The organism is Streptomyces sp. NPDC001135, assembly GCF_053598395.1.
This window is the reverse complement of sequence record NZ_JBSFKD010000001.1, coordinates 54,192-163,442: the sequence shown is the minus strand read 5'-3', so window position 1 is coordinate 163,442 and position 109,251 is coordinate 54,192. Positions and strand designations below refer to the sequence as shown.

General features: G+C 71.3%; 114 protein-coding genes, 1 tRNA gene, 2 pseudogenes and 1 riboswitch (1 of these 118 cut by a window edge). Of the genes and pseudogenes, 55 read left to right on the top strand and 62 right to left on the bottom strand.

Annotated features, from left to right (window positions below; genetic code table 11):
- Window positions 1–60 precede the first annotated feature (60 nt).
- The gene (locus tag ACWC94_RS00895; protein ID WP_450794192.1) at window positions 61–708 is read left to right on the top strand and encodes an HD domain-containing protein; all 648 of its coding nucleotides are present in this window, start codon (window positions 61–63) and stop codon (window positions 706–708) included.
- A 27-nt stretch (window positions 709–735) separates the two neighbouring features.
- Window positions 736–1,812, top strand: coding sequence for a GNAT family N-acetyltransferase (locus tag ACWC94_RS00890; RefSeq protein WP_450794191.1), 1,077 nt, complete (start codon window positions 736–738; stop codon window positions 1,810–1,812).
- Here ACWC94_RS00890 and ACWC94_RS00885 read toward each other — a convergent pair.
- Window positions 1,794–2,072 carry a DUF4031 domain-containing protein gene (locus ACWC94_RS00885; RefSeq protein ID WP_450794190.1) on the bottom strand — a complete coding sequence of 93 codons (279 nt, stop codon included), beginning with the start codon at window positions 2,070–2,072 and terminating at the stop codon, window positions 1,794–1,796. The two genes, ACWC94_RS00890 and ACWC94_RS00885, sit on opposite strands and share 19 nt — an antisense overlap.
- On the bottom strand, window positions 2,069–2,452 hold the full coding sequence (locus tag ACWC94_RS00880; protein WP_450794189.1) for a hypothetical protein: 384 nt from the start codon (window positions 2,450–2,452) through the stop codon (window positions 2,069–2,071). Before ACWC94_RS00880 ends, ACWC94_RS00885 begins: the two co-directional genes overlap by 4 nt.
- 56 nt (window positions 2,453–2,508) lie before the next feature.
- Between ACWC94_RS00880 and ACWC94_RS00875 the strand changes: the two genes are divergently transcribed.
- Genes ACWC94_RS00875 through ACWC94_RS00865 form a run of 3 tightly spaced genes read left to right on the top strand, consistent with a single transcriptional unit; the run spans window position 2,509 to window position 5,857 of the window.
- Window positions 2,509–3,414 carry a MurR/RpiR family transcriptional regulator gene (locus ACWC94_RS00875; protein WP_450794188.1) on the top strand — a complete coding sequence of 302 codons (906 nt, stop codon included), beginning with the start codon at window positions 2,509–2,511 and terminating at the stop codon, window positions 3,412–3,414.
- Between the two features lie 60 nt (window positions 3,415–3,474).
- Window positions 3,475–4,398, top strand: coding sequence for an N-acetylmuramic acid 6-phosphate etherase (gene murQ / locus ACWC94_RS00870; RefSeq protein WP_450794187.1), 924 nt, complete (start codon window positions 3,475–3,477; stop codon window positions 4,396–4,398).
- A 16-nt stretch (window positions 4,399–4,414) separates the two neighbouring features.
- Window positions 4,415–5,857, top strand: a complete 1,443-nt coding sequence (locus ACWC94_RS00865) for a PTS transporter subunit EIIC (protein ID WP_450794186.1) — start codon at window positions 4,415–4,417, stop codon at window positions 5,855–5,857.
- 223 nt (window positions 5,858–6,080) lie between these two features.
- On the opposite strand, the gene ACWC94_RS00860 is transcribed toward ACWC94_RS00865, so the two are convergent.
- The 3 genes from ACWC94_RS00860 to ACWC94_RS00850 all read right to left on the bottom strand — a co-directional run bounded on the left by ACWC94_RS00860 (window position 6,081) and on the right by ACWC94_RS00850 (window position 10,346).
- Window positions 6,081–9,221, bottom strand: a complete 3,141-nt coding sequence (locus tag ACWC94_RS00860; protein ID WP_450794185.1) for a S1 family peptidase — start codon at window positions 9,219–9,221, stop codon at window positions 6,081–6,083.
- A gap of 16 nt (window positions 9,222–9,237) precedes the next feature.
- On the bottom strand, window positions 9,238–9,591 hold the full coding sequence (locus ACWC94_RS00855; protein WP_450794184.1) for a trypco2 family protein: 354 nt from the start codon (window positions 9,589–9,591) through the stop codon (window positions 9,238–9,240).
- An 83-nt stretch (window positions 9,592–9,674) separates the two neighbouring features.
- Window positions 9,675–10,346 (bottom strand): class I SAM-dependent methyltransferase, encoded by a 672-nt coding sequence (locus ACWC94_RS00850; protein WP_450794593.1) that lies wholly within the window; start codon window positions 10,344–10,346, stop codon window positions 9,675–9,677.
- Window positions 10,347–10,515: 169 nt separating this feature from the next.
- Here ACWC94_RS00850 and ACWC94_RS00845 point away from each other — a divergent pair, with 169 nt between their 5' ends.
- Window positions 10,516–11,085 carry a hypothetical protein gene (locus ACWC94_RS00845; RefSeq protein ID WP_450794183.1) on the top strand — a complete coding sequence of 190 codons (570 nt, stop codon included), beginning with the start codon at window positions 10,516–10,518 and terminating at the stop codon, window positions 11,083–11,085.
- Between the two features lie 6 nt (window positions 11,086–11,091).
- Here ACWC94_RS00845 and ACWC94_RS00840 read toward each other — a convergent pair whose 3' ends face one another.
- Both ACWC94_RS00840 and ACWC94_RS00835 read right to left on the bottom strand, forming a co-directional pair.
- Entirely contained in the window at window positions 11,092–12,654 is a 1,563-nt protein-coding gene (locus ACWC94_RS00840) for a carboxylesterase/lipase family protein (protein WP_450794182.1), read from the bottom strand.
- A 69-nt stretch (window positions 12,655–12,723) separates the two neighbouring features.
- Window positions 12,724–13,848: an NADH:flavin oxidoreductase gene (locus ACWC94_RS00835; RefSeq protein WP_450794181.1), complete on the bottom strand. Its 1,125-nt coding sequence runs from the start codon at window positions 13,846–13,848 to the stop codon at window positions 12,724–12,726.
- Between the two features lie 268 nt (window positions 13,849–14,116).
- Between ACWC94_RS00835 and ACWC94_RS00830 the strand changes: the two genes are divergently transcribed.
- A complete protein-coding gene (locus ACWC94_RS00830) occupies window positions 14,117–15,463 on the top strand; it encodes an MFS transporter (RefSeq protein WP_450794180.1) in 1,347 nt (448 codons plus the stop codon).
- A 38-nt stretch (window positions 15,464–15,501) separates the two neighbouring features.
- On the opposite strand, the gene groL is transcribed toward ACWC94_RS00830, so the two are convergent.
- The 4 genes from groL to thrC form a co-directional block, all read right to left on the bottom strand.
- A complete protein-coding gene (gene groL / locus ACWC94_RS00825) occupies window positions 15,502–17,124 on the bottom strand; it encodes a chaperonin GroEL (protein WP_361477751.1) in 1,623 nt (540 codons plus the stop codon).
- 346 nt (window positions 17,125–17,470) lie between these two features.
- Window positions 17,471–17,674, bottom strand: a complete 204-nt coding sequence (locus ACWC94_RS00820; RefSeq protein WP_004929928.1) for a cold-shock protein — start codon at window positions 17,672–17,674, stop codon at window positions 17,471–17,473.
- 431 nt (window positions 17,675–18,105) lie between these two features.
- On the bottom strand, window positions 18,106–18,381 hold the full coding sequence (locus ACWC94_RS00815) for a MoaD/ThiS family protein (RefSeq protein WP_450794179.1): 276 nt from the start codon (window positions 18,379–18,381) through the stop codon (window positions 18,106–18,108).
- A complete protein-coding gene (thrC, locus tag ACWC94_RS00810; RefSeq protein WP_450794178.1) occupies window positions 18,378–19,661 on the bottom strand; it encodes a threonine synthase in 1,284 nt (427 codons plus the stop codon). Before thrC ends, ACWC94_RS00815 begins: the two co-directional genes overlap by 4 nt.
- A 17-nt stretch (window positions 19,662–19,678) precedes the next feature.
- Window positions 19,679–19,821: riboswitch (SAM riboswitch) on the bottom strand.
- Between the two features lie 170 nt (window positions 19,822–19,991).
- Between thrC and ACWC94_RS00805 the strand changes: the two genes are divergently transcribed.
- A complete protein-coding gene (locus ACWC94_RS00805; protein WP_450794592.1) occupies window positions 19,992–20,936 on the top strand; it encodes a glucosyl-3-phosphoglycerate synthase in 945 nt (314 codons plus the stop codon).
- Between the two features lie 89 nt (window positions 20,937–21,025).
- Window positions 21,026–22,447 carry an alpha,alpha-trehalose-phosphate synthase (UDP-forming) gene (locus ACWC94_RS00800; RefSeq protein WP_450794177.1) on the top strand — a complete coding sequence of 474 codons (1,422 nt, stop codon included), beginning with the start codon at window positions 21,026–21,028 and terminating at the stop codon, window positions 22,445–22,447.
- Here the strand turns inward: ACWC94_RS00800 and otsB are convergent.
- The 3 genes from otsB to ACWC94_RS00785 all read right to left on the bottom strand — a co-directional run bounded on the left by otsB (window position 22,435) and on the right by ACWC94_RS00785 (window position 24,865).
- Complete coding sequence (otsB, locus tag ACWC94_RS00795; protein WP_450794176.1) at window positions 22,435–23,268, bottom strand: trehalose-phosphatase; 834 nt, start codon at window positions 23,266–23,268, stop codon at window positions 22,435–22,437. The two genes, ACWC94_RS00800 and otsB, sit on opposite strands and share 13 nt — an antisense overlap.
- 74 nt (window positions 23,269–23,342) lie before the next feature.
- Window positions 23,343–23,567 carry a DUF3263 domain-containing protein gene (locus ACWC94_RS00790; RefSeq protein ID WP_450794175.1) on the bottom strand — a complete coding sequence of 75 codons (225 nt, stop codon included), beginning with the start codon at window positions 23,565–23,567 and terminating at the stop codon, window positions 23,343–23,345.
- Between the two features lie 35 nt (window positions 23,568–23,602).
- Window positions 23,603–24,865 carry an extracellular solute-binding protein gene (locus tag ACWC94_RS00785; protein ID WP_450794174.1) on the bottom strand — a complete coding sequence of 421 codons (1,263 nt, stop codon included), beginning with the start codon at window positions 24,863–24,865 and terminating at the stop codon, window positions 23,603–23,605.
- Between the two features lie 133 nt (window positions 24,866–24,998).
- Between ACWC94_RS00785 and ACWC94_RS00780 the strand changes: the two genes are divergently transcribed.
- The 4 genes from ACWC94_RS00780 (at window position 24,999) to ACWC94_RS00765 (ending at window position 28,641) form a co-directional block, all read left to right on the top strand.
- On the top strand, window positions 24,999–25,955 hold the full coding sequence (locus tag ACWC94_RS00780; RefSeq protein WP_450794591.1) for an ROK family protein: 957 nt from the start codon (window positions 24,999–25,001) through the stop codon (window positions 25,953–25,955).
- Window positions 25,955–27,097 (top strand): N-acetylglucosamine-6-phosphate deacetylase, encoded by a 1,143-nt coding sequence (nagA, locus tag ACWC94_RS00775; protein WP_450794173.1) that lies wholly within the window; start codon window positions 25,955–25,957, stop codon window positions 27,095–27,097. Before ACWC94_RS00780 ends, nagA begins: the two co-directional genes overlap by 1 nt.
- Before the next feature lie 135 nt (window positions 27,098–27,232).
- Window positions 27,233–28,162 carry a 1-phosphofructokinase family hexose kinase gene (locus ACWC94_RS00770; RefSeq protein WP_450794172.1) on the top strand — a complete coding sequence of 310 codons (930 nt, stop codon included), beginning with the start codon at window positions 27,233–27,235 and terminating at the stop codon, window positions 28,160–28,162.
- Window positions 28,163–28,284: 122 nt separating this feature from the next.
- Complete coding sequence (locus tag ACWC94_RS00765) at window positions 28,285–28,641, top strand: peptidase inhibitor family I36 protein (RefSeq protein WP_450794170.1); 357 nt, start codon at window positions 28,285–28,287, stop codon at window positions 28,639–28,641.
- An 85-nt stretch (window positions 28,642–28,726) separates the two neighbouring features.
- On the opposite strand, the gene ACWC94_RS00760 is transcribed toward ACWC94_RS00765, so the two are convergent.
- On the bottom strand, window positions 28,727–29,641 hold the full coding sequence (locus ACWC94_RS00760) for a carbohydrate-binding protein (protein WP_450794169.1): 915 nt from the start codon (window positions 29,639–29,641) through the stop codon (window positions 28,727–28,729).
- Between the two features lie 118 nt (window positions 29,642–29,759).
- The gene (cdgB, locus tag ACWC94_RS00755) at window positions 29,760–31,415 is read right to left on the bottom strand and encodes a diguanylate cyclase CdgB (protein ID WP_450794168.1); all 1,656 of its coding nucleotides are present in this window, start codon (window positions 31,413–31,415) and stop codon (window positions 29,760–29,762) included.
- 337 nt (window positions 31,416–31,752) lie between these two features.
- Here cdgB and ACWC94_RS00750 point away from each other — a divergent pair, with 337 nt between their 5' ends.
- Entirely contained in the window at window positions 31,753–32,325 is a 573-nt protein-coding gene (locus ACWC94_RS00750; RefSeq protein ID WP_450794167.1) for a flavin reductase family protein, read from the top strand.
- Between the two features lie 51 nt (window positions 32,326–32,376).
- The gene (locus ACWC94_RS00745; RefSeq protein WP_450794166.1) at window positions 32,377–32,835 is read left to right on the top strand and encodes a GNAT family N-acetyltransferase; all 459 of its coding nucleotides are present in this window, start codon (window positions 32,377–32,379) and stop codon (window positions 32,833–32,835) included.
- A gap of 176 nt (window positions 32,836–33,011) precedes the next feature.
- Here ACWC94_RS00745 and ACWC94_RS00740 read toward each other — a convergent pair whose 3' ends face one another.
- Both ACWC94_RS00740 and arfB read right to left on the bottom strand, forming a co-directional pair.
- Window positions 33,012–33,869: a sigma-70 family RNA polymerase sigma factor gene (locus ACWC94_RS00740; RefSeq protein ID WP_450794165.1), complete on the bottom strand. Its 858-nt coding sequence runs from the start codon at window positions 33,867–33,869 to the stop codon at window positions 33,012–33,014.
- Between the two features lie 110 nt (window positions 33,870–33,979).
- Window positions 33,980–34,417 (bottom strand): alternative ribosome rescue aminoacyl-tRNA hydrolase ArfB, encoded by a 438-nt coding sequence (gene arfB / locus ACWC94_RS00735; RefSeq protein ID WP_450794164.1) that lies wholly within the window; start codon window positions 34,415–34,417, stop codon window positions 33,980–33,982.
- A 167-nt stretch (window positions 34,418–34,584) separates the two neighbouring features.
- Between arfB and ACWC94_RS00730 the strand changes: the two genes are divergently transcribed.
- Window positions 34,585–35,160 (top strand): TerD family protein, encoded by a 576-nt coding sequence (locus ACWC94_RS00730; RefSeq protein WP_031170907.1) that lies wholly within the window; start codon window positions 34,585–34,587, stop codon window positions 35,158–35,160.
- 338 nt (window positions 35,161–35,498) lie between these two features.
- The gene (locus tag ACWC94_RS00725; RefSeq protein ID WP_450794163.1) at window positions 35,499–36,476 is read left to right on the top strand and encodes a hypothetical protein; all 978 of its coding nucleotides are present in this window, start codon (window positions 35,499–35,501) and stop codon (window positions 36,474–36,476) included.
- Between the two features lie 89 nt (window positions 36,477–36,565).
- Here the strand turns inward: ACWC94_RS00725 and ACWC94_RS00720 are convergent, their stop codons facing one another.
- Window positions 36,566–37,033, bottom strand: a complete 468-nt coding sequence (locus tag ACWC94_RS00720; protein ID WP_450794162.1) for a hypothetical protein — start codon at window positions 37,031–37,033, stop codon at window positions 36,566–36,568.
- Between the two features lie 588 nt (window positions 37,034–37,621).
- Here ACWC94_RS00720 and ACWC94_RS00715 point away from each other — a divergent pair.
- A complete protein-coding gene (locus ACWC94_RS00715; RefSeq protein WP_450794590.1) occupies window positions 37,622–39,175 on the top strand; it encodes a M4 family metallopeptidase in 1,554 nt (517 codons plus the stop codon).
- Between the two features lie 37 nt (window positions 39,176–39,212).
- Here the strand turns inward: ACWC94_RS00715 and ACWC94_RS00710 are convergent, their stop codons facing one another.
- On the bottom strand, window positions 39,213–40,601 hold the full coding sequence (locus ACWC94_RS00710) for a M1 family metallopeptidase (RefSeq protein ID WP_450794161.1): 1,389 nt from the start codon (window positions 40,599–40,601) through the stop codon (window positions 39,213–39,215).
- A 53-nt stretch (window positions 40,602–40,654) separates the two neighbouring features.
- On the opposite strand from ACWC94_RS00710, the gene ACWC94_RS00705 reads away from it, so the two are divergent.
- Window positions 40,655–41,155 (top strand): hypothetical protein, encoded by a 501-nt coding sequence (locus ACWC94_RS00705; RefSeq protein ID WP_450794160.1) that lies wholly within the window; start codon window positions 40,655–40,657, stop codon window positions 41,153–41,155.
- Window positions 41,156–41,199: 44 nt separating this feature from the next.
- Here ACWC94_RS00705 and ACWC94_RS00700 read toward each other — a convergent pair whose 3' ends face one another.
- Complete coding sequence (locus ACWC94_RS00700; RefSeq protein WP_450794159.1) at window positions 41,200–41,889, bottom strand: pentapeptide repeat-containing protein; 690 nt, start codon at window positions 41,887–41,889, stop codon at window positions 41,200–41,202.
- Between the two features lie 173 nt (window positions 41,890–42,062).
- Here ACWC94_RS00700 and ACWC94_RS00695 point away from each other — a divergent pair.
- A pseudogene (locus tag ACWC94_RS00695) lies at window positions 42,063–42,209 on the top strand (alcohol dehydrogenase catalytic domain-containing protein); the annotation flags it as partial.
- Window positions 42,210–42,222: 13 nt separating this feature from the next.
- Here the strand turns inward: ACWC94_RS00695 and ACWC94_RS00690 are convergent.
- Window positions 42,223–42,702, bottom strand: coding sequence for an N-acetyltransferase family protein (locus ACWC94_RS00690; RefSeq protein ID WP_450794158.1), 480 nt, complete (start codon window positions 42,700–42,702; stop codon window positions 42,223–42,225).
- A gap of 43 nt (window positions 42,703–42,745) precedes the next feature.
- The gene (locus ACWC94_RS00685) at window positions 42,746–43,663 is read right to left on the bottom strand and encodes an aminoglycoside phosphotransferase family protein (RefSeq protein WP_450794157.1); all 918 of its coding nucleotides are present in this window, start codon (window positions 43,661–43,663) and stop codon (window positions 42,746–42,748) included.
- On the opposite strand from ACWC94_RS00685, the gene ACWC94_RS00680 reads away from it, so the two are divergent.
- Together ACWC94_RS00680 and ACWC94_RS00675 are read left to right on the top strand one after the other, a co-directional pair.
- Entirely contained in the window at window positions 43,662–44,315 is a 654-nt protein-coding gene (locus ACWC94_RS00680; RefSeq protein WP_450794156.1) for a rhomboid-like protein, read from the top strand. The genes ACWC94_RS00685 and ACWC94_RS00680 overlap by 2 nt on opposite strands.
- 10 nt (window positions 44,316–44,325) lie before the next feature.
- Complete coding sequence (locus ACWC94_RS00675) at window positions 44,326–45,732, top strand: NAD(P)/FAD-dependent oxidoreductase (protein WP_450794155.1); 1,407 nt, start codon at window positions 44,326–44,328, stop codon at window positions 45,730–45,732.
- Window positions 45,733–45,927: 195 nt separating this feature from the next.
- Here the strand turns inward: ACWC94_RS00675 and ACWC94_RS00670 are convergent, their stop codons facing one another.
- The gene (locus ACWC94_RS00670; RefSeq protein WP_450794154.1) at window positions 45,928–46,227 is read right to left on the bottom strand and encodes a hypothetical protein; all 300 of its coding nucleotides are present in this window, start codon (window positions 46,225–46,227) and stop codon (window positions 45,928–45,930) included.
- Window positions 46,228–46,380: 153 nt separating this feature from the next.
- Window positions 46,381–46,454 (bottom strand) — tRNA-Thr (locus ACWC94_RS00665).
- Between the two features lie 215 nt (window positions 46,455–46,669).
- Here ACWC94_RS00665 and ACWC94_RS00660 point away from each other — a divergent pair.
- The 3 genes from ACWC94_RS00660 (at window position 46,670) to ACWC94_RS00650 (ending at window position 49,271) form a co-directional block, all read left to right on the top strand.
- Window positions 46,670–47,806, top strand: a complete 1,137-nt coding sequence (locus ACWC94_RS00660) for an ABC transporter ATP-binding protein (RefSeq protein ID WP_450794153.1) — start codon at window positions 46,670–46,672, stop codon at window positions 47,804–47,806.
- 209 nt (window positions 47,807–48,015) lie between these two features.
- Entirely contained in the window at window positions 48,016–48,477 is a 462-nt protein-coding gene (locus ACWC94_RS00655) for a hypothetical protein (RefSeq protein WP_450794152.1), read from the top strand.
- A gap of 62 nt (window positions 48,478–48,539) precedes the next feature.
- Complete coding sequence (locus ACWC94_RS00650) at window positions 48,540–49,271, top strand: nucleotidyltransferase family protein (protein ID WP_450794151.1); 732 nt, start codon at window positions 48,540–48,542, stop codon at window positions 49,269–49,271.
- Window positions 49,272–49,331: 60 nt separating this feature from the next.
- Here ACWC94_RS00650 and ACWC94_RS00645 read toward each other — a convergent pair whose 3' ends face one another.
- From ACWC94_RS00645 to ACWC94_RS00615, 7 genes are all read right to left on the bottom strand, one after another.
- Window positions 49,332–51,017, bottom strand: a complete 1,686-nt coding sequence (locus ACWC94_RS00645; protein WP_450794150.1) for a DoxX family membrane protein — start codon at window positions 51,015–51,017, stop codon at window positions 49,332–49,334.
- A gap of 128 nt (window positions 51,018–51,145) precedes the next feature.
- Complete coding sequence (rlmB, locus tag ACWC94_RS00640; protein ID WP_450794149.1) at window positions 51,146–52,087, bottom strand: 23S rRNA (guanosine(2251)-2'-O)-methyltransferase RlmB; 942 nt, start codon at window positions 52,085–52,087, stop codon at window positions 51,146–51,148.
- A 90-nt stretch (window positions 52,088–52,177) separates the two neighbouring features.
- Window positions 52,178–53,578 carry a cysteine--tRNA ligase gene (cysS, locus tag ACWC94_RS00635; RefSeq protein ID WP_450794148.1) on the bottom strand — a complete coding sequence of 467 codons (1,401 nt, stop codon included), beginning with the start codon at window positions 53,576–53,578 and terminating at the stop codon, window positions 52,178–52,180.
- A 59-nt stretch (window positions 53,579–53,637) separates the two neighbouring features.
- On the bottom strand, window positions 53,638–54,042 hold the full coding sequence (locus ACWC94_RS00630; RefSeq protein WP_450794146.1) for a PPOX class F420-dependent oxidoreductase: 405 nt from the start codon (window positions 54,040–54,042) through the stop codon (window positions 53,638–53,640).
- A 57-nt stretch (window positions 54,043–54,099) separates the two neighbouring features.
- Window positions 54,100–54,597, bottom strand: coding sequence for a 2-C-methyl-D-erythritol 2,4-cyclodiphosphate synthase (ispF, locus tag ACWC94_RS00625; protein WP_450794145.1), 498 nt, complete (start codon window positions 54,595–54,597; stop codon window positions 54,100–54,102).
- Window positions 54,587–55,339 carry a 2-C-methyl-D-erythritol 4-phosphate cytidylyltransferase gene (gene ispD / locus ACWC94_RS00620; RefSeq protein WP_450794144.1) on the bottom strand — a complete coding sequence of 251 codons (753 nt, stop codon included), beginning with the start codon at window positions 55,337–55,339 and terminating at the stop codon, window positions 54,587–54,589. Before ispD ends, ispF begins: the two co-directional genes overlap by 11 nt.
- Window positions 55,340–55,656: 317 nt before the next feature.
- A complete protein-coding gene (locus ACWC94_RS00615; protein ID WP_003953493.1) occupies window positions 55,657–56,139 on the bottom strand; it encodes a CarD family transcriptional regulator in 483 nt (160 codons plus the stop codon).
- A gap of 603 nt (window positions 56,140–56,742) precedes the next feature.
- Between ACWC94_RS00615 and ACWC94_RS00610 the strand changes: the two genes are divergently transcribed.
- The gene (locus ACWC94_RS00610) at window positions 56,743–57,435 is read left to right on the top strand and encodes a DUF461 domain-containing protein (protein WP_450794143.1); all 693 of its coding nucleotides are present in this window, start codon (window positions 56,743–56,745) and stop codon (window positions 57,433–57,435) included.
- A gap of 82 nt (window positions 57,436–57,517) precedes the next feature.
- Here ACWC94_RS00610 and ACWC94_RS00605 read toward each other — a convergent pair whose 3' ends face one another.
- Together ACWC94_RS00605 and ACWC94_RS00600 are read right to left on the bottom strand one after the other, a co-directional pair.
- Window positions 57,518–58,198, bottom strand: coding sequence for a response regulator transcription factor (locus ACWC94_RS00605; protein ID WP_030342036.1), 681 nt, complete (start codon window positions 58,196–58,198; stop codon window positions 57,518–57,520).
- Window positions 58,195–59,454, bottom strand: coding sequence for a sensor histidine kinase (locus ACWC94_RS00600; protein ID WP_450794142.1), 1,260 nt, complete (start codon window positions 59,452–59,454; stop codon window positions 58,195–58,197). Before ACWC94_RS00600 ends, ACWC94_RS00605 begins: the two co-directional genes overlap by 4 nt.
- 180 nt (window positions 59,455–59,634) lie before the next feature.
- Between ACWC94_RS00600 and phoU the strand changes: the two genes are divergently transcribed.
- A complete protein-coding gene (gene phoU / locus ACWC94_RS00595) occupies window positions 59,635–60,324 on the top strand; it encodes a phosphate signaling complex protein PhoU (protein ID WP_450794141.1) in 690 nt (229 codons plus the stop codon).
- 324 nt (window positions 60,325–60,648) lie between these two features.
- On the opposite strand, the gene ACWC94_RS00590 is transcribed toward phoU, so the two are convergent.
- The 3 genes from ACWC94_RS00590 to ACWC94_RS00580 form a co-directional block, all read right to left on the bottom strand.
- A complete protein-coding gene (locus tag ACWC94_RS00590) occupies window positions 60,649–61,815 on the bottom strand; it encodes a GAF domain-containing protein (protein WP_450794140.1) in 1,167 nt (388 codons plus the stop codon).
- 182 nt (window positions 61,816–61,997) lie between these two features.
- The gene (locus ACWC94_RS00585; RefSeq protein WP_450794139.1) at window positions 61,998–62,732 is read right to left on the bottom strand and encodes a GAF and ANTAR domain-containing protein; all 735 of its coding nucleotides are present in this window, start codon (window positions 62,730–62,732) and stop codon (window positions 61,998–62,000) included.
- The gene (locus ACWC94_RS00580) at window positions 62,732–63,625 is read right to left on the bottom strand and encodes a GAF and ANTAR domain-containing protein (RefSeq protein ID WP_450794138.1); all 894 of its coding nucleotides are present in this window, start codon (window positions 63,623–63,625) and stop codon (window positions 62,732–62,734) included. The genes ACWC94_RS00585 and ACWC94_RS00580 overlap by 1 nt, the downstream gene beginning before the upstream one ends.
- A 356-nt stretch (window positions 63,626–63,981) precedes the next feature.
- Here ACWC94_RS00580 and ACWC94_RS00575 point away from each other — a divergent pair, with 356 nt between their 5' ends.
- Window positions 63,982–64,695: a hypothetical protein gene (locus tag ACWC94_RS00575; protein WP_450794137.1), complete on the top strand. Its 714-nt coding sequence runs from the start codon at window positions 63,982–63,984 to the stop codon at window positions 64,693–64,695.
- A 245-nt stretch (window positions 64,696–64,940) separates the two neighbouring features.
- On the opposite strand, the gene ACWC94_RS00570 is transcribed toward ACWC94_RS00575, so the two are convergent.
- Entirely contained in the window at window positions 64,941–65,162 is a 222-nt protein-coding gene (locus ACWC94_RS00570) for a hypothetical protein (protein WP_450794136.1), read from the bottom strand.
- A 210-nt stretch (window positions 65,163–65,372) separates the two neighbouring features.
- On the opposite strand from ACWC94_RS00570, the gene ACWC94_RS00565 reads away from it, so the two are divergent.
- The 6 genes and pseudogenes from ACWC94_RS00565 to ACWC94_RS00540 all read left to right on the top strand — a co-directional run bounded on the left by ACWC94_RS00565 (window position 65,373) and on the right by ACWC94_RS00540 (window position 69,987).
- Window positions 65,373–65,960: a histidine phosphatase family protein gene (locus tag ACWC94_RS00565; protein ID WP_450794135.1), complete on the top strand. Its 588-nt coding sequence runs from the start codon at window positions 65,373–65,375 to the stop codon at window positions 65,958–65,960.
- 124 nt (window positions 65,961–66,084) lie between these two features.
- A complete protein-coding gene (locus tag ACWC94_RS00560) occupies window positions 66,085–66,258 on the top strand; it encodes a hypothetical protein (RefSeq protein ID WP_450794134.1) in 174 nt (57 codons plus the stop codon).
- A 154-nt stretch (window positions 66,259–66,412) separates the two neighbouring features.
- A pseudogene (locus tag ACWC94_RS00555) lies at window positions 66,413–66,514 on the top strand (tyrosine-type recombinase/integrase); the annotation flags it as partial.
- Window positions 66,515–66,592: 78 nt separating this feature from the next.
- Window positions 66,593–66,847: a ribosomal protein L7/L12 gene (locus tag ACWC94_RS00550; RefSeq protein WP_450794133.1), complete on the top strand. Its 255-nt coding sequence runs from the start codon at window positions 66,593–66,595 to the stop codon at window positions 66,845–66,847.
- A gap of 390 nt (window positions 66,848–67,237) precedes the next feature.
- Window positions 67,238–67,807 carry a DUF4232 domain-containing protein gene (locus ACWC94_RS00545; RefSeq protein WP_450794132.1) on the top strand — a complete coding sequence of 190 codons (570 nt, stop codon included), beginning with the start codon at window positions 67,238–67,240 and terminating at the stop codon, window positions 67,805–67,807.
- 698 nt (window positions 67,808–68,505) lie between these two features.
- Window positions 68,506–69,987: a hypothetical protein gene (locus ACWC94_RS00540; RefSeq protein ID WP_450794131.1), complete on the top strand. Its 1,482-nt coding sequence runs from the start codon at window positions 68,506–68,508 to the stop codon at window positions 69,985–69,987.
- A gap of 227 nt (window positions 69,988–70,214) precedes the next feature.
- On the opposite strand, the gene ACWC94_RS00535 is transcribed toward ACWC94_RS00540, so the two are convergent.
- Genes ACWC94_RS00535 through ACWC94_RS00515 form a run of 5 tightly spaced genes read right to left on the bottom strand, consistent with a single transcriptional unit; the run spans window position 70,215 to window position 72,081 of the window.
- Window positions 70,215–70,592, bottom strand: a complete 378-nt coding sequence (locus ACWC94_RS00535) for a hypothetical protein (protein WP_450794130.1) — start codon at window positions 70,590–70,592, stop codon at window positions 70,215–70,217.
- The gene (locus ACWC94_RS00530) at window positions 70,589–70,939 is read right to left on the bottom strand and encodes a hypothetical protein (RefSeq protein ID WP_450794129.1); all 351 of its coding nucleotides are present in this window, start codon (window positions 70,937–70,939) and stop codon (window positions 70,589–70,591) included. The genes ACWC94_RS00535 and ACWC94_RS00530 overlap by 4 nt, the downstream gene beginning before the upstream one ends.
- On the bottom strand, window positions 70,933–71,361 hold the full coding sequence (locus ACWC94_RS00525) for an ATP-binding protein (protein WP_450794128.1): 429 nt from the start codon (window positions 71,359–71,361) through the stop codon (window positions 70,933–70,935). The genes ACWC94_RS00530 and ACWC94_RS00525 overlap by 7 nt, the downstream gene beginning before the upstream one ends.
- 46 nt (window positions 71,362–71,407) lie before the next feature.
- The gene (locus ACWC94_RS00520) at window positions 71,408–71,815 is read right to left on the bottom strand and encodes an NUDIX hydrolase (protein ID WP_450794589.1); all 408 of its coding nucleotides are present in this window, start codon (window positions 71,813–71,815) and stop codon (window positions 71,408–71,410) included.
- 20 nt (window positions 71,816–71,835) lie between these two features.
- Window positions 71,836–72,081 carry a hypothetical protein gene (locus tag ACWC94_RS00515; RefSeq protein WP_450794616.1) on the bottom strand — a complete coding sequence of 82 codons (246 nt, stop codon included), beginning with the start codon at window positions 72,079–72,081 and terminating at the stop codon, window positions 71,836–71,838.
- On the opposite strand from ACWC94_RS00515, the gene ACWC94_RS00510 reads away from it, so the two are divergent.
- From ACWC94_RS00510 to ACWC94_RS00460, 11 genes are all read left to right on the top strand, one after another.
- Window positions 71,995–72,714 carry a GntR family transcriptional regulator gene (locus ACWC94_RS00510; protein ID WP_450794588.1) on the top strand — a complete coding sequence of 240 codons (720 nt, stop codon included), beginning with the start codon at window positions 71,995–71,997 and terminating at the stop codon, window positions 72,712–72,714. The genes ACWC94_RS00515 and ACWC94_RS00510 overlap by 87 nt on opposite strands.
- Window positions 72,715–72,882: 168 nt before the next feature.
- Window positions 72,883–73,239, top strand: a complete 357-nt coding sequence (locus ACWC94_RS00505; RefSeq protein ID WP_450794127.1) for an SCO3933 family regulatory protein — start codon at window positions 72,883–72,885, stop codon at window positions 73,237–73,239.
- Window positions 73,239–74,615, top strand: coding sequence for an FtsK/SpoIIIE domain-containing protein (locus tag ACWC94_RS00500; RefSeq protein WP_450794126.1), 1,377 nt, complete (start codon window positions 73,239–73,241; stop codon window positions 74,613–74,615). Before ACWC94_RS00505 ends, ACWC94_RS00500 begins: the two co-directional genes overlap by 1 nt.
- 39 nt (window positions 74,616–74,654) lie before the next feature.
- Window positions 74,655–75,266: a DUF2637 domain-containing protein gene (locus ACWC94_RS00495; protein WP_450794125.1), complete on the top strand. Its 612-nt coding sequence runs from the start codon at window positions 74,655–74,657 to the stop codon at window positions 75,264–75,266.
- A 10-nt stretch (window positions 75,267–75,276) separates the two neighbouring features.
- The gene (locus ACWC94_RS00490; protein WP_450794124.1) at window positions 75,277–75,468 is read left to right on the top strand and encodes a mobile element transfer protein; all 192 of its coding nucleotides are present in this window, start codon (window positions 75,277–75,279) and stop codon (window positions 75,466–75,468) included.
- Between the two features lie 17 nt (window positions 75,469–75,485).
- Window positions 75,486–75,680 (top strand): hypothetical protein, encoded by a 195-nt coding sequence (locus ACWC94_RS00485; protein WP_450794123.1) that lies wholly within the window; start codon window positions 75,486–75,488, stop codon window positions 75,678–75,680.
- 25 nt (window positions 75,681–75,705) lie between these two features.
- The gene (locus tag ACWC94_RS00480; protein ID WP_450794122.1) at window positions 75,706–75,951 is read left to right on the top strand and encodes a SpdD protein; all 246 of its coding nucleotides are present in this window, start codon (window positions 75,706–75,708) and stop codon (window positions 75,949–75,951) included.
- 158 nt (window positions 75,952–76,109) lie between these two features.
- On the top strand, window positions 76,110–77,393 hold the full coding sequence (locus ACWC94_RS00475) for a replication initiator (RefSeq protein WP_450794587.1): 1,284 nt from the start codon (window positions 76,110–76,112) through the stop codon (window positions 77,391–77,393).
- Window positions 77,386–77,625 (top strand): helix-turn-helix transcriptional regulator, encoded by a 240-nt coding sequence (locus ACWC94_RS00470; protein WP_450794121.1) that lies wholly within the window; start codon window positions 77,386–77,388, stop codon window positions 77,623–77,625. Before ACWC94_RS00475 ends, ACWC94_RS00470 begins: the two co-directional genes overlap by 8 nt.
- Entirely contained in the window at window positions 77,625–78,842 is a 1,218-nt protein-coding gene (locus ACWC94_RS00465) for a tyrosine-type recombinase/integrase (RefSeq protein ID WP_450794120.1), read from the top strand. The genes ACWC94_RS00470 and ACWC94_RS00465 overlap by 1 nt, the downstream gene beginning before the upstream one ends.
- Before the next feature lie 553 nt (window positions 78,843–79,395).
- Window positions 79,396–79,560, top strand: a complete 165-nt coding sequence (locus ACWC94_RS00460; protein WP_450794119.1) for a hypothetical protein — start codon at window positions 79,396–79,398, stop codon at window positions 79,558–79,560.
- Between the two features lie 85 nt (window positions 79,561–79,645).
- Here the strand turns inward: ACWC94_RS00460 and ACWC94_RS00455 are convergent, their stop codons facing one another.
- Entirely contained in the window at window positions 79,646–80,407 is a 762-nt protein-coding gene (locus tag ACWC94_RS00455) for a phosphoglyceromutase (RefSeq protein WP_360083814.1), read from the bottom strand.
- 177 nt (window positions 80,408–80,584) lie between these two features.
- Here ACWC94_RS00455 and ACWC94_RS00450 point away from each other — a divergent pair, with 177 nt between their 5' ends.
- A complete protein-coding gene (locus ACWC94_RS00450; protein ID WP_450794118.1) occupies window positions 80,585–81,847 on the top strand; it encodes an MDR family MFS transporter in 1,263 nt (420 codons plus the stop codon).
- Window positions 81,848–81,919: 72 nt separating this feature from the next.
- Here ACWC94_RS00450 and ACWC94_RS00445 read toward each other — a convergent pair whose 3' ends face one another.
- The 3 genes from ACWC94_RS00445 to ACWC94_RS00435 form a co-directional block, all read right to left on the bottom strand.
- The gene (locus tag ACWC94_RS00445) at window positions 81,920–82,150 is read right to left on the bottom strand and encodes a hypothetical protein (RefSeq protein ID WP_450794117.1); all 231 of its coding nucleotides are present in this window, start codon (window positions 82,148–82,150) and stop codon (window positions 81,920–81,922) included.
- A 101-nt stretch (window positions 82,151–82,251) separates the two neighbouring features.
- Window positions 82,252–84,474, bottom strand: coding sequence for an FG-GAP-like repeat-containing protein (locus ACWC94_RS00440; protein ID WP_450794116.1), 2,223 nt, complete (start codon window positions 84,472–84,474; stop codon window positions 82,252–82,254).
- Between the two features lie 123 nt (window positions 84,475–84,597).
- Window positions 84,598–84,807 (bottom strand): hypothetical protein, encoded by a 210-nt coding sequence (locus tag ACWC94_RS00435; protein WP_450794115.1) that lies wholly within the window; start codon window positions 84,805–84,807, stop codon window positions 84,598–84,600.
- Window positions 84,808–85,331: 524 nt separating this feature from the next.
- Here ACWC94_RS00435 and ACWC94_RS00430 point away from each other — a divergent pair.
- Window positions 85,332–85,805, top strand: coding sequence for a carboxymuconolactone decarboxylase family protein (locus ACWC94_RS00430; protein WP_450794114.1), 474 nt, complete (start codon window positions 85,332–85,334; stop codon window positions 85,803–85,805).
- A gap of 19 nt (window positions 85,806–85,824) precedes the next feature.
- On the opposite strand, the gene ACWC94_RS00425 is transcribed toward ACWC94_RS00430, so the two are convergent.
- Window positions 85,825–86,250, bottom strand: coding sequence for a DUF2000 family protein (locus tag ACWC94_RS00425; protein ID WP_450794113.1), 426 nt, complete (start codon window positions 86,248–86,250; stop codon window positions 85,825–85,827).
- A gap of 49 nt (window positions 86,251–86,299) precedes the next feature.
- On the opposite strand from ACWC94_RS00425, the gene ACWC94_RS00420 reads away from it, so the two are divergent.
- Window positions 86,300–87,094: an AraC family transcriptional regulator gene (locus ACWC94_RS00420; RefSeq protein ID WP_450794112.1), complete on the top strand. Its 795-nt coding sequence runs from the start codon at window positions 86,300–86,302 to the stop codon at window positions 87,092–87,094.
- Window positions 87,095–87,180: 86 nt separating this feature from the next.
- Window positions 87,181–87,564: a hypothetical protein gene (locus ACWC94_RS00415; protein WP_450794111.1), complete on the top strand. Its 384-nt coding sequence runs from the start codon at window positions 87,181–87,183 to the stop codon at window positions 87,562–87,564.
- 19 nt (window positions 87,565–87,583) lie between these two features.
- Here ACWC94_RS00415 and ACWC94_RS00410 read toward each other — a convergent pair whose 3' ends face one another.
- Window positions 87,584–88,087, bottom strand: a complete 504-nt coding sequence (locus ACWC94_RS00410) for a YbjN domain-containing protein (protein WP_450794110.1) — start codon at window positions 88,085–88,087, stop codon at window positions 87,584–87,586.
- Window positions 88,080–89,417: a D-inositol-3-phosphate glycosyltransferase gene (mshA, locus tag ACWC94_RS00405; protein WP_450794109.1), complete on the bottom strand. Its 1,338-nt coding sequence runs from the start codon at window positions 89,415–89,417 to the stop codon at window positions 88,080–88,082. The genes ACWC94_RS00410 and mshA overlap by 8 nt, the downstream gene beginning before the upstream one ends.
- 235 nt (window positions 89,418–89,652) lie before the next feature.
- Between mshA and ACWC94_RS00400 the strand changes: the two genes are divergently transcribed.
- The 3 genes from ACWC94_RS00400 to ACWC94_RS00390 all read left to right on the top strand — a co-directional run bounded on the left by ACWC94_RS00400 (window position 89,653) and on the right by ACWC94_RS00390 (window position 93,271).
- On the top strand, window positions 89,653–90,438 hold the full coding sequence (locus ACWC94_RS00400; RefSeq protein WP_450794108.1) for a class I SAM-dependent methyltransferase: 786 nt from the start codon (window positions 89,653–89,655) through the stop codon (window positions 90,436–90,438).
- Window positions 90,439–90,607: 169 nt separating this feature from the next.
- The gene (locus ACWC94_RS00395; protein WP_450794107.1) at window positions 90,608–91,681 is read left to right on the top strand and encodes an NlpC/P60 family protein; all 1,074 of its coding nucleotides are present in this window, start codon (window positions 90,608–90,610) and stop codon (window positions 91,679–91,681) included.
- A gap of 285 nt (window positions 91,682–91,966) precedes the next feature.
- Window positions 91,967–93,271, top strand: coding sequence for a PP2C family protein-serine/threonine phosphatase (locus ACWC94_RS00390; protein WP_450794106.1), 1,305 nt, complete (start codon window positions 91,967–91,969; stop codon window positions 93,269–93,271).
- A 74-nt stretch (window positions 93,272–93,345) separates the two neighbouring features.
- Here the strand turns inward: ACWC94_RS00390 and ACWC94_RS00385 are convergent, their stop codons facing one another.
- The 3 genes from ACWC94_RS00385 to ACWC94_RS00375 all read right to left on the bottom strand — a co-directional run bounded on the left by ACWC94_RS00385 (window position 93,346) and on the right by ACWC94_RS00375 (window position 94,959).
- Window positions 93,346–93,684 carry a DUF2516 family protein gene (locus ACWC94_RS00385; protein WP_450794105.1) on the bottom strand — a complete coding sequence of 113 codons (339 nt, stop codon included), beginning with the start codon at window positions 93,682–93,684 and terminating at the stop codon, window positions 93,346–93,348.
- Between the two features lie 108 nt (window positions 93,685–93,792).
- Window positions 93,793–94,389, bottom strand: coding sequence for a hypothetical protein (locus ACWC94_RS00380; protein WP_450794104.1), 597 nt, complete (start codon window positions 94,387–94,389; stop codon window positions 93,793–93,795).
- 78 nt (window positions 94,390–94,467) lie between these two features.
- A complete protein-coding gene (locus ACWC94_RS00375; RefSeq protein ID WP_450794103.1) occupies window positions 94,468–94,959 on the bottom strand; it encodes a helix-turn-helix domain-containing protein in 492 nt (163 codons plus the stop codon).
- A 163-nt stretch (window positions 94,960–95,122) separates the two neighbouring features.
- On the opposite strand from ACWC94_RS00375, the gene ACWC94_RS00370 reads away from it, so the two are divergent.
- Window positions 95,123–95,983, top strand: a complete 861-nt coding sequence (locus tag ACWC94_RS00370; protein ID WP_450794102.1) for a GNAT family N-acetyltransferase — start codon at window positions 95,123–95,125, stop codon at window positions 95,981–95,983.
- A 3-nt stretch (window positions 95,984–95,986) separates the two neighbouring features.
- Here ACWC94_RS00370 and ACWC94_RS00365 read toward each other — a convergent pair whose 3' ends face one another.
- The 3 genes from ACWC94_RS00365 to ACWC94_RS00355 form a co-directional block, all read right to left on the bottom strand.
- On the bottom strand, window positions 95,987–96,853 hold the full coding sequence (locus ACWC94_RS00365; RefSeq protein WP_450794101.1) for an RNA polymerase sigma-70 factor: 867 nt from the start codon (window positions 96,851–96,853) through the stop codon (window positions 95,987–95,989).
- Window positions 96,850–97,428 (bottom strand): carboxymuconolactone decarboxylase family protein, encoded by a 579-nt coding sequence (locus ACWC94_RS00360; protein ID WP_450794100.1) that lies wholly within the window; start codon window positions 97,426–97,428, stop codon window positions 96,850–96,852. Before ACWC94_RS00360 ends, ACWC94_RS00365 begins: the two co-directional genes overlap by 4 nt.
- 74 nt (window positions 97,429–97,502) lie before the next feature.
- On the bottom strand, window positions 97,503–98,849 hold the full coding sequence (locus ACWC94_RS00355; protein WP_450794099.1) for an aminotransferase-like domain-containing protein: 1,347 nt from the start codon (window positions 98,847–98,849) through the stop codon (window positions 97,503–97,505).
- 161 nt (window positions 98,850–99,010) lie between these two features.
- Here ACWC94_RS00355 and ACWC94_RS00350 point away from each other — a divergent pair, with 161 nt between their 5' ends.
- Both ACWC94_RS00350 and ACWC94_RS00345 read left to right on the top strand, forming a co-directional pair.
- Window positions 99,011–99,649 carry a LysE family translocator gene (locus tag ACWC94_RS00350; protein WP_450794098.1) on the top strand — a complete coding sequence of 213 codons (639 nt, stop codon included), beginning with the start codon at window positions 99,011–99,013 and terminating at the stop codon, window positions 99,647–99,649.
- A gap of 82 nt (window positions 99,650–99,731) precedes the next feature.
- The gene (locus ACWC94_RS00345; protein ID WP_450794097.1) at window positions 99,732–102,098 is read left to right on the top strand and encodes an ATP-binding cassette domain-containing protein; all 2,367 of its coding nucleotides are present in this window, start codon (window positions 99,732–99,734) and stop codon (window positions 102,096–102,098) included.
- 45 nt (window positions 102,099–102,143) lie between these two features.
- Here the strand turns inward: ACWC94_RS00345 and ACWC94_RS00340 are convergent, their stop codons facing one another.
- The 6 genes from ACWC94_RS00340 to ACWC94_RS00315 all read right to left on the bottom strand — a co-directional run.
- Complete coding sequence (locus ACWC94_RS00340; RefSeq protein ID WP_450794096.1) at window positions 102,144–104,186, bottom strand: HelD family protein; 2,043 nt, start codon at window positions 104,184–104,186, stop codon at window positions 102,144–102,146.
- Between the two features lie 50 nt (window positions 104,187–104,236).
- On the bottom strand, window positions 104,237–104,851 hold the full coding sequence (locus ACWC94_RS00335; protein ID WP_450794095.1) for a TetR family transcriptional regulator: 615 nt from the start codon (window positions 104,849–104,851) through the stop codon (window positions 104,237–104,239).
- 53 nt (window positions 104,852–104,904) lie between these two features.
- Window positions 104,905–107,091: a phosphotransferase gene (locus tag ACWC94_RS00330; RefSeq protein ID WP_450794094.1), complete on the bottom strand. Its 2,187-nt coding sequence runs from the start codon at window positions 107,089–107,091 to the stop codon at window positions 104,905–104,907.
- A 165-nt stretch (window positions 107,092–107,256) separates the two neighbouring features.
- Window positions 107,257–107,982, bottom strand: a complete 726-nt coding sequence (locus ACWC94_RS00325; RefSeq protein WP_450794093.1) for an HAD family hydrolase — start codon at window positions 107,980–107,982, stop codon at window positions 107,257–107,259.
- Window positions 107,982–108,869: a GntR family transcriptional regulator gene (locus tag ACWC94_RS00320; RefSeq protein WP_450794091.1), complete on the bottom strand. Its 888-nt coding sequence runs from the start codon at window positions 108,867–108,869 to the stop codon at window positions 107,982–107,984. The genes ACWC94_RS00325 and ACWC94_RS00320 overlap by 1 nt, the downstream gene beginning before the upstream one ends.
- Window positions 108,870–108,929: 60 nt before the next feature.
- Window positions 108,930–109,251, bottom strand: the end of a protein-coding gene (locus tag ACWC94_RS00315) for a winged helix-turn-helix domain-containing protein (protein WP_450794090.1). 590 nt of this gene lie beyond the right edge of the window; 322 of the gene's 912 nt are visible here — the last part of the coding sequence; its start codon lies off the right edge, out of view; it ends in the stop codon at window positions 108,930–108,932.

The window sequence follows — 109,251 nt, the reverse complement described above, 5'->3', positions numbered from 1 at the left end:
CCGGCCGGCTCACACCCGCCCCCGTTCTCCCGCCGCGGTCGCCGGCGGGAGAATGGCGGCATGGCCGACCTCGACGACCTGCGTTCCCGCTGGCTGCGCACCCTGCTCGCGGCACGGGACGACGACTCCTGCGCCCCGGACCCGTACCGGTACGCCGATGCCCTGCTGCGCCGCTGGCAGGAGCCGCAGCGCCGCTACCACACCGTCGAGCACCTGGCGGCGGTCCTCGACCACATCGACGCACTGGAGAGGTACGCCGCCGACCCGGACGTCGTACGCCTGGCCGCCTGGTTCCACGACGCCGTCTATCTGCCCGAGCGGTCGACGAACGAGGAACGCTCCGCCCGCCTCGCCGAACGCGCCCTGCCCGAGGCCGGCGTCCCGCAGGACAGGACCGCCGAGGTGGCCCGGCTGGTCCGGCTCACCGCCACGCACGACCCGGCCGACGACGACCGTGACGGCCAGGTGCTGTGCGACGCCGACCTCGCGATCCTGGCCGCTCCCCCGTCGGCGTACGCCGCCTACACCGCCGAGGTGCGCGCGGAGTACCACTTCGTGCCGAACGACGCCTTCCGGGAAGGGCGTTCGGCGGTTCTCCGCCAACTCCTCGACCTGCCCCGGCTGTTCCGCACCCCGTACGGCCGGGAACACTGGGAGGCCACCGCCCGCCACAACCTCTCCGGCGAGCTGGAAATGCTGTCGACCTGAGGCAAGGCGCCCCCTAGGGTTCGCCCCATGCGACAGATAAACGGGGATGATGTGATCGAGGCCGTGGCGGGCTGCACGGCGGCTCTGCGCCAGGCGGTCGACCGGGACTGGGGTGCCGTACGGGCCGGGCGGCTGGAGTGGGACTGCCATGCCACCGCGGTCCATGTCGCCGACGATCTGATCGCCTACGCCGCCAACCTGGCCGGACGCGCGCAGGACGGCTACGTCCCCTTCGAGTTGACCCTGGACGAGGGCACGGACAACGCGGGTCTGCTGCACGTGATCGAGACGACCGGCGCGCTGCTCGCCGCCGCCGTCCGCACCGCCCCGCCCGGTGTCCGCGCCTTCCACCCCTACCCCTTCCGCAGCGCCGACGCGCAGGGCTTCGCGGCGATGGGCATCGCCGAGGTGCTGCTGCACACGCACGACATGGCCGAGGGGCTGGGGATCGGCTACGAGCCGCCGGCCGACCTCGTCGCATCCCTCCTGGCCTGCCTCTTCCCGCACGTCCAGCCCGGCCCCGCGCCCTGGCCGACCCTGCTGTGGGCCACCGGTCGCGGTGAGCTGCCCGGCCGCGCCCCGGTCACCGAGTGGCGCTGGAACAACAACCTCGTCATCCCGGCCGAGCGCGTCACCCTGGTCGGCGTCCGCCCGGCCGCCGCCGATGATCTGCGGCTCGGCGGCGACGGTGGCTTCGGCTGGCTCGACGGCGGGCCGTACGAGGGCACCCGGGAGGCCGCCTCCTTCCTGCTGAAGGCGTACGAGGCCGGCGTGCACCGCCCGGAGTTCGGGGTCTTCGCACTGGTCCGGCACGAGGACGGCCGCGCGGTCGGCGGCATCGGCTTCCACGGCGTCCCGGACGAGGACGGCAGGGTGGAGATCGGCTACGACCTCGTCGAGGGCGCCCGCGGCCAGGGGTACGCGACGGAGGCGCTGCGCACCCTGGCCGACTGGGCGCTGGCCCGTGAGGACGTCGGCTCTCTCTTCGCGACCGTCGAGCGGGACAACACCGCCTCGCAGGCCGTGCTCGGCCGGGCCGGGTTCGTCCGGGTGAGCGAGGAGGGCGACACGGGCGGGGAGCTGGCCTACGAACTGCGCCGCTGAACGAGCCCCTTGCGCCGGCGCAGGCCCGAGTCCGTCAGCAGCCGCACCACCTCGCGGCTGCTGACCTCCACCGCCCCGGCGGCCACCGCGTCCGCGTACCGGTGCGACGGAAGGTCGTAGTGATCGCGCTCGAAGGCCCGCCGGGGCACGCCCAACCGCTCGGCGAACCCATGCAGTTCGTCGTACGACACATCGCTGACCAGGTGCGACCACATGCGGCCGTGTCCGGGCCAGGCGGGCGGGTCGATGTACAGCGTCACGACGAGGTCATTCCGCCCGTGGCCGTCCCCAGTGAGCCCACGGCCGCGACCCTCACCCCCGCCTTGGCGCACACCCAGTGCGGGTCGGGGCCCAGTTCGGGCTCCACGTCCAGGGCGTGCGGGTCGCCGGAACCGCACACCGGGCACAGCGGCCAGCGGCCGTACCGCTCCAGCAGCGCGTCCTGGACGTCCTGTGCGACCAGCCCGGCCACATAGGCCGCGCCGTCCGGCCACTGCTCGACCCACCAGCGCCGCTCCACGACCGAGTCCTCGACCAGCGACACCACGTCCGCCTCCGCGACCTGGCCCGCGACGAGGTCGGCCAGCACGAGGGCGCGCGCGGCATGCAGGGCCTGCTCAAGAGGACTGATGGGTTCCATAGAACTCATTGTGCGCACTCTTGACCACGACGCCGAACCGAAAATATCTTTCATTCGTGACCCAGGACGTGAAGGAAATTTTCGGCAGTCCGGGCGGCTCCCTCGCCGCCAAGGTGCGCACCCTCGCCCCTTCCATGACCCGGTCCATGCAGCGGGTGGCGGAGGCCGTCGCGGGCGACCCGGCCGGCTGCGCCGCCCTGACCGTCACCGGACTCGCCGAACTCACCGGCACCAGCGAGGCCACCGTCGTCCGCACCGCCCGCCTGCTCGGCTACCCCGGCTACCGCGATCTGCGCCTCGCCCTCGCCGGGCTCGCCGCGCAGCAGCAGTCGGGTCGCGCGCCCGCGATCACGACCGACATCGCGGTGGACGACCCCATCGCCGACGTCGTCGCCAAGCTCGCCTACGAGGAGCAGCAGACCCTCGCCGACACGGCCGCAGGCCTCGACACCGCCCAGCTCGGCGCGGCCGTCGGCGCGCTGGCCGGCGCCCGGCGTACCGATGTGTACGGCATCGGGGCGTCCGGGCTCGTCGCCCAGGACCTCACCCAGAAGCTGCTCCGCATAGGCCTCATAGCCCACGCCCACAGCGATCCGCACCTCGCGGTGACCAACGCGGTGCAGCTCCGCTCCGGCGACGTGGCGATCGCGATCACCCACTCCGGCTCGACGGGGGACGTCATCGAGCCACTGCGGGTCGCTTTCGAACACGGGGCGACGACCGTGGCCGTCACCGGCCGGCCCGACTCGCCGGTCACCCAGTACGCCGACCACGTACTGACCACGTCCACCTCACGGGAGAGCGAGCTGAGACCGGCCGCGATGTCCTCGCGGACGAGTCAACTGCTCGTGGTGGACTGCCTGTTCGTGGGAGTGGCCCAGCGGACCTACGAGACGGCGGCGCCCGCGCTGGCCGCCTCGTACGAGGCGCTGGCTCATCGGCACCGCACCAACCCCAGGTGAATCACCTCGGGTGAGCAACAGCACGCGCAACGGCACCCAGACCTGAGAGAGCCACCCCCCATGACCTCCTCTGACCTGCGTCGTCAGTTGGCTTCCCTGACCACCGAAGCCTTCCGGCCGGAGCTGGCCGACATCGATCGTCTGCCCACCCTCGACATCGCCCGCCTGATGAACGGTGAGGACGCGGGCGTGCCCGCCGCCGTCGCCGCCCAGCTTCCCCGGATCGCCGCCGCCATCGACGCCCTCGCGGAACGGATGGCGCGCGGCGGGCGGCTGATCTACGCCGGCGCGGGCACCGCCGGCCGGCTCGGTGTGCTGGACGCCTCCGAGTGCCCGCCCACCTTCAACACCGATCCCGACCGGGTCGTCGGCCTCATCGCGGGCGGCCCGGAGGCGATGGTCACCTCCGTCGAGGGCGCGGAGGACTCCAAGGAGCTGGCCCGCCAGGACCTTGACGCCCTGAAGGCCTCCCCGGACGACACGGTCGTCGGTGTCTCCGCCTCCGGCCGCACCCCCTACGCGATCGGTGCCGTCGAGCACGCCCGCGCCCTGGGCGCGCTGACCATCGGCCTGGCCTGCAACGCGCACAGCGCGCTCGCGGCGGCGGCCGAGCACGGCATCGAGGTCGTGGTCGGCCCGGAGCTGGTCACCGGCTCGACCCGGCTGAAGGCCGGCACGGCCCAGAAGCTCGTCCTCAACATGCTGTCGACGATCACGATGATCCGGCTCGGCAAGACCTACGGGAACCTGATGGTCGACGTCCGCGCGTCGAACGACAAACTCCGGGCCCGCTCCCGCCGGATCGTCTCCCTCGCCACGGGCGCCTCGGACGAGGAGATCGAGAAGGCCCTCACCGAGTCCGGCGGCGAGGTGAAGAACGCGATCCTGACACTGCTCGCCGGTGTCGACGGCCCGACGGCCGCCCGCCTTCTGGAGGAGTCCGGCGGCCATCTGCGTGCCGCGCTGGCGCACACGGCCCGCTGACCCGCACGCTCGGGGCGTGCGCAACGACCCCGCCTCCACCGCGACCGCCATCCTGACCCGGGTCGGCGGCCCGGCCAACGTCACCTCCGTGGCCCACTGCATGACCCGCCTGCGGCTGACCCTCGCCGACCCGGCGGCGGCGGGGGAGGCGGAGCTACGTGCCCTGCCCGGTGTCCTCGGGGTGGTGTCCGACGGCCCCACCTGTCAGATCGTCCTGGGCCCCGGGGTGGTCGCCGAGGTCACGACGGAGGTGGAGGCGCAGGTGGCCGCCGGGCGCCCGGGGGGCGGCGCACGGTCGCCGGAGAAGGAGGACGAGGCGGCGGACCGCGGGGCCGGGGCGGCAGAGGACGGGATCCGGTTGAAGGAGGAGCTGCGGCGGCGGAACGCCACCCCGTTCAAGACCGCCCTGCGGCGCGTCGCGAACGTCTTCGTGCCGCTCATCCCCGCCCTGATCGGCTGCGGCGTCCTCGCCGGACTCAACGGTCTGCTGGTCAACGCCGGTTGGCTGCCCGGCCTGACCCCCGCCCTGTCCGCCATCGCCTCCGCCTTCCTGGCGCTGATCGCGGTGTTCGTCGGCCACCACACGGCCAGGGAGTTCGGCGGCACCCCCGTCCTCGGCGCCGCGGTCGCCGCCGTCGTCGTGTATCCGGGCGTGGCGAAGGTGACGGCGTTCGGGACGCACCTGGCGCCCGGACAGGGCGGGGTGCTCGGCGCGCTCGCGGCGGCGTGGTTCGCGACGCGGGTGGAGAAGTGGTGCCGGGGCAGGGTCCCCGGAGCCCTGGACGTCCTGCTCACCCCCACGCTCACCGTGCTCGTCCCCGGACTGGTGACGCTGTACGGCCTGATGTACGCGGCCGGTGCGGTGGCGTCGGCGATCGGCGCGGCGGCGAACTGGCTCCTCGCGACCGCCGGAGCCGCGGCCGGACTCGTCCTGGGCGGCCTCTTCCTGCCGCTGGTCATGCTGGGCCTGCACCAGGCCCTCATCCCCATCCACACCACCCTCATCGAGCAGCAGGGCTACACCGTCCTGCTCCCGCTGCTGGCCATGGCGGGCGCGGGCCAGGTGGGCGCGGCGCTCGCGGTGTACATCCGCCTGCGCCACGACGTCTCCCTGCGCACGACGATCCGCTCGGCGCTCCCGGCCGGGCTGCTGGGCGTCGGCGAGCCCCTGATCTACGGCGTCTCGCTCCCCCTCGGCCGGCCGTTCCTGACGGCCTGTGCGGGCGGCGCGGCGGGCGGGGCGTTCGTCGGCTTCTTCGCGATGCTCGGCACCCGGGTGGGAGCGACGGCGATCGGACCGTCGGGGTGGGCCCTGTTCCCGCTGCTGGCGGGGAACCGGGGCCCGGCGGTCGCGGCGGCGATCTACGCGGGCGGACTCCTGACCGGATACGCGGTCGGCTTCGCGGCGACCTACCTCTTCGGCTTCCCGCGCCGGCGCCGGACAACCGCACCCGCATGACACACGGCCCCGGCCGGTCTCTTCCCCGCCATGCCGAAGAGGCCCCGGCCCTCGCCGCACCTCCAGCCACCACCACCCACCCGACCTTCACCGCCGCCCCAGCCACCACCCGCCCGGCCCTCGCCGCCACCCCGGCCACCACCACCCGCCCGGCCCTCGCCGCTGCCCCGGCCGTGTCCGCGCGCGCCGGTGACCACTGGACCGCCGACGACATCGCGCCATGTCACCCTGTCGGGCGCCCCGGCTGCCTCAGCTTGATCCAGCCGCCCAGCGTCCGAGGCGCCCGCAGGGCGGCCATGACGTTCGTGTCCGGGCGCGGTGCCCCCTGCAGGCCGTGGCTGAGCACAAGGGCGAAGCCCCCGCGCCGGTGGATCTCAGCCGCGATGGCGTCCTCCAAGCCGATCGACCACGTCTCCACGCCCGTCGTGATGTACAACTCGTCGCCCACGACACGCGCCAGCGGCGAAGCACCGTCCGGGACCACCCGCACGGGCCCGCCCGCTTCGAACGGCGCGAGCTTCGCAAGCGGGGTGTGCAGGGTCGGCGCCGCCAGGCGCCAGCCGCCCGAAGCGTCCCGTTCCAGGCACACCTGCTCCAGGGACGGATTGACGACGACCACCGTCACGGCCTGGGGAGTGCCGTGCCCGGCCACAAGGGCCGCGGTCGCCCAGGTGATCGTGCTTCCGGAGACGAAATTGATGAGCGCCGAGTCGTTCCAGCCCGGATAGCGGCAGATACCGAAGTGGTACAGCCCGGCGGTCGTGCTCGGGTGCATCTCGTCCACGTGCAGCGCCGGGATCCCGTCGCCCAGGGGATGGCCGCAGTCCATGCAGTCACCCGCCCACAGGCAGGTCATGATCTTTCGGACTTCGTCCTCGCCCAACCGGTCCCAGGTGCCGTGGTCGACAGCCAACGCGCGAAGACCGGACGACTCCGCCTCCGCCCGGTCGATGACGCGCCAGGGAAGTTCCCCTCCTTCCTCGACGAACTTCTCCTCCCAGCTCCGCCCGCCGTCCAGGTCTCCCAGAGCCATGGACGCGACGGCAGCGGTCAGCACACTGCCCGTGTTTCCTGTCAGCAAGGCGTCCTTGCGTGCCTCCTGATAGGCCCGGCCGATGAACGTGTTCGCGCGTTCCCCGTCGTCGCGGCAGAGCAGCACACCGGCGTATGCCAGCGCGGCCAGAGGATGATCACCCTCTGCGGCCCTGCGAAGCGCTTCGATGGACTCGTCCTCACGCCAGTCCTCGCGCAGGAACTGGGCGTAGCGGAACGCGCTGCCGGAATCCCCGCGCTCGCTGCCCTCACGCCACCATCTGACCGCCTCCTCCTCGTCACCGAGCGCGCTCGCCACCTCTCCCAGCGCTCCCAGTGACGCGAGGCACCCCGCGTCCGCCGCGGCACGGAAGTACGCGTGGGCTCCCGGCAGATCGTCGGCGCGCATGCGCAGGCAGCCCATGTTGTGCCCGGCTGTTCCGTCCCCCGCGTTCGCCGCCCTGGTCCACCAGCTCTCGGCCTCGGCCGTCCTCCCCAGCCGAAGCTGGACCCCGCCCAAGTTGACCATCGCGTTCAGGTCGCCGGCCTCGGCCGGGGCGGTCAGGACCGTCACCGCCACGTCCAGCCGGTCGGCGGCCACTGCCGTCATCCAGACCAGTTCCCAGTCGGAACCCCCGGCCAGCGCCGCGGCCGCGCTCCACACCATGTCGGGGACTCCGTCACGTCCCGACCGCCGCGCCTTCGCGGAGACCAGGTAGTCGAAGGCCCGCCAGCGGTCGGAGCCCGCCGGGATCAGGGGGCTGGTGACGCCGAGCATGACCTGGGTGGCCCACGCCCAGGCGTCCTCCATCGGCTCCGGCCTCAGCGCGGCTCCGCCCATCTGTTCCAGGTAGTACTCGTGCAGACGGACGAGCGCTTCGCGTTCCACAGCCGCCCGCAGGCCCGTCCGAGCCAGGTCGACCGCCGCGGCCACCAGGGCCGCGCCCCGCGGATTGCCGTTGACCTCCGCGGCCTCCTGCCACAGATTCCACAGCTGTGGTCCGGCGGCCAGATACTCGGCCACCCCGTGCACCGAGTCGGCGGCCAGCGCGTGTCTGAGGCGCGGGTCGGCATCCTGTCGCTCCGCAGCCCGGCCGCGCTCGGCCTCGCTCCACACGCGGCCGAGGCTGATGCGCGCGGCGCGGCGGACGACACGCGCCGACGAGTACGGCGCCTGGGTGCCGGCCGTACCGAGCGCGGCCGGACTTCCGGCGACCACGGCCCGGTGGTACTCGGACCGCATGGTGGCGAGCACCACGCACCTGACGTCTTCGAGTTCGTCCAACAGCCGCGGCGTGAGGCCGTCCGGCCGCAGGTACATCTGCAGATCGTCCAGCCACACAACGCATCGTCCGCTCTGCCGGGCTGCGGAAGCGGCCGCGTCGGCCAAGTCCGCGTCCGGGTCCGGACGGCACACCGACCAGCCGTCCAGCTCGGCCCGGGTCGCCTCGAACAACGAACGTGTCTTCCCGGCCGCCGAATCACCGGTGACCAGCAGGAGGCCGCCCTTGCCGGCCAGCAGCCGGAGCCTGCCGCGGAGTTCCTGGTCGATGTCGCGTGGCACGTAGTCGACCACTTCGGGCAGACCGGCCGCCTCGGGCACACGGTGGCAGCCCAGAGCTATGGGGTCCGCAACCGAGATCGGCTCCCACTTGAGGTGGTCAGCGGCGGGTGGGGGAACGGATCCGACCGGCGTCAGCGAGGGCCGGGCCCCGGTGTACCGCTCCACGAGTCCGCCGAACCCGGTGTCGTCCAGGAGCCGTTGCACGGGCACAGCCTCCACCCGCCCGTGCGCCCAGGCCACCGGGTCACCGCACACCACTCCGACGAGGAAGTCGCGGGCGAAGAGGGCAGCGCCCGACATACCGGACCACGGTGAGGGTCCATCGCCTGGTGAGGGCGCGCCATGGACGCTGTCCAGTACATACCTGCCCCGCATGAGCGATGACCCGGGCTTGAGGGTGCCCACGAGTTGCTCCGTATCGGGACCGCCACCGAGACGAGCGGCGTGCGGATAGCCGATGGCCTGGCATGCCGGCAGCGGTTCGAGCGTGTCGATGCCTCCCCACACCACGCGGGTGAAACCACGGGCGATCCCTTCCTCGACCAGGTCGGCGTCCGCGAGCAGCAATGCGGCGTCGGCATGCTCGTCGCGGCGCTGCCACACGACCGTGCACGGCTGCGGCCCCGTACCTCCGGGTACGGCCGCCAAGGGTTTCCTCGTGCCGAGCAGATGGGCCGCGGTCAGTACGAGGCGGCTGGACAACAGGTAGCCACTGCCCTGGCGATCGGCGGAGACCAGCGCCACACGGTGCTTGACGAGAGACGACATGGGTTCGCCGATCCGGTCAACCACCCGCCCCCGGACGGAACGCGCTCAGGTCGGACAGTGCGTCGTTGCCGATCTCCACCGTCCCGTTCGCCGACCCCGCGTCCTTGGGGCGCAAGGTCAGGGCTACGCGATGGGTACGCCTTCTGCTCACGCCGCCCTCGCCGTCCCCCGACACCACCCAGGCCTTGAATCCCGCCCTGGCCCGGGCCTCGGCACGCAGCTCCACCTCGAACTCCATGGACACCTCCTGGACTTCGAACGAGATCCGCTCCGTGTCCGCGGCAGCCGCAGCTGCCACGAGTTCGTCCCTCAGGACCCGAACCGCCGACGTCAACTCGATATCGCTCAAGGCCGCCCCCTCGTCCAGCACGTGATCACATTCTGCCTCGTGCACCACCTGCCCGGCAGCCGCTGGTGCGCCATGGACGCCGGTTCATCACCCACAGGCCGGATTCAGCGCGTGGGCGCCGGACCGGCAGGAGCGCGCCAGACCAGCGTGTAGCGCCAGAAGAGCCGACGCCGCAGCCGAGCGCCGGGAAGGAGGCGGCGGGCCTCATGGGCGATCTCGGCGAAGGACATCTCGGGGTCGCGGACCGGCGCCGTCATGGAGACCGGCCGTTCGGACACCGCCCGCCCCCGGTTCTTCACCCAACCCACCAGCGGGTTGACCGCTACGGAGACGAGTCCGAGCAGGTGATCGACGGCCCGCGCGTCCCGCGCACACCCCACGACGACCAGTGTGCCGTCCGGCGCCAGCTCCTTCTGAAGCCGGCCGAGGGTCTCGGTGAAGGGAAGGTGGTGCAGTACGGCGACACAGGTGATGACGTCGTACGGCCCGGCGGGAAGGTCGTGCGGCGCGCAGGCCCGGGTGTAGGTGACAGGGACGTCCGCGCCCGTCAGCTCCCGCGCCCTGTCGAGGATCCCGTCGTCGGCGTCCACCCCGACGACCGACTCCGCACGCCGCGCCAGCACCCGGACCAGGTCCCCGCTGCCGCAGCCCACGTCCAGGGCGGTACCGACGCGTCGGGGCAACTGCCGCAGCAGCCACGGGTGGAAGTGGGCGTTGTGATCCCAGGGGTGAGCGGCGTTGAAGCGCTGCAGCACATCGATCAGTCGCGTCGGCAACACGGACCCATCCTAGGACCGCCCGAAACCCGAGCCCCGAACGCCAAGCGCCGAAGGACGGCCGCCGGCCACAGTCCCCCTCCTGCCCGTGGGGCGCTACCGTCGAGCTGCCGCCGCCGGTCGGCATCACACTGGACACGGAGAAACTGAAGGACTAGGCGGACCGATCATGAACCACGCCCAGCTCGCCGCTCTCGGACGGGCCCTCCGGTTGCTCGGGGAGCACGGGGAGGCGGTGACCGCCGATACGCCGGACGCCCGGTTGCACGAGATCAAGGCAGACCTGCGCAGGGCACTCGATCTGCTGGACGAGAGCGTCGCCTCCAGCGCGCCGAGCACCCGGTGCGCCGAGCATCCACAAGGGCCCGTCGACGAGAGCGCGCCCGACCTGTGTCTGCTCTGCGAGACCCGGCGGCGCGCGGCCCGGCGGTCGGAGTTCCAGGGCCGGCCGGGTCCGGCGCAGCCGGTGCCCACCGCGCCCTCCCGGTACGGCGTGCGCGCCGACCGGCCCCAGCCGCAGCAGCGCTGGCTGCCGGAGGCGTGGAACGGGCAGGAGTGGCAGCTGTGCGGGACTCCGAGGAGGGACCGGCGGGAGGCCGAGGCGTATCTCGCCGCCCAGCGGCGCGGATCACGGCCGGCGATGGCGTACCGGCTCGTGCACGAGTTCACCGACTACGAGGTGCTGCGGGTGTGGGGCACACCCGTGCACGTCGACATCGAGCCCATGGGCAATCTGTAGCCGTCGTCAGCCGAGCAGGGGCGAGGGCAGGAAGTCGTACCCCTCCCAGATCAGCCTGCTGCGCTCCTCCGGGTACGGGCCCGTCGTCGGTTCCCTGTCCAGGATCTGCACCAGGCGGGAGTCCGGGTCGTAGGCCGGCCAGCCCGGGTCGCCCGTGCGTGCGAACGACGTCCAGGCGCCCCGCATGAACGCGGAGAGGCGCTCCGCCTCCGGTGTGGGTCTGCCGCCGGGGAAGACGAGGCCGCCCAGGTCCGCACCGTACGTGCCGAAGAGCAGCGGGATGTCCAGGGCGTGGCAGGCACCCAGCAGGCCTCCGCCACCGGGGGCCGGCCAGGTCAGTTCGTAGACGTGGGCACGGCCGCCGCCCGTGTGCTGGGCCTCCGCGAGCCGCAGGCTCGGCAACGCGAACAGCCAGTCCGTCTGGACGCGTTCGAAGAGCTGCTCCGGGGTGGCGCCGGGGAACGCCGTCCGGTAGGCCTTCTCCCCCGCCTCGCCGCCCGGCGCGTACAGCCGCAGGGTCGCTTTCGCCAGGTCGTCCGTGATCTTGCCGTGCAGGCCGGCCGTGATCAGGAACAGCCGGTACTCGTCGCGGTTGTGGCCGACGAGCAGCTCCACCTCCCGCGCGGCCCCGGAGGCCAGGGCCTGCCAGGGGGTGCGCGGGAGGACCTCGCCGTCGACGACCGGGGCGAAGGGGACGGTGGTGGGGGCCACCTGACCCCACCGGGCGGCGTGGGCGGGCATCCTGGTGCCCAGCGCCGCCCCCGCTTCGGCGAGCCGCCCCGGGTCCACCGCCGCCAGGTCGGCCGCCGTGGGCTCCCGGCCCGCCTCCGCCGCCAGGGCCGCCGCGATGTCGCGGGCCAGGTCGGCGGAGAAGAACGTGCCGGGCACGCTCTGGGCCACCGCCCGCCGGAACAGGCCCCGGGCCCGGGGCATCGCCAGCAGTGAGGCGATGGAGCCGGCGCCCGCCGACTCGCCGAAGACCGTGACCTCGGCGGGGTCGCCGCCGAACGCGGCGATGTTCTCCTGCACCCATTCCAGGGCCGCCACCTGGTCCAGCAGGCCGCGGTTGGCGGGTGCGCCGTCCCAGAGGGCGAAACCCTCCATGCCGAGGCGGTAGTTGAAGGTGACGACCACGACGTCGCCTTCGCGGGCCAGGTGCTGCGCGTCGTAGCCGGGCTGGCCGGCGTGGCCCAGTTTGAACGCGCCGCCGTAGATCCAGACCATCACCGGGCGGGCGGCGGACGGGTCCGGGCCGGGGGTCCACACGTTGACCGTGAGCCACCCCTCGTCCTGCGCGGTGGGCGGGAGGGCCGCGCGGGCCAGCAGGCCGGGCTCCTGCGGGGGCGGCGGGCCGAACGCGTACGCCTCCCGGGTGCCGTCCCAGGAGCGGGGCGGGCGCGGGGCCCGGAAGCGGGCCGCGCCGACGGGGGGTTCGGCGAAGGGGATGCCCCGGAACACCGACAGGCCCTGCTCGGTGCGGCCGCGCACCGCGCCGGAGGCGGTGCGCACCACGGGGCCGTCGGTGTCCGGGGCGCCGGTCTCCCGGGCCTGCGACTCACTCGTCGTCATGCTCGCTCCTCACTGGTCATCCCAGGAACGTACGACAGCGCCCGCAAGTGCCCGGCCGGGTACGGGGATTCAGCTGAGCGTCTTCAGCGAGGCCGCGTCGTACGGCGCCAGCTCGTCGAAGCGGTCGGAGAGGACCTTGGCCGCCCACTCGGGGTCCTGGAGCAGCGCGCGGCCCACGGCGACCATGTCGAACTCGTCGGACTCCAGACGGTCGAGGAGGTTGTCGATGCTCTTGACCGGGGAGCCCTCGCCCTGGAAGGCGTTGACGAAGTCGCCGTCGAGGCCGACCGAGCCGACGCTGATGACCTGCTTGCCGGTGAGCTTCTTCGTCCAGCCGGCCAGGTTCAGGTCCGAACCGTCGAACTCCGGCACCCAGTAGCGGCGGGTGGAGGCGTGGAAGACGTCGACGCCGGCCGCGGCGAGCGGGGTCAGGATGGCCTCCAGCTCCTCGGGGGTCTCGGCGAGCCGGGCGGTGTAGTCCTGCTGCTTCCACTGCGAGTAGCGGAAGATGACCGGGAAGTCGGCCGAGACCGCCTCGCGTACCGCCGCCACGATCTCCGCGGAGAACTTCGTACGGGCCACCGGGTCGCCGCCGTAGGCATCCGTGCGCCGGTTGGTGCCCTCCCACAGGAACTGGTCGAGGAGGTAGCCGTGGGCGCCGTGGAGCTCCACGCCGTCGAAGCCGATGCGCTCGGCGTCGGCGGCGGCACGGGCGAACGCGCCGATCACGTCGTCCAGGTCCTTCTGGGTCATCGCCTTGCCGGTCCGCTCGGCACCCGCGGTGACCAGGCCGGAGGGGCCGACGGCCGGGGCGTCCGGGAACGGGGCGTCGCCCTGGTTGCGGACCATGCCGATGTGCCACAGCTGCGGCACGATGGTGCCGCCCGCCGCGTGCACGTCCTCGGCGACCCTGGCCCAGCCCGCGAGCTGCTCCTCGCCGTGGAACCGGGGCACGCGGTCGCTCTGCCCGGCCGACTCGTGGCCGACGTACGTCCCCTCGGTGACGATCAGCCCGACGCCGGCGGCGGCGCGGCGGGCGTAGTAGGAGCGCACGTCCTCGCCGGGGATGCCGCCCGGGGAGAACATACGGGTCATCGGCGCCATCACGATCCGGTTCGGAACGGTGAGACCGTTGAGCGCTATCGGGCGGGACAGGATCTGGGCCGCGCGGGAGGCGGGAGTCGTGACGGTCACGGGAGGGCTCCTCGAGAGCAGGACTTAACCGGCTGGTATGTGCATGCGCATTGTTGCACCAACTGAAGCAACACCCTATGAGTCGGCGCACATTCCCCGACCGGACCCACCCGAGCGTGACCCCGGACACATCGACCAGGTCTGTCCACATCAAGCATCTTGATATCGAGATAATGCGTCGGCAAGGACAGTGGGACGGTGGGAACGGGGGCCGGCCATGCGACGGGTCAGGCGGGACAGGGACGGCGGGACCGGCGGACACGGACTGATGGCGCAACTGCGACGGCCTCCCGGCGGGCGGGACGCGCGGTTGATGCTGCTCGCGCAGTGCGTGGACCGGACCGGAACCGGGGTGTGGGCCGCGGCCTGCGTGCTGTACTTCACCTTCGTGAGCGGGCTGGACGCGGGCCGGCTCGGGCTGCTGCTGGGGGTGGGCGCGGTCGCGGGGATCGCCGGGTCACCGCTGGCCGGACGCGCCGCCGAACGGCTGCCCGTGCGGGACCTGCTGATCGCCTGTCACCTGCTGCGCCTGGCGACGATGGTCCTGCTGCTGGTCGCCGACGGCCTCGCCACCCTGCTGCCCGTGGTCGCCCTCACCAGCCTGGGGGAGCGGGCGGCCAAGACGCTGGAGATGCTCTTCGCCACCCGGGTCGCGGGTGAGCGGCGGACCACCTACCAGGCGCTGTCCCGCAGCGTGGCCAACGCCGGTTACGCCGTCGGCGCGGGCATCGCCGCACTCGGCCTCGGCGTGGGCACCCCGAACGCCTACCGCGCGCTGATCATGGCCAACGCGCTCTCCTACGTCCTGGCCGCCGCGCTGGTCTGGCGGACCCGGGAGCCGGCGGGCCACGGCCTGGTCGTGGCGCACGGCGACCACGGCCGGTCAAGCGGCGACAGCACCCCTGACGGACCGAACGGACCCGGCAGGCCGGCCGGACAGCCCCCCGCCCCCACCCCCTGGCGTGACCCCGGCTACCTGCTGTTCGTCCTCCTCGACATCCCGATGAACCTGGACGACTCCGTTCTCGGCGTCGGGCTGCCGCTGTGGCTGGTGCACCACACCAGCGCGCCGCACGCGGTCGTCCCCACGTTCCTGGTGGTCAACACCGTGCTCGTGGTGGTCCTGCAACTCCGGGTCTCGGCATGGGCCGAAGGCCCGCGCCGGGCGGCGGCGGCAGTGGGCTGGTACGGCATGACGCTGCTCGCCTGCTGCCTCGTGCTGGCGACCGCCACCGGCGGCGGAGCCTGGTCGGCCTCACTCGCCATGCTCGTGGCGGCGGTGCTGGTCACCGTCGCCGAACTGCTGCGCTCGGTGAGTTCCTGGGAGCTGGCGGTCGTCCTGGCGCCGCCGCGTGCCCGGGCTTCCTATCTGGGCGTGGCCGGGATGGCGCAGTCGGTGCAGAAGTCGGTGGGACCCCTGCTGCTGACCGGTGCGGTGATGACGGCCGGTCCTGCGGGCTGGCTGGCGCTCGGTGCGGCCGTCACCGGGCTGGGTGCGGTGCAGCGGCAGGCCAGCCTGCGGCGCCTGACGGCCCTCGCCGCGCCCGCCACCGGCTCCCGGACACGCCCGAGGGCGGCACCCCCTGCCACTGACAGGGAGTGCCGCCCTCGGTAAGGACGTTGATCAACCAGAGGCCGAAGCCCCGGGGCCGATCAGAAGTCCATGTCACCGCCCGGCATGCCGCCGCCGGCCGGCGCGGCGGCCTTCTCCGGCTTGTCGGCGATGACGGCCTCGGTGGTGAGGAACAGCGCGGCGATGGAGGCGGCGTTCTGCAGCGCGGAACGGGTCACCTTCGCCGGGTCGATGATGCCCTCGGCGACCAGGTCGACGTACTCGCCGGTCGCGGCGTTCAAGCCGTGGCCCGGGGTCAGGTTGCGCACCTTCTCCACCACGACACCGCCCTCGAGGCCGGCGTTGACGGCGATCTGCTTCAGCGGGGCCTCGAGCGCGATGCGCACGGCGTTGGCGCCGGTCGCCTCGTCACCCTCGAGCTCCAGCTTCTCGAAGACCTGGGAGGCCTGCAGCAGGGCCACGCCACCACCGGCGACGATGCCCTCCTCGACGGCGGCCTTGGCGTTGCGGACGGCGTCCTCGATGCGGTGCTTGCGCTCCTTGAGCTCCACCTCGGTGGCGGCACCGGCCTTGATGACCGCGACACCGCCGGCGAGCTTCGCCAGGCGCTCCTGCAGCTTCTCGCGGTCGTAGTCCGAGTCGCTGTTCTCGATCTCGGCGCGGATCTGGTTCACGCGGCCGTTGACCTGGTCGGAGGAGCCGGCACCGTCGACGATGGTGGTCTCGTCCTTGGTGATGACGACCTTGCGGGCGCGGCCCAGGAGGTCCAGGGTCGCGTTCTCCAGCTTGAGGCCGACCTCCTCGGAGATGACCTCGCCGCCCGTGAGGATGGCGATGTCGCCGAGCATGGCCTTGCGGCGGTCGCCGAAGCCCGGGGCCTTGACGGCGACGGACTTGAAGGTGCCGCGGATCTTGTTGACGACCAGGGTCGACAGGGCCTCGCCCTCGACGTCCTCGGCGATGATCAGCAGCGGCTTGCCCGACTGCATGACCTTCTCCAGGAGCGGGAGCAGGTCCTTGACGGAGCTGATCTTGGAGTTGGCGATGAGGATGTACGGGTCCTCGAGCGACGCCTCCATGCGCTCCATGTCGGTCGCGAAGTAGGCGGAGATGTAGCCCTTGTCGAAGCGCATGCCCTCGGTGAGCTCGAGCTCCAGGCCGAAGGTGTTGCTCTCCTCGACGGTGATGACGCCTTCCTTGCCGACCTTGTCCATGGCCTCGGCGATCAGCTCGCCGATCTGGGTGTCGGCGGCGGAGATGGACGCGGTGGAGGCGATCTGCTCCTTGGTCTCGACGTCCTTCGCCTGCTCCAGCAGGGCGGCGGAGACGGCCTCGACGGCCTTCTCGATACCGCGCTTCAGGGCCATCGGGTTGGCACCGGCGGCGACGTTGCGCAGGCCTTCCTTGACCAGGGCCTGGGCGAGCACGGTCGCGGTGGTCGTACCGTCACCGGCGACGTCGTCCGTCTTCTTGGCGACTTCCTTGACCAGCTCGGCGCCGATCTTCTCGTACGGGTCCTCGAGCTCGATCTCCTTGGCGATGGAGACACCATCGTTGGTGATCGTGGGGGCGCCCCACTTCTTCTCGAGGACGACGTTGCGGCCCTTGGGGCCGAGCGTCACCTTGACGGCGTCCGCGAGCTGGTTCATGCCGCGCTCGAGGCCGCGCCGCGCCTCCTCGTCGAACGCGATGATCTTGGCCATGTGAAGTGGTCCCTCCAGGACTGGGGGTGATTCCTTCGGACCGCGCCCGCGCCCGCGACGGACGGCTCGCCGGCCGCGTGGTTCCTTGCCCCACTTGGCCTGCGGGCCTCACCGACCCGGTCCTTCTTTGTCACTCTCACCTTCAGAGTGCTAACGCCAATGATTAGCACTCGGCATGCCCGAGTGCAAGGCGCACCCGCGAAGCGGGTTCGTTGAGGGGTGGTGGTCGGGTGGCGGGCGGGAGCAAGCGGCTCGGCGGGATCGGCCCGGGGCGAAGGGGGGCAGTCCGGACACGGCGAAGGGCCCGCACCCTGTGCGAGGTGCGGGCCCTTCGTGCGAAAGACGTTCAGGCGCTGAGGCGGACCATGTCGGCCTGCGGGCCCTTCTGGCCCTGCGAGATCTCGAACTCCACCCGCTGGCCCTCTTCCAGGGTGCGGTAGCCGTCCATCTGAATGGCGCTGTAGTGGACGAAGACGTCCGCACCACCGTCGACCGCGATGAAGCCGTACCCCTTCTCCGCGTTGAACCACTTGACGGTGCCCTGAGCCATGCCTAACTCCCCTATTACTGGCCCTTGCACAGATCCACACTTCGCGGATCCGGGTCAGACCTCACCCCCCATTGGTCGGGGGCGTGCGCCGGAACGCGTCGACCGCGGCTGAATGTATCTGTCCAACTGCCGTCTGCAACAGGTCAATCGGACGAGAATTCTGGACGTGAACGGTCCGAAATGTGGTGAGAATTCACCTGACTTCGGGGCAAGTCGGGCCCCGTAAAGGTTACAAAAGCCGCATAAAACCCCCGCACTTTGGCTGCTTCTTGCGGGGTGCGCGGCATGAAATCCAGGGCTTACGACCCGGAGGCCGTGCCCAGGTTCCCCAACTGTACCGCGCTCAATCACGCAGAATTGCCCCCTCCGCTTCTCTCACGGAGGAGGCAATTCCATGAACAATCGGTAACTGAAGTTACCCAAGGTAACGATCAGCCGCCGGCGACCGCCGGAATGATGGAGACACCGGCCCCGTCCGGGGTGGCGGTCTCAAGGCCCCGCTCGAAGCGGACGTCGTCGTCGTTGACGTAGACGTTCACGAACCGGCGCAGCTTGCCCTGGTCGTCCAGGACACGGGCGGCGATCCCGGTGTGGTTCTTCTCCAGGTCCTCGATGACCTCGGCGAGGGTCGCCCCCTCGGCGGCGACCTCGGCCTGCCCGCCGGTGTAGGTGCGCAGGATGGTGGGGATGCGAACGGTCACGCTCATGCGAGGCCAGCCTCTCGGAAAGAGTCCAGGTTGGGGCGGATGGTGGCGGTGAGGCCGGTCCCGGCCACCGCGTCGAGGGTCTTCAGGCCGTCACCGGTGTTGAGGACGACCGTGGTCTTCGCCGGATCCAGGAGGCCGTCCTTGAGCAGCTTGCGGGTGACGCCGACGGTCACACCGCCCGCCGTCTCCGCGAAGATGCCCTCGGTGCGGGCCAGCAGCTTGATCGCGTCGACGACTTCCTCGTCCGTGACGTCCTCCACGGCACCGCCGGTGCGCCGGGCGATGTCCAGGACGTAGGGGCCGTCGGCCGGGTTGCCGATGGCGAGGGACTTGGCGATGGTGTTCGGCTTCTGGGGCCGTACGACGTCGTGGCCGGCCTTGAAGGCGGTCGACACCGGGGAGCAGCCCTCGGCCTGCGCGCCGAAGATCCTGTACGGCCTGTCCTCGACCAGACCGAGCTTGATCAGCTCCTGCAGACCCTTGTCGATCTTCGTGAGCTGGGAGCCGGAGGCGATCGGGACGACGATCTGGTCGGGCAGCCGCCAGCCGAGCTGCTCGCAGATCTCGTACGCGAGGGTCTTGGAGCCCTCCGCGTAGTACGGCCGCAGGTTGACGTTGACGAAACCCCAGCCCTCGCCGGCCGGGTCGCCGATCAGCTCGGAGCAGAAGCGGTTCACGTCGTCGTAGTTGCCCTCGATGCCCACCAGCTCGCCGCCGTAGACCGCGGCCATGACGACCTTGCCCTGCTCCAGGTCGTGCGGGATGAACACGCAGGAGCGGAACCCGGCCCGGGCCGCGGCGGCGCCGACGGCACCGGCCAGGTTGCCGGTGGAGGAGCAGGAGAGCGTGGTGAAGCCGAAGGCGCGGGCGGCCTCCAGGGCCTGGGCGACGACGCGGTCCTTGAAGGAGTGGGTCGGGTTGCCGGAGTCGTCCTTGACGAACAGGCCGCCGGTGACGCCGAGTTCGGCGGCGAGGTTGTCGGCCTTGACGAGCTCGGTCCAGCCCGGGTTCAGGTTCGGCTTGCCGGCCACATCGGCCGGGACGGGCAGCAGCGGCGCGTAACGCCAGATGTTCGCGGGGCCGGCCTCGATACGGCGGCGCAGCTCTTCGGTGTCGTAGCCGGAGAAGTCGTAGGCGATCTCCAGCGGGCCGAAACACTCCTCGCAGGCGAACACCGGGCCGAGCGGGACGCGGTGACCGCACTCGCGACAGCTCAGGGCCGCGGCGGGACCGAGGTCGACGGTGGAACTGCTGGTGCTTGCAACTGTCTGCACAGCCATGGAGGCGAGGCCCTTTCTCCTCATCTTCCTCACGACGCACCTCGCCGTGAGACGGATTTGGCACCTTCCCTAGCCGGGAGCCTCGCTGGAGAACGAGAAACCGGCTGGAGGGTTGCCGGGGCTTCATCGGGCCGTGTCCCTCTGCCCCTCTGGATGAGCGGTATGCAGTTGTTGAACTCATTGAACGCGGAACGACCCCCGACATGCGATGGTCACCGGCGTTGTTCAAGACTGTAACCGACGGCCAGGACAGTTGAGATAGTCGTCCAAAGCGCGAGATGGATCACACGGCTCACCCGTGTGGTCACGAACAGTGAGGAGTCGCAGACCGTGCTGGAAGAAGTCGAGCGCTGGCTGGCCACCCGCTCCTGGTCCGTGACCGATCGCCCTCTCCACCGGATCCTGTCCGCCAAACAGCGCACGGGCCAGACGATCAGCGTCGTCCTGCCCGCCCTCAACGAGGAGGAGACGGTCGGCGACATCGTCGCGGTCATCCGTCACGACCTCGTGGAGCAGGTGCCGCTCGTCGACGAGATCGTCGTCGTCGACTCCGGCTCCACCGACCGCACCTCCGAGGTCGCCGCCGCCGCGGGCGCCCGGGTCGTTCACCGCGACGAGATCCTGCCCCGCGTCCCCGCCGTCCCCGGAAAGGGTGAAGTGCTGTGGCGCTCCCTGCTGGTGACCGGCGGGGACATCCTCTGTTTCATCGACGCCGACCTGAAGGAGTTCTCCTCCGACTTCGTCTCCGGGATCGTCGGCCCGCTGCTCACCGAGCCGGACGTGGACCTGGTCAAGGCGATGTACGACCGTCCGCTCGCCGGGTCCGCCGGGCAGGGCGGCCGGGTCACCGAGCTGATGGCCCGCCCCCTGCTGAACATGCACTGGCCGCAGCTGGCCGGTTTCGTGCAGCCGCTCGGCGGGGAGTACGCGGCCCGCCGCTCGCTCCTGGAGCAGCTGCCGTTCCCCGTCGGCTACGGCGTGGAGCTGGGCATGCTGGTGGACGCGCTGCACCTGGTGGGTCTGGACGCGCTGGCCCAGGTCGATGTCGGGGTCCGCAAACACCGGCACCAGGACGGGCAGGCGCTGGGCCGGATGGCGGCGGCGATCTACCGCACGGCCCAGCTCCGGCTGGCCCGGGGGCATCTGATCCGGCCGTCGCTGACCCAGTTCGAGCGGGGCGAGGACGGCTTCGAACCGCGCACCTACTCGGTGGACACCGAGGAACGGCCACCGATGGTGGAGATCGCGGAGTACCCCGAACGCAAGGTGGCCTGAGGCCGGATGTGGCCGGGGTTCGTATACGGCCGCGTCACGGGGCGTAGCCGTACGTTTGAGCGTTTCCGGGCCGGGCTAGGTTGAGGACCATGGCTTCCACGCAGGGTGCTGAGGTACTGGTCGCGTCCAATCGCGGCCCGGTTTCGTACACGGTGGACGAGCACGGCTCGCTGCACGCCAGGCGGGGCGGCGGCGGACTGGTCTCGGGGCTGTCGGCCATCGGCGCGGACGCGGACTCGGTGTGGGTGTGCGCCGCCCTCGGCGACGGCGACCGGGAGGCCGTACGGCGTGCGGACGGCGGGCTGCTGCCGGCCACGGACACCGGCGGGCAGCGGGTGCGGATGCTGGACATCGACGCGGCCGTGCACGCGGACGCCTACAACGGCATCGCCAACTCGGTGCTCTGGTTCGTCCACCACATGCTGTACCAGACCCCGCTGGAGCCGGTCTTCGACACGGAGTTCCGGCGGCAGTGGGCGTCGTACGAGGCCTACAACCGGGCGTTCGCCGAGGCGCTGGCCCAGGAGGCGGCCGAGGGCGCGGCGGTGCTGGTGCAGGACTACCACCTGTGCCTGGTCCCCGGGATGCTCCGTGAACTCCGCCCCGACCTGCGGATCGGCCACTTCTCGCACACGCCGTGGGCGCCGCCGGAGTACTTCGCGCTGCTGCCGGACGACATCCGCGAGCAGTTGCTCACGGGCATGCTCGGGGCGGACCGGGTGGCGTTCCTGACCCGGCGGTGGGCGGACGCGTTCCGGGACTGCGCACAGGCGGTCCTGGAGTCCGGGATTCCCGCGGGCACGCGGATCGGGGTGCACGGGCTGGGGGCGGACGGGGACTTCCTGCGCAAGCGCTCGCACGAGCCGGACGTCCAGGAACGGATGGCGGCGCTGCGGGAGGAGATCGGCGAGGGCCGCAGGACCGTCGTCCGGGTCGACCGCACCGAGCTGTCGAAGAACATCGTGCGGGGACTGCTGGCGTACCGGCAGCTGCTGGAGGACCGCCCCGAGTGGCGTGAGCGGGTGGTGCACCTGGCGTTCGCGTATCCGTCGCGGCAGGACCTCGCCGTGTACCGCGACTACACCGCCGCGGTGCAGCGGCTGGCCGGGGAGATCAACTCCACCTACGGCACACCGGGCTGGACCCCGGTCGTGCTGCACGTCAAGGACGACTTCGCGCGCTCCCTGGCCGCCTACCGGCTCGCCGACGTGGCCCTGGTCAACCCCATCCGGGACGGCATGAACCTGGTCGCCAAGGAGATCCCGGTCGTCTCCGACCGGGGCTGTGCGCTGGTGCTGTCCCGGGAGGCCGGGGCCTACGAGGAACTGCGCGCCGACGCGCTCGTGGTGAACCCCTACGACGTGCTGCAGACCGCCCGGGTCCTGCACGAGGCGCTGTCCCTGCCGGACGAGGAGCGGGCGGAGCGATCGAAGCGGCTGGCCGCCGCGGCCACCGCGCTGCCGCCCGCCCAGTGGTTCCTTCAGCAGCTGCGGGAGCTTCAGTCCAGCTGAGCCGCCAGCGTCCGCAGCAGGTGGACGACTCCGGCCGGGCCGTCCACGACCAGGTCCGCCCGCTGCGCCAGCTCCGTGACCTCCGTGCTGCCACTGCAGACCAGGAGGCCGGGGACGCCGTCGGAGCGCAGTTCCTCGACGGCGGCGAAGGCGGGGAGGTCACCGAGGTCGTCACCGGCGTAGAGCACCGACTCGGCGCCGGTCTTGCGGACGTACTCGCCGAGCGCCACCCCCTTGTCCATGCCCGGCGGGCGCAGCTCCAGGACCATCCGGCCGGGCTCGACGATCAGGCCGTGCCGGGTGGCGAGGTCGGTGAGGGGGCCGCGCAGGGCCTCGAACGCGGCCTGCGGATCGTCGGCGCGGCGGGTGTGCACCGCGACCGCCCGGCCCTTCTCCTCGATCCACGTGCCGTGCCAGGCTCCGTTGCGGTCCAGCACGCCCGGCAGTTCGGCGCGGGCCGCCGCGACGCCGGGGTGCGGGGCCGGGGCGGTGACGGCGCCGGTGACGGCGTCCCAGCGTTCGGCGCCGTAGTGGCCGAGGACGGTCAGGTGCTCCAGGCCGGGGACCCCGGCGAAGCCTCCGTACCGGACCGCGACCCCGGCCGGGCGGCCGGTGATCACCGCGATGGAGGCCACCTTCGGGGCGAGGGCGGCGAGGGCCGGTACGGCCTCGGGGTGGGCGCGGGCCTGTTCGGGGTCGGCGACGATGGGGGCGAGCGTGCCGTCGAAGTCGAGGCCGACGACTGCTGCGGCGGGCTTCGCCAGGAGTGCGGCGAGTCCGTCCCGGCCGGGCTGGGTCTGCGGGGTCGGCACAGGGTCCATACGTCGACACTATCCAGCGCGGGTCGGCCTCACACCGGGACTCTTTGACGGCACCCGGCCCGCACCGGCCGGCTTCAGCGTTCCGTTCGCCGAGAGTCCCTTACCCGGCGCAGGCGGTTCACCGTCACCGGGTCCGCCGCCAGCGCTCTCTCGTCGTCCAGCAACGCGTTCAGCAGCTGGTAGTAGCGGACCGGGGACAGGCCCAGTTCCTCGCGTATCGCCCGTTCCTTCGCGCCGGGGCCGGGGAAGCCGCGGCGTTCCAGCGCGAGGACGGCTTGTTCGCGGTGGCCGAGTTCCATGCCCGCCACCGTAACGCCGGGCACCGACAACCGGCTCAGCTCGCGTCGCCGCTGTCGGCCGCGGTCGCCGTCGCCTGGAGCCGGGACAGGACGGCGGAGGGGCTGCCGCCGGGGGTGACGGCCTGGCCGATGTTCTGCTTCACGGCCGCGCTGACCGCCGCCCAGGAGGTCTTGCCGACGGGGTACAGCTCGGAGGTGGGCAGCTGGTCGAGGAAGGGGTGCAGGGCCTCGTCGGCCGGGGAGTCCGACTCGCTCATGGCGTTGGAGGCCGAGCCGGTGACCGGGAGCAGGCCGTAGTCGCGGGAGAACGCGAGGACGTTCTTCTCGCTGTAGACGAAGTTGAGGAAGTCACCCATCTGCTCGGCGTGACCGTTCTGCCTGAAGCCCATCATCCAGTCCGCGACGCCCATGGAGGCCCTGGCCTTGCCGGTGCGGCCCGGCATCGGCACCATGCCGAACTCCACGCCCTTCTTCTTTGCCTGCTGGATCAGCGTGGGGTGCCCGTTGAGCATGCCGACCTGGCCGTCGGCGAAGGCGGCGAAGGCGTCCGCGCGGTTGAGCTTGCCGGGCGCGACCGGGCCGGTCAGGCCCTTGCCGACGAGGTCGTCCTTGAGCCAGGTGAAGGTGTTGACGTTCGGCGCCGAGTCGATGGTGTAGGTGCCGATGTCGTCGGTGTAGCCGGTGCCGCCGTTGCCCCCGCTGAGCAGCCACTGCATGGTCTCGGCCTGGGCCTCCTCGGGGCCGAGCGGCAGCGCGACGGGGTACTTCACGCCCTTGGCCTTGAGCGCCCTGGCGTCGGCGGCCAGCTCGTCCCAGGTGGTGGGCGGGGTGATGCCTGCCTTGGTGAACAGGGTCTTGTTGTAGAAGAGCACGCGCGTGGAGGCGGCGAAGGGGATGCCGTACTGCGTGTGGTTCCACTGGCCGGCGTCGGAGAGCTGGGAGAGGAAGTCCGCCTGGGTGCGGATGGAGAGCAGGTCGGAGGCCGGGTAGAGCTTGCCGGCCGCCGCGTAGTCGGCGTAGGCGCCTATCTGGGCCAGGTCGGGGGCGTGGCCCGCGGCGACCATGTCCTTGACCTTGGCGTCGACGTCGTTCCAGGAGTACACGCTGACGTCGACCTTCACGCCGGGGTGCTTGGACTCGTACTCCTTGGCCAGGGAGTCCCAGTACTTCTTGGAACTGTTGGCGGCCGAGTCGCCGTAGTCGGCGGCGACCAGTCTCAAGGTGACGTCGGAGGAGCCCGTGCTCCCGCAGCCGCTGAGAACTGAAGTCATGACCAGTGCGGACACCGCCGCGATCATTCCTGCCGTACGCCGACGCACCGTAAAAGCCCCAACCCTGCTGTCTGACCGTTCAAGAAATGGACACATAAGGTCTACACCACGTGAGTGGACTAGACCTCTTGCGGGTGCGAGGTTCACACTAGGTGCCGTGGTGAGACATGTCATCGCCCTGGACGTGGGCGGTACCGGGATGAAGGCCGCCCTCGTCGGCGACGACGGCGAGCTGCTCCACCGCGCCCGACGCTCCACCGGACGCGAACGCGGACCGGAGGCGGTGGTCGCGGCGGTCCTCGACTTCGCCGCCGAACTGCGCGCGTACGGCGTGGAGCACTACGGCGAGGCCGCCGCCGCTGCCGGTGTCGCGGTCCCCGGCATCGTCGACGAGGAGCGGGGCGTCGCCGCGTACGCGGCCAACCTCGGCTGGCGGGACGTACCCCTGCGCGCGTTGCTCACGCGGCGGCTCGGCGTCCCCGTCGCCCTCGGTCACGACGTGCGCACCGGCGGCCTCGCCGAGGGCCGGATCGGCGCGGGCAAGGGTGCCGACCGGTTCCTGTTCGTGCCGCTCGGCACCGGGATCGCGGGCGCCATCGGCATCGACGGCCGGGTGGAGGCGGGCGCGCACGGTTTCGCCGGCGAGATCGGCCACATCGTCGTACGGCCGTCCGGCACCCCCTGCCCCTGCAGACAGCACGGCTGCCTGGAGCGGTACGCCTCCGCGTCCGCCGTCAGCGAAGCCTGGGCGGCGGCCTGCGGGGACCCGGACGCGGACGCCGCCGACTGCGCCAAGGCCGTCGCGTCCGGTGACCCGAACGCCGTCCGGGTCTGGCAGGAGGCGGTCGACGCCCTCGCCGACGGCCTGGTCACCGCGCTCACCCTGCTGGACCCGCGCACCCTGATCATCGGTGGCGGCCTCGCCGAGGCGGGGGAAGTGTTGTTCCAGCCGCTGCGGGACGCCGTCCGGCGGCGGGTCACCTTCCAGAAGCTCCCGGCGATCGTGCCCGCGGCCCTCGGGGACACGGCGGGCTGCCTGGGCGCGGGCCTGCTCGCGCGGGACCTGCTCGACCCCACCGATCTCCACCCCACCGACCCTTCGGAGGTAACCGCCTGATGGCTCCCAGCTTGGTTCTCGCAGGTGCTCGGGTGGTGCTGCCCGGCGCAGTGGCGGACGACGGGCGTGTCTGCGTGGAGGGTACGAAGATCACGGCTGCCGCTCCCGGGAACGCCGAGGTGATCGACGCGACCGGCCACTGGCTGATCCCCGGCTTCGTGGACATCCACAACCACGGCGGCGGCGGAGCCTCCTTCTCCGGTACGGCCGACGACGCGCTGAAGGCGATCCGTACGCACCGTCTGCACGGCACCACCACCCTCGTCGCCTCGACCGTCACCGACGAGATGGACCTGCTGGTGACGCAGGCCGGGCTGCTGAGCGAACTGGCCGAGCAGGGAGAGATCGCCGGTATCCACTTCGAGGGGCCGTTCATCTCGCCGTGCCGCAAGGGCGCGCACTCCGAGGAACTGCTGCGCGCCCCGGAGCCGGCCGAGGTCCGCAAGCTCATCGACGCGGCGCGCGGCAGGGCGACGATGGTCACGCTCGCGACCGAACTGCCGGGCGGCCTCGACTCGGTACGGCTGCTCGCCGAGCACGGCGTGATCGCGGCGATCGGGCACACGGACGCGACGTACGAGCAGACGGTCGAGGCCATCGACGCGGGCGCCACGGTCGCCACCCACCTGTTCAACGCGATGCCCCCGCTGGGCCACCGCGCGCCCGGCCCGGTCGCCGCCCTGCTGGAGGACGAGCGGGTCACGGTCGAGCTGATCAACGACGGCGTCCACCTCCACCCCGCCGCCCTGGAGCTGGCCTTCCATCGCGCGGGCGCCTCCCGCGTCGCCTTCATCACGGACGCGATGGACGCGGCCGGCGCCGGTGACGGCCGCTATCTGCTCGGCCCGCTGGAGGTCGAGGTCAGCGAGGGAGTGGCGCGCCTGGTGGAGGGCGGCTCGATCGCGGGCTCCACACTGACCCTGGACCGCGCGTTCAAGCGGGCGGTGACGGTGGATCGGCTCCCGGTCGAGGACGCCGTACAGGCCCTGTCCGTCAACCCGGCCCGCCTCCTGGGACTCTCCGACCGCATCGGCTCGCTGGAACCGGGCAAGGACGCCGACCTGCTCCTGCTGGACGCGGACTTCGACCTCAAGGGCGTGATGCGGCGGGGCGAGTGGGTGGTCCCGCCGCAACTGGCCTGATCTGCCCGTCTTTTTCCCTCGACGGCGGCTGACTCGTGACTGGGCCGGCCGCCGTCTCTTTGGCATGATCGGGCCCCGGAAACCGATGACAGGCGCGACGGCAGGCGCAAAGGACTTCGAGGGAGGTCGGACCGGGTGATCCTCACGGTCACGCTGAACACCGCTCTCGACCTCACCTATCGCGTGCGGTCGCTGCAGCCGCACGCCTCGCACCGGGTCTCGGAGGTCGTCGAGCGGCCGGGCGGCAAGGGCCTGAACGTGGCCCGCGTACTGGCCGCCCTCGGCCACGAGGTGACGGTCACGGGGTTCGCGGGCGGCGGCACCGGCCGGGCGATACGCGACCGGCTGGCCGACACGCCCGGCCTGACGGACGCGCTGGTCCCGGTCGCCGGCGCGACCCGGCGCACGATCGCGATCGTGGACGAACTCTCGGGTGACACCACCCAGCTGAACGAGCCGGGCCCGCAGATAGCGCCCACCGAGTGGGGCTCCTTCCTCGACCGCTACGAGGAACTGCTGCCCGGCGCCTCAGCCGTGGCCCTGTGCGGCAGCCTGCCCCCGGGCGTCCCGGTCGGCGCGTACGCGAACCTGGTCCGCACGGCACGATCGGCCGGCGTCCCCGTCCTCCTGGACACCAGCGGCGAACCCCTGCGCCGCGGGGTGGCCGCCCGCCCGGACCTCATCAAGCCGAACGCCGACGAACTGGCCGAACTCACCGGCTCGCACGATCCGTTGCGCGCCACCCAGGACGCCCGCCGCCGCGGCGCCCACACGGTCGTGGCCTCCCTCGGCGCCCAGGGCCTCCTGGCCGTCACCCCCGAGGGCCGCTGGCGCGCCACCCCACCGGCCCGCGTCCACGGCAACCCGACGGGCGCGGGGGACTCGGCGGTGGCGGGCCTGCTGAGCGGACTCGTCGAACAACTCCCGTGGCCGGACCGCCTGATCCGCGCGACCGCCTTGTCGGCCGCGACCGTACGAGCAGCTGCCGCCGGCGAATTCGATCCTGCGGGGTACGAGGAACTGCGGGGGCGGGTGGCGGTGACCAGGGTGGTCAGCGCGGCGTGATGCGCCTCGCGCGGTCGACGTTTGACCGAAAATCGGCCCTCCCGCCTCACATCGGCTGGATGATGGGTAGATCACCCGTTCGCTACATCGACCAGTAGCGAAAGCCGGAGGGGGAACCCCATATGAGCATGCTCACGAAAAGCCTGACGACGGTGGCTGTAGCCGGCGTACTGCTGGGCGGCGCCTTTGCCACACCGGCTGCGGCGGCTGATCCCAAGACCTGCCCGCAAGGGAAGGTCTGCGGATGGTCGGGGACGAACAGGACCGGAACCAGGCACGTCCTCTCGGTAACGCCCGGTTGCGAGCCCTTCTGGGCTGTCCGGTCCGTCTCGAACCAGACGCCCTACACCATCGAGTTCTGGCACATCACCCCCGGCACCGGCTGCGACGTCGGCACCCGGCTGGTCACCCTCAAGCCGCACACCTACTCGGACAACACCCATGGCACCGTGACGGGGATCGGAGTCTACGGGCGTTAGTGTCGCGTCGCCGACGAGTTCGACCTCGCGCTGCGCGAGGAGCTGAAAGGGTCCCGGACCGTCACCAGGATGGCCCGGGACCCTTTCAGCCGTTGGCCAGCCACAACTGGTCGAGGTTCGCGTTGCACTGGTTGCCGTTCTGGCAGGCGATCTGGATCGTGTTCGTGCCCTTGATCAGGTTCACGTTCGACCAGGTGGTCTTCCAGCCCTTCTCCCAGTCGCCTTCGGGCGTGCCGCCAGCGAAGTTCTTCATCTGGATCGGCCGCGGGTCCACCTTGCTGTTGACCACGAGGGTCGCGTCTGCATCCACGCCCGGGATGCCGTAGCGCAGGTACAGCCGGTAGGTGCCGGCCTTCTCCACGTTGTTGACCGTCCAGGTGACCGTCGCACCCACGTGGTTGAAGCCTGTCACGTAGGTCCCGCCCTTGGCCTGCGCGCCCTTGACGTCCGACGCCGTCGTCACACCGGGCCCGAGTTGCAGCGCGCTCGCGTCCGTCTTCGGCAGCTCCCCCGGTGTCGTGGAGTTGCTCGCCGACGGGCTGGGCGCGTGGCTCTGGGACTGGGTCGGGGTGGTGCCCGCCTGGTTGTCGGTCTTCTTGTCGTCGTTGCCGCTGATCATCGCGGCGCCGATGCCGACGACCACCGCGGCGACCACCGCGATCGCGCCGATCAGCAGGCCCTTGGTGTTGGGGCCGCGGCGGCCGGGAGCCGGCGGTACCGGCTGGCGGCTGGCCGGGGCACCGCCGGGCAGCGTCTCCGGGGCCTGGTAGTGGGCGTTCGGCTGGCCGTACGCGCCCTGCTGCTGCGGCACGGTCGGCGGGCCGTACTGCGGCTGCTGGCCGTACTGGCGCTCGCCGACCGTACGCACCCTGCTGACCGAGTTCGGGTAGCCGTAACCGCCGGACGGCGGCTGGGCTCCTCTGGCCTGGCCGTCGGCGTACAGATAGCCGAACGGGTCGTCGTCCTCGGGCGTGCTCGGGCCGTTTTCGCCGGGCGTCATCCCTTGGTCTCCTCAGCGGGTGCGGGTGGATGCGATAAGGGGCATGGAACAGCGAGCCTACCCGCTCTGACTGAGCCAAACGGGTGACTCGAATCGCATCAGGTCCCTGACCTGGGGATCAACCGGCGCGTCGGTGCTGTTTGGGACGAGATCGTTTCTCTACGTACATACGCTCGTCGGCTGACTTCAACACTTCGTCCGCCGTCATGCCGCAGTGCGCCCAGCCGATACCGAAGCTCGCGCCCACCCGGACGGCCCGGCCCTCGGCCCGGATCGGCTGGATGATCTCGTTGCGCAGCCGTACGGCGAGGTCCTGGGCGTCGGCCCGGCCGAGGCCGTCGGCGAGGATCACGAACTCGTCGCCGCCGAGGCGGGCCACCGTGTCGCCGTCGCGGACACCCCGGGACAACCGCCTTGCCACCTCGATCAGGACCGCGTCGCCCGCGTTGTGGCCGAAGCGGTCGTTGATCGACTTGAAGCCGTCGAGGTCGCAGAAGAGGACCGCGAGGCCCTTGGTGCCGTCGTCGCGGTCGTCCTCCGGGGCGACCGTGTGGACGTGGTGGTCGAACGCGTCGTACGCCTCCGCCCCCGGCCGGTAGTCGAAGCCGTGGGCCGCGGGCGCGTCGAAGGCCGGGTGGCCGTAGGCCGCGTCCAGGGACTCCAGGTCGCCGGTGTGGGCGGGGCGCCGGCACAGCCGGGCCGACAGCCGCGAGCGCAGCTCGGCGGAGTTCGGCAGGCCGGTCAGGGAGTCGTGGGAGGCGCGGTGGGCGAGCTGCAGTTCGCGGCGTTTGCGCTCCTCTATGTCCTCGACGTGGGTCAGGAGGAAGCGGGGGCCGTCGGCGGCGTCGGCGACGACGGAGTTGCGGAGGGACACCCAGACGTAGGTGCCGTCGCGGCGGCCCAGGCGCAGTTCCGCGCGGCCGCCCTCCGCCGAGGTGCGCAGCAGCGTACCGATGTCCTCGGGGTGGACGAGGTCGGAGAAGGAGTAGCGGCGCATGGCGGAGGCGGGGCGGCCCAGGAGGCGGCACAGGGCGTCGTTGGTGCGCAGGATGCGGCCGTGCTGGTCGCCGCCCATCTCGGCGATGGCCATGCCGGAGGGGGCGTACTCGAAGGCCTGCCGGAAGGATTCCTCGCTGGCGCGCAGGGCCTGCTGCTCGCGCTCCAGGCGGACCAGGGCGCGCTGCATGTTCGCCCGTAGACGCGCGTTGCTGATCGCGATGGCGGCCTGGAAGGCGTACATCTGCAGGGCCTCGCGGCCCCAGGCGCCGGGCCGGCGGCCGTTGCGCGGCCGGTCGACGGAGATCACCCCGAGCAGCTCGCCGCGGGAACCGCCCTGCACCCCCGGGGTGTACATGGGGGCGAAGAGGCGGTCGGAGGGGTGCCACTCGTCCTCGAAGCGGGGGGCCGGGCCGTCGGTGTACCACTGGGGGACGTCGTCGTCGTCGAGGACCCAGCCCTCGGTGTGCGGTATGAAGACCAGGTCGCCCCAGCGCTCGCCCATGTCCAGCCGCCGCTCCCAGGACTCGCGGGAGCCGACCCGGCCGGTGATCAGGGCCTCGGCGGCGGAGTTGCCGGAGAACGCGGCGACGACGAGATCGCCGTCCGGGCGTACGAGGTTCACGCACGCCATCTCGTACCCGAGGGCGTGCGTGGCGCCGTCGGAGACGGTCTGCAGTGTGTCCGCCAGGCTGCGTGCCGTGTTCATGTCGGCCATGACCTGGTGCAGCTGTCGCAGGGACGCAAGACGGACATACGGCTCCGACTCGGTCTCCATGCTCGCCCTCCCCCCGAGACCTCGCAGCGAATCAAGGGTTGTCGTCGGCGCTTCTTCAGGGTGCCGCTTACGGTGCTGTTCCAGTTTCCCCGCCACTGAATCACAGCGCGCTGCCCACTCGGTACACAGGGTCAACAATTCCTGCCTCTTGTGACTCAAGTCACAGGAGAACGTGAACAATTGAGTGGGGTTTCTGCGATTTCCCCGTGCGCTTACTGAACGCAAGCTTCAGGGGTCTGTTCACATCATGCACACAGCGGTCGTCCGTTGGTCCTAGGACCCGGCTCGGGCCGTGGCCCGATGCGGCCCGCGCAGGGCGGAGACTAGCGTTTCCGGCGTGCTGAAGACTCCCTCACCCACCGCCACCGCAGCTTCCGGGCATGCTGAGGGGGTGAGCAACGACGAGTTCCGGGCCGCGATGTCCCGACTGGCCGCCGGGGTCGTCCTGGTGACCGCGCAGGAGCCGCCGCTGGATCCGGACGACCCGGGCGCGCCCGGCATGGAGGACGTCGGCATGACCGCCACCGCCTTCCTGTCCGTCTCCCTCGACCCGCCGCTGGTCCTGGTCAGCCTGCGCGAGGGCTCCCGCATGGACGACCTGCTCGACGAGCAGCCCCTGTGGGCGGTGTCGGTGCTCGCCGAGAGCCAGCGGCACATCGCGGGCCGCTTCGCCATGAAGGGCCGCATCAGCGACCGTCTGCTCTTCGAGGACATCGCCTACGTCCGCGGCGAGGCCACCGGCGCGCCGCTGGTGGGCGGTGCGCTGGCCACCCTGGAGTGCCGCACCGAGCAGCGGGTGGCGGCCGGCGACCACACCCTCGTCATCGGCCGTGTCCTCACCGCGCGGGTACCGAGCGCGGAGGGGGGCCCGCTGCTGTACTTCCGCGGCCGGTACCGGCACGTGGGCTGAGCCCCCGAAATCGCGTGGCCGGGGGGTGAACCGCGTGCCTACGGTGCCCGCATGACACCTCGTCTGGAAGAAGTCACACCCGCGAACTTCGACGCCGCGATCGGCATCCGGATCCGCCCCGACCAGGAACACGCGGTCCGGCCGGTCGTGCAGTCCCTCGCCGAGGCGTACGTCCACCCCGCCGGCGTGGCCTGGCCCCGGCTCATCGTCGACGACGACCGCCCGGTCGGCTTCCTGATGGCCTTCCTCGGCATCGACTGGTACGGCGACGGCAGCGCGCGCCGCTCGGGGCTGTGGCGCCTCAACATCGCCGAGGACGCGCAGGGGCGGGGCTACGGCCGCTTCGCCGTCGACTCCGTGGCCGACGTGATCCGCGGCCGGGGCGAGACGGAGATGTACGTCTGCTGGCACCCGGGCGCAGGCGGCCCGGAGGGCTTCTACCTGGGCCTGGGCTTCCGGCCGACGGGGGAGGTCGACGGCGGTGAGACGGTGGGGGTGCGGCGGGTGTGAGGCAAGGATGAGACGCGGGCGAGGCGGGGAGGAAGCGGGTGCGAGGCCGTGGGGCAGCACCGTCCGGGGTCGCGGCCATCAGCCGACCGCGGGGCCGTCGTGGTTGCTCGCGCAGTTCCCCGCGCCCACGTCGGCACCCGCCCCGGTCCGACGACCGGCACCGCGCGCCGGACTCCCTAGACCTGCTCGATCGTCAGCTCCGCCAACCGGTCCGGATTCGTCACGATGTCGATGGACGCGATCCGGTCGGCGACGAAGGTGAACTTCAGGGCGCGCTCCGGACGGCCGTCGGCGTCCACGACCAGCCCCGTGACCCCGTCGACCAGCGCGGCACGCGCCACGCGGGCCAGATGGGCGAAACTCCGCGCGCCGGAGGCGACGCCGGCCGCCCCGATGGTCGTACCGGCATCGCTGCGGGCCAGCACGTCCGGGTCGAGGACCGCCAGCAGCCCGTCGAAGTCACCGTCCCGCGCCGCCGCCAGAAACGCGTCGACCACCTCCCGCTGCCGGACCAGGTCGGCCTCCGGCGCCTCCGCGCCCCGCACCCGGCGCCGCGCCCGGCTGGCCAGCTGCCGCGCGGCGGCCGGACTGCGCCCGAGGATGCCGCCGACCTCCTCGAACGGCACCCCGAACAGGTCGTGCAGCACGAACGCGAGCCGCTCGGCCGGCGAGAGCGTGTCGAGGACGACGAGCAGCGCCACCCCGACCGAGTCCGCGAGCACGGCGTCCTGTGCCGGGTCCGGTGCGGCGGAGGCTCCCGGGTGCCAGGTGTCCAGGGGTTCCTCACCGCGGGAGCGGCGGGAGCGGAGCATGTCGAGGCAGACCCGGCCGACGACGGTCGTCAGCCAGCCCCCGAGGTTGCCCACGTGACCGGTGTCGGACCGGCTCAGCCGGAACCACGCCTCCTGCACCGCGTCCTCGGCCTCCGCGGCCGAGCCCAGCATCCGGTAGGCGACGGCCCGCAGATGCCCCCGGTACGCCTCGAACCGCTCGGCGAGAAGATCTTCGTCGCGGTGCTGCCCGTTGTCGCTCATCGTGTGCCCGGCCTCTCCGTCACCCTCGGTGGTCCTCTGCCTCACTGACGAACGCCGGACCACGGATGTGACGGGCCCACCCGTCTTCGCGTCTCACACCGTCATCGGACTCACGTCCAGTCGCGGCCCGAGCGGCCCTGCTTGGTCTGCGAGCGCTGCTTCTTCTCCCGCAGCCGGCGTTCGTTGATGCCGCGCGGGATCCGGGTCGGCCGGCGCGGCTTGGGCGGGGGCGCGCTGGCCTCCGCGAGGAGGGAGGCGAGGCGTACGGCGGCGGTCTCGCGGTTGCGCCACTGGGAGCGGTGCTCGGAGGCGCGTACGGACACCACTCCGTCGACCAGCCGGCCCGCGAGCCGCTGCAGCGCCCGCTCCTTCCACACCGGAGGGAGGGCGTCGGTGCCGGCGAGGTCGAAGCGCAGCTCCACCTGCGAGTCACTGGTGTTGACGTGCTGTCCGCCGGGCCCGGACGACCTGGAGAAACGCCACATCAGCTCGGCCTCGGGGAGCGAGACGGAGCCACGGATGACGTAGGGACCAGACATGCGTTCCATGTTCCCGGTCGCGCCCGGTCCACGTCACCTGGATTTCCGACTTGGTAAAAAAGGTAAAGGGATCCGGAACCAACGGGACCCCCCTCGACGTTTTCCCGGGTGACGGTAGCTTCATCGGCAAGTTCATCGGCACAGATACGCAGATACCAAGGGAAGGGACTCCCAACATGGCTGTAAGCCTGTCCAAGGGTGGCAACGTCTCGCTCACCAAGGAGGCTCCGGGCCTGACCGCCGTCACCGTGGGCCTCGGCTGGGACGTCCGCACCACCACCGGCACGGACTTCGACCTGGACGCCTCCGCCATCGCGGTGAACGGCCAGGGCAAGGTCTACTCGGACGCGCACTTCGTGTTCTTCAACAACAAGCAGACCCCGGACAACTCCATCGTCCACACCGGCGACAACCGCACGGGCGAGGGCGCGGGTGACGACGAGGCGATCAACGTCAACCTGGCCGCGCTCCCGGCCGACATCGACAAGATCGTCTTCCCGGTCTCCATCTACGACGCCGAGAACCGCGGCCAGAACTTCGGCCAGGTCCGCAACGCCTACATCCGGATCGTCAACCAGGCCGGCGGCGCCGAGATCGCCCGCTACGACCTCTCCGAGGACGCCGCCACCGAGACGGCCATGGTCTTCGGCGAGCTGTACCGCAACGGCGCGGAGTGGAAGTTCCGCGCGGTGGGCCAGGGTTACGCCTCGGGCCTGGTCGGCATCGCCCAGGACTTCGGTGTGAACGTCTGAGCGATCCTGCCCCGGCAGTGAACCCTTCGAGGAGCCCCCGGCCTTCCGGCCGGGGGCTCCGACACGTGCGGGGCCTTGATCGTCCGGGCGTCTCGTGGAGGGGCGGACGTCTGACAGAATCGGCGCTCATGGGTCTGCTCGGGGGGCGATCCGGCGCTTTCGCCGGGCGTGCGGACCTGACTGGACAGGGCGTCTTCGCGGACGCGGACTCCGGTGACCGGCTCGGTCACCGTGGTGACCGCGCCGTGAGCCCGGCACCCATCACCCCCGGCCTTGTCCGATCACTTCTGATCGATTTCGGGATGATGAGAGCGATACGTGAATCCAGGCCCCTGTGGGTGGCCGGTGCAGTGCTGATGGCCGTCGTCGCGGTCGGGGGATGCGACAGCTCCTCGGGCCAGGGCAACGGCGATGCGGCGAAGAAGCCCGCTCCGCCGGGCTTTTCGGGGACGGAGCCGTCGATTCCGCCTCTTGTCCCGGCGTCGGGCGGCGATCCCTCCAAGCCGGTCGATTTCAAGGGCGGTGGTGCGACCGTCCGGCCCGACGGGTCGATGACGTTGCCCCTGGACGCGTATGTCTCGGTGAAGGACGAGCGGACGATCGTCCGCGCCGAGAACGTCCTCGCCGAGCGGTGCATGCGGGACCAGGGGCTGAAACTCCCCAAGGCGCTCGTGCTGGACGACGGACCCGAGCCGCCGGCCCCTTATGTGGTCTACGGCGTGATGGACATGAAGGCCGTCAAGGTCTACGGGTACCGGGAGCCGTCCCCGGAGCCGAAGCCCGCGAGCGGCCAGGGGGCCGGCGACGAGATCGCTCCGGCGGTGAAGCGCGCCTATTTCGACGACCCGAAGAGCGGCAAGCTGGGATGCGAGGGGAAGGCGCGCACGAAACTCGGCGGCAAGAACCCGGAGACGTTGTTCATGGTCGTCCAGCAGTTGAGGTCGCAGACGCTGAGCGCCACCTTCCGGGACAGCCGGGTCATGGCCACGGTCTCCCGGTGGAGCGCCTGTATGAAGAAGGCCGGCTACGACTACGCCAACCCGCTGGCCCCCGCGCACGACCGGAACCTGCTCGGCAAGGGCCTGCCCGTCCCCAAGGGGGCGACCCTGCCGCCGCCCTCCCCCGCCGAGATCGCGGCCGCCGTCACGGACGTCGAATGCAAGCGGAAGGCACAGTACGTGCAGACCGCCGCCCTGGTTTCCGCCGCCTATGAGCGGGAGATCATCGAGCAGCGGAGCAAGCAGTTGCAGGACGCGCGGCGCACCCAGAAGCGGAAGGTGGAATCAGCCGAGAAAATCATCAAGGCCGGCGCCTGACAGACCGTCGCCTGTTCATTAGCGCCAGGGCGGGGCCTGCCGAATGACTCGGCAGGCCCCGCCCTCTTCAATTGATTCGCTTACTCCAATTACTTCCAGCGCTGGTTGGAGTTGTTGTAGTCGGTGGAGTTGGCGTAGATGCCGCCGTGCCCCTCGTCGTCCAGGATCCAGCCGGTCTGGCGGTTCTTGAGCTTCCAGCCCGAGTTCGTCGAGACCTCGTACCAGCGCTGCCACCAGTTGGACTGGTCGCGGCCCTTGCTGCAGTTCTCGGTGTACACCTGCCGGTAGTAGCCGACGAGGCACATGCCCCAGCCGTTGTACTCGGTGTAGCTGCTGTCACCGTTGGACTGGTCGTACCACTGGTAGTCGTTCTCATTCACACCGGGCATGGCCCAGTCACCCTTGACGGTGCCGCCGGAATTGGCGGTGAGGTAATAGCCGGACTTCACGTTCTTCCAGGTCACCCAGCCGTCCGCGGACGCGGCGCCGGACGTGGAGACGAGCAGGGCGGGCACTGCCGCGGCGACCATGAGCGCCTTGGCCATTTTCCTCTTCATGAGAATCCCCTCCGTTATACCGAGAGGCGGGCATGCCGAGTTTTCAGGCATGTCGAAGCCCCCCGTCGATCCATGATTGGTAAGCAAGATGATCAAGCTGGCCGACAATAGCACCCACTGATGTCATGTCCACACTTGGAAAGCCCCGGCGTGTCGCCCTTATCCGGAACGGTGCAATCCGAATTCCCGCCACTCGACGAACCGCCACCGCCGCGTCCTCCGGGAGTACCGGCTGCGGCACACACGGGCGACACCGGCCGCGACGCGGGCGCAGGTGTGACGCCGACGCCCCCAAGTGCGCTGCAGTACTGGGGAGTTGACCCCACGCGTTTCGTCCGGATAGCGGATTCCGCAGCTCGCCTTTCGGATACGAACACGTAAAGTCTTGTCGCTGCCCTGTCAAACGGGACCGTCCTGGTGTCACCCTCTCCCTCGCCGCCGCAACTCTGTGCATCCCCTGTGCCCCACCTGTGTCTCCGACCCCACGGAGACCAGTCCTAAGGAGATCGAGTGAGACAGCAACCCCACGCTTCCCGTACCTCCCGCAAGACCGCCGTGCGCGCCGCCGCCCTGGTCGGCTCGGCCGCGATGGTCGCCCTCGCGCTGCAGAACGGCGCCGCCACCGCCGCCCCCGCGCACGCCCCCCGCGCCGCCACCCTCCCGCTCAGCGCCACGGCACGCGCCGCCGCCCTGGAGTCGGCCCAGCAGCACGCCGGTACGGCGGCCCGCCAACTCGGCCTCGGCGCCAAGGAGAAGCTGATCGTCCGGGACGTGGTCAAGGACGCGAACGGCACCGTCCACACCCGGTACGAGCGCACGTACGCCGGGCTCCCCGTCCTCGGCGGCGACCTGGTCACCCACGTGGCGAAGAACGGCTCGCTCAAGGGCGTCGACAAGGCGACCCAGGCCCGGATATCCGTGCCGACCACCACCGCGGCCCTCTCCCCCGCGAGCGCGAGGAAGACCGCCCTCAAGGCAGCGGGGACCGCCAAGGCCACCGCGTCCACCTCCCGCAAGGTCGTCTGGGCCGCCGGCGCCAAGCCCGTCCTCGCCTACGAGTCCGTCGTCAAGGGCGTCCAGCGCGACGGCACCCCGAGCGAGCTGCACGTCGTCACCGACGCGCAGACCGGCAAGAAGATCTACTCCTACGAGGGCATCGACACCGGCACGGGCACCAGCCAGTACAGCGGCACCGTCACGATCGGCTCCACCCCCGCCGCCTCCGGCTACGACCTCATCGACGGCGGCCGCGGCGGCCACAAGACCTACGACCTGAACGGCGGTACGTCCGGCACCGGCACCCTCTTCCACGACGCCGACGACGTCTGGGGCGACGGCACCGTGGCCAACCGGCAGACCGCCGCCGTCGACGCCGCCTACGGCGCCGCCGTCACCTGGGACTTCTACAAGAGCGCGTTCAACCGCAACGGCATCGCGGGCGACGGCAAAGCCGCCTACTCCCGCGTCCACTACGGCAACGCCTACGTCAACGCCTTCTGGGACGACAGCTGCTTCTGCATGACGTACGGCGACGGCACGAACAACACCGACCCGCTCACCTCGCTCGACGTGGCCGGCCACGAGATGAGCCACGGCCTGACCGCGGCCACGGCGAAGCTCAACTACAGCCGGGAGTCGGGCGGCCTGAACGAGGCCACCTCGGACGTCTTCGGCACCTCGGTGGAGTTCTTCGCGAACAACGCCTCCGACCCCGGTGACTACCTCATCGGCGAGAAGATCGACATCAACGGCGACGGCACCCCGCTGCGCTACATGGACAAGCCCAGCAAGGACGGCCACTCCGCCGACTACTGGTCGAAGACGGTCGGCCGCCTCGACGTGCACTACTCGTCGGGCGTCGCCAACCACTTCTTCTACCTGCTGAGCGAGGGCAGCGGCGCGAAGACGGTCAACGGGGTCTCCTACAACTCCCCGACCTACGACGGCTCCACGGTCACCGGCATCGGCCGGGCCAAGGCCGACCAGATCTGGTACAAGGCCCTGACCACGTACTTCACGTCGACCACGAACTACGCGGGCGCCCGCACCGGCACCCTGCGGGCGGCGGCCGACCTGTACGGCTCGGGCAGCGCGGAGTACAACGCGGTGGCGGCGGCCTGGACCGCGGTCAACGTCAAGTAACCGCACCGGTACGGCACCGCGGTGGCCGGACCGCCCGTCACGGGTGGTCCGGCTTGCGGTCGCCGTACAGCCAGTCCTTCCAGATCTCGCGGAAGTCCTTGCCCGGGGCCTTCTTCTCGACGTACGCGGTGAAGTCGGCGGTGCTCGCGTTGCCGTACCGGTGGTCGGCGGCCCAGCCCTGGATGATGTCGTAGAACCTGTCGTCACCGACCTTCTGCCGGATCTTCTGCAGGACCATCGCGCCGCGCTGGTAGACGGGGCTGTCGGAGATGTGGGCGGCGCTCGAGGGTTTGGCGGGCGGGTAGGCCCAGATGGCCTCGTTGTCGCCGTCGTAGAGGTCCTTGAAGGTCTGCTGGGCGCTCTTGCCGCCGTGGTCCTCCTGGTACAGCCACTCCGCGTAGGTGGCGAAGCCCTCGTTGAGCCACATGTCCTGCCAGGACTCCGGGGTGACCGAGTCGCCGTACCACTGGTGGGCGAGTTCGTGCACGAGCGTGCCGGTGGCGAGGTGGTCGGCGGGGATGACGGGCCGGTTCTGGGTCTCCAGGGCGTAGTCGGCGGAGCCCGGCCGGTCGACGATCGCGCCGGTGGAGGAGAAGGGGTACGGCCCGAAGTTGATCTCCTCCCACTTGATGATGCCGGGGAGCTGCGCGAGCACCTCCTCGCTCGCCTTCTCCTGCGAGGGGTCGACGGCGGTGACGACCGGCAGCCCGTGCGGGCCGGTGCTGCGGGTGATGTCGAAGTGGCCGACGGCGACCGTGGCGACGTAGCTCGGCATGGGCTGGGCCGTGTGCCAGTGGTAGGTCGCACGGCCGCCCTTGGTGGACTTGTCCGCCAACTCGCCGTTGGAGACGGCCTGGAAGCCCTTGGGGACGGTGACGGTGATGTCGTAGGAGGCCTTGTCGGAGGGGTGGTCGTCACCCGGGAACCAGGCCATGGAGCCGACGGGCTCACCGAGGCCGAGGGCGCCGTCGGCGGTGGGCAGCCAGCCCTCCTCGGAGCCGTCGGGGTCGGTGAGCGTGCGCGGGGTGCCCGAGTAGCGGACGATCGTGCGGAAGGTCTCGCCCTTGCTCAGGTCGTCGTGCGGGCGGACGGTGAGCTCCTGGCCGGCGCGGTTGAAGCGGGCCTGCCTGCCCTCGACGGTGACCGAGTCGACGTCCAGCCCGGCGAGGTCCAGGTCGAAGGCGGACAGGTCCTGGGTGGCGCGGGCGGTGATGACCGCCGTACCGGTCAGATGGCGGGTGGCGGGCGTGTAGTCGAGGGTGAGGTCGTAGTGCCCGACGTCGTAGCCGCCGTTACCGGCCTTCGGGAAGTACGGGTCGCGCACGCCGGAGCCGCCCGGGGTGCCGTGCACACCGCCGTTGCACGCGGTGCCTGTGAAGGCGAGCAGAACGGCTACGGCCGACACGAGGCGCACGGGTCTGGACATGTCAGTGATCTTATGCGGCGGGGCTCTTACACAGGCATGACACCATCTCTTCCGTGCTCGACATCGGCTACGCCCTCTCCAACCGGTTCCCCGACCCCCCGCAGACCGACTACCGCCGCGCGGACGTCCACGCGCTGCGGCACGACCTGTTCTGCGGGGACGTCTATCTCGCGGACACGAAGACGGACCGGGAACTGTCCACAGCCTGGGGATGGGTGCCGGTGCTGGACTTCGCGTGGGCGCTGTGCGACATCGTGGAGCGGCTGGACCGGGATCCGATGGGCTCCCGCGCCGCCCGGCCGCAGCGGGCCGAGCTGGACTTCACCGAGTCCACCGACCGGATGCTGTTCGAGCGCCGCTTCGGCTGGGTGGACATCACCGCCGACTGGGTGCCGGCCGAGGAGCCCCCGCTGTCCTTCTCCCACACCGCGCTGCGCCGCGAGGCCCGCGACTTCCTGCACGATCTGATCGCGGACCTCACCGACCTCCACGAGGACCTGTCGGAGAACCCGGCCGTCTGGACCCTGCAGGCCCGCTTCCCGAGGATGCCGTAAAGACGCGTGCCGGCCCGGGGGCCGCCGCCCCCGGACGGGCCGGTTCATTCCACCCGGATCCCCAGCTCCGCCGCCAACACCGGTGCCAGGTCCAGCAGTTGCCCCGTGCTGATCACCGCCCCCGACAGCCGGTCCAGCCCCCGCACGACCTCCAGCGGAGCGGCCCCGCGCAGATCCACGTCCTTCAGCGTCGCACTGCCGAAGTCGGCCTCTCTCAGCACGCAGTCGACGAACTCCACCCGCTCCAGGCTCGCGCCCGCGAAGTCCGGCTCGACCAGCACACAGGACTCGAAGACGACGTCCTTGAGGCGGGCCTCGCGCAGGTTCAGACAGTCGATCTTGCCGCCGCGCACCACGACCCGCTCCAGGACGGCGCCGTGCAGCTGGGTGCCGCCCAGCCGGGCGTCGATCAGCTCGACGTCCCGGAACGTGGACTCGGCGAGATGCGTGCCCACCCCGCGCAGCCCGGTCAGGACCGAGTCCAGCACTCTGGCCCGGCCCAGCGCCGTACCGTCCACCGCGCAGCCCGTCAGCGCGCAGTCCATGAACCGGGCACCCACCCCGTCCTGCCCGGTGAGGTCCGCGTCGCGGAAGTCCAGCCCGTCATAGTCCCCGTCCGGCCGCAACTCCCCGTCCGGCCACGGCTCCAGCGGCGGCAGCCTCAGCTCCGGCCGTCGCGCACCCTTCACCCCTGCCCGGCCCGCCGCACGGCCGCCCGTCGCTCTCCTCGCCATGCCCCCATGCTGCACGCCGCCACTGACAACCCGCCCCGACCTGCGAGAACCCGGTCCATGTCACACCCGGCGCACCCCGGCCGTCCCCGCCACGAACCGGGGCGACGGGGTCTGCCCTCGCGGGCGGCCAGGCGGCGGCACCCGGTGTGCTGTCGGAGGTCCTTCCGCTGTGTGTACGGATCGCGGTCGCCGCGGCCGGGGTCCATCAGCTCGACGCCGCCCTGCGCGCCGGTCACCGGGGCCCGCTGCCCGAACGGCCCGCCCTGCCGACCGCGCCCGGCCGGGAGATCGCCGGCGTCGTGGACGCCCTCGGCGACGGCGCCCCTGCCGGCATCAGTCACCCGAGCCCAGCGCCGCCAACGCCCCGTCCGTGAGCCGGTACACCGTCCACTCGTCCTGCGGACGCGCACCGAGCGCCTCGTAGAAACCGATCGCGGGCCGGTTCCAGTCGAGCACCGACCACTCCAGGCGCTCGTACCCCCGCTGCACGCAGATGCGTGCCAGCTCCGTCAGCAGCGCCCGTCCGTGCCCGCCGCCGCGCGCATCCGGCCGCACGTACAGGTCCTCCAGGTAGATCCCGTGCACCCCGCGCCAGGTGGAGAAGTTCAGGAACCACAGCGCGAACCCGACCGTCCCACCGCCGGCGTCGTCCACGGCGACGTGCGCGAACGCCGCCGGCCGCTCTCCGAACAGGGCCTCCCGCAGCTGCTCCTCGCTCGCCCGCGCCTCCTCCGGGGCCTTCTCGTACTCGGCCAGTTCACGGACCAGGGCGTGGATGACGGGGACGTCGTCGGGGGTCGCGGCGCGAATCATGCGAGGAGGCTAACCGGCCACCCCCTCGTGCGGCACCCGGGTCTCACGCCGTGCGCAGCCGCCGGGCGATCTCCAGCTGACGTTCCTCGACCGGCCGGCCGTCCGCCACGTCCCACAGGGCGTTCTGCAGCAGCCGGCCCAGCGTCCAGGCCCGGGCCCGCTCCCGGTCCAGCCCGAGCACATCCGTCATCGCGTCGAAACGCCGGCGCACCTCGGCCGCCTCGAACCGGTTGACCAGCGCGGGCCACAGCTCGAAACCGGGGTCACCCGCGAGCGGCTTGGGATCGATGGCGAGCCACTCGGCGCGGCCGGCGGCGAGGACGTTCTCGAAGTGCAGGTCCCCGTGCAGCAGCCGGTCACCGGGCTCGGCGGCCACCTCCCGCACGGCGGCCGCGCAGTCGGCGACCACACGGCGGGTCCCGGCGTCGGGGATGCGCTCCAACGCCCAGGGGGTCCGCTCCAGCATGCCCTCGGCGATCGCGCCGAGCCGGCGCATGCCCGGCGGCGCCGGGAACGACGTCAGATGGGCCAGCAACCGGGCGATGACCAGGACCGCCCTGCCCGTGTCGGCCACGGTGGACAGCATCCGGGACGCGTCCAGCCGCTCCAGGAGCATGGTGCCCGTCGCCGGGTCGTGGTCGAGGAGCCGTACGGCCCCGTCGCCGTCCCACACCCGCAGCGCGACCGGCTCCCCCTCGCTCTCCTCGTCCGGCAACTGCAGCTTCAGGACCGCGGGGCCGCCGTCGGCGCGGACGACAGGCAGCACCAGCGCGCTGACGCCGTGCATCGCAGGACCGTCCAGCCGCAGCCGCCAGCGGTCCAGGAAGGCCGCCGTCAGATCCGGCAGACCGCCGACGAAGGCCCGGCCCGCCGCGCCGTTGTACCTCTCCTGCGCTTCCGCCAGACCACCGGGGATGTCGATCACGGACCGGACGATACTGACGTGCGTGAATCGGCTCATGCGAATTATCCGGGGCCCCGGCGGCGTGCGGGCGTACATCCGCAGCGCGCCCGGCACATACGTGTGGCTGACGATCCTGTTCGTCACGACCGTCGCCCTGCACCACATGTCGCCGGAGTTCGAGGAGCACTTCCTGCGGCAGCGGTCGACCAACATCCACGAGCTGTCCCACAACCCCGTCCGGGTGCTGGTGGCCAGCGCCATGTGGATCGACAGCGGCCACTGGATCCCCTACGCCGCGCTGTACACGGTGTTCCACGCACCGGCCGAACGCTGGCTGGGCACCGCCCGCTGGCTCACGGTGTGCGCCCTGGCGCACGTGCTGGCCACCCTGATCAGCGAGGGCGCCCTGCTGCTGGCGGTCCGGGACGGCATCGCCCCGCACTCGGCGCTCAACACCCTGGACGTCGGCGTCAGTTACGCGCTGGCCGGGGTCATCGGTGTGCTCACCCACCGGATCGCGGCACCCTGGCGCTACGCGTACCTGCTGGTGGTACTGGCCCTCTTCGGACTGTCGCTGGCCGTGGGACGGTCCTTCACCGAACTCGGCCACTTCGTCTCCGTACTGATCGGACTGGCCTGCTACCCCCTGACGAGGGGACGCGGAAAAGCATGGAATCCGAAGGAGACACTGGCCGCGGTCAGGGGTTAACGTCCCGGCCATGAGCAGCTCGGCAAGCAGTGTCGCCAACGGCGGGATCTCCTTCTGGTACGCGGACGACGGCCTCCCCTCGGTACGGGAGCCGCTGTCCGGGGACGCGTCGGCCGACGTCGTCATCGTCGGCGGCGGCTACACCGGCCTGTGGACCGCGTACTACCTGAAGAAGGCGGCCCCCTTCCTCCGCATCACCGTCCTGGAACAGAAGTTCTGCGGCTACGGCGCCTCCGGCCGCAACGGCGGCTGGCTCTACAACGGCATCGCCGGCCGCGACCGGTACGCCAGGCTGCACGGCCGTGACGCCGCCGTACGACTGCAGAAGGCGATGAACGACACCGTGGCCGAGGTCGTCGCGGTCGCCGAGGCCGAGGGCGTCGAGGCGGACGTACACCGGGGCGGCGTCCTCGAAGTCGCCACGAACCCCGCTCAGTTGGCCCGCCTGAAGGCCTTCCACGAGCACGAACTGTCGTACGGCGAGAAGGACCGCGAACTGTACGGCGCCCGGGAGACGGCCGAGCGGATCCGCGTCGCGGACGCGGTCGGCTCCACCTGGACCCCGCACGGCGCCCGGCTGCACCCGGTGAAACTGGTGAAGGGCCTGACGGCCGTGGTCGAAGCCCTGGGCGTCACCCTCCACGAATCCACCCCGGTGACGGAGATCCGCCCCAAGCACGCCGTCACCCCCTACGGCACCGTCCGCGCCCCGTACGTCCTGCGCTGCACGGAGGGCTTCACGGCGTCGCTGAAGGGCCAGAGACGCACCTGGCTCCCCATGAACTCCTCCATGATCGCCACCGAGCCGCTGACCGACGAGCAGTGGGAGTCGATCGGCTGGTCGGGCCGCGAAACCCTCGGCGACATGGCCCACGCCTACATGTACGCCCAGCGCACCGCCGACGGCCGGATCGCGCTGGGCGGACGCGGGGTGCCGTACCGCTTCGGGTCCAGGACGGACAACGACGGCCGTACCCAGCCGGCGACCATCGAGGCCCTGCACGAGATCCTGACCCGCTTCTTCCCCTCCCTGGCCGGCGTGCGCGTGGACCACGCCTGGTCGGGCGTCCTCGGCGTACCGCGCGACTGGTGCGCCACGGTGACGCTCGACCGCTCCACCGGTCTCGGCTGGGCCGGCGGCTACGTCGGCTCCGGCGTCGCCACCGCCAACCTGGCCGCCCGCACCCTGCGCGACCTGGTCCAGCAGGACTCCGGCCAGGGCGGTCGCACCGAGCTGACGGACCTGCCCTGGGTGAACCACAAGGTCCGCAAGTGGGAACCGGAACCCTTCCGCTGGCTCGGCGTCCACGGCATGTACGCCACCTACCGCACCGCCGACCAGCGCGAACGCCTCCACCCGGGGACGGAGTCCTCCCGCCTGGCGAAGGTGGCGGACCGGGTGGCGGGACGGCACTGAACGGGAACGGCGCTGCACGGGCACGGCGCTGAGCGGGCACGGCAGACGGCCCGGTGACGAGGGCAAGGAGGGGCGGCGCGGCGGCGACCGGCCGACGCCGCCACGCTGTGCGCGGCACCTCCGATCAAGGGTCTCGGGTGCCCGCCGGCGGGTAACGCCGCCGGCGCGACTCGAACCGTGGAACCGCCCCAGCCGTCACGCTGTGTCGAAGTCCGACCGGGGCCGAACCTCCACGACGAAGTCCGCATCCTTGATGTCGCCCTCCTCGTCGTGCCAGAGGAAGACCCGCACGTGCATCGCGTGGTGGAGGCCGGTCCTCTCCCATTCGGTCATCAGGTCGGCGACGATGCGGCCGATGGCGTGCTTGGCTCCCTCGTCCGAGTCGGGGGCGTTGATCGCGCCCTGCCACCGGTCGGGGTCGCTGCCGTGGGGGCGCCAGCCCTCGGAGCCGTGCGGCTCGAACACCCGGTACACCCAGTCCGTATTGGTGTTCATAACACCGATCCTGTCACCGCGAGGAGACTCATGCGCCGCATCGGATCGACGCCGGCCGAGCGCGGGTCGAGACCGTCCCGGTTGATGTCAGCCGTGGATGTCGAACGCCCCGGACCGATCATCGGCCGGGGCGTTCGCGCTGTTCAGCGAAAGAGCCCCCTGTCGGATTCGAACCGACGACCTTCGCTTTACAAGAGCGGCGCTCTGACCAGCTGAGCTAAGGAGGCCTGCGCATGCGCGCCCGTGCAGTGTACCCACGTCCGGGCCCGCTCCTGTCGAAAATTTCCGCGAAGTTCCCAAGGGCCGGGGTGCTGACAGAACGCGTGAACGCCAGGTAGCGTCCTGAGCCAGTTCGCGCAGTTCACCTGGGTGGACTACACCACCACCTTCCTACAACGGATCGTCCGGCACGTTCCTGCCGGTAGAAGGGGGCCCATTCACCATGGCCACTGTCACGTTCGACAAGGCGACCCGGATCTACCCGGGTTCCACCAAGCCCGCCGTCGACGCGCTCGACATCGCGATCGAGGACGGCGAGTTCCTCGTCCTGGTCGGCCCGTCGGGCTGCGGAAAGTCCACCTCGCTGCGGATGCTCGCGGGTCTGGAGGACGTCAACGGCGGCGCCATCCGCATCGGTGACCGCGACGTCACGCACCTGCCGCCCAAGGACCGGGACATCGCCATGGTGTTCCAGAACTACGCCCTCTACCCGCACATGACCGTCGCCGACAACATGGGCTTCGCGCTCAAGATCGCCGGCGTCAACAAGGCGGAGATCCGGCAGAAGGTCGAGGAGGCCGCGAAGATCCTCGACCTGACCGAATACCTGGACCGGAAGCCGAAGGCCCTGTCCGGCGGTCAGCGCCAGCGTGTCGCCATGGGCCGCGCCATCGTGCGTGAGCCGCAGGTCTTCCTCATGGACGAGCCGCTGTCCAACCTGGACGCCAAGCTCCGGGTGAGCACCCGTACGCAGATCGCGTCCCTGCAGCGCCGCCTCGGCATCACCACCGTCTACGTCACCCACGACCAGGTCGAGGCCATGACGATGGGCGACCGGGTGGCCGTGCTCAAGGACGGTCTGCTGCAGCAGGTCGACTCGCCGCGCAACATGTACGACAGGCCCGCGAACCTCTTCGTCGCCGGCTTCATCGGCTCCCCGGCCATGAACCTGGTCGAGGTCCCGATCACCGACGGCGGCGTGAAGTTCGGCAACAGCGTGGTGCCGGTCAACCGGGAGGCCCTGACGGCCGCCTCGGACAAGGGCGACCGCACGGTGACCGTCGGCGTCCGGCCCGAGCACTTCGACGTGGTCGAGCTGGGCGGCTCCGTCGCCGCCTCCCTGTCCAAGGACACCGCGGACGCGCCGGCCGGTCTCGCCGTCTCCGTGAACGTCGTCGAGGAGCTGGGCGCCGACGGTTACGTCTACGGCACCGCCGAGGTCGGCGGCGAGGTCAAGGACCTGGTGGTCCGCGTCAACGGCCGCCAGGTGCCGGAGAAGGGCTCCACCCTGCACGTCGTGCCGCGGCCGGGCGAGATCCACGTGTTCTCCACGTCCACGGGCGAGCGCCTCTCCGACTGAGCAGCGCGTTTGCACCCACGTTGACGAAAGGGGCCCCGCGGAGTGCCGCGGGGCCCCTTTCGTGTGAGACATACCCCCGGATATATCCCGGCAGACCGATCATTTCGGGCGTGGCACGTCAACCCCCTACCCAGAAAAAAGCGGCACCCCATCCCCCAAAGGGGTGACTAAATGTCGCCAAATCATTACCCCGCGCTACCCTCACACGCGTGAAGCACTCCACCACGCCACAGACGCGACGCGGCCATCGGGGCGGCCCTGCCCGCCGGATCGGCCGCACTCTCGCCCTCGTCCTGCCCGTCGTCCTGGTGCTCTCCGGGACCCTCGCGGTCACCCGGGTCAACTGGACGGGGAGCCCCTCCAGCTCGGCGCTGGCCGCCTCGGACGTCTCCTCGGCGGCGCTCTCCGCCAAGACGGCCTCCCGCGCCCCGCAGGACGTGCTCCGCGACCGGCTGATCACGGAGCTGCAGAAGAAGGACCCGGGGGTCGTCCTGACCCACCTCCAGCAGGCGGTCAACGGCCACCCCTCGCTGGCCAAGCACTGCGCCTCCATCGCCCGCTCCCTCGGCCAGGCCGCGGCACGCATGTACGGCGTTCCGCGCGCCCAGTCCTACGCCCGCCCGGTGTGCGACACGTCGTTCGCCTCGGGCGTCCTCGCCGCGCGCGGCTGACGGCTCCCGAGGAACGCGCCGCTGCCGGCCGGTCCGGGCGGGGCGCCACGTACAGTGCGGTCATGACCCATCCGAACGCCGCGTCGCGCCCCACTCAAGCCGTGGTCCTGGCCGGTGGCCAGGGCTCCCGGCTGCGTCCCTACACCGACGACCGGCCCAAGCCGATGGTCGAGATCCCCGGCACGGGCACTCCGATCATCGGCCACCAGCTGACCTGGCTCGCCGAGGAAGGCGTGACCGACGTGGTGGTCTCCTGCGGCCACCTCGCCGACGTCCTGCAGAAGTGGCTGGACTCCGCCGACCTGCCCGTCTCCGTCACCACCGTGGTGGAGACCGAACCCCTCGGCCGCGGCGGCGGCCTCAAGTACGCCGCCGCGCATCTCCCCCGCCCCGACCGGCCCTGGTACGCCACCAACGGCGACATCTGGACCCGCTTCTCCCTGCGGGACATGGCCGACTTCCACACCGAGCGGGATGCCGTCGCGACCTTGGCCCTGGCTCGGCCGCGTATCCCCTGGGGCGCGGTGAAGACCGACGGGTTCGGGCACATCACCGACTTCATCGAGGCTCCGCCGTCGACGTTCGAGATCAACGCGGGTGTGTACGTCTTCTCGCCCGAGTTCGCGGAGTCGCTGCCCGAGCGGGGGGACCACGAGCGGACCACGTTCCCCGGGCTGGCCCGGCAGCGGAAGCTGTTCGGGTTCCCCCTTCCGCAGGGGGCCTACTGGCGGGCCATCGACACGGCGAAGGACCTGACCGAGGCGGCCAAGGAGCTTGCGGCTCTGGGGCGGTAGTCGTCGGCAAAGGGCCCCGTACCTCCACTGGTACGGGGCCCTCTCCGCTGTGTGGGACGGTTACCCGAGCAGGCCGCCCACCAGGCCCTCCTGGCCGCCGGACGCGTTGCCGCCGGAGCCGCTCGCGCCGCCACCCGAGGACGAGTTGCCGGTCGACGTGCCACCGGTGCTCGTCGGGCCGGCCGTGGTACTGGGGGCGCCGCCGGTCGGGGAGGACTGGCGGGGCGGGGTCCGGCCCATGGTGCCCTGGGTCTGGCTGGGGGCCGCGGTCGTACCGCCGGCGGCCTTGGTGGCGCCCGGGGTGGACGCCGCGCCGGACGGGCTCGCGCCGGCCGTGGCGCCGCCCGTGGGGGAGCTGGAGGCCGGCGGTGTCGTCTTGTGCCGGCTGCCGGTGTCCTGCGGGAGCGGGGAGCCGGGGAGGTTGTTGCGGGGGGCCTCGCCGGGGCCGGGGACGACCACGCGGCTGGAGTCGCGTACGGCGCCGCCGAGCAGGGAGCCGACCAGCAGGGTGAGCCCGACCGTGACGAGGGTGATCAGCGCGCCGCGGCGCAGGACGAACTGGCGCAGGTCCCAGATGTCGGCGCGGGGGCCGAGGCGGCGCCAGGCACCGGCCGCGATACGGCCGTCCACGGAGTAGACGGGGGCGCCGGCGATGATCAGCGGGGACCAGGCGGCGAGGTAGATGATGTCGGGGGCGTCGTAGGCGGGGACCGTCTTCCAGCTGACGGTGACGATCAGCGCGGCGGAGAGCAGGGCGCCGACGACCGCGGCCACGCGCTGCCAGCAACCCAGGACGGTCAGGACGCCGACGACCACCTGGAGGAAGGCGATGACCAGGCCGGAGCCGACCGGGTGGTGCAGGGCGAACTGGCGCAGCGGTTCGGCGACGTCCCACGGGTGCAGGGTGTTGAGCCACGTGACCATCGAGCCGCGCTTGCCGCCGTCGAAGTAGACGGGGTCGCACAGCTTGCCCATGCCGGCGTAGATGGAGATGAAGCCGAGGAAGATGCGCAGCGGGAGCAGGACCACGCCGAGGTTCATCCGGCGCCCGGGGTAGTAGGCGTGCCGGGACGGGTCGTCCGCGTGGCGCCTGGCGGTGCGGGCGGTGCCGGGCTCGGACGCGTCGTCGTAGCCCTCGGGGTCGTCGTGGTCGTCCGGGTCGTCGTGACCGTCGTACGGCTCGAGGTCGGCGTCCGGGTAGGGAGGGTCGTCGTAGGCGCCGCTCACCGGGCGCATGTGCGGCAGCAGGCGGGTGCCGTCGGCGTCGGGGGCGGTGCGCTGGTGGCCGACGACGGGGGTCTCGACGGTCTGGTCCAGCGCGTCGTAGGTGTCGGCGTAGCCGGTCTGGACGCGTGGGATGACCTGGGTGGCTCCGGCCTCGGGCTCGTCGGCGTGGCGGACGCTGCTGCCCCGCACGGCCTGGAGGAGCCGGTGGGCGCCGGTGTCGTCGGGGGCGGACTTGCCGCTCCACACGACGGGGCGGCGTCGGCCGGTGGCTCCGGCCCGGCCCGCGGCGCCCACGAGCGGCATGCGGGAGGGGTCCTGGGCGGCACTCAGGAGCCGGGTGATCCGCGGGGATTGGGCGCGCCTCGCCGACGCGCCCAGCTGCACGCGGAAACTGACGTGATTGACGATGACCTGCGCCGGATCGCTCGGCACCTTCACCATGCTCAGCGCGGGAGCGTCGTCGTATCCCGACGAACGGTCCCCCGTGGGTGTGCGGGGTGTTCTGGTGTCCACACGCATCTAACCGAGTGACGTGGTGTTAGGACACTGCTTTGACGGGGCGGATGTGTCCGGACCCCGTCAAAGCGGCCTCGAACGCCATATGGGCGTCGTAATTCCCCCGCAGGGGTGAACTTCCGGACGGTTGTTCAGCTCCGCCTGCTGGCCGCCTCGTACAGGACGATCCCGGCCGCGACACCCGCGTTCAGCGACTCGGCGCCACCCGGCATCGGGATGCGCACGCGGAAGTCGCAGGTTTCACCGACGAGGCGGGACAGGCCCTTGCCCTCACTGCCGACGACGATGACGACGGGGCCCGCCAGGGCCTCCAGGTCGCCGAGTTCGACCTCGCCGTCCGCCGCCAGGCCGACGACCGTGATGCCGGCCTTCTTGTACGCCTCCAGCGTCCGGGTGAGGTTGGTGGCGCGGGCGACCGGGGTGCGGGCGGCCGTACCGGCGGAGGTCTTCCAGGCGCCGGCGGTCATGCCGGCCGAGCGGCGCTCGGGCACGACCACGCCGTGACCGCCGAAGGCGGAGACGGAGCGGACGACCGCGCCGAGGTTGCGCGGGTCGGTGACGCCGTCCAGCGCGACGACCAGCGGGTCCTCACCCTCGTCGGCGGCGGCGTCGAGCAGGTCCTCGGGGTGCGCGTACTCGTACGGCGGGACCTGCAGGACCAGGCCCTGGTGGTTGAGGCCGTTCGTCATGCGGTCCAGCTCGGGGCGCGGGGCCTCCATCAGGTTGATGCCGCCGCGCTCGGCGGCGAGCTGGAGGGCCTCGCGGACCCGCTCGTCGTTGTCGATGAACTGCTGGACGTACAGGGTCGAGGCGGGGACGCCCTCGCGGAGTGCCTCGACGACCGGGTTACGGCCGACGACCAGCTCGGAGGTCGACTTGCCGCCACGGCCCCGGGCCACGGGGCGGCGCGCGGTCTGCTTCGCCTTGGCCGTGGCGATGCGGTTCTTCTTGTGTCCCTTGCGCATCTCGGCGGGCGGGGTCGGCCCCCTGCCCTCCAGGCCCTTGCGCCGCTGGCCGCCACTGCCGACCTGCGCGCCCTTCTTGCCGGACATGCGACGGTTGTTCGCGGCCATGACCTACCTGTTCTCTGCGAAAAAGTGTGCGTACGTCTATGCAGTGTGCCGCCCGGGGAGCCGGGCGGCACAATCGATCAAGGGCCTGCGCTAGCGCGGGCCCAGGGTCCAGCGCGGGCCCTGCGGGCCGTCCTCGATGACCAGGCCCGCCTGGCCCAGCTGGTCGCGGATGGCGTCGGCCGTCGCCCAGTCCTTGCGGGCGCGGGCGGACTCGCGCTGGTCGAGGACCAGGCGGACGAGGCTGTCGACCACGCCGTGCAGGTCCTCGCTCTGGTCGGACTCCCCCGCCCACCGCGCGTCCAGCGGGTCCAGGCCGAGGACGCCCAGCATGGCCCGCACCTCGGCGAGCCGGGCCACGGCGGCTTCCTTGTCGTCGGCGGCCAGCGCGCTGTTGCCCTGCCGGACGGTGGTGTGCACGACTGCCAGGGCCTGCGGGACGCCCAGGTCGTCGTCCATCGCCTCGGCGAAGGCGGGCGGGACCTCGGCGGCCGGTTCCACACTCTTGCCGGCCAGCTCGGTGACCCGCTGCACGAAGCCCTCGATCCGCGCGAACGCCGACTCGGCCTCGCGCAGCGACTCCTCGCTGTACTCGATCATCGAGCGGTAGTGCGGGGTGCCCAGGTAGTAGCGCAGCACGATGGGCCGCCACTGCTTGACCATCTCGCTCACGAGCACGCTGTTGCCGAGCGACTTGGACATCTTGTCGCCGGCCATGGTCACCCAGGCGTTGTGCACCCAGTACCGGGCGAAGTCGTCGCCGTAGGCCCTGGCCTGGGCGATCTCGTTCTCGTGGTGCGGGAAGATCAGGTCCAGGCCGCCGCCGTGGATGTCGAACGCACTGCCCAGGTACTTGTGCGCCATCGCCGAGCACTCCAGGTGCCAGCCCGGACGGCCCGCGCCCCACGGCGTCGGCCACGTCGGCTCACCCGGCTTGGCCGCCTTCCACATCGCGAAGTCCCGCGGGTCACGCTTGCCGGTCTCGCCCTCGCCGGACGGCTGCAGCAGGTTGTCGAGCTCCTGCCGGGACAGCTGCAGGTAGTGCGGGAAGGACCGTACGTCGAAGTAGACGTTGCCGTCGGCGGCGTAGGCGTGCCCGCGGTCGATGAGGCGCTGCATCATCTCGACCATCTCGGTGATGTGGCCGGTGGCGCGCGGCTCGTACGTCGGTGGCAGGCAGCCCAGGGCGGTGTAGCCCTCGTTGAAGGCGCGCTCGTTGTCGTACCCGATCGACCACCAGGGCCGGCCCTGCTCGTGGGCCTTGGCGATGATCTTGTCGTCGATGTCCGTGACGTTGCGGACGAACGTCACGTCATAGCCGCGGTAGGCGAACCAGCGGCGCATGATGTCGAAGTTGAGCCCCGAGCGGATGTGCCCGATGTGCGGTGCCGCCTGCACGGTGGCGCCACACAGGTAGATCGAGACGCAACCCGGCTTGAGCGGGGTGAAGTCACGGATCTGCCGGGCGCTGGTGTCGTACAGGCGAATAGTCACCACTCCAGGGTAGTGGGCGCGAGAGGGTGCCTCACGCCCCTTCCCCGCAATGCCGGGCCTCAGAGCCTCCCGACGACCTTCCGGGGCGTGATGCGTACGACCACTCGCTGGGCGTCGTTGACCGAGTCGGGGTTGAAGTCGGCGTACTTCCGGCCCGTGTACTTCTCGCTCAGCTCGTCGATGAGTTCCGGGGCGCCGTCGGTCGTCGTCTCGGCGGTGCCGCGGATCTCGGCGTACTCGTAGGGCTGGTCCGGGTCCATGACGACAACCGTCACGCGGTTGTCACGGTCCAGGTTCTTCTTCTTGCGGCGGTCGACCGTGGTGGAGAAGAGGAGGTCGTCGCCGTCGCGCTTCACCCAGACCGGTGACAGCTGTGGGCTGCCGTCGGGCTGGACGGTGCCGACGACGATGAACACCTTGTCGTCGAGCAGGGACTTCAGACGGTCGGACAGTACGGCGGACATGGGCACCCTCCGGAGTCCAGGGATCACTGGTGGTCGTGTGGGTACCCTCGCACGCCCTCAGCTCACCCGCACCACGAGTGCCGTCGCCACCGCCATCAGCCCCTCCTCCCGCCCCGGGAAGCCGAGGCCGTCGGTCGTGGCGCCGGAGACGGAGACGGGCGCGCCGGCCGCCTCGGAGAGGATCTTCTGGGCCTCGTCGCGGCGCTTGCCGATCTTCGGGCGGGGGCCGACCACCTGGACGGCGATGTTGCCGATGGTGAAACCGGCCTCGCGGACGATCCGGGCCGCCTCGGTGAGGAGGGTGGTCCCGGAGGCTCCCGACCACTCGGGGCGGCCGGTGCCGAAGTGCTGTCCGAGGTCACCGAGTGCGGCGGCGGAGAAGAGGGCGTTGCAGGCCGCGTGGGCGACGACGTCGGCGTCGGAGTGGCCGGCCAGCCCGGGCCCCTCGCCCTCCCACTTCAGGCCCGCGCACCACAGCTCGCGCCCCTCCTCGAAGGCGTGGATGTCGGTGCCGATGCCCACCTGGGGGAGGATCAGCGGCTGCTCAGAAGCCATCGTTGAGCCTCCTGCGGGCGAGGACCGCCTCGGCGAGGACCAGGTCGAGGGGGCGGGTGACCTTGAAGGCCTCCTCGTGACCGGGGACGGCGACGACCGTCATGCCCAGCTGTTCGACCATGCTCGCGTCGTCGGTGACGTCGCCGGTGACGGTCTCGTGGGCGCGGATCAGGGTCGCGCGGTCGAAGCCCTGGGGCGTCTGGACGGCGCGCAGGCGGGCCCGTTCGGGGGTGGCGACGACCGGCTCGGGGGCGCCGGGCTCGGCCGCGGGCTCGACCTCCTTGACGGTGTCGGCGAGCGGCAGCGCGGGGACGACGGCGGGGACGCCGTCGCGTACGGCCTCGATGACCGCGTCGACCGTGTCGACCGGGACCAGCGGGCGGGCCGCGTCGTGGACGAGGACGACGCCGTACTCGGGCGGCAGGGCGGCCAGGCCGAGCCTGACCGATTCCTGGCGGCTGTCCCCGCCGGGGACGACCAGGAAGTCGGTTCTTTCGGGCAGGGCGTGCGCGTCGAGCAGGGACTTGACCTCGGCGGCGCCGTCCGGCGGGGCGACGACGATCACCAGGGAGACATGGCGGGACGCGGCGAGCGCGCGGACCGCGTGGATGAGCATGGGTGTGCCGTTCAGCGCGCGCAGCGCCTTGGGGGCGCCCGGACCGAGGCGTACGCCCCGGCCGGCGGCTGGAATCACGGCGGCGACGGGGGTCGGCGCGGGCGAAGGGCGCGATTCGTCAGACATCGGTTCCTGTCAGGTTTGTGTGCTCGACCTAGGTGGGTATGGCCTGGAGGAGTGCCGGGCGCGACGCCTTGACCGGACCCTTTCCGTGACCCTGGTCGAGCCATCTGCCCGGGCCCGGCACATCAAGTATCGGGGGGCTTGCTGCTCGGGGGCTTTCCGAAGAACACGCAAGAGCGGCGAAGAGCGGGGCTTTTCCGGGGTCCGGCGCCATGGGTACGAACATGCCGCAGCGCCCGGCGACAGGATCAGTGTCATCGGGCACCGCGGCATTTACTGTGCTGAGCGTGGCGGGAGCGAAGGATCGCTGCCGTGGCGCGTCAGGAGGCGAGCACCTCGTCGAGCAGGGCTTCGGCCTTGTCCTCGTTCGTGTTCTCCGCGAGAGCCAGCTCGCTCACCAGGATCTGGCGGGCCTTGGCGAGCATGCGCTTCTCACCGGCGGACAGTCCACGCTCGCGCTCACGACGCCACAGGTCACGCACGACTTCCGCGACCTTGATGACATCGCCGGAGGCGAGCTTCTCCAGGTTTGCCTTGTAGCGACGCGACCAGTTCGTGGGCTCCTCGGCGTACGGCGCGCGCAGCACCTCGAAGACCCGGTCCAGCCCGTCCTGACCGACCACATCACGCACGCCGACGAACTCCGCATTGTCCGCTGGCACACGTACCGTCAGGTCACCCTGGGCGACCTTCAGCACCAAGTAGGTCTTGTCCACGCCTTTGATCTGGCGAGTTTCGATGGCCTCGATCAGCGCGGCCCCGTGATGGGGATAGACCACGGTGTCGCCAACCTTGAACGTCATGTGACAGGTACCCCTTCCGTGGCTATCCAGGGTAACACGGATACGGCGTCTTCTGAATGGCGTTTTCGCAGGTCAGGGCATATCTCGGGGCTTGACAACTGCGACAGGAACGTGCTGCGAGGGGCCTGCGGAACGAGGAATTCGCAGGTCGGAGGGGCTCTTCGGGCGAGGAGAAACGCGTACGTTACACACTTCCGGAGCCGTCTCCAAGTGGATGAACGTCCCGTTTTGTCCGGTTCCAGGCGTGCGACTTCCGCTACTCCGTTCGGTGGCCCGAGACGGATCCGAGCCGATTCCGAAATTGATCAACGGCTCCCGGACGGGTGGCGCGTGATCAATATCCGGGCCCGTCGCGCATTCCTTCACGGAAATTTTGCGAGCGGTTATGTGAATGCCGGACGAGCGCCCGGCAAAGTGACTGGAGGGTCACCTGTGACAGGAGTGGCGAAGGCCCGCGGTACCCCCAGCCGGAGGGAAGCGGGGCGCTCGGGGAGGGTCGGGTGCAGCCGCCCGGGAACGGCTCGGTAACCTAAGGCCGCTGACAGACACTTAGGGTGGCTTTACAAGAGGAGCCGCCCGCGCGTTCAAGGAGTTGCCGCCGCCGTGAGCAGCAGCCTTCGACGCGGCGCTCTCGCCGCCTCCGCCATCGTCTTCTCGATCGCCTCGCTCGCCGCCTGCGGCGCCGGCAACAACTCACAGACCCTGGAGGTCAAGCCGGACAACGCGGCCACCAGCGTCGGCGACATCAAGATCCAGAACGCCACGGTCATCACTCAGCCCGACCTGAAGTCGACGGGCCCGGCCGTGATCTCCGCGACCCTGTTCAACTCGGGCAAGGACCCGCAGACCCTGCAGTCGATCACCATCCCGGGCAGCAACGAGACGGTGAAGCTGACCGCGGCCAAGGGCGGCGACCTGACCGTCCCGGCGCACGGCTCCCTGATCCTCGGCGGCAAGGGCAACGCCTCCGCCGAGATCCCCAACGGCCACGCGTCGGTCCAGAACGGCAACGCGCAGAAGGTGACCTTCACCCTCAGCACGACCGGTGACGTGAGCCTGCGCGCCTACGTGGTCCCGGCGACCAGCTACTTCGACAAGTGGGGCCCGAGCCAGATCCCGTCCGGCCCGGCGACGAACTCCCCGGCCCCGGGCGCCTCCGGCAGCGGCAAGCCGCACAAGGGCGGCAAGGCGAGCCCGTCGTCCTCCCCGAGCGACACGGCGAGCAGCCCGGCGAACACCGCGAGCACCGGCGCCACCCCGAGCGACTCCGCGTCCCAGTCGGCGGCCGGTCGCTGAGCACCGGGGCACGGACGAAGGGCGGCACCCCTTGCCGGGGTGCCGCCCTTCGTCATGGCCGCCTGCGGGAGGGCCGTACGGTCTACGGCTCGAACTTGTAGCCCAGACCCCGCACCGTCACCAGGTAGCGCGGGGCTCCCGGGTCCGGTTCGATCTTGGCGCGCAGGCGCTTGACGTGGACGTCGAGGGTCTTGGTGTCGCCCACGTAGTCGGCGCCCCAGACGCGGTCGATGAGCTGCATGCGGGTCAGCACGCGGCCGGCGTTGCGCAGCAGCATCTCCAGCAGGTCGAACTCCTTCAGCGGGAGGTCGACCTTGGAGCCGGCGACCGTCACCACGTGGCGGTCGACGTCCATGCGGACCGGGCCGGCCTCCAGCGCGGCCGGGGTGACCTCCTCCGGCTCGCCGCGGCGGCGCAGCACGGCCCGGATACGGGCCACCAGCTCGCGCGAGGAGAAGGGCTTGGTGACGTAGTCGTCGGCTCCTATCTCCAGGCCGACGACCTTGTCGATCTCGCTGTCCTTGGCCGTCACCATGATCACGGGGACGTTGGAGCGGCCGCGCAGCTGGCGGCACACCTCCGTGCCGGGCAGACCCGGCAGCATCAGGTCGAGGAGGACGAGGTCGGCGCCGTTGCGCTCGAACTCGTCGAGTCCGTCGGGGCCGGTGGCCGCGACGGCGACCTCGAAGCCCTCCTTGCGGAGCATGTACGACAGGGCGTCGGAGAAGGACTCCTCGTCCTCGACGACGAGCACTCGGGTCACGGAAGGACCTCCGGGGCGGGAAGCGGTTCGTACGGGGATGACTCGGGGGCGCCGCCGTCCTCGTCGTCTTCGTCGAGGTCGGGGTGCTGGTGCGCGCGGTCGCGGGCCGCGCCCGCCTCCGGCAGCCTGAGGGTGAAGGTGGAGCCCTGGCCTTCGGCACTCCAGACCGTGACCTCCCCGCCGTGCGAGGCGACCACGTGCTTGACGATCGCGAGGCCGAGACCGGTGCCTCCGGTCTGCCGGGAGCGGGCCGGGTCGACGCGGTAGAAGCGCTCGAAGATGCGCTCCTTGTCCTTGTCGGAGATGCCGATGCCCTGGTCCGTCACGGCCAGCTCGATCATGTCGCCGCCGGGTGCGTTGACCCGGCGGGCGGCTATGCCGACGCGGGTGCGGGCCGGGGAGTAGTTCACGGCGTTCTCGACCAGGTTGCCGAGGGCGGCGGCCAGCTGGCCCCGGTTGCCCCAGACGGCCAGGTCCGCCGTGCCGCCGGCGGCCATGGTGATCTGCTTGGTGCCGGCCTGGTGGCGGCAGCGGTCGACGGCCTCGGCGACCAGCTCGTCCACGCGGACGGGCTCGGCGTCCTCCAGCGGGTCGTCGTTCTGCACCCGGGACAGGTCGATCAGCTCCTGGACCAGGTTGGTCAGCCGGGTCGCCTCGATCTGCATGCGGCCCGCGAAGCGCTGCACGGCCTCCGGGTCGTCGGAGGCGTCCATGACCGCCTCGGAGAGGAGGGAGAGCGCGCCGACGGGCGTCTTCAGCTCATGGCTCACATTGGCCACGAAGTCGCGCCGTACGGCCTCGATCCTCCTGGCCTCGGTCAGGTCCTCGACCAGCAGCAGGACCAGGCGGGAGCCGAGCGGGGCCACGCGCGCGGAGACGGCGAGGGCCTCGCCGCGTCCGGTGCCGCGCCGGGGCAGATCCAGCTCGACCTGCCGTATCTCCCCGTCCCGTCTGGTGTCCCGGGCCATCTGGAGCATCGGCTCGACGGAGAGCTTGCCGCCCCGCACCAGCCCGAGGGCGTAGGCGGCGGAGCTGGCCTTGACGACTGTGTCGGCCTCGTCGAGGACGACGGCCGAGGAGCGGAGCACGGACAGTACGGTGTCCACGCCGGGCGGGAGTACGGGATCGGTGTGCAAGGAAGTCCTGGTCGGTCGCTTCTGGTCGCGTTCGCTCCAGCGGAACGCCAGCATGGCGATGACGCCGGTGAGCACCCCGGCGATCGCTGCCGCTGCGGCGACCGCCGCGTTCACGTCCATGCCTCCAGGTTAAGCAGCGGGTACGACATGACCCCAGCCGTCGAGGTGGGACCTCGGACACTCGTCGCCCAGAGTTCACCTTGGAGCCAGGATTGGTTCATTTGGGGTGGCAGAAACGGACGCGTGCGGGGCAGAACGTGGGAGCGTGGGGACCAAGCACACCTATGAGAGGGAACCCTGATGCGGGACGCGTACCACGAGGAACTTGACTCGATCGGCGACGGTCTGGTGGAGATGGCCCGGCTGGTCGGGTCGGCGATCGGGCGCGCCACGACCGCCATCCTGGACGCCGACCTGAAGCTGGCCGAGAGCGTGATCGAGGGCGACCAGAAGGTCGACGAGCTCCAGCACGACCTGGAGGCGCGGGCCATAGCCCTGCTCGCCCGGCAGCAGCCGGTGGCGACCGACCTCCGTATCGTCGTCACCTCCCTGCGGATGTCCGCCGACCTGGAGCGGTCCGGTGACCTGGCCCAGCACGTGGCGAAGCTGGCGCGCCTGCGCTTCCCCCAGCGGGCCGTCCCCCAGGACCTGCACGCGACCATCCTGGAGATGGGCCAGCTCGCGCAGCGCCTGATGGCGAAGGCGGCCGAGGTCATCATCACGAAGGACATCGACCTCGCCCTCCAGCTGGAGCAGGACGACGACGAGATGGACCTGCTGCACCGCACTCTTTTCCAGCACCTGATCGACGAGCGCTGGAAGCACGGCATCGAGACCGCGGTCGACGTCACCCTGCTGGGCCGCTACTACGAGCGGTACGCCGACCACGCCGTGGCCGTCGCCAAGCGCGTCGTCTACCTCGTCACGGGCGAGCACGCGGACGAACTCCAGCAGGACATCCAGCCGGTGACGGGCGTCGAGGGGGCGTGACCCGGCGCCTCCGTGCGCCGTTGATGCGCCCGGGGATTCGGGCATGAAATGGACGAGGGCACCCCTGCCCCAGCGTCTAGGAGGGACCCATGGCCGAATCCCCCAGCACCACGCCCGACCCCACACAGGAGCGCGACACCGACCAGCCCGCCCCCCTCACGAGCCTTCCGCTGATCGGCGCGTGCGGGTGCGGCTCGGGCTGCGGGTGCGGGTGCCAGTCGGGCGCGCCCTGCCAGTGCGGCTGACGCACGGCACGACGTCGTAGGACCGGTAGGGCCGGTGTGAACGCGATTCACACCGGCCCTACCGGCGTACGGTCCCCGGTCACGGCCGTTGGGCGCGCCCGTGCAGGTCCTCCAGGGCATCGCGAACGGTGTTCGTGCGGTGCCAGTCCAGCCAGGCCCCCGCCTCCCGCGCGACCCGGTCCAGCGCACCGAGTTCGGCCCCGGTGTAGGCGTGCCCGGGCCGGTCGTAGTGGGTGGAGAACATGCCCTGCGGCCGGCCGGCCGGCCCCGGGATGGGGGTGCACTGCAGCGAGCGGATGTGGGCGGCGAGGAGCACCGCCCGGGAGGACTCGTCGTAGACCGGTGTGGTGGCGACGTCGTCGACGACGACCCGCTCGCGTTTGCGCGCGGCGTGCCCGCAGGCGGTGCTGGTGTCGTCGATCATGGCGAAGAAGTGCACGAACTCGGTGGAGAAGCCGCAGTGCGACTCCAGGCGCAGGGTGTTGTCGCTGGCATCGATGAGCTGGACGTTCGCCATGGTCGTGCGGGTGATCGCGCAGGCGGCGTCCCGCAGCGCGTCGAGGAAGTCCGGCAGGGACGGCGGCCGGTCCGCCGTCCCGGCGATGAACCCGACGACGGGCTGGGGAAGCCGGATCCGGCCCGGGAACCAGGCCGTGCCGACGCGGGGTGGCGGGGCCTGGGCGAGGGCCGCCGCGAGCGGGACGGCGCCGAGGCCGTGGGCACGGCCGACGACCCGGAGCAGGGCGGCGGCACCGAGGGCGTGCCGCAGGCCGTACCGCTCCATGAGGATGCCCTGCGCGCGGGCGACGAGGGCGTGCGCGAGCAGCTCGTGGCGCAGTTCGACGGCGTACAGGCGCAGGTGGGAGCCGTCCGGCGCGGCGGCCGACGTGAGGACGGCGCTCAGCGCTTCGGACACCGACGGGTACAGCCCGCATCCGGTGGCCCCGGGCAGCCGCACCCCGGCCAGGACGGCGGCCGGCTCGGCGGGGCAGGCGGCGAGGAACACCCGGCGGCCGTGCTCGGCGGCACCCTCGGCGAACCGGTCCAGGGCCTTGGCGGCGGGGGCCGACAGACGGTGCAGACCGCTCAGGTCCAGGACGAGTTGGGTGTGGCCGGGGGCGCGGAGCGCGGCGTCCAGCTCGGCACCGGAGTCGGCGTCGCCGCACAGCGCGAGCACCGTCAGCCGCCCGGACGCCAGTCCGGGCATGGCCAGTTCCGCCACGGTCCGGCAGGAGAAATGCTGCATCGCGGGCCCCTGCCCTGCTGCCACGGAACCACCCGGACCCCGCAGCTCGGTCCCCCTCTCAGCGTAGTCACGCGCAAGGGACGAGTCAGCCCTCCGCACCGGCGAGTGCACCTGCTCTGCGGCGAGCGCGCGGGCTTTGTACGGGGCGGGGCGGCTGTCGACCGGCCCGCCGTTGATCGGTCTCAACTGGGCATGGGGGTGAGGACGGTGTCCGGGTGCAGGGTGCGGTTGACCAGGGCGTGGGCGGTGTCCAGCAGGCGGCGGCGGTGGCCGTCGGCGTAGGCGCGCAGGGCCGTGTGGGCCTCGGCCAGGGACAGGCCGCCGGTCTCCGCGAGCATCCCGGTGGCCATGTCGACGGTGGCCCTGGCGGCGAGCGCGGCCTGTACGCGGTTGCTGACGTCGGTCGCGCGCACCAGCTCCGGCCGCCAGTTGACCAGCGCGACGGCCGTGACGTCGGAGAGTGCCTGGGCCAGCTCCACGTCCAACGGCATGAGCCCGCCGGGCCCGCGGAGCAGGAGGTTGACCGCGCCGACGGTCTGCCGGTGGACGCGCAGGGGAAGCGCGTGCAGGGAGCGGTAGCCGCGCCGCAGCGCGAACGGGGTGACGTGCGGCCAGCGGTCCCGGCTGCCCTCGAGGTCCGGGACGTCGATACGGCGGCCCTCGCGGAAGCTGTCCAGACAGGGGCCCTCGTCGGCCTGGAGCTGGAAGAACTCCAGCTCGCCGGCGTCGTCCTCGGTGACCGCCAGCGTACGCAGCTCACCGCGGCCGGAGACGGCCATGATGCCGACCGCGTCGGTGCCGGTGATCTCGATGCAGTAGTGGGCCAGGCGGTCGACGAGCACCACCGGGTCCATGTCGTCGGCCAGAGAGTCGGCCAGCCCCACGAGCGCCTCGGCGAGCTGCTGTTCACGGCCCATCACCGTTCACCGTCCCTTCCCTCGTCCCCGCCGTCACGCCCGTCCTCACCGGCGTAGTCCCTGCGCTCACCGCTGTCGTCGGCCTGCGACTCCGGCTCCGCCTCTGGTTCCTTGGGGAAGCGGAGCTTACGGGCCAGGACCTCGCGGGCCACCTGGCTGACCGTGCGGCCGTCGACGTACGCGCGCGCCCGCAGCCGGTCCAGGGCCTGCTCGGGGTCCAGGTCCAGCTGCACCATCACCATGCCGACCGCCTGGTAGACCTCGGTGTGGTCGGACTCGGAGGCCGCCACCCACGACGCTACCTCCTCCTCCGGGTCCTCCTCGGCGCCATCGTGGCCGGCCGCCTGGAGGCTCACGAGGGAGTACGTCACCGCGTCGCGCACCCACAGTGCCGTCCGCATGTCCTGCTCCGTCAGCCCGCCGACGGATTCGCTGTACAGGTCGAGGGTGCCGATCGCGGCGCCGCTGACACCGAGCGGCAGCGAGAAGACCGCGCGCACGCCCAGCGCGACCGCCTCGTGCGCGAAGATCGGCCAGCGGCGGGCGTCGGCCCCGCTGGTGAGGTCGGCCGCGACGACCGGGGCGCCCTGGTCGAGAGCGCTCTGGCAGGGGCCGTCCCCCACGGTGTACTGCAGCTCGGCGAGCCGGGCGGCGACCCGGTCACTGGCGCACCAGGTGACGCGCACGCCCTTCCCGCCGGAGATCGACACCGAGGAACCGCTGACCGGCAGCAGTCGTACGCACGCCGCGCAGAGCGCGCCCGGCACCCGCTGCGGGGCGTCGGCACCCCGCGCCGCGGCGGCGAGCGCCTCCGTGACCGACAACCGCGCCTGTCCGTCCGGCGGCATCCCGTCACCGGCCGGTCCCTGCGGCTGCGCCGGCGGCATCGCCATCACCGCCCTCGTGACGCTTGATCAGCAGACATGTTCCACCAGTATCCCGCCGGGCGAGCCCGGCACGACTGCTCCCCACGCCCCGAGTGCCCAGCCTGGGCCGAGTGACGTACCGCTTTTGAGGGCTTCTCCGCCCAGTGCGTCTCGCGGCCGCCGGCCCTCTCGGTCACCGCCTGGTGGGAGGCCAGGGCGGTGACCACGTGGACGACGTCCAGCTGGTCCTCCATGCCGGACGCGACCGCGCCCTCGGGAGAACGCCTGGGCGGGCCGGGGGACATCGCCCGCGGGCGTGACGGCACGATCAGGCTTGATCGCGAACCGTGACCCCGGACCCCCGATGGGAAGCTGGAGCGACAGTGGCCAACCCCTTTGCGCCGCCGCCGGAGATCCCCAGTCAGCCGTTGTGGTCGCCGCTGGACGAGTACCTCTGGCACTCCTGTGACATCCTCGCCGACATGCTCGAGGGGCACGTGGCGCGGCGGCCGGTCGTGGGCACAACGGCACGGCTGCAGCGGGGCGACCGGGCCCTCGCTGTGGGACCGGGGCAGCGTCTGACCTGGCGAGCCCTCGGCAACGGAAGCCACAGCCACAACGACGTCTTCGCCTTCGGCACCCCGGGGGTGGTGATCAGCACCCTGGCAGCCAATGCGATCGGCAATGCCACTCGCCGTCGTCGGGCGGCACGCGACGCCCAGCCCCGCTGGGTAGTGGAGGGGACCGGCGAAGTCACCCTCACCCCGCGGAAACCGCACTTCGCGCACCCCGTGTGCGAAATGGACCTCGAATGGGGCGGATTGAGCGCGATCGAGCTCGTATCCGTCGATGTCTTCCAGACGGGCTTCATCAACACCCGCGGGGGTCATGCGGCAGTTCGCATACGGACGCCGTGGGCGTCGCTCGCCTTCGCCCTTGCCGCGATCACCGCCTTCCCCGCCCATCCGCGCCTGCTCAGCCGAGGCCGGCTGCCCCCGGATTTCGAGCAACGATGTGCGCGCGGGCCGCCCCTGCCGTCCGGCAGCACAGCTCGCACTACGGGGAAGCGGCTCGTAGCAGGACTTGGGCGGAGCTAGGCCGCCTCGGGCCGCGCCGCACGCATGCCCGGGTCGGGCTCCCGTGCGCCCTCGAACAGCAAGGTGTCGTCCGGCCCGAAGTCAGGGGCCTGGAAGGGGTTGGTCGTCGGAGGCGGCGATGCCGCGCTGGAGCAGCGGGGCTGCCCCTCCGGGGCGGAGAACAGCGGCGTCAGATCGATGAGAAGTCTCGCTTTCCTGGCAGGTCCCCGAGGGGGCCTGGTGTGCCGTGACCGGGCACTGCGGTCCTACAGCTTGGTCATCTTGGCGTACGGGCTCAAGATACGCATCTGCGCCGAGCCGAAATCCACGTGCGCCGCGATGCCGTCCTCGATGCCGATCACCCGTCCGAGGCCGTACATGTCGTGTGTGACCTGATCGCCCACGGCGAAGTGCTTGGGAGCCGGTGTGACCGGGGCCTTGAAGGGGCTGGTGGGCAGGTGACGCTTCGGTGCAGCAGGCTTTGTCATGGCTCAGTATGAGCCCACGTTTGCGTCGCTCGCTGTGGCCGTCGGCACAGATCCAGACCGAAAACACCCGCCTCAGACCACTGACCTGGGGGTTTCGAGAGCCAGTGAGGCGAAAATTCGACCCGTGGTCTCGTTCGCTGATCGCGGCCGGCCTCTGCGTCGCCGGTAATCCGGTCCACCGTGCCACATGATCGGCTAGCGTGCTCGCCCATGGGGGAGCTGATATTGATCAGGCACGGCCAGACCGAGTGGAGTCTTTCGGGTCAACACGCCGGCCGCACCGATGTTCCGTTGACAGACGCAGGCGAGGCAGCGGCCAGGGCGCTCGCTCCGAAGCTGGCGGGGCGCCCGCTGGTCGCGGTGTTCAGCAGCCCGTTGAGCCGCGCCGTGCGGACGGCCGAGCTGGCCGGCCTGACCGGCGCCAGGCCCGATCCCGACCTGATCGAGTGGGACTACGGCGGTTATGAGGGGATGACCGCGGCCCAGATCCGTCGGACGCGGCCCGGTTGGGACCTGTGGCGGGACGGCGTCGTCCCCGGCGACGCCGCCCATCCCGGTGAGCGGCTCGCGCAGGTGGCCGCGCGGACGGACGCGGTGCTGGACCGGATCCGGCCGCTGTTGAGCGACGGTGACGTCGCCGTGGTCGCTCACGGTCACCTGGCACGCGTCCTCACCGTGCGCTGGCTGGGGCTGGACGCGTCGGCCGCCCGACTCCTCGGCCACCCGCATCCGGGAACCCTGAGCGTCCTGGCCACCGAGGACGAGCAGCCGTTCATCTCGTCCTGGAACGTCCCGTAGCAACAGCCCGCCGCGTCCGGGATGCCCTGAGAACGCAGCAACAAGCAGGCCGCCGTCCCACAAGGTGGCTTCACCTCTTGCCTCAAGGGGCACACGGCCAGTGAGACCCCACGGAGGTACCGAGATGAGCGCCGGAGAACGGGCCAAGGCAAAGGCCGAACAGATCGTCGGAAAGACCGTGCGGAAGGCGGCCCACGCGGTGCACAAAGAAACCCTCGCGGCGAAAGGCGCCGCTCTCGAATCACGGGGCAGGATGCGGGGCGCGAAAGAACAAGCCAAGGGCTCCTTCAAGCGCTGAGTGCGCTGCCGCAGGCTTGAACCGTCCCCTGAGCTGGCGATTCGCTGACCTGCGGTCTTCCGGCTCTCTCCGGTGTTCCCCACTACTCCCCCGCCGCTTGCTCTCGCCCGTACTGGGTCGCCGGCAGTGGTGGCATTACCGGACGAAGTGTGGGCTCTGGCGTACGTCGCTCAACGAGGAAGTGGGGAAGCGGGCCCTCGCCACTGCTGGGGTGATCCCCATGCGGAAGCCGGGCGGGTCATACGCCGAGTCCCGCCTGGGACGCGGGCGAGAACACCAGGGCCCTGGCGGCTCAGGCACCTACGCTCCTGATTAGAACGGGAGGGGACCAGGGATGGCGGTCGAATACTTCACATTGGTCTGCGACGAGGTGCCCAACGACGTGCTCCTCGCCGGCCCCGGCGCCAGCCCGCTCGATGTAGCCCAGGTCGTACGCCGCCTGGCCGGACTGAGTCTCTGGCGTAGCAAGGTCCTGGTGGATCAAGCCCCGGTTGTGATCCTCGACGGCATTCCAGAAGAAGCCGCCGAGATCGCGGTCGCGGCGCTCCGCGATGTGGGCGCACAGGCAGAGATCAGGCAACAGACCTGATTGCCCTGCCCTGGGTTTCGACCGCCCGTTTTTTGGCGCTGATCAGCGGGGTGAGCACCTCACCTGACGTTGCTTGTTGACCTCGGAGGTTCCAGGCAGGTCCCGACTCCGGCTGGGTACCGGACGGCTCGCAGGTCAGCGACTCAGCGCACCCTCGGTGCGCGCCGGGGGCGTGGTGAAACCCGTGGCGCGCTGGAGGTGCTTCTGTCCGCCCTGACGGCCATCTGCACGGGTGCAGCCCGTTGTCACCGTTCCGTCACAAGTAGTCGCCGCACGGAACCCTGCCGCTCTCCCGCCCTGTCTGCACTCACGTACCAACGACCACGCGTACCGCGGGGCAACAACCGACGACCGAAACCCGCGGACGAGACGACTCAGGGGGACGACAGCATGCGTCACAGCAACGGCATTCGCAGGGCGGCTCTGGCGACGACGGCGGTCACGGCCGTCGCGGCGGCGGTGACCGGCATCCTGCCCGGCACCGCCATGGCGGCGAGCACCACCACCTCCACCCCGCCGCCCGCCTGCCCGGCCTCCGCCCTCCAGGTCAGCGCCCGGCAGGCCGTCCACCGGCCCGTCGGGACCGGGACCGGGGCGGCGGTCGTGCAGTTCACCAACGTCTCCCGGGGGACGTGCGTCCTGAAGGGCCATCCGACGGTCGCGGGCGCCGGCAACGGCTCCCCCGCCCACAACACCCCGCTCAAGGTCACCCGCACCGGCAGGGCGGCCACCGTGACGCTCCGGCCGCACGGCAAGGCGTGGGTGAAGCTGACCTTCGTCCAGGTCCAGGGGGAGGCCGACGGCTACTGCGTGTCGGGCAAGGACCCGGTGACGTATCCGACGATGGTCATCGGGCTGCCGCGCTCCGGGAAGCACCAGGTCGCCCTGAACGACGGGGTGTGGGCCGAGTGCGACAACAAGGTGACCGTCACCCCGGTCTCGGCGGTCAAGCTTTCCTGACCCCCACCGTCCCCACAAAACGAGCAGCCTGCACGACGTTCGCAACGCTCTGACCTGCATGTTTACGAGGCACTGCACATAAGTGCAGGTCAGTGACTCAGCGAAGACAAGCGGGCGAGGCTGAGGTTCCAGGGAGGTTCCAGAGCGTGAAAATGCCCCCGATCCGCGCTTCCCGCGCAGGTCAGGGGCAGATCACCAAACCTACTTCTTCTTGCCCTGGGTCTTGCCGGGGATCTTGGTGAGCTGGGTTGTCTCTGATCAGCGGCGGTGGGCTCGTGAGCCTGGTGGTCGTTGCTGGTCGCCGTTGGTCATTGGCGAGTGACCTCGGACGGCCCAGAGACGGCCCAGCTTCGGCGCGCTCGCCTGATGGCCGGCACGGTCGACGCGCCCAGTCCGAACCTCAGCCGACGACAGTCAGCCACGACGGTAGGTGCACGGAGCGACCACGCACGCGTATGCCTCGCTGCACCCTCACCGGCCTCAGCCACGCTGCCGATGTCGCCGGCCAGAGCAAGTCATGGCGGCTGGCCCGGCGTAACGATGCCTCGGCCCACCCGTCGCGCTCACCTCTTGGCCCCCAGTGTCGAGTTGGCGTCACCGAGTGCCAATCCGATCGTCGGTCTGACGGCAGGGGGCACCTGAGGACATACTTGGCCCCTGCAACGCTCAACACACAATGCGTCAAGCGGGAGTTGTAAGTGAACGCGAGCCCAGGCCTGCATCTGCTAGAGCAACTCATTTTCCCTGCTCGCTACGAAGCGCTGGCCTCGCACCTCGGGGCGGAGCTCGCTTCGCTACTCGTGACACCTGAAGTCGAGACCCAGAATCTCCTAGAAGATGCGGCGCGTGGGCTAATGGCGCGCGGGGAAGGGCTATTTCTTCCCATCTACGCCCCTTCGGGAACTGGCAAGACAACCCTCGCAAACAATCTAGACAAGTTTCTTCCCGGCCTCTTCCTGCCGACCATCCTTTTCTCCGGAAACGTTAACGCCGACGCACTGCAGCGTGAAACTGCGCATCATTTGAGTAAGTTTGCGGTGAACGATAAGCGTATCGTCCCGATCAATATTGACCATCGCGAGGGGAGTCCACCCTCAGGAGAGGAGTTGGCGGAGATCAAGCGTTTCTTGCGCCACCCCGAAGGTGGTTCCAAGGCCCTCATCCTCTGGCCGGACACTCAAAGAGATCTCTCGGAAGCCATGTCTCGGGCCTACAGCGATATCGCAGGAAAGCCCCCCATCGATCTTCCCGTGGCCATCTCTGGCCCACCCCGGGAGACGTGGCAAGAGATCGCAAAAACGACCCTCCGCCTCGTAAACTCTATCGATTCGCTTGAAGATCTGGGGGTTGAGCCCAGCAGCTACGATCCAAGTGGATTCACATCACTAGGTGGATTCCTTAGGGAAATCTCTGACGACTTCGCCAAGCTTGTTACCAGCATGCGCAGGGAGATGCGAAAGTCGTTGCGACTCGCCATCATTTTTGCCAGCGAAAGTTCCGATGCAGGAATTCTTACGCATTTGACCAGCAGTAATCAGTTCGGACTCCTTGACGGCAGTGCCCTGCTGGATTCTTCGCCTGACAGCGAGGTAGGGAAGTGGTGGAAGGCCAGGCGAGGCCTACTAACCAGCACGATCGTCCGACTGGATGCGAGAGCTTTTAGCCTGCCCCCCAGTGCGTCTGTCGGCATCTTGCGCCGATATGGGCCAGAGGAAGTTAGGGAAAATCTGAACAGCCTCGGAGTGCGCCTCCCTGGCGATTCAGTGGTAACAAGGAATATTGAGCGTTGTGACCTGGGTAAGTACTTGCTGGGGCAGTCCAAAGCGATTTTGGAGACCAAGGGAACGCCGACCACAACATCACTCCTCGCCTTCCAATACCTCGCTGAGTCTGGCTTCACTGCCGGTCGCGACAAGGCGCTGAACTATGCTCTAGCTGAGGCGTTGACCGCATTCGCCTCTGCGCAAGATCTCAGTTACACGACCATGGCAGAAAAGAAGCTGGACTTTTGCCCTCTGATTCCAGACAACTCCCTCAACTTTGAGAAGGAGGCCATTTGTTTGGAGTACACCTGGCGGGCCAGTGACTTCATGGTCGCTAAAAATCGGGGAAATATCGCCGCTTACTGCCTCAGGAAACTTCGGAACTACAGTCGAGAGCTAGGCTGGGCTCCGGAATAGATACGAACTGACTCGTCATTCGAACGAGTAATAGGGACCTCGCTATCTTGTGGCACATCGGGAGCCTGCAAGTTTCCCCTCACGGCAAGTAGGTGATCACTGTGCGCGCGGCACGGACACCGGCCGGGCTGGAGCGGGGCGGAGACTGGAGCGCAGGCCCGGCCGGGGGCCGGGACGCGCGCGGCGAGCAGGGCGAGCCGCCTTGAACCAGTAGAGAAAGTTGTAACTCAGTCGGTCGCGCAGGGCTTGAAGGCGTATGCACAGGTGGGTAGTTGCGCCCCTTGGCGGTCGGCGAGCGACAGAAAGAGGACCGGCCGCATCGTCCACGTGAGGCGGGTACCGGCTTGAGTGATCGTGACCGTGCAGGGCTCCGAGCGCAGAAGAGCACGTCGAGTCGCCGTTCGGCCCTGGTGCAGCCAAGCCCATGCCTGCTCGGAGGCGTCCGGGCCCAAGGCGGGTGAGATCGTGCGGAGTGTGACCGCGACCCATCTGTCCGCCTGGGGTGCCGCGTACGCGTCGAAGGATGCCCGGAGTGCCGGCGGCTGATCGCCGCTCAGGTCCTCGGTCCAGCACTCGCACCAGTAGCCGCGCGCGAGTCCCGTCACGATGCCGCTCCCGTGCGGTAGGCCACGAGCAGGTAGCGCGTGTTCTCGTCGTGCAAGGTGAGTTGGTAGGCCGTTCCTGCGGCCAAATAGGCGAGAGCTCGTTCGTGCTCGAACTCGTCGATGAGCCAGTGCTGGCCTGGCTGTGCGTACGGGGCGTCGAGCTGGTCCGTGATGTGACTCGTGCGCTCCCGGAGCCAACGCAATGCCAAGCGGGGACTTGCGGCGCCGTAGGACCCCAGTGTGATGAAGCGGTCCTCGTGCAAGGGATGGGCGGCGGCCCAGCACTGATAGAAGGGGGCGTGCTGGCCGCCCCGAGGTAAGTGCTCAGCGACGGTCGACGTCAGCATGACCGTCCTTCCGGGCTCGGCTGTGCGAAGAGTTCCGCGGTGACCGTGCGGCCGCCGTCGCTGTCGTGGACCACGACCCGGTGAGCGATCGCGCTGACCATACCCAAGCCCCGGCCGTGCTCGGCGTCCTCGACCTGGTCCTCGACCTTCGGGGCCGTCGCCGCGCCTCCGTCGTCCGTGACGGACAGGGCGATTACCTGCGGGGAGACCGCAAGGGCCAGGTGGAACCTGCCGGACTCCTGGCCGCTGGCGGTGTGGAGGATCGCGTTCGCGCTCAGCTCGCTCACGATCAGCTCGGCGTCCGCGGCTAAGGGGGATCCGCGCAAGATGTCCCGGGTCCAGCGGCGGGCCCGGCTCACTTCTTCTGGGAATCCTGGGCAACTCAGCCCCCAGACCCGGGCTGTACTCGTATACTCGTGCATACAAGTTCCTTCGTGCTGGTAGGCCGCCATGTGCAGCGGGTTCGGGCTAGACGAGTTTCACGCCGTCGTGGGCGCGGATGGCCGGCGGGGACGCCGCGTCGAGTGCGTCCAGGACGCGGATCGCGTACGCCTCGTCGGCAAGCTCGGTGACCTCTTCGCGGGTGGCCCAGCGCAGCGCGCGGGTCTCGTCACCGGTGGTGGGCACGCCATCGGCGGCTTCACAGCGGAAGACCAGCGAGACGATCAAGCCCTTCATGTTCTTGTAGACGCCGGTCAGGGTTGCCGGAAGTGCGATCTTGATGCCGGTTTCTTCGAGGACTTCGCGCTGGAGGGCCTCTGGGACGGTTTCCTCGCGTTCGAGGACACCGCCTGGCGGCTCCCACTTGCCGTTGTCCCGGCGCTGGATCAGGAGGGCCCGGCCTTGGCCGTCGACGACGACCCCGGCGACGCTCACGGAGTGCGGGCGTTCTGTGCTCACGTTGCTCGGCCCTCTCGGCTGGCTAGGCTCTCCACCGTAGCAACAAGACTCGCCCACTCGTCTAGATACCTAAAGGAGTACTCGACGTGAACCCTCTCCCTTCCGGCCTCCTCGGCGATCTCGACCCCACGAGCGATCGTGCGGTCTTCCGGCAGATCGCCGACCAACTGCGTGAGGCCATCGACCGTGGGCGGTTCCGGGAGGGTGAAAAGCTGCCCTCTGAAGCCGAGCTTGTCGAGCACTATGGAGTGTCCCGGATGACCGTCCGGAACTCGTTCTCCATCCTCACGGGTGAAGGCCTGGTGCACGCTGAGCACGGCAAGGGCGTCTTCGTCCGGCCCCGTCCGCCCGTGCGGCGGCTCGCCTCTGACCGGTTCGCCCGGCGGCACAGGGAGCAGGGGAAGTCCGCGTTCATCGTGGAGGCCAACGCGGCCGGCAGTCACCCTCAGGTCGACAGTCTTGAGGTCAAGGAGGAGAAGGCCAGCCAGGACATCTCCGCTCGGCTCGGATCCGTCCGGCGCGTGCTCGCCCGGCGGCGCCGGTACCTCCTCGACGGACGGCCCGTCGAGTTCGCGACCTCCTATCTGCCGCTCGACATCGCGCGCGGCACCCCGATCGCCGAACCCAACCCCGGGCCAGGTGGCATCTACGCCCGCCTCGAAGACCTCGGTCATCGCCTCGACCACTTCGAAGAAGAGATCCGTGCCCGGATGCCCTCGCCCGCCGAGGTCAAGACGCTGCACCTGGCGGCCGGTGTGCCCGTAATCCACCTGATCCGGACTGCCTTCGACACCGAGGGACGAGCCGTTGAGGTCTGCGACACGGTCATGGCGGCGGACGCGTACGTCCTGTCGTACCAGCTCCCGGCGACCTGATCGACGCGGTGTACGGCGGTGCGCGGGGACGCCTTCCCGAACTCGTACACCCCAACACGCTTACTCGTATAGACGAGTGGGCAAGTGGTGTGGCACAGTGGTCCGCACGAACCCGGCATCGGGTTCTCGGAACGTCTCTTGTATAGACGAGTAGATAGGGGAACTTCCTTGCGTACCATCCGCGTCGAGACCTCCGCCGCGACGATCCTCCTCACCGAAGCGCCTGAGCTGAAGGTCCGCGACCGGCAGACGGGCGAGATCGCCAAGGACGCGACCAGCGGTGAGGCCCTGATGACGATCGGCGTCGTCTACATCGAGGACGGCGAGTCGTCGCTGATCAAGGTCACCGTCCCGGAGGGCGGTATCTCCGAGGGGCTGACCCTCGGGGCGCCGGTCTCGCTCCCCGGGCTGGTCGCCCGGCCGTGGGAGTCCGTGTTCAACGGTCAGCAGCGCCACGGCATCGCCTACCGCGCCGCCGCCGTCACGCCGGCCGCGTTCCCGTCCGCCGCGGGGGCCGCCGCCTGATGGCCGACCTGACAACGCTTCTGGAGGTGGGTGGACCCCTTGCCGCGCTCGGCGGCGGGGCCGCCTACACCCGGGTCAAGCACCCGGCCGTGTACTGGTCCACGATCGGCCTGCCGATATCCACGGCCCGGCTGCTCGGCTCGTACAGCTCGGTCATGGAAGCCTGCGGTCTGACCGTAGCCCCGTCCCGGCTCCGGATCCTCGCCGTCAAGGCCACGACCAGTCGTGAGGTCCGGCCCGTACCGCCCCGCCGGGGAATCATCCGGCCCACCTCGACCGGTCTCCGGATCCGGCTCCGGCTCGCACCCGGGCAGGAGCCCGCCGACGTCGCCGCCTCGGCGGAACGACTGCGGCATGCCTGGGGCGTCCACGCCGTGTACGTCACGACCGTCAAGCCGGGCGTGGTCGAATTGCGGCTAGTCGGCTACGACGTCTTACGGCGGGTGCGGATGCCCCGAAAGATCGCGGACGGCCTCCTCAAGGTGCCGGTCGCACTGCGGGAAGACGCCACTCCGTTCGTACGGGACTACCGGACCATCCCGCACCAGCTCACCCTCGGTGCCACCCTGTCCGGCAAGTCCATGTACCTCCGGCACCTGATCGCCGGACTCGCCCCCCAGCCGGTCGCCCTGGTCGGCATCGACTGCAAGCGCGGTGTCGAGCTGGCGCCCTTCGCGCCCCGGCTCTCGGCACTCGCCACGGACCCGGAACAGGCCGCCGAGCTGCTGCCCGTACTGGTCAAGGAGATGGAGGATCGATACGACCTGATCAAGGCCCGACAGGGGATAGCCCCGGACACCCCGGACGAGGAGATCACCTCCGACATCTGGGGACTGCCGGACAGCGAACGCCCGGTACCCATCGTGCTGTTCGTCGACGAGGTGGCCGAACTCTTCCTCGTCGCCACGAAGAAGGACGAGGAACGCCGGGACGAGATGGTCACCCAGCTCATCCGCCTCGCCCAGCTCGGCCGCGCCGCCGGCATGTACCTGGAGGTGTGCGGGCAGCGCTTCGGCGCCGAACTCGGCAAGGGTGCCACCATGCTCCGGGCCCAGCTGACCGGCCGCGTCTGCCACCGCGTCAACGACGAAGCCTCCGCGAAGATGGCCCTCGGCGACATCGCACCAGAAGCGGTCCTCGCCGCCTGCTCCATCGCCCCCGAACGCCCCGGCCTGGCCGTTGCGGGTGACACCTCCGGCGGCTGGTCCCGCATCCGCACGCCGTACCTCTCCCTCGGCGACGCTGCCGAGACCTGCCATGAGTCGGCGGACCTCGTGCCCGACCTGCCCGCGTTCGAGCGCTTCCGGCCCGACGTACCCATGCGCCTCGTCGAGACCGCGACGCCGACCGTTCTGGCCCACCCGGTCTCCGACTGACTCATCCCTTCCCCGCCCGACTCCAGAAGGAGCCGCATCATGCGTGCCCGCCTGGTCCGCGTCGACGCGGTACTCGTCCAAGCACTCATCGCCGCCGCGCTGTCCTTCGCCCACCTTCACGACGTCGCCGTGGCGGCCGGACAGGACGGGTGGAAGGCGTGGGCCTATCCCGTCTCCGTCGACCTGTTGCTCGTCGCCGCCTGGCGCCGCCTGCGCTCGGACACGACCAAAGCGGCGGCCTGGTGCTGGTTCGTCATCGCGCTCACGGCATCCCTCGGTGCCAACGTCGCCACCGCCGGTCTCCTCGACCTCGGCCACGTCCCCGCCTGGCTGCGCATCCTCGTCGCCGGCTGGCCCGCCATCGCCTTCCTCGGCGGAACCCTTCTCGCCCACTCGGCGGTGGAGAAGCACGCCGACGTCGACGATCAGGAGGCCGAGCACGAGGCCACACCCGAACTCGCCGGCCAACCCACCCTCGAAGAACCGCCAGAACCCCCGCCCGTGCCGGTCCCGTCGGCCCTGGTCGACCACGCCCGAAAGGTCGCCGCCGAGCATCACGCCCGTACAGGTACCGCGATCGACACCCCGACCCTCCGCACCCGCCTCGGCGTCCCGGCACCCATGGCCGAAGCCATCGCCGCTCACCTCTGAAAGGACACCCATGGCCGCGAACCGCAACTTCCGCGACGTCACCCGCATCGGCCCCGTCCAGGTCGGCACCTCCTACGACCGGCGCGGCCGCGAGAAGCACACCGCCGTCTGCACGGCCCCTCGCTGCGGGTTCTCCGCCGACTACGACAGTCGCGCCGCCGCCGAACTGGCCGCCCGTACCCACCGCTGCACCGTCCGCTGAAAGGACCAAGGCCAACCGTGACCGTCAGCCTGCCGCTCGTGCTCGTCCTCGGCTTCTTCGTCTGGGGAGCCGTCAAGTTCCTCGGCGTCCGGCCCTGGATCGTCGTCCTCATCGCCCTGTTCGGCTTCTGGCTCTCGCACACCTTCCTCGCCTCCGGCATCGAATCCGGTACGCGCTCCGGGGTGAGCGTCGTAAACGGCACGCATGACTAGACGAGTAGATAAGTAGAGGTCAGCCGTGTTCCTGCCCAAGTACCCGGACGACCCCACCCCTCCGCCGGCCCACACCCAGGCGTCGACGGACCCGAGGCCGCTCCAGCGCTCCCGCCCGTCGCTCTCCATCGATCAGAAGACGGTCGCGGCCGTGCTCGTCGGGGGTGTGGTCCTCACCGCGCTCCTGGCGGCCGTCGCCGTGACGGCCATCTCCGTGGCCATCGCCGCCGTGGTCCTGCGCTCGCTGCTCCGCGAGCACAACCGGCGCTGACACGCCCCTGACCCCCGGGGCGGCGCGACACGGCCAAGCATCCGCCGCCCCGGCGGCCCATTCCTCCCGACAACGCCCGTCAGAAGGAGACCGCCATCTTCGCCCGCACCACCCCGCCCCCGCTCCCGGAACTCAGCAACCTCGCCGCCCACGGCACCCTGCCCGGTATCCTCCGGCAGCTCTCCGGACTCGGCGGCTGCACGCACCCCATCCGGCTGGACGGCCACCGCACCGAGTACGACGTCGACGCCACCACCGGTGAGATCGGCCGCGTCCTCCAGCACCTCGACTCGACCGCCCTCCCGGCTGGCCAACTCCTCGTTCGCTGCAACAACCGCCGCACCACCCGCTGCCCGGCCTGCGCTGAGGTCTACCGCCGCGACACCTTCCACCTGATCACCGCCGGACTGCGCGGCGGCAAGGGCACCCCGGAACACGTCGCCGCACACCCCCGCGTCTTCGCCACCTTCACCGCCCCCGGCTTCGGCCCGGTCCACAACCGCCGTACCGACGGCCGTCCGTGCCGCTGCGGCACGCACCACGACCAGGACGACGACGTCCTCGGCACCCCGCTCGCCCCGGACACGTACGACTACGAAGCCGCCGTGCTGTGGAACGCGCACGCCGGTCTTCTCTGGCGCCGCTTCTCCATCTACCTGCGCCGAGAGGTCGCCAAGCGCGCGGGCCTGTCACAACGCCGGTTGCGCGAACACGCCCGCGTCTCCTTCGCCAAAGTCGCCGAGTACCAGAAGCGCGGCGCGGTCCATTTCCACGCCGTGATCCGCATCGATGGTCCCGGCGGCGGAGAGACTCCACCTCCGGCCTGGGCGACGGGTGAACTGCTCACCGACGCCATCGGGGCCGCTGCCGCCAAGACCCATGTCGACGGCCCGGTGATCGGCGGCCGCACGCACACCTTCGCCTTCGGCCGCCAACTCGACGTCCGCACCATCCGCTCCGCCGACTTCAACGACGGCCGGCAGCTGACCGAACGGGCCGTCGCGGCGTACATCGCCAAGTACGCCACCAAGGGCGCCGAGACCGCCACGGGCGCCCTCGACCGCCCACTGAAGTTCGCCGCCGAACTCGCCCAGCTCGACATCAGCGACCACGCCCGCCGCCTCATCCGAACCGCCTGGACCCTCGGCGCCCGCAAGGACCTGGAACACCTCCGCCTGCGCGCCTGGGCCCACATGCTCGGCTTCCGCGGCCACTTCTCCACCAAGTCCCGCCGCTACTCCACCACCCTCGGTGCCCTCCGCGATGCCCGCGCCGAATGGCGGCGAGCACAAGCGACAGCCGCCAACGGCCCGGAGACCGACACGACGTACGTCCTCGCCCACTGGGTCTTCGCCGGAACCGGTCTGTCCGACGCCGAAGCCTGGCTTGCCGCATCCCTCGAACCCGCCCCCGGAACGGAAGGAGAGCCCACGCATGGCTGATCGACGCCGCGCCTCGGCCGAAGTAGCCGCCGCACCGCGCACCCTGCCCACGCGGTTCCTGACTCCTGAAGACCTGGTGGAGATGTTCGAGCTGCCCAGTGTCGAGACGGTCTACCAGTGGCGTCGTAAGCACACCGGTCCTCGGGGCTTCCGGGTCGGCCGGCACCTGCGGTTCGATCCGGACGACGTACGCGCCTGGGTGGAGTCCCAGATCAAGGGGGCCGCTGCCTGATGGCCGGACACATCCAAGACCGCTGGTACAAGGAAGAGAAGGGACCGGACGGCAAGACTCGCAAGGTCAAGACCGAGCGCTATGGGACGGGCCTGCGCTACCGCGCCCGCTACGTGGGCCCGGACGGCACCGAGAAGTCCAAGAGCTTCCCCGACCGTCAGAAGCGGCTCGCCGACCAGTGGCTTGCGCAGACCGAAGCGGACATGGCGCGGGGGCAGTACATCGACCCCCGGGCGGCCCGGATCACCTTCCAGCAGTACGCCGAGAAGTGGGTGACCCACGCACCGGACCCGAACACGCAGGCCTCGATGGAGTCGCAGCTTCGGTTGCACGCCTACCCGTACCTGGGTTCGCGCCCTCTCGGCTCGTTCCAGCCCGCTCACATCCGCGATTGGGTGCGGCAGCTCCAGGAGAACGGCGTCCGCGGCTCGTACGCCCGGACGATCTACTCCAACGTGCGTGCCGCCCTCAGCGCGGCCGTGGACGACGGGCACCTTCCCCGGAACCCGTGCGCCGCTCGCTCAGTCCGTCCACCGGCCGTGGACAACAAGCGCATCGCCCCCTGGACGCGGGAACGAGTCTTCGCCGTCCGGGCCGGCATGCCTGAGCGGTACCAGGCCATGGTCGACCTGGGCGGCGGCTGCGGCCTTCGGCAAGGCGAGATCCTGGGCGTGGCCGTCGACGCGATCGACTTCGCGTCGGACACCCTCCACGTGGTCCAGCAGCTCAAGCTGAGCCGCAGCAAGCCGGTCTTCGCCCCGCCGAAGGGGGGCAAGCTCCGGGACGTGCCGCTCCCCGGTCCAGTCGCTGACGCCCTCCGCGCCCACATGAAGCGGTTCCCGCCGGTCGAGATCACCTTGCCGTGGAAGGTGGCGGACGGCCCTCCGGTGACCAAGCGACTGATCTTCACCGGGCCGCGCGGCGGGCACGTCTGGCGTACGTCGCTCAACGAGGAGGTGTGGAAGCGGGCTCTCGCCTCGGCCGGCGTGATCCCCGAGCGGAAGCCGGGCGGGTCGTACGCCGAGTCCCGCGAGAACGGCATGCACGCCCTCCGCCACTTTTACGCCTCGGTGCTCCTGGACGCCGGGGAGAACGTCAAGGCCCTGGCCGAGTACCTCGGCCACTCTGACCCCGGCCTGACCCTGCGCGTGTACGCACACCTCATGCCGTCCAGCCAGGAGCGCACCCGCAAGGCCGTGGCCTCTGTCTTTGCCTGACCCGAGGTTCGAAGCAGGAGCATCCGGCAGCGCCTTCCTTCACGGACCCCAAATCATGGACCCCAAATCACGGACCCAAATCGCGGACCCAAATTGTGCACCAAATCGCGGACCAAATCGCGGACCCAAATTGCGCACCAAATCGCGTACCCCAAATCGCGAACCAAATCGCAGACCCAAATCACGGACACCGTCGTGCCCGGGCAGTCAACCAGGCAGCCATCCGGGTAGACAGGCGGCCGGGCGGGCGCCGGCCGGGCGAGTCGGCGACCGGGCTACGGCGGGCACTGAGCAATTTCCGGAAACTGCGGCACCGCCTTACTAGTGCGCTTAACCTGACTCTGGCTGACCACGAAGTCGCGATTATCGACGCGTTCCCCCCGGGGGTATCCGCCAGCGATTTTGACGGCCAGGTGATCCGTGGTTAAGTTCTGCTCGCGGATTGGAAAGGCCGCCCCCGTTGCACCGGAGGCGGCCCTGTCTCCACCCGTGCTCGCAAACCTGGGAACAGATTCTCGAAACGTTGGAGGCAACAAGCATGCCACGATTCGGCGTGACCATCGACATCTGCCCGCGCGGCCTACCGTTCTGCATGATCGGGGCGAGTGAGGCTGGGTACGGCTTCTGGGTCAACGTGCCCGCAACCGTCTCGCTTCCGCTCGCCTTCCTGATGACCTTCCGAGTGACCGTCCGACGCTGGCATTACCAGCGTCCGTAGCACCACGGCCCACGGACGGCCCCCACCCGTGAAGAAGCCCCCTGCCCATGGGAGAACCGCAGGCAGGGGGCTTGTTCGTGCTGGCTTACTTCTTCTTGCCCTGGTTCTTGACCGCCTCGATCGCCGCCGCGGCCGCCTCGGGGTCGAGGTAGGTGCCGCCGGGGGTGATCGGGTTGAAGTCGGCGTCCAGTTCGTAGGAGAGCGGGATGCCGGTCGGGATGTTCAGGCCCGCGATGTCGGCGTCGGAGATGCCGTCCAGGTGCTTGACCAGGGCGCGGAGCGAGTTGCCGTGGGCCGCGACCAGGACCGTGCGGCCGGCCAGGAGGTCGGGGACGATGCCGTCGTACCAGTACGGCAGCATGCGGTGGACGACGTCCTTCAGACACTCCGTCTTCGGGCGGAGCTCCGGCGGGATGGTCGCGTAGCGGGCGTCGTTCGCCTGCGAGAACTCCGAGTCGTCCGCGAGCGGCGGGGGCGGGGTGTCGTACGAGCGGCGCCAGAGCATGAACTGCTCCTCGCCGAACTCGGCCAGCGTGGCCGCCTTGTCCTTGCCCTGGAGCGCGCCGTAGTGCCGCTCGTTCAGGCGCCAGCTGCGGTGGACCGGGATCCAGTGGCGGTCGGCGGCCTCGAGGGCCAGCTGGGCCGTGCGGATCGCGCGCTTCTGCAGGGACGTGTGGACCACGTCGGGGAGGAGGTCGGCGTCCTTCAGGAGCTCGCCACCGCGGACTGCCTCCTTCTCGCCCTTCTCGTTCAGGTTGACGTCCACCCAGCCGGTGAACAGGTTCTTCGCGTTCCACTCGCTCTCGCCGTGGCGGAGGAGGATCAGCTTGTACGGTGCGTCGGCCATGGCAAAGAGCGTAATCCACGGCTTCCCGTACCCGCCCGGCCCGGCCAGTGGGTGGACTGTTGACGGCATCTGTTAAACGAGTGGCCACCGAAACCCTCGCTCTGTAAGTTGTGCTTACCGATTGAGCCACTTACAGCGCCCGCAGGGGGCGTTCGTCGTTCCGTGGGGGGATTTGTCATGTCCGCAGCCCGTCTCCGACGTGCCGCCCGGGAGACCGTCTCCGGACTCCCCCGTGAGTTCTGGTGGCTGTGGACCAGCACCCTCGTCAACCGGCTCGGTGCGTTCGTGGCCACCTTCATGGCCCTCTACCTCACGCTCGACCGCGGCTACTCCGCCTCGTACGCCGGTCTCGTCGCGTCGCTGCACGGGCTGGGCGGGGTCGTCTCCTCGCTGGGCGGCGGGGTGATGGCCGACCGGCTGGGGCGGCGGCCCACGCTGCTCATCGCCCAGTCGGCCACCGCCGCCTCCGTCGCGCTGCTCGGCTTCATGACCGACCCCGTCACGATCGCCGCCGTCGCCTTCCTCGTCGGCATGGCCTCCAACGCCTCCCGGCCGGCCGTGCAGGCGATGATGGCCGACATCGTGCGGCCCGAGGACCGGGTACGGGCCTTCTCCCTCAACTACTGGGCCATCAACCTCGGCTTCGCCGTCTCCTCCACGGGCGCCGGGTTCGTCGCCGAGTTCAGCTACCGCGCCGGATTCCTGATCGAGGCCGGGATGACGGCGGTCTGCGCTCTCGTCGTCTTCCTCAAGCTGCCCGAGTCGCGGCCCACGGCCACGGCCAGGCAGGCCGGCTCCGACGTCAGTCTCGGCACCGTGCTGCGCGACGGGCGGTACATGGCCGTCGTCGGACTGTCCTTCCTGGTCGCGCTGGTCTTCCAGCAGGGGTCCGTGGGGCTGCCGGTGGCCATGGGGCGGGCCGGGTTCTCGGCCGCCGACTACGGCCTCGCCATCGCGGTCAACGGCATCATGATCGTCGCCCTGCAGATCCCGGTCACCCGCTTCATCGAGCACCGCGACCCGCGGACCCTGCTGGTGGTCTCCTCGGTGCTCGCCGGGTACGGCTTCGGGCTCACCGCCTTCGCCGGTTCCGTCGGCGTCTTCGCGCTCACCGTCTGCGTGTGGACCCTCGCCGAGATCGTCAACGCCCCCACCCAGACCGGGCTCGTGGTCCGGCTGTCCCCGGTGCACGGGCGCGGTCGCTACCAGGGCGTCTACACCCTGTCCTGGTCCGTCGCCGCCCTGGTCGCACCGCTGATGTCCGGCGCGGTCATCGACCGGCTGGGCGCGGAGTGGCTGTGGGGGATGTGTGCGGCGGTGGGGACGGTCGCCGGCGTCGGATACGGCGTGCTCATGCGCGGGCTGCCGGGCGAGAGGCCGGTTCCCGCTCAGCCGTCGTCCGCTTCGGTTCAGGTCGCCGAAGTCCGGGGAGAGGCCTGAGGCTCTCCCACGCCCCGCACCGAGAGCATCGCGGTGCGGGGCGTCCACGGGGAAGGAAGGTACGGCCCGCCGTCAGTGGCCGAACTGCCGGTCGAAAATGCCCCCGACCTTGCCGAAATCAGGCATGTCCATGTCGGTGTCGGACGCGCCCTGGCCGACATCGGACATGGCCGGTGCGCTGCTCCCGGACTCGACTGCGGCGTTACCCATGTCGTCGTTGTCGTCGGCCAGGGCCTGGGCCGCGCCCCCGAGCAGAACGGTCCCGGCGAGAGCGACGGCACCGAGTGCGGCACGTACACGCATAAGCATCTCCTTCGATCGATGTGTGATCGTCAGAGGTATGCCGCCGGCCCCCGGGCGAGAAGCGTTGACGTGCACACAAGCACCCGATTAGGGGCCTGCCGTCACGACAGGGTGCGGCCCGTCCAGCCCGAGCCGACGCGGACCCGGCTGCCGAAGGTGCCGTGGCCGTTGCCCGGGTTGAGCCAGGTCACGCCGTCGGAGTCGACCGAGAGCAGGTCGGCCCGGCCGTCCCCGTTCAGGTCGGCGGCGCCGAGCACCTGGCGGTAGCTCTTGCCCCAGTCGCGGAAGACCAGCACACGGTCGGCGAGCTTGCCGGTGCCGGTGCCGTTGTAGCGCCACAGCTCGCCGGAGCCGTCGAGGGCGAGTACGTCCCCGTGCCCGTCGCCGTCGAGGTCCCCGGCGCCGATCACCCGGGTGTACCCCTTCCAGGCGGACCGGATCTTGACGCGCGGGGCGAATCCGGCGGTGCCGTCGCCGGCGTACAGGTAGACGTCACCGGTCGCGGCGGAGCGGGCCAGCAGGTCGGCGCGGCCGTCGCCGGTCAGGTCGCCGGGACCGGTGAGGACGTCGTAGCCGCGCCAGTCGCTGCTGGTCCTCTTGTACGGGGACGTCGGCGCGGGCAGCCGGCCCGCCGGGGTCTCGTACACGCGGGCCTCGCCGGTGGGCAGCACGGCGAGGACGTCGTTGAGGCGGTCCCCGTTCAGGTCGCCGAAGCCGGTGAACCGGGTGCCGGCGGGCCAGCCGGTGGTGACGGCGCCGCTGTGCACGGAGCCCGTGGTGAGGTGGCCCGCGGCGTCGCCGTCGTACCGGGTCAGGGTCGTGCCGCTCAGGGCGAGTACGTCGGCGCGGCCGTCGTCGCCGTAGTCGCGGGCGCGGGGACGCGGACGGGTGGTGCCGGAGACGGTGTGCAGCGGGCCGCCGAGCGCGGAGCTGTCGTACCAGAGCGCGGTGGGACGGGTGCCCGCGACCGTGAGGGCGCCGCCGACGGTCCGGTTGCCGGTGGTGGTGGCCAGCGTCTTGGGGGCCGACCAGCCGCCGCGGGTGCGGAAGGCGGAGACGAACCGGTACGAGCCGTTGCCGATGGACACGGTCCAGGCCGCGTGCACGGTGCCGTCGGAGGCGAGGGCGGAGGTGACGGGCGCGCCGGGACGGCGGTCGTCGGCCTGCTCGACGGCGGCCCAGACGCCGGTGCGGGCGGAGCGGGTGGTCGAGACGACCGCCTTGTCCGCGGCCCCGACGAGGGTGACGTCGCCGTTCGGGGCGGTCAGCGGGCGGGGCAGGGCACGGGGGGCGTACCAGCCGGTGAGCCCGGTCTGCTCGGCGGCGCTCCACGCGTCGCCGGGAGCGGCCTTGCGGGCGAAGCGGACGGGGCCGTCGACGCTCGCCCACAGGAGGGTGAGGCCGCCGGCCGGGTCGGCGTCCAGGCGCAGGGCGCCGGGCCGGGTGCCGGCGACAGGGGTGAGGTCCTCGGCGGCACCCCACGCGGTCGCGCCGGCCTTGCGCTCCATGATCCGGGAGTAGTACGAGGGGCCGCCCGGAGGGGTGGAGCCGCCGCCGTCGCGGGGGCGGTCGTCGAGGTTCCACGCGACGGCCGCGTTGCCCGCCTTGTCGAGGGTGGCGTGCAGCCCGGTCAGGAAGAACTCCCCGTCTTCGGCGGCGCTCGTGACGGTGTCGAACACGGTGGGCTCGGACCAGGCGTCGCCGGGGGCCGGCCGCTCGGCCATGCGCAGCTCGCGGCCGCCCGCGATCCGGACGGCCCAGACGGCCGTGAGGCGGCCGGTGGCGCTGCCGAGGACCAGGGGGTACTCGGCCCAGGGGGAGAGGGTGGCGACGGCGGCCGGGTCGGACCAGCGGGTGGCGCCGGGTGCCAGGGTCGCGGCCTTCAGCAGGCTCCCGCCCTCCGGCAGGCGTTCGCTCCAGTAGGCGATGAAGGAGCCGTCGGCCTGCGGGGCGAGGGTGCTGTCGGAGAGGTCGGCAGTGGTGGACAGCGTCCGGGGCGCGGCCCAGGTGGTGGTGCCCGCGGGGCGGACCTGGACGGTGAGCCGGCGGACCGCCGCGGTGCGCGTGGGGTCCTGGGGTTCGTCGCGCAGGGCGACGAGGGCGCCGTCGGCGCGGGCCTGCAGGCCCAGGACGCGGTGCTGGGCGCCGGCGGCGAGCTCGGTGGAGGTGCCCCAGACGCCGGGCTGTACGGGGTCGGTGGCCACCGTGGCCGTCCCCGTCGCCGTCATCGCCGTCGCCGCCTCGGCGGACAGTGCGGGCAGGGCACCCACCAGGCTCCCGCTCAGCACGAGCGCGAAAGCCCCTTTGACGGCATACGAGTTCACGATCCGGCCCCCCCAGACCCCAGACTTGGTAATGAAAGTGTGTGGATCTTATAGGGCCGGAGTGACCGAGCCCCCCTGCCGGGATTTCTCCCGTCAGGGGGCTCGGTGCGGTGATCCGGGTGATCAGAGGGCGGCGTTGAAGCCGACCTGGTGGGACTGGCCGAGGGCACCCAGCGCCTCGCCCTTGGCGACGTCGAGCTGGGACAGCAGGTCGGCGCTGCTGAGGGTGGTGGAGTCGACGGTGAGGCCGGCCTCGGGGCTCAGGCCGCCGGCGACGGTGTCGAGGTCGGCGTCGGAGATCTCGAGGGTCTGCACCTGGTGAGCGGAGTTCATGGGGAAACTGCCCTTCGCATGGGTGGTCCACAGGGGAAGCGGCCCGGCTGGGGACAGACGGTGGGCCGCGACCGCAGGCGCGCGCCGTCCTTTTCAGGACACCGTGGCGCGTTCCCGGCGGCGCGAGCGATCAAATCACGGAGCGCTCCGGGCATCCAGCCAACCGAAGCCCGGACCGGGCCAGTTGGCCGTGCCGGGTGACCGAACGGTGCGCGCGCGGTCACGCTTTGGCGGCAGCTTCTCCACACGCCGGGGCACTCAGGAGGGCCGCGGCTCTTGCCGGCGCCCTGCCGGCCGGGACAACTCCGTACCAACGGAACCCGCGGTTCCGCAGTTGCGTACGCGCTGTGCAGATTCGGGCGTGATCTCCGCGGCGGGCAGGCCGGCCGGGCGCACTGCGCATCGTGTGGCGCGCGTCACGGGCGGTCGTGTCACATCTCCCCGGATCGTTCCGTCACACAGACGTAGCCACCAGGCACCGAACACACGGGCAGCCGACCCCAGCCACCACCCGGGAGCAGATCATGGACGCGCGTCTGAACCTCTTCGAGAACCCCGTCTCCGCCAAGTTCCTCAAGCACGTCAACACGGCCGGGAAGGCGGTCTCGGACTCCGGCCTGCCGGCCGCGACACAGGAGCTGGTGAAGATCCGGGCCAGCCAGATCAACGGCTGCGGGATGTGTCTCGACATGCACACCAAGGACGCGGCCGCCGCCGGGGAGACGGCGCAGCGGCTGCACCTGGTCGCGGCCTGGCGGGAGGCCAAGGTGTTCAGCGACGCGGAGCGGGCCGCGCTGGAGCTGGCGGAGCAGGGCACCCGGATCGCCGACGCGTCCGGCGGCGTCCCGGACGAGGTCTGGGCGAACGCCGCCAAGCACTACGACGAGGACCAGCTCGCCGCCCTCGTCGCGCTGATCGCCCTCATCAACGCCTACAACCGCGTCAACGTCCTGGTCCGGCAGCCCGCCGGCGACTACGTGCCCGGCATGTTCGGCTGAGGGCCGGCGGGCAGCCGCGTCACGGGTGCATCCGGGCCCCCTTCAGCACCTTGTCCACCCCGTTCCTCGGGCCGTACACCGCCAGCCCCACCAGGTCCAGCCCGTGCGTCGGTACGGCCCGGACCGCCGCGCGGTTGCGGCGGTCGTCACCGGTCCCGAACAGGTCCGAGGTGAAGACGGCGCGGGGCAGGGCGCGGCTCATCGCCCTGCCGTGCGCCGTCTTCAGGATCTCCTTCGTGCCCTCGAAGACCAGCACCGGCTGGCGGAACATGGGCAGGTAACCGACCCCGTCCGCGTCCTCGTACGGCTCGCCGATCACCTCGGGGACCTGGCTGCCGAGGCCACTGACCAGGAACGCGGTGACGTTCAGGCGCTGCCAGGGCGCCAGGTCCGCACGCAGCAGCACGGCGATCTTCGTGTCGAAACGGATGGGTTCAGCGTTCATGGCATGAGACTGCCGGGCGCCGTACGGCGCGGTCTTGTACGTTCTTTGCGTGGTCGCCCGGCAGGAGGTCAGCGCGTGGCGCCCCCGTGTCCCGGGCGTCACCGAGGTCTTCCACGCCCGCTTCACCGAGTACGCCTACCCGATGCACGTCCACGACGCCTGGACGCTGCTCATCGTGGACGACGGGGCCGTGCGTTACGACCTCGACCGGCACGAGCACGGCACCCCGCACGACACCGTCAGCCTGCTCCCGCCCCACGTACCGCACAACGGCTCACCGGCCACCCCCGACGGCTTCCGCAAACGGGTCGTCTACCTCGACAGCAGCCGTCTCGGCGACGATCTCATCGGCCGCGCAGTCGACACGCCCGATCTGCGGGATCCCGTGCTGCGCCGGCGCGTCGGGCAGCTGCACTCCGCCCTCGCCCGGCCCGGTGACGAACTGGAGGCGGAGAGCAGGCTGATCCTCGTCGGGGAGCGGCTGCGGGACCATCTGCGCCGGACGGCCGCCCCGGAGCACCGCCCGGATCCCGTTCTCGCCCGTTCGCTGCGGGAGCTGCTCGACGCCCGGGTCGTCGACGGTGTCCCGCTGGCGGAGGCCGCGCGTGTGCTGCATGCCCATCCCGCCCATCTGGTGCGGGCGTTCAGCGGCGCGTACGGCATCGCCCCGCACCAGTACCTGGTGTCGCGGCGGGTCGGGCGCGCCCGGCGGCTGCTGCTGGACGGGCTGGCACCGGGCGAGGTGGCCTCGGTCACCGGGTTCTACGACCAGGCTCATCTCACCCGGCACTTCAGGAAGCTGGTCGGGGTGACACCGGGGCGCTACCGGCTCGGCTCGCGCTGAGCGTCGTTCGGCCGCTGCCGCCCTCCCTCGGTGGATCGGCGGAAGACCTCCGCCCCGCCGCGGCCCTGGTCGCCCTCGGTGTCGGCATGGCCCTGGCGGCGCCCTCGGACGACGACCCCCGTCCCGAGCCGGGCGTCACGAGCTCCCAGCCGCCGGACACCGGCTCCGGGGGCACGTCCGTCGGGGTCAGCACCGGCGCGGACGGCACCGGCGGCGACACCGCGGGCTCGGGCAGTAACGGCGGCGCCACCGGCGGAGGCGGCACCGATCCGAGCCCGAGCGCCCCCACACCCTCGGGCGATGCCTCCACGCCGCCCGACCTGAGCGAGCTCAACCGGCGCATCACGGAACTCGACAAGAGGGTCGACCCGCTGCCGACCAAGAGGGAACTGGCCGACGCCCTGCGGGCCTTCGCCGACGAACTCGACCACCGCGGCGGGAACGGCAAGCCGGAGCCGGACCCGTCCTGAGCCTTTGGACGACCCGCGGTCAGTCGGCGGGGCGTTCGATCAGGTGCCGGAACGCGTCCAGGTTGCGTGTGGACTCGCCGCGCGACACGCGCCAGGCGTACTCCTTGCGGATCGAGGAGGCGAAGCCCAGCTCCAGAAGGGTGTTGAAGGCGCCGTCGGCCGCCTCCAGGACCTGGCCGAGGAGACGGTCGATCTCGTCGGGGGTGACGGAGGCGAGGGGCAGGCGGGCGGTGACGTAGACGTCGCCGAGGCGGTCGACGGCGTAACTCACGCCGTACAGCTTGAGGTTGCGCTCCAGGAGCCAGCGGTGGACTCCGGCCTCGTTCTCGTCGGGGTGCCGGATGACGAAGGCGTTCAGAGAAAGGGAGTGGCGGCCCACGAGGAAGGAGACCGTCGTGGACAGCTTGCGGGTGCCGGGGAGCTTGACCACGTAGTTTCCGGGCCCGGGGCTCTCCCACTCCAGTTCGGCGTCCTTCAGGACCGCTTCCAGGACCTGCCCGACCGCCTTGTTGCCCTCACCCATGGTGGGAGCGTACGCGACGGCGGTGGGACTGGGTCGCGGCCGTGTAGACGTCGGCGGTCGCGGCGGCCGCCCTGTCCCAGCCGAAGGACTGGGCGTGGCGCGCGGCGGCCTCGCCCATGCTCGCCGCGAGGGACGGCTCGTCGGCGAAACGGCTCAGCACGCGCGCGTAGTCGGCCGGGTCGTGGCCGTCCACGAGGAACCCGGTGCGGCCGTCGCGCACGGCCACCGGCAACCCGCCGACCGAGGCCGCGAGCACCGGCGTGCCGGCCGCCTGCGCCTCTATGGCGACCAGGCCGAAGGACTCGCTGTAGGACGGCATCACGAGCACGGACGCGGCCCGGAACCAGTCCGCGAGCTGCTCCTGGCCGACCGGCGGGCGGAACCGTACGACGTCCGCGATGCCGAGCCGCGCGGCGAGCTTCTGCAGGCCCTCGGGCTTGGCGAGCCCGCTGCCGCTCGGGCCGCCGACGACCGGGACGAGGATGCGCGAGCGAAGCTCCGGGCGCTCGTCCAGCAGCACCGCCACGGCGCGCAGGAGGATGTCCGGGGCCTTCAGGGGCTGTATGCGGCCGGCGAAGAGCGGGATCAGGGCGTCCTGCGGCAGGCCGAGGCGGGCGCGGGCGGCGGCGCGGCCGTCGGCCGGGCGGAAGCGGTCGAGGTTGACGCCCGGGTGGACGACGGCGACCTTCCCGGGGTCGGCGGCGTAGTGCCGTACCAGCTCGTCGGACTCCTCCGCCGTGTTGGCGATGAGCCGGTCGGCGGCGGCCACGATCTGGGTCTCGCCGATGACCCGGGCGGCGGGCTCGGGGGTGTCGCCGTCGGCCAGGTTGGCGTTCTTGACCTTGGCCATGGTGTGCATGGCGTGCACCAGCGGCACGCCCCAGCGCTGGGCGGCGAGCCAGCCGACGTGGCCGGAGAGCCAGTAGTGGGAGTGGACGAGGTCGTAGTGGCCGGGGCGGTGACCGGCCCAGGCCTGCATCACGCCGTGTGTGAAGGCGCACAGCTGGGCCGGGAGCTCCTCCTTGGCCAGGCCCTCGTAGGGGCCCGCGTCGACGTGCCGGACGAGGACGCCGGGGGCCAGCTGGACCGTGGGCGCGAGGCCGCCGGCCGTGGCCCGGGTGAAGATCTCGACCTCGATGTTGATCGCGGCGAGCCGCTGGGCCAGCTCCACGATGTAGACGTTCATGCCGCCGGCGTCGCCGGTGCCGGGCTGGTGGAGCGGAGAGGTGTGCACGGAGAGCATCGCGACCCGTCGGGGCCGGCGGAGCAGACGGAGCCGTGACGCGGCCGACGGGGAACGTCGCCCGAGCCTGCTGACGTACTGGCTCACGTGGCGGTCCTCCTTGCTGCGGGCATGCCGGACGGAGGACCGACCTCGCCCTCCACGGTGGTCCAACAGCGGACGGGTGCGCTGCCATTTCCCAGCCACGGGGCTTTGCCCAATCATTACCTTCGGGTGCGATGCCCGCGCCCCTCCGGGGCTCCCCCTTACCCTCGTACGCATGACAGCCCGCGCCGCATCCCTCCCCCACGCTCGGCTTCGCTCGAGCGGGGGGACCCCCGTCGTGGGAACGGTGACACGCGGGACCACCAACCCCAACCGGCTGCGCCGCATGGACCGCTGGATCGCCGCCACGCACGGCGGCGAGCTGCGGCGCGCCGGCGATCCCCTGGCCGTCGACCTCGGCTACGGCGCCGCCCCCTGGACGGCGGTGGAGCTGCTCGGGCGCCTGACGGCCGTCGAGCCCCGCGCACGTGTCGTCGGCATCGAGATCGAGCCGGAACGGGTCGCGGCGGCCAAGGCGTACGAGCGGGAGGGGCTCGCCTTCCGGCACGGCGGCTTCGAGGTCCCCGTGCCCGGGCGGCCGGTACTCATCCGGGCCGCCAATGTGCTGCGCCAGTACGACGAGACCGAGGTCGCCGCCGTCTGGGCCCGGCTGTGCGCACGGCTCGCCCCGGCGGGCGGCGGCTCGCGCGGCGGGCTGCTGGTCGAGGGGACGTGCGACGAGATCGGGCGGCGGCACGTATGGGTGGCGCTCGGTCCGGAGGGGCCGAGGACGGTGACGTTCGCGACCCGGCTGGGCTCCCTGGAGCAGCCCTCCGACCTCGCCGAGCGGCTGCCGAAGGCCCTGATCCACCGCAACGTCCCCGGCGAGCCCGTGCACGCCTTCCTGCGGGACTTCGACCGCGCCTGGGCCGCCGCCGCGCCTTACGCCTCCTACGGCGCCCGCCAGCGCTGGCTGCGCGCGGTACGGGACCTGACGGCCGACTGGCCGGTGACGGACTCCCCGGCGCGCTGGCGGCAGGGCGAAGTGACGGTGGCGTGGGAGGCGTTGGCGCCACTGAGCTGATCTCACCCGTTCGGACGTGGCGGGACGGAACGAACCTCGTGCACCGTTCGTCACACCGGCGGGGAGATCGTCGCGCCGCCCGCCTCTGTCGCTTTGCGGCGCGGCATGGCACCATCCCCGGGACACCGTAAGTTACTGACGGTAAATCAGCTTGGGGGTAGGTGTGGTGATGGGCTGGGGCAAGCGCGGCATCCTCTCGGCCGCCGTGACCGTGGTCTGCGCGGTGACCGTGCTGGGCGCACCCGGCACGGCCTTCGCCGCCCCGAAACCGACCCCGGGTCCGAGCACCTCCCCGACTCCCCCGCCGAGCAAGGACCTTGAGCAGGTCCGCGAGAAGCTCGACGGCCTCTACCACGACGCGGCCGTCGCCACCGACGCCTACAACGCGGCCGAGGAGAAGGCCAAGCAGCAGTCCGCCACGATCGTCGCGCTGGCGAAGAAGATCGACCAGGGGCAGCGGCGGCTCGCCGCGCTCCGGAACCAGGCGGGTGCCGCCGCCCGCGAGCAGTACCGCACCGGCGGCATGCCGCCCGCCGCCCAGTTCCTGCTCAGCGACGATCCCGGCCAGGTCCTGGACGGGGCGGGCCTGGTGCTGCAGGGCCAGCGCGCCACGAAGTCCCTGATCGGCGAACTGGCCGACACCCAGAAGCAGTTGCGGGGCTACGCCGACGACGCCGCCGAGCAGTGGAAGAAGCTGGACACCGAGCGCACGGCCAAGGCCGCCGCCAAGAGGAAGATCCAGCAGCAGATCTCCGCCGCCGAGAAGCTCGAGTCCGAGCTGGAGAAGAAGGACCGGGAACGGCTCGCCAGGCTGGAGGAGCAGGCCGCGCTGATGGCGCAGACGAAGTGGCTCGACACCGGCATCCTCAAGAAGGTGCACGGCGCGGCGTCCGCGCAGGGCGAGAAGGCCGTCGCGTTCGCCACCGCCCAGCTCGGCAAGCCGTACGTGTGGGGCGCCGAGGGCCCGAAGACCTACGACTGCTCCGGCCTGACCTCCCAGGCCTGGGCGGCGGCCGGCCACCCCATCCCGCGCACCTCGCAGGAGCAGTGGAAACAGCTCAGGCACGTCGACGTCAAGGACATGCGCCCCGGCGACCTCATCATCTACTTCGACGACGCCAGCCATGTCGCGATGTACGTCGGCGACGGCGCGATCATCCACGCCCCGCGCCCCGGACGCACGGTGACGGTCGCGGGCGCCGGCTCGATGCCGATCCTGGGGGTCGTACGACCGGACGCGTGAGGCGGGTCATATGACGGCGCACACGCCTCGCGTGGACCCCGTGTGACCCACCGCACGCCCAACCCCCGTACAAAACCGGGTGCCGCGTGAGCTTCGTCATCCCCGCCGCCGGGTCGTCCTGTCCAACTGTCGTACGGAAAGCGGCATATGACAGCGGCCTGAGCGAGAGCGACGCGGCTCACACCATTCCATCGGGGCGGGCCGAGCCGCTATGGTCACCCGTCGGTGGCTCCGAGACCCTCGGTGCCGCCCATGCCCTCGGGGGGAGGGAAGGAACCCACGACGATGCCCGTACCCGTACCGCGGCAGAGAGCGATCCCGGCCGTGGAGAGTGGTCAGGCGCAGGCTGCCCCGGTTGCCGGCGGCGGCCCCCTCAAGGAAGAGGCCCACCGCGACGCCACGACCGCGCACGCCACCGGCGCCACTCTCACCCTGCTGCTGATCGAGGACGATCCGGCCGGCTCGCCGATCGTGCCCGAACTGCTGGACCCGTCCGGCAAGCCGATCCGCGTCCGCACCGCCCGCAACCTCACCGAGGCCGAGCGGCTGCTCACCGACGACGTCCACTGCATCCTGCTGGACCTGGCGCTCCCGGCGCCGGGCGGCAGCGACACCGACGACGAGCTGGCCGTGCTCCGGCACGTCCTCCGGCTCGCGCCCCGGCATGCCGTCCTCGCGCTGACCGCCTCCGGCGACGCCGAGCGCGGCGCCGAGGCCGTGCGCGTGGGCGCGCAGGACTACCTCTTCCGCGACGAGCTGGACGGCCGGCTGCTCAGCCGCGCCATCCGGTACGCGGTGGAGCGGAAACGCTCCGAAACGGCCGAGCGGCGGCTGGCGGAGGGCCGGCTGCGCGCACAGGAGAACCGCCGCCTGGAGCGCGGGCTGCTGCCCACGCCCCTGCTGGACGGCTCCTCGCTGCGCTTCGCCGCCCGCTACCGCCCCGGCCGCTCGCGCGCGCTGCTCGGCGGCGACTTCTACGACGCCGTCCGCACACCCGACGGCACCGTGCACGCCATGATCGGCGACGTCTGCGGCCACGGTCCGGACGAGGCCGCGCTCGGTGTGGAGCTGCGCATCGCGTGGCGGGCGCTGACGCTGGCGGGCCTGAGCGGCGACGAACTGCTCGGCACCCTCCAGGAGGTGCTGGAGCACGAGCGCGCCGACGACGAGATCTTCGCGACGCTGTGCACGGTGGACATCGCCCCGGACGGCCGCCACGCGGGCCTGTGCCTGGCCGGCCACCCCGCCCCGCTGCTCGCCCGCCCGGGCCGCACGGCGCGGCTGCTGCCCTACGACAACAACGGCCCCGCCCTCGGCCTGCTCCCCGGCGCCCGCTGGCCGCGGATGCAGGTGGAGCTGGGGTCCGAGTGGAGCCTGATGCTCTACACCGACGGTCTGATCGAGGGCCGCGTCGGTGAGGGCGGGGAGCGGCTCGGCCAGGACGGCATGGTGGAGATGATCCGCCGGCAGCTGTCCGAGGGGCTGCGCGGGGAGAACCTGCTGCGGGCGGCGGTGAGTGAGGTGCGCGACCTCAACGGGGGCGAGCTGACGGACGACGTGGCCGTGGTGCTGCTGGACCGGGCGCCGTAGGGCATCCCGCCACAGGGGTTCTTCGCCGTCTCAGGGCGCGGGTGCGTGGGGGGCCCGACGGCGGGATGGCGACCCTACCGGCCGCCGTTCCAGGGGCCGTAGGGACCATCGCTGCTGCTGCCGCGCCCGCGGCGGCGGAATCCCCGGCCCCCGGAGACCTGCTGGAGCGCCGGCCTGACGTCCACGAAGAAGACGATCGTGGCGACCAGACCCGCGAGCTGCAGGAACAGCATCGGGACGAACAGGTTCACGGCGACTGCGACGCCGAGGATGATCAGCCAGAAGCCCTTGTTCTGCTTGTCCGCGGCGCGGTACGCGTCCTCGCGGTAGACCGCGGCCATCACGAACGCCACGATGGCGAGCGCCAGCATGGCGGTGAAGATCAGCCACATCGCTCCGCCGACTGCCGTCATCAGCACAATGCCCACCACCCGAGTCAAGTCGTCCGTACAGCCACCGTACCCGTACAACGGGCCGGACACCCCCAAGGTGCCCGGCCCGTGGTCACGTCCCGGTCCCGGTCACTTGGCCGGGGGAGTCGTCTTCTTCGCGGTGGTGGACTTGCGGGGAGCCGGGGCCTTCTTCGCCGCCGGCTTCGTCTCCGCGGCGGGCTCGGCCTGGGCCCCGGCCGGCTTCGGCTCGTCAGTGGCCCCGGCCGGCTCGGGCCTGCCCTCGACGGTGATCGCCAGCTCCTCGATCTCCTCGGCGGCCTCGCCGCGCCAGCTCTTCACGGCCTGCTCACCGTGCTCGGCGACCTTCTCGTAGGTCTCGCGGGCCCTGACGGCGTACTCGGCGGCGACGCCGACCCCGCGCAGGGCGAGGTCCTGGGCCTGCTCACCGAGCTTCTTCAGGTCGACGTCGAGGGTGCCGATGAACTCGTTCACCTTGGTCTGGAGGGTCTCCTGCGCCTCCTTGGCCCGCGCGGCGGCCTTCTCCTGCACGGCCTTCGGGTCGGTGTTGCGCACCGCCTCGATGCGGGCCGGGGCCTCGGCGCGCAGCTGCTCGACCAGGGCGGGCACCTTCTTGGCCTGCTGGAGGGCGAGGTCGGCGGTGCCGGCGGCGAAGTAGAGCGGGGTCGGGTCGCTGAGGGTCTTGCGCAGGTCGTCGGTGATCGCCATGGTGATCAGGTCCTCCCGGATTCGCGTTCGGCTGAGGTTGGTGTGGTCCGCGGTGGGGCGGCCGGCGCCCTGGTCCGGTTACCCGGCCGTCCGCCGCGGACCGGCATCGGCATCGCTTCCGTCGGCCGTGCGGGTGCCGCGCACGGCGGTGCCGCCGGTGTCCTCGTCCGCGTCCCCCGCCTGGTCCGCCCCGTCCTCGTCCGAGGCGGGCTCGCCGATCCCGAATCCGTTCTCCTTGCGGAAGGACTCGTAGATCTGCAGCAGCACCTGCTTCTGCCGCTCGTTGAGCGAGGGGTCGGCGAGGATGACGGCGCGCGTCTCCACTTCGTCCCGGTCCCGCTCGGCGTCGAGGATCCCGGCGCGGACGTACAGCGTCTCGGCGGAGATGCGCAGCGCCTTGGCGACCTGCTGGAGCACCTCCGCGCTGGGCTTGCGCAGCCCGCGCTCGATCTGGCTCAGGTAGGGATTGGACACCCCGGCGGCGTCGGCGAGTTGCCGCAGCGACAGCTGGGCGTTCCGCCGCTGCTCGCGCAGGTACTCACCGAGGTTGCCGACGTTCAGCGATGCCATACCTCCACCTTGCCCCACTCTCGCTAACAATTGCAAGCACCTGCTTGCAAGAGTGTGCCGAATGGAGTCGCGGCCGTAACGCGCTCCTCGGAAACTCCGGATCCCCGGAGGTGACCGTGCGGCTGCCCGCCGGTTCCTGCACAAGCCCGCATAAGGTCCGGGCATGCGCCCGGACGACTGGCACCTCACCGACGACGTCGACGACTTCCTCGCCCGAGCCGGGGACTTCCTGCGCTCGCGCCCCGCCCTGCACACCATGCCGCTGACGGTGACCGAGAAACTGCGCACCCGGGGGACGGCCGCACACGGCACCGGCGCCGGAGCCCCCGTCTTCGGCCGGCTGGAGTGCGCGGGCGAGGTCGGCGCCACCTTCTACCGCCTCCCCTCCCGCGGCCTGAGCGTCACCTCCCTCACCCCCGAGCAGGCCGACGCCCTCGCCGCCCACCTGGTCGCCCTCGGGCACTCCCTTCCCTACGTCAGCGCCGACCACGGCACCGCCTCCGCTTTCGCCGAGGCCTGGCAGCGGCACACGGGCGCGACGCCGACCCTCCGGGTCCGGCTCCACCTGTACCGCCTCGGCACGCTCACCCCGCCGGAGCCGGTCCCGCCGGGCCGGGGCCGGCTCGTGGGCGAGCAGGACCACGAGCACCTCGTGCGCTGGTGCCGCGAGTTCGCCGCGGACGTCGGGGAGGCCGTCCCCGTCGACGCCGCATCCTGGGCCGGCACACGCTTCGCCGAGAAGCGCTACACCTTCTGGGAGACCCCGGACGGCACGCCCGTCTCCATGGCGGGTGTGAACCCGATGGTCGCCGGCCAGGTCCGGGTGGACCCCGTCTACACCCCGGCCCACCTGCGCGGTCGCGGCTACGCGGGCGCCGTGACGGTCGAGGTGAGCCGGGCCGCGCTGGCCGCGGGCGCCACGGAGGTCGTGCTGTTCACGAACGCGGCCAACCCCACCAGTAACGCCCTCTACCAGCGCATCGGATACGTCCCGGTCACCGACTTCGCGGTGTACGACTTCTGACGCCTACCGGGCGAGCCGGGTCGGTTCGTTCAGGCGGGTCAGCTTGTGGGGGTTGCGGACGACGTGGATACGGGTGATCCGGCCGTTCTCCACCGTGAGGCTCACCGCACTGGGTTCGCCGTCGAACTCGATCCGGCCGGCCGGTGTGCCGTTGAGCCACACGGCCGTCGCCTCCAGCCTGTCCACCACCCGGTGGGCGCGCGCGAGCACCTCCGCCACCTGGCCGGCCCCGTGGAACGGAACCAGCGCGGCGGCCACCACCCCGCCCCCGTCGGTGACCATGACCACGTCCGGGGCCATGACCTCCAGCAGGTCCTGCAGCTGCCCGGTGCGCAGCGCGGTCAGGAAGCGTTCCACCACGGCCTGCTGCTCCGCGCGGCTCACCCGCACGCGCGGACGCCGGGCCGCCACGTGCTCGCGGGCGCGCCGCGCGATCTGCCGTACCGTGGCCGCCGTCTTCCCGACGGCCTCGGCGATGTCGCCGTAGCTCAGCTCGAAGACCTCGCGGAGTACGAACACCGCCCGCTCGGTCGGCCCGAGGGTCTCCAGTACGGTCAGCATCGCGACCGAGACGCTCTCCGCCAGTTCGATGTCCTCGGCGACATCGGGGCTGGTCAGCAGCGGTTCCGGCAGCCACTCGCCGACGTAGTCCTCGCGGCTGCGCGCGAGGGTGCGCAGCCGGTTGAGCGCCTGCCGGGTGACGATCCGGACCAGGTACCCCCGCGGGTCGCGCACCTGCGCGTGGTCGGCGCCGGCCCACCGCAGCCAGGACTCCTGCAGCACGTCCTCCGCGTCGGCCGCCGAGCCGAGCATCTCGTAGGCGACCGTGAACAGCAGGCTGCGGTGGGCGACGAACGGGTCCTGTGTCATGCCGCCGGTGCCGGCTCGGACGTCGCGGGGCGTGCGGCCAGGGGGATCTCGCAGGCGTCGGAGAAGCCCTGCGACTTCACCCCGAGCGCCGTGTTGTTCCTGGTCGCGTAGTTGGCGAAGGCGATCGACCCGGTGATCTCGACCAACGCCGCCGGGCCGAGCCGGTCCAGCAGGCGCGCGGACAGGTCGTCCGAGACGGTCGGCGGCGTCGCCGTCATGGCCTCGGCGTACTCCATCACGTCCCGCTCCAGCGGGGTGAAGACGTCCGACTCCCGCCAGCGCGGTACCTGACTCGCCTTGGTCAGGTCCAGGTTCTTGTTCTGCGCCTGGAAGTAGTTGATGTCGAGGCACCAGCTGCAGCCGACCTGCGCGGCGACGGCCATGTGCGCGAACGACTTCAGGCTCTCGTCCGCCGCGTTCCACCCGCTCACCCTGACCCCCATCTCCTGGCCCGCCTGGGCGACGGCGGGGTTGTGCCAGGTGGCCTCCAGGGGTTCGGGCACGGCGCCGAGCTGCTCGATCAGGCTCTTCCTGATCTCGGGGTCGACTTCTGCCTTCGGGACGCGGAGCGTCATGGTGTCCTCCTCGTGTGCTTACCGGTTCGGCATGAAGACACCGCCGAGGGCGAGAATGTGACATCCACGCGTCGTCAGTCGGTGACGAGGTCCTCCGGAGCCGACCGGGCGAGGCCCGCGAGGGTGCCGAGCGCCTGGGTGAGGACGTCCGGCCGGGCCGTGGCCAGGCCCAGGCGAACAGCGTTCGGCGCGTGGTGGTCGCCGACGGTGAACGCGGCCGCGGGTACCACCCCGATGCCGTGCCGTGCGGCGGCGGCGACGAACGTGTCCGCGCGCCACGGACGCGGCAGCCGCCACCAGCAGTGGAAGGAGCGCGGATCGCTGCGCACGGCGAAACCGGCCAGCTGACGGGCCGCGATCTGCTGCCGTACCGCCGCCTCCCGCTGTTTGGCCCGCACCAGCTTGCGCACGGTGCCGTCCTGCTGCCAGCGGTGGGCGGCTTCCAGGGCGAAGCGCATGGGCACCCCGCCGCCCGAGCGCAGACAGGCGGCGATCTCGCTCGCCAGGGCGGGCGGAGCCACCGCGAAGCCGAGGGTCAGACCGGGTGCGATGCGCTTGGACAGGCTGTCGACCAGGACGGTCCGTTCGGGGGCACGGGCGGCGAGCGGCGGCAGTTCGTCGCGCAGGAACGCCCAGACGGCGTCCTCGACGGCGGGCAGTGCGAGCCTCTCCAGGACCTCCGCCAGCTCCGCGACCCGCTCCTCGGGCATCGACAGCGACAGCGGGTTGTGCAGCCTCGGCTGCACATAGACGGCGTGCAGTCCGAGCGCGGCGTGCGCCTCGGCCACGGCCTGCGGGACCAGTCCGTCCTCGTCCATGGCCAGCGGTACGAGGGTGATGCCGAGCCGCGCGGCCACGGCCTTGACGACGGGGTACGTCAGCTCCTCCACACCGAGGCGACCGCCCGGCGGCACCAGGGCGGTGACGGCGGCCGAGAGGGCCTGGCGTCCGTTGCCCGCGAACAGGATCCGCGCGGGGTCGGGGCGCCAGCCGCCGCGGGCCAGGAGTTCGGCGGCGGACTCCCGCACGGCCGGCAGGCCGGCCGCGCCGACCGGCCCGAGGGTGTGGCCGAGCGCGTCGGGGCGCAGCAGCCCGCCGAGCCCGTCGGCGAGCAGGGCGCTCAGCTCGGGGACGGCCGGGTAGTTGAGCCCCAGGTCGACGCGGGTGGGCGCCGGTTCCGTGAGCGCGAGGGCAAAGCCGCCCGGGTCCGCGGACGCCGCGCGCACGAACGTGCCGCGTCCCACCTCGCCCACCGTCAGGCCGCGGCGGGCCAGTTCCCGGTACACGCGTGTGGCGGTGGAGTCGGCGATGCCGCGCTGCCGCGCGAAGGCGCGTTGCGGGGGCAGGCGGTCGCCGGGCCGCAGGGCGCCGGACCTGATCTCCTCGGCCACGGCGTCGGCGACGCTCCGGTAGTCCTGCACGACACGGCTCCCCTCGTCACCCGGGCCCATCCCACCACATAATTGCACCGAGCGCAATATTCTGATTGCACTGAGATATTGCCCCGCCTTACGCTCCTGGCATTGCACCGCGACCGGCGTCGCGATACACACCGCGACCGGCGCTCGACGAGGGGGTTTTCATGGTGGAACCGAGCGGGATCCTCGGTGTGTCGGTGGTGGCACTCGGCATGGTGCTCACCCCCGGCCCGAACATGATCTATCTCGTCTCCCGGAGCATCACCCAGGGCCGGCGCGCCGGGATGATCTCCCTCGGCGGTGTGGCACTGGGCTTCATGGTGTACCTGCTCGCCGCGAACCTCGGCCTGTCGGTCGTCTTCCTCGCGGTGCCCGAGCTGTACGTCGCGGTGAAGCTGGCCGGCGCCGCCTACCTCGCCTTCCTCGCCTGGAGCGCGCTGAAGCCGGGCGGCATCTCCGTCTTCGACCCGCAGGACGTACCGCACGACTCGCCGCGCAGGCTGTTCACCATGGGCCTGATGACGAACCTGCTCAATCCGAAGATCGCCATCATGTACGTGTCCCTCATCCCGCAGTTCATCGACCTGGACAAGGGCCATGTCCTGCTCCAGGGGCTGATCCTCGGCTCGTTCCAGATCATGGTCAGCGTCGCGGTCAACATGACCATCGTGCTCGCCGCCGGCACGATCGCCGCCTTCCTCTCCCGCCGTCCGTCCTGGCTGAAGGCGCAGCGCTACCTGATGGGCACGGTCCTCGGCGCGCTGGCCGTCTCCCTGGCCGCCGACACCTCGGGCCCGGCGTAGCCGGCCGAGGCCGCCGGGAGCCGTCGGGAGTCGTCAGGATTCGAGAAGCGCCGGCCGGTGCGCCCCCGCTAGCGTGGCCGCCATGGACCTCACCGCCCCGCACGCCGCCGACAGCCACGACCTGATCCGGGTGCACGGCGCCCGCGAGAACAACCTCAAGGACGTCAGCGTCGAGCTCCCCAAGCGCCGGCTGACGGTGTTCACCGGCGTGTCCGGCTCCGGCAAGAGCTCGCTGGTGTTCGACACGATCGCCGCCGAGTCACAGCGGCTGATCAACGAGACGTACAGCGCGTTCGTACAGGGCTTCATGCCCACGCTGGCACGGCCCGAGGTCGACGTGCTCGACGGGATCACGACCGCGATCATCGTGGACCAGCAGCGGATGGGCGCCGACCCCCGCTCCACCGTCGGCACCGCCACGGACGCCAACGCCGTGCTGCGCATCCTGTTCAGCCGGCTGGGCAGGCCGTACATCGGCTCGCCGAAGGCGTTCTCCTTCAACGTGGCCTCGGTCAGCGGCGCCGGTGCGGTCACCGTGGAGCGCGGCGGACAGCAGGTGAGGGAGCGGCGCAGCTTCAGCGTCACCGGCGGGATGTGTCCGCGCTGCGAGGGCCGGGGCACGGTCTCCGACCTCGACCTCACCCAGCTCTTCGACGACTCCCTGTCCCTCAACGAGGGCGCGCTGACCGTCCCCGGCTACAAGTCCGGCGGCTGGAACCACCGCCTCTACACCGAGTCCGGCCTGTACGACCCCGACAAGCCGATCCGGCGGTTCACCAAGCGGGAGCTGCACGCCTTCCTGTACAAGGAACCGACCCGGATGAAGATCGCGGGCATCAACATGACCTACGAGGGTCTGATCCCGCGCATCCAGAAGTCGATGCTCGCCAAGGACAAGGAGGGCATGCAGCCGCACATCCGGGCGTTCGTGGACCGTGCGGTCACCTTCACCACCTGCCCGGAGTGCGCGGGCACCCGGCTCACCGAGGCGGCCCGGTCCTCGAAGATCGCGGGGGTCAGCATCGCCGACGCGTGCGCGATGCAGATCAGCGACCTGGCCGCGTGGGTACGGTCCCTGGCCGAGCCGTCGGTGGCGCCGCTGCTGGACTCGCTGCGGCACACCCTCGACTCGTTCGTGGAGATCGGCCTCGGCTATCTCTCCCTCGACCGGCCGGCGGGCACCCTGTCGGGCGGTGAGGCCCAGCGCGTGAAGATGATCCGCCACCTCGGCTCCTCGCTCACCGACGTCACGTACGTCTTCGACGAACCGACCATCGGGCTGCACCCGCACGACATCCAGCGGATGAACGAGCTGCTGCTGCGGCTGCGCGACAAGGGCAACACCGTGCTGGTCGTGGAGCACAAGCCGGAGGCCATCGCGATCGCCGACCACGTCGTCGACCTCGGCCCCGGCGCGGGTACGGCGGGCGGCACCGTGTGCTTCGAGGGCACCGTCGAGGACCTGCGGGCCAGCGGCACGCTCACCGGCCGCCACCTGGACGACCGGGCCGCCGTCAAGGACACGGTGCGCAAACCGGCCGGCGCCCTGGAGATCAGGGGCGCGACGACGCACAACCTCCAGAACGTCGACGTGGACATACCGCTGGGCGTGCTGTGCGTCGTCACCGGGGTCGCCGGCTCCGGCAAGAGTTCACTGGTGCACGGGTCGATCCCGGCCGGTGAGGGTGTGGTGTCGATCGACCAGACACCGATCCGCGGTTCGCGCCGCAGCAACCCGGCGACGTACACCGGGCTGCTGGAGCCGATCCGCAAGGCGTTCGCCAAGGCCAACGGCGTGAAGCCGGCGCTGTTCAGCGCCAACTCCGAGGGCGCCTGCCCCGCCTGCAACGGCGCCGGGGTCGTCTACACCGACCTGGCGATGATGGCCGGTGTCGCCACGACCTGCGAGGAGTGCGAGGGCAAGCGGTTCCAGGCCTCGGTGCTGGAGTACACCTTCGGCGGGCGGGACATCGCGGAGGTACTGGCGATGTCGGTGACCGAGGCGGAGGAGTTCTTCGGGGCGGGCGAGGGGCACATCCCGGCGGCGCACAGGATCCTCGACCGCATGGCCGACGTCGGCCTCGGCTACCTCACCCTCGGCCAGCCGCTCACCACCCTGTCCGGCGGCGAACGCCAGCGGCTGAAGCTGGCCACGCACATGGCCGACAAGGGCGGGATCTACGTCCTGGACGAGCCGACGACGGGCCTCCACCTGGCGGACGTGGAACAGCTCCTCGCCCTCCTGGACCGCCTGGTCGACTCCGGCAAGTCGGTGATCGTCGTGGAACACCACCAGGCGGTCATGGCCCACGCCGACTGGATCATCGACCTCGGCCCCGGCGCCGGCCACGACGGCGGGCGCGTCGTCTTCGAGGGCACCCCGGCCGAGCTGGTCGCTGCGCGGCCCACGCTGACCGGGGAGCACTTGGCGCAGTACGTCGGGCGGTGACGCGCCGTCGAACCGCCCCCCGCGCCCCTGCGGGCGCCACCGGTGTCAGAACGGCAGCGGGCGGCTGTGGACGACGTCCAGGCGGGACACCGCACGGGTCAGTACGACGTACAGCCGGTGTGCGCCCCGTTCCTCCGCCTCGACGACGGCGGCCGGTTCCACCGCGACGACATGGTCGTACTCCAGGCCCTTGACCGTGCTCGCCGGGACGAGGGTCAGGCGGGCGCCGAGCGTGTCGGGACCGGCCGGTTCCAGACCGGCGCCCACCAGCGCCTCGCGTACACCGGCCACCTCCGCGTCCGCCGCGACGACGCCGACCGAGCCCTCCCGGGTGAGGGCGTGCCGTACGGCGGTCACCGTCGTGCCGAGGACGTCGTCGGTGGGCCGGAGGGTCAACTCGCCGTCGGTGCGCAGGGAGTGGGCCGGCGGCACGGACACGTCCAGGTGGGGCAGCAGCCGGTTGGCCAGGGCGACGACGGCCGCCGGCACCCGGAAACCGGTGGTCAGCGGCACCACGGCCGCGTCCGGCCGGCCGAGGTGGCGCAGCTGGACGGACCAGTCGCGGGCGGCCCACGGGGTGGTGCCCTGGGCGAGGTCGCCGAGGACGGTCAGGGAGCCGAAGACCGCCCGGCGGGCGATCGCCCGGCACTCCATGGCCGAGAGGTCCTGCGCCTCGTCGACGACGATGTGCCCATAGCCCTCGGGGTGTTCGATCAGTCCGGCGAGTTCGTCCAGGAGGACCAGGTCGGCCGCCGACCAGCGGGCCGACTTCCAGGAGCGCGGCGGGCGGGGCCACAGCAGGGCGGCCTGTTCGCCGGGGTCCAGCAGGCCGTCGGCCGACCGGGTCAACGCCTCGGCGTCGCTGAGGAGTTCGGTGAGGATCTCTTCAGGGCGGACCTTGGGCCAGACCAGGTCGAGGTGCGCGGTGAGCGGCCGGGCCCGTTCGATGCGGCGCACCCAGGAGGCGGGCAGGACTCCGGAGCGCCGTTCGGCCTGCTCGCGCAGCCGCCGCACCACCCGGGCACGCACCCGCTCGCGGCCGGTGGCGTACGGCGGCTCCTCGGCGCGTACCTCGGCCACGATCGCGGCGAGTTCGGCGGCGGGGACCCGCCGGCGGCAGGAGCCGTCCGGTACGGCGAGGTCGGTCACGCCGTCCGCCGACACGCGCGCGTACAGCGCCCGGCGCAGCACCTCGGCCATCCGGGCGTCGTGCTTGACGGCGGCCGTGCGGTCCGGGTCGGTGCCGGTGACCGGATGCCGGGCGAGTTCGTCCAGCAGGGTGGACTGACGATGGCCCCCCTCGGTCGCTCCGCGACGGGCGGCCTCCCCCAGCGACGGCAGCACCTCGGCGATGTACGACAGGAACGTGCGGTTGGGGCCGAGGACGAGCAGGCCGGAGCGCCGCAGCCGCTGGGCGTGCGTGTACAGCAGATAGGCGGCGCGGTGCAGGCCGACGGCGGTCTTGCCGGTACCGGGGGCGCCCTGCACGCACACCGAGTCGGTGAGCGCGGCCCGGACGAGGTCGTCCTGCTCGGGCTGGATGGTGGCGGCGATGTCCCGCATGGGCCCGACGCGGGGCCGCTCGATCTCGCGGGCCACGATGGCGCTGGTCCGCGACTCGCCCCGGCCCAGGTGCTCGTCCTCCAGCCCGGTCAGGTCGGCGGAGTCGCCGGTGCTGCCGGGCGCCCAGCCGAACCGGCGCCGTACGTCCACACCCTGTGGATCGCCGGCGCTGGCCTGGTAGAAGGCGCGGGAGACGGGAGCGCGCCAGTCGACCACGAGGGGCGGTGCGGCCGGACCCTCGCTGATCCGGATCCGGCCCACGTGCAGGGCCGGGTCAGCGGCCCCGGCGAAGTCCAGCCGGCCGAAGAACAGCGGGCCCGGCGGGAGTTCGCGCAGCGCCTTGGCCTGGCTGCGCAACCGGTGGCCGAGGACCTCGGCGTCGGCTCCGGAGGCGGAGACGTCCTCGCCGATGACGACCTGTTCGGCGGCGCCCTCGGTCATCGCGGCGAGGGCGGCACGGCAGGTGTCGTGGAAGGCGCGCTCGGTGTGCAGGGTGTCCATGAGGGCGGGGTCGGGTGACGTCATGGCGCCACCCTACCGCCATAACGTTACCGAGTTACATTTTTAACCGAGTCTCACCGATCGGACCTCCACTCCGGCAGCCCCTCCCCCAGCCGCCGGAACGCCCGCTCAGCCGCCCGCAGGGCATCGGGCTCCACCTGCGCGACCGGCTCCCCGGCCGCGATCCGCCGCCAGTTCTCCTGGGCGAGGACGCGCTGGACGGCGACGATCTGCCCGGCGGCCAGCCGCGCGTCCAGCCCTCCCCCGAGCGCCTCGGCGAGTGCCGCCTCCGACCGCTCCAGATGGCCGTACGCCCGCGCCACCAGGGCCGGAGTGCCGTAGAGCAGCCGGTGGAAGGCGAGGACCTGCGGGTGGTCGTTCAGGCCGGTGACCGGATCGCGGCGCGCCAGCCCGTCCAGGAAGTGCCGGCGCAGCGCGTCCACGGGATCGGCCGCGCCCGTGACCACCCGCGCGGCCTCCGTCTCGTGGTCCGCGATCCGGTGCAGGACCAGGTCCTCCTTGGCCGGGAAGTACCGGAAGAGGGTCGGTTTGGAGATCCCGGCCGCCGCCGCGACCTCGGCCACGGACACCGCGTCGAAGCCCCGCTGAAGGAACAGCCGCACGGCGATGTCCGACACGTCCTGGTACATCCGCTGCTTCTTGCGCTCACGCAGGCCCATCTCACCCATGGGGCGAGCCTACGCAGCGCCGCCCGGGCGGGTCGGCCAGGCCAGGGTGCGGGTCAGAAGGGCCCTGGATACGGGTCGGTGCGGCGGCGGGACGACAGGCCCAGGGAGGCGATGGCCGCCGCCAGGGTCATGGCGTACGAGTCCACCGCGCGGCGCACGTTGGGGGCGTCCAGGCTCGTCCCGGTGACCAGACGGTCGAGGTCGACGTAGGCGGAGCGGACGATCTCGATCCACCGGTACACCCGCCAGTCCTGCTGCCAGTTCCGGGTGAACCGGGCGGGCAGCAGGCTCTCCCAGCGGCGGAACATGCGGTCGCGGATCTCCGGCCGGGTCGGGGTGAGGTGCATGTGCCGGACCAGCTCGTACAGCGGATCGCCGACCAGGGCCAGCTCCCAGTCGATGAGGGTCAGTGCCAGATCGTCGTCGCGGCGCACCAGGTTCCAGGGGTTGAGGTCGCCGTGCAGCAGGGCGGGGGCGCGCTCGGTGACCTGGTGCCGGGCGAGGATCTCGCGCAGCCGGGGCGCGTCCGGCAGGCCGAGGAAGCGGGCCAGCCGCTGGGACTGGCGGGGCAGAGCGGCCACCAGCGCGACCAGCTGCTCGCTGAGCCAGCCGTAGAAGCCGGGCCGGCCGGCCACCGGGTCGACCGTGGCGTAGTCGATCCCGGCCAGTGCGGCCAGCTGGTCGACCAGGCGGTCCGCCTCGTGCGGGCGCAGCCCGTGCACCGGGTGCTCGGGTCTGCGGCCGAGGTCGCGGCCGGCCTCGTAGGTGTGGACGGCGAACCGGTCCCCGGCGTAGCGGTGGGCGGGATCGGTGGCGTGACTCTCGCCGAGCGCCAGCACCCGGGGCGCGGCCACCGGCGCCCCGGACCGCTCGATCGCCGCGAGGACGGCGTGCTCGCTGAGGAAGCTGCGCTCGCGCCGCAGGACGACGGTCGCCTCCCGGCGGACGACGACGGGGAAAGGGGCGCCGGGGACCTGGATCACCGTGTTGAGGTGCGCGGCGCCCTTGAACACCCGCTCGGCCGGGGCCGCGCCCTCCAGGAACAGCGCGTCGCCGACCGCCGGGTGCCCGAACGCGGGGTGCTCGGGCACCCGCCGGTCCGGGGTCCAGGCGATGCCCCGGCGGGCACCGGCCGAGACCCCCCTCCGGAACAGGATCCGCTCGATCTCCGGCCGCTCCGGCACCCGGCCCAGCCGCAGCGGCTCGGTGGCGCGGCGCAGGGCCGCGTGCACGGCGGCGGTCGCCTCCTCCAGGCGCCGCCGACCGCAGGAGTCCTCCAGGGAGCGCGCGGCGCGGATCACGTCCGCGTAGAGCGACTGCGCGTGCTCGAAGGCGACATAGTGGCGCAGGTCCTTGTGCAGGGCGGCGGTCGCGGCGGGCCGAACCCGGCGTACGGCCCGCTCCCAGGCCTCGGTGGCCTCGGGCCACTGGTGGTCGGGGTAGCGCATGCGCACGAGGTGGACGGCGAGGTCGTGCAAGGGGTCGCCGTAGCCCGCCCGTTCCCAGTCCAGGCAGTGCAGCGGCGCGTCACCGGCGGCCGGCACCACCAAATTGCCGCGGTGCAGATCGCCGTGGAGCAGGCCGTACGGCCGCCGGGTCATCGCCGGTACCCGGTCGGCGAACCGCAGCAGGGCGTCCTCGGGCACGCCGAGGGCCGTGAACAGGCCGCCGTAGCGGCGCCAGTTGGGCCGGCGGATCTGCCGGTCGGCCTGGTGGGCGAGGGCGCGCAGGAAGGCCTGGGAGTCGGTGTGGTTGGCCGGCCAGGAGGACGGCAGCGGCGGCAGGGCCGCGCCGCGCACGTGCGCGATGGCCGCGAGCAGCTCCGCCAGCTCGGTCAGCAGGGGCCCGGCGACCGGTTTGCCGGGGCCGCACAGCTCGGCCAGCGGGGTGCCCTCGGCGTGGCTGTGCAGGGCGAAGCCGTCCCCCTCCAGCAGGCACTCAGGCACCTGGGGCAGCACGGCCCGCACCGCCCGCAGGATCTCCGACTCGCTCGGCCAGGTACGGACCACCACCGGTGGCACGTCCGGCCGCGCCACCCGTACGGTCACCAGGGTGCCCGGCTCCCGGCCGAGCAGCCGGGCCAGCGGCTCGGTCAGCGGCAGCACGTGGCTGGCGTGGTGGAAGCCGGCGCCCCGCGGCCGGGTGGCGAACGCGCGGGCCAGGAAGGCCCGGACGACGTCCGCTGGAATTCTGCCGGCGTGCCCCCCGGCCGCGGCACGGGGAACAGGCGGTGCGCCCACTGGCCGCTCCGGGGGTCGATCGCGCGAAAAGGAAGGGTCGGGCCCAGTCGAGCAGCCGGGCGGGTGGTCCGCCACTCGTCTGTGCCGGGCCGAGGGCCGGCTCGTTGCCGTTCCTCCCGCGCGGTTGTGCACGCGTCCGGGCGGTGACCCGGACGTGGCGGCATGCTAGCCGACCGGGCGACCGCTCCGGAGCAACCTCAGCAGGGGCTGCAGCGACCGTACGACCTGCCGGGCGCCGGCCGCACGCAGCAGTCCCTCCTTCGGCTCGTCACGCGCGTAGCCGAGGAACGGAACGCCCGCGGCACGGGCCGCGGCGAGGTCCGAGGGGGTGTCACCGATCATCAGGGCGGCCGAGGGTGCCGCGCCCATCGCGTTCAGGGCGCGGTTGAGGCACTGCGGGTGTGGTTTGAGGTGGTGCAGCTGCTCGGTGCGGCCGTACAGATGCGGGCTGAAGCAGCCGGTGAGGCCGCGGGTCTCCAGGTAGGTGCGGGCCGCCCGGGGCGAGTTGTTGGTGGTGACGGCCAGCCGGGCGCCGACGGCCGTCCAGGTGCGGATCAGCGGGTCGGCGTAGGCGGTGGGCAGCGCGGAGGCCGCGGCCTTCAGCTCCTCCTGGGTGAGCCGCTCCTCCAGCCCTGCGACCAGGTCGCTGCCGGGGCGTCTGCGGCCCACCGCGCGCAGCACGACCTGCGGGTCCAGCGTGTCCCGTTCGGTGTCGGTGAGCAGCCCGCGCAGGCCCTGCCGCGCCAGCCACTCGACCAGGTCCGCGGCCACCCGTTCCGCCTTGTGCCCGGCGAAGAGGCGGCAGATCGGCCCGTCGAAGTCCCACAGCACGAACCGGGCCGGTGTGATCAGTTCCCGAAGCTTCTCGATCTCACTCGCATCAGAAGTCACTAGGAGAGTGTCAGGTCCGTCGTGATGGTTTCCCAGAGGGCGTCGAACCACTTCTGCGATTGCTCCACGAACGCCGCGTCCCGCTGACCGGCCCGCTGCTCGAAGGAGAACAGCAGCGACTCGGAGCCGAGGGTGTCGTACATCTCCAGCGTTCCGCGGTCGGTGGGCTCCTCGCGGCGCGTGATCATGTAGTGCGCGAAGAGCGCCTCCTCCCCGTTGAGCAGGTACAGCTTGACCGGAGGGGTGAACGGCAGCGCCCGGAAGGTGACATGGACGTCGATGTCGTGGGTGCCGCGCAGCGCCTGCAGGTTGTACTGGAGCACCTGGCCCTGGGCGTTGCGCATGGCCAGCCAGCGCTGGTGGACGGCCTCGTCCTCCTCGCTCCCGGCGTCGACGGAGACCGGGAAGGCGAGGTTGATGTCGCGGGACGGCAGCAGGATGCGGGCGTCGATCCGCCCGGGGTGCAGCCGGCCCTCGTGGATCAGGCGCAGCGGCTCGCCGAGCGCCGGGATCAGGCTCTGCGCGGTCAGGCAGACGGCGTCGATGCGCACGTGCGGAGCCGAGAACGCCTGGGTCAGCCGGGGCGCGAGCGCCACCATCGTCGGCTGGGGCTCCTCCCGCTGCCACGCGGGCTGCGGCTCGGCGACCCGGGGCGGGCTGCCCTTGCTGACGCCGGCGAGCAGTCCGTCCCCCTGGAGCACCCGCAGCGCCTGACGCACGGCACCCCGCTCGACCCCGAACTCCCCGGCCAGCTCGGCCTGGGTCGGCAGCCGCTCGCCGGGCCGCAGCACGCCGGTGCGGATCCGCGCGCGCAGGGTGTCGGCGATCTCCTGGGGCGTGAGTTTTCCGCTGCCGTTCGCTGCCATGGGCTCCTGGGTCACGACCAAACGCTACAACTCTGATCCATCTACCGGGAGTTGGCTGCCAACGATTCCAAGTTGGCCGGGCTAGGGACCGAGGACCAGCTCCGAGCTGATCGTCCCCCACAGCGCGTCGAACCACAGCCGCGACTGCTCCACGAACGCGGCGTCCCGCCGCCCGGCACGCCGCTCGAACGCGAACAGCATCGAGCGCGTGCCGTCGGCGTCGTACAGCTCCAGGTGCGCGTGTTCGATCTCCCGTTCGCGCCGTTTGAGCGTGTAGTACGCGAACAGCGCCTCCGAGCCGTTGAGCAGGTACAGCTTGACCGGCGGGGTGAACGGCAGGGCACGGAAGCAGACCTGTACGTCGACGCCGTGCGTGGCGTACAGGGCCAGCAGGTTCTGCCGC

Bases quoted from the DNA above. Each gene is read 5' to 3' on its own strand.
- ACWC94_RS00895 (WP_450794192.1), top strand. From the start codon at position 61: ATGGCCGACCTCGACGACCTGCGTTCCCGCTGGCTGCGCACCCTGCTC.
- ACWC94_RS00890 (WP_450794191.1), top strand. From the start codon at position 736: ATGCGACAGATAAACGGGGATGATGTGATCGAGGCCGTGGCGGGCTGC.
- ACWC94_RS00880 (WP_450794189.1), bottom strand. From the start codon at position 2,452: ATGGAACCCATCAGTCCTCTTGAGCAGGCCCTGCATGCCGCGCGCGCC.
- murQ (WP_450794187.1), top strand. From the start codon at position 3,475: ATGACCTCCTCTGACCTGCGTCGTCAGTTGGCTTCCCTGACCACCGAA.
- ACWC94_RS00860 (WP_450794185.1), bottom strand. From the start codon at position 9,221: ATGTCGTCTCTCGTCAAGCACCGTGTGGCGCTGGTCTCCGCCGATCGC.
- ACWC94_RS00845 (WP_450794183.1), top strand. From the start codon at position 10,516: ATGAACCACGCCCAGCTCGCCGCTCTCGGACGGGCCCTCCGGTTGCTC.
- ACWC94_RS00840 (WP_450794182.1), bottom strand. From the start codon at position 12,654: ATGACGACGAGTGAGTCGCAGGCCCGGGAGACCGGCGCCCCGGACACC.
- ACWC94_RS00830 (WP_450794180.1), top strand. From the start codon at position 14,117: ATGGCGCAACTGCGACGGCCTCCCGGCGGGCGGGACGCGCGGTTGATG.
- groL (WP_361477751.1), bottom strand. From the start codon at position 17,124: ATGGCCAAGATCATCGCGTTCGACGAGGAGGCGCGGCGCGGCCTCGAG.
- ACWC94_RS00820 (WP_004929928.1), bottom strand. From the start codon at position 17,674: ATGGCTCAGGGCACCGTCAAGTGGTTCAACGCGGAGAAGGGGTACGGC.
- ACWC94_RS00815 (WP_450794179.1), bottom strand. From the start codon at position 18,381: ATGAGCGTGACCGTTCGCATCCCCACCATCCTGCGCACCTACACCGGC.
- thrC (WP_450794178.1), bottom strand. From the start codon at position 19,661: ATGGCTGTGCAGACAGTTGCAAGCACCAGCAGTTCCACCGTCGACCTC.
- ACWC94_RS00800 (WP_450794177.1), top strand. From the start codon at position 21,026: ATGGCTTCCACGCAGGGTGCTGAGGTACTGGTCGCGTCCAATCGCGGC.
- otsB (WP_450794176.1), bottom strand. From the start codon at position 23,268: ATGGACCCTGTGCCGACCCCGCAGACCCAGCCCGGCCGGGACGGACTC.
- ACWC94_RS00790 (WP_450794175.1), bottom strand. From the start codon at position 23,567: ATGGAACTCGGCCACCGCGAACAAGCCGTCCTCGCGCTGGAACGCCGC.
- ACWC94_RS00785 (WP_450794174.1), bottom strand. From the start codon at position 24,865: ATGATCGCGGCGGTGTCCGCACTGGTCATGACTTCAGTTCTCAGCGGC.
- nagA (WP_450794173.1), top strand. From the start codon at position 25,955: ATGGCTCCCAGCTTGGTTCTCGCAGGTGCTCGGGTGGTGCTGCCCGGC.
- ACWC94_RS00765 (WP_450794170.1), top strand. From the start codon at position 28,285: ATGAGCATGCTCACGAAAAGCCTGACGACGGTGGCTGTAGCCGGCGTA.
- ACWC94_RS00760 (WP_450794169.1), bottom strand. From the start codon at position 29,641: ATGACGCCCGGCGAAAACGGCCCGAGCACGCCCGAGGACGACGACCCG.
- cdgB (WP_450794168.1), bottom strand. From the start codon at position 31,415: ATGGAGACCGAGTCGGAGCCGTATGTCCGTCTTGCGTCCCTGCGACAG.
- ACWC94_RS00745 (WP_450794166.1), top strand. From the start codon at position 32,377: ATGACACCTCGTCTGGAAGAAGTCACACCCGCGAACTTCGACGCCGCG.
- ACWC94_RS00740 (WP_450794165.1), bottom strand. From the start codon at position 33,869: ATGAGCGACAACGGGCAGCACCGCGACGAAGATCTTCTCGCCGAGCGG.
- arfB (WP_450794164.1), bottom strand. From the start codon at position 34,417: ATGGAACGCATGTCTGGTCCCTACGTCATCCGTGGCTCCGTCTCGCTC.
- ACWC94_RS00730 (WP_031170907.1), top strand. From the start codon at position 34,585: ATGGCTGTAAGCCTGTCCAAGGGTGGCAACGTCTCGCTCACCAAGGAG.
- ACWC94_RS00720 (WP_450794162.1), bottom strand. From the start codon at position 37,033: ATGAAGAGGAAAATGGCCAAGGCGCTCATGGTCGCCGCGGCAGTGCCC.
- ACWC94_RS00715 (WP_450794590.1), top strand. From the start codon at position 37,622: ATGGTCGCCCTCGCGCTGCAGAACGGCGCCGCCACCGCCGCCCCCGCG.
- ACWC94_RS00710 (WP_450794161.1), bottom strand. From the start codon at position 40,601: ATGTCCAGACCCGTGCGCCTCGTGTCGGCCGTAGCCGTTCTGCTCGCC.
- ACWC94_RS00700 (WP_450794159.1), bottom strand. From the start codon at position 41,889: ATGGCGAGGAGAGCGACGGGCGGCCGTGCGGCGGGCCGGGCAGGGGTG.
- ACWC94_RS00690 (WP_450794158.1), bottom strand. From the start codon at position 42,702: ATGATTCGCGCCGCGACCCCCGACGACGTCCCCGTCATCCACGCCCTG.
- ACWC94_RS00680 (WP_450794156.1), top strand. From the start codon at position 43,662: ATGCGAATTATCCGGGGCCCCGGCGGCGTGCGGGCGTACATCCGCAGC.
- ACWC94_RS00685 (WP_450794157.1), bottom strand. From the start codon at position 43,663: ATGAGCCGATTCACGCACGTCAGTATCGTCCGGTCCGTGATCGACATC.
- ACWC94_RS00675 (WP_450794155.1), top strand. From the start codon at position 44,326: ATGAGCAGCTCGGCAAGCAGTGTCGCCAACGGCGGGATCTCCTTCTGG.
- ACWC94_RS00670 (WP_450794154.1), bottom strand. From the start codon at position 46,227: ATGAACACCAATACGGACTGGGTGTACCGGGTGTTCGAGCCGCACGGC.
- ACWC94_RS00660 (WP_450794153.1), top strand. From the start codon at position 46,670: ATGGCCACTGTCACGTTCGACAAGGCGACCCGGATCTACCCGGGTTCC.
- ACWC94_RS00650 (WP_450794151.1), top strand. From the start codon at position 48,540: ATGACCCATCCGAACGCCGCGTCGCGCCCCACTCAAGCCGTGGTCCTG.
- ACWC94_RS00645 (WP_450794150.1), bottom strand. From the start codon at position 51,017: ATGCGTGTGGACACCAGAACACCCCGCACACCCACGGGGGACCGTTCG.
- rlmB (WP_450794149.1), bottom strand. From the start codon at position 52,087: ATGGCCGCGAACAACCGTCGCATGTCCGGCAAGAAGGGCGCGCAGGTC.
- ACWC94_RS00630 (WP_450794146.1), bottom strand. From the start codon at position 54,042: ATGTCCGCCGTACTGTCCGACCGTCTGAAGTCCCTGCTCGACGACAAG.
- ispF (WP_450794145.1), bottom strand. From the start codon at position 54,597: ATGGCTTCTGAGCAGCCGCTGATCCTCCCCCAGGTGGGCATCGGCACC.
- ispD (WP_450794144.1), bottom strand. From the start codon at position 55,339: ATGTCTGACGAATCGCGCCCTTCGCCCGCGCCGACCCCCGTCGCCGCC.
- ACWC94_RS00615 (WP_003953493.1), bottom strand. From the start codon at position 56,139: ATGACGTTCAAGGTTGGCGACACCGTGGTCTATCCCCATCACGGGGCC.
- ACWC94_RS00600 (WP_450794142.1), bottom strand. From the start codon at position 59,454: ATGGACGTGAACGCGGCGGTCGCCGCAGCGGCAGCGATCGCCGGGGTG.
- phoU (WP_450794141.1), top strand. From the start codon at position 59,635: ATGCGGGACGCGTACCACGAGGAACTTGACTCGATCGGCGACGGTCTG.
- ACWC94_RS00590 (WP_450794140.1), bottom strand. From the start codon at position 61,815: ATGCAGCATTTCTCCTGCCGGACCGTGGCGGAACTGGCCATGCCCGGA.
- ACWC94_RS00585 (WP_450794139.1), bottom strand. From the start codon at position 62,732: ATGGGCCGTGAACAGCAGCTCGCCGAGGCGCTCGTGGGGCTGGCCGAC.
- ACWC94_RS00580 (WP_450794138.1), bottom strand. From the start codon at position 63,625: ATGGCGATGCCGCCGGCGCAGCCGCAGGGACCGGCCGGTGACGGGATG.
- ACWC94_RS00570 (WP_450794136.1), bottom strand. From the start codon at position 65,162: ATGACAAAGCCTGCTGCACCGAAGCGTCACCTGCCCACCAGCCCCTTC.
- ACWC94_RS00565 (WP_450794135.1), top strand. From the start codon at position 65,373: ATGGGGGAGCTGATATTGATCAGGCACGGCCAGACCGAGTGGAGTCTT.
- ACWC94_RS00560 (WP_450794134.1), top strand. From the start codon at position 66,085: ATGAGCGCCGGAGAACGGGCCAAGGCAAAGGCCGAACAGATCGTCGGA.
- ACWC94_RS00550 (WP_450794133.1), top strand. From the start codon at position 66,593: ATGGCGGTCGAATACTTCACATTGGTCTGCGACGAGGTGCCCAACGAC.
- ACWC94_RS00545 (WP_450794132.1), top strand. From the start codon at position 67,238: ATGCGTCACAGCAACGGCATTCGCAGGGCGGCTCTGGCGACGACGGCG.
- ACWC94_RS00530 (WP_450794129.1), bottom strand. From the start codon at position 70,939: ATGCTGACGTCGACCGTCGCTGAGCACTTACCTCGGGGCGGCCAGCAC.
- ACWC94_RS00525 (WP_450794128.1), bottom strand. From the start codon at position 71,361: ATGCACGAGTATACGAGTACAGCCCGGGTCTGGGGGCTGAGTTGCCCA.
- ACWC94_RS00500 (WP_450794126.1), top strand. From the start codon at position 73,239: ATGGCCGACCTGACAACGCTTCTGGAGGTGGGTGGACCCCTTGCCGCG.
- ACWC94_RS00495 (WP_450794125.1), top strand. From the start codon at position 74,655: ATGCGTGCCCGCCTGGTCCGCGTCGACGCGGTACTCGTCCAAGCACTC.
- ACWC94_RS00490 (WP_450794124.1), top strand. From the start codon at position 75,277: ATGGCCGCGAACCGCAACTTCCGCGACGTCACCCGCATCGGCCCCGTC.
- ACWC94_RS00470 (WP_450794121.1), top strand. From the start codon at position 77,386: ATGGCTGATCGACGCCGCGCCTCGGCCGAAGTAGCCGCCGCACCGCGC.
- ACWC94_RS00465 (WP_450794120.1), top strand. From the start codon at position 77,625: ATGGCCGGACACATCCAAGACCGCTGGTACAAGGAAGAGAAGGGACCG.
- ACWC94_RS00455 (WP_360083814.1), bottom strand. From the start codon at position 80,407: ATGGCCGACGCACCGTACAAGCTGATCCTCCTCCGCCACGGCGAGAGC.
- ACWC94_RS00450 (WP_450794118.1), top strand. From the start codon at position 80,585: ATGTCCGCAGCCCGTCTCCGACGTGCCGCCCGGGAGACCGTCTCCGGA.
- ACWC94_RS00445 (WP_450794117.1), bottom strand. From the start codon at position 82,150: ATGCGTGTACGTGCCGCACTCGGTGCCGTCGCTCTCGCCGGGACCGTT.
- ACWC94_RS00435 (WP_450794115.1), bottom strand. From the start codon at position 84,807: ATGAACTCCGCTCACCAGGTGCAGACCCTCGAGATCTCCGACGCCGAC.
- ACWC94_RS00430 (WP_450794114.1), top strand. From the start codon at position 85,332: ATGGACGCGCGTCTGAACCTCTTCGAGAACCCCGTCTCCGCCAAGTTC.
- ACWC94_RS00425 (WP_450794113.1), bottom strand. From the start codon at position 86,250: ATGAACGCTGAACCCATCCGTTTCGACACGAAGATCGCCGTGCTGCTG.
- ACWC94_RS00415 (WP_450794111.1), top strand. From the start codon at position 87,181: ATGGCCCTGGCGGCGCCCTCGGACGACGACCCCCGTCCCGAGCCGGGC.
- ACWC94_RS00410 (WP_450794110.1), bottom strand. From the start codon at position 88,087: ATGGGTGAGGGCAACAAGGCGGTCGGGCAGGTCCTGGAAGCGGTCCTG.
- ACWC94_RS00395 (WP_450794107.1), top strand. From the start codon at position 90,608: ATGGGCTGGGGCAAGCGCGGCATCCTCTCGGCCGCCGTGACCGTGGTC.
- ACWC94_RS00390 (WP_450794106.1), top strand. From the start codon at position 91,967: ATGCCCGTACCCGTACCGCGGCAGAGAGCGATCCCGGCCGTGGAGAGT.
- ACWC94_RS00385 (WP_450794105.1), bottom strand. From the start codon at position 93,684: ATGACGGCAGTCGGCGGAGCGATGTGGCTGATCTTCACCGCCATGCTG.
- ACWC94_RS00380 (WP_450794104.1), bottom strand. From the start codon at position 94,389: ATGGCGATCACCGACGACCTGCGCAAGACCCTCAGCGACCCGACCCCG.
- ACWC94_RS00375 (WP_450794103.1), bottom strand. From the start codon at position 94,959: ATGGCATCGCTGAACGTCGGCAACCTCGGTGAGTACCTGCGCGAGCAG.
- ACWC94_RS00370 (WP_450794102.1), top strand. From the start codon at position 95,123: ATGCGCCCGGACGACTGGCACCTCACCGACGACGTCGACGACTTCCTC.
- ACWC94_RS00365 (WP_450794101.1), bottom strand. From the start codon at position 96,853: ATGACACAGGACCCGTTCGTCGCCCACCGCAGCCTGCTGTTCACGGTC.
- ACWC94_RS00360 (WP_450794100.1), bottom strand. From the start codon at position 97,428: ATGACGCTCCGCGTCCCGAAGGCAGAAGTCGACCCCGAGATCAGGAAG.
- ACWC94_RS00350 (WP_450794098.1), top strand. From the start codon at position 99,011: ATGGTGGAACCGAGCGGGATCCTCGGTGTGTCGGTGGTGGCACTCGGC.
- ACWC94_RS00345 (WP_450794097.1), top strand. From the start codon at position 99,732: ATGGACCTCACCGCCCCGCACGCCGCCGACAGCCACGACCTGATCCGG.
- ACWC94_RS00340 (WP_450794096.1), bottom strand. From the start codon at position 104,186: ATGACGTCACCCGACCCCGCCCTCATGGACACCCTGCACACCGAGCGC.
- ACWC94_RS00335 (WP_450794095.1), bottom strand. From the start codon at position 104,851: ATGGGTGAGATGGGCCTGCGTGAGCGCAAGAAGCAGCGGATGTACCAG.